Origin of the sequence: Actinoallomurus iriomotensis, assembly GCF_030269445.1 — a bacterium.
GTDB lineage: Bacteria > Actinomycetota > Actinomycetes > Streptosporangiales > Streptosporangiaceae > Actinoallomurus > Actinoallomurus iriomotensis.
The window spans coordinates 804,471-916,506 of sequence record NZ_BSTJ01000002.1 but is presented as its reverse complement, the minus strand read 5'-3'; the positions used below and the strand labels follow the sequence as shown (position 1 = coordinate 916,506).

Annotated in this window: 108 protein-coding genes and 2 pseudogenes (2 of these 110 only partly in view); 44 read left to right on the top strand and 66 right to left on the bottom strand. The window is 72.8% G+C overall.

Going from position 1 to position 112,036, the window contains the following annotated elements; translation table 11 throughout:
* From QSK37_RS12895 to QSK37_RS12870, 7 genes and pseudogenes are all read left to right on the top strand, one after another.
* On the top strand, nt 1–56 hold the 3' end of the coding sequence (locus QSK37_RS12895; RefSeq protein ID WP_285620060.1) for a family 78 glycoside hydrolase catalytic domain. The gene continues 3,139 nt to the left of window position 1, outside the view; the window shows 56 of its 3,195 coding nt (coding positions 3,140–3,195); its start codon lies beyond the left edge, outside the window; the stop codon is at nt 54–56.
* 75 nt (nt 57–131) lie between these two features.
* The gene (locus tag QSK37_RS12890; protein WP_285620059.1) at nt 132–1,451 is read left to right on the top strand and encodes an SGNH/GDSL hydrolase family protein; all 1,320 of its coding nucleotides are present in this window, start codon (nt 132–134) and stop codon (nt 1,449–1,451) included.
* Nucleotides 1,452–1,454: 3 nt separating this feature from the next.
* Nucleotides 1,455–2,069: pseudogene (locus QSK37_RS51720) on the top strand (class I SAM-dependent methyltransferase); the annotation flags it as partial.
* Between the two features lie 76 nt (nt 2,070–2,145).
* A pseudogene (locus QSK37_RS51715) lies at nt 2,146–2,271 on the top strand (TetR family transcriptional regulator); the annotation flags it as partial.
* A gap of 45 nt (nt 2,272–2,316) precedes the next feature.
* Complete coding sequence (locus tag QSK37_RS12880; RefSeq protein WP_285620057.1) at nt 2,317–2,733, top strand: TetR family transcriptional regulator C-terminal domain-containing protein; 417 nt, start codon at nt 2,317–2,319, stop codon at nt 2,731–2,733.
* Between the two features lie 69 nt (nt 2,734–2,802).
* Nucleotides 2,803–3,384, top strand: a complete 582-nt coding sequence (locus tag QSK37_RS12875; protein WP_285620056.1) for an NADPH-dependent FMN reductase — start codon at nt 2,803–2,805, stop codon at nt 3,382–3,384.
* Nucleotides 3,385–3,393: 9 nt separating this feature from the next.
* Nucleotides 3,394–3,738: a winged helix-turn-helix transcriptional regulator gene (locus QSK37_RS12870; RefSeq protein WP_285566236.1), complete on the top strand. Its 345-nt coding sequence runs from the start codon at nt 3,394–3,396 to the stop codon at nt 3,736–3,738.
* Here the strand turns inward: QSK37_RS12870 and QSK37_RS12865 are convergent.
* The 7 genes from QSK37_RS12865 to QSK37_RS12835 form a co-directional block, all read right to left on the bottom strand.
* Nucleotides 3,706–4,749, bottom strand: coding sequence for a UbiA family prenyltransferase (locus QSK37_RS12865; protein WP_285620055.1), 1,044 nt, complete (start codon nt 4,747–4,749; stop codon nt 3,706–3,708). The genes QSK37_RS12870 and QSK37_RS12865 overlap by 33 nt on opposite strands.
* Nucleotides 4,746–4,925 (bottom strand): hypothetical protein, encoded by a 180-nt coding sequence (locus QSK37_RS12860; RefSeq protein ID WP_285620054.1) that lies wholly within the window; start codon nt 4,923–4,925, stop codon nt 4,746–4,748. Before QSK37_RS12860 ends, QSK37_RS12865 begins: the two co-directional genes overlap by 4 nt.
* 72 nt (nt 4,926–4,997) lie before the next feature.
* A complete protein-coding gene (locus QSK37_RS12855) occupies nt 4,998–5,654 on the bottom strand; it encodes a response regulator (protein WP_285620053.1) in 657 nt (218 codons plus the stop codon).
* The gene (macS, locus tag QSK37_RS12850) at nt 5,641–6,771 is read right to left on the bottom strand and encodes a MacS family sensor histidine kinase (RefSeq protein ID WP_285620099.1); all 1,131 of its coding nucleotides are present in this window, start codon (nt 6,769–6,771) and stop codon (nt 5,641–5,643) included. The genes QSK37_RS12855 and macS overlap by 14 nt, the downstream gene beginning before the upstream one ends.
* Nucleotides 6,752–6,961: an EF-hand domain-containing protein gene (locus tag QSK37_RS12845; RefSeq protein WP_285620052.1), complete on the bottom strand. Its 210-nt coding sequence runs from the start codon at nt 6,959–6,961 to the stop codon at nt 6,752–6,754. The genes macS and QSK37_RS12845 overlap by 20 nt, the downstream gene beginning before the upstream one ends.
* Before the next feature lie 120 nt (nt 6,962–7,081).
* On the bottom strand, nt 7,082–8,335 hold the full coding sequence (locus QSK37_RS12840) for a carbohydrate-binding protein (protein WP_285620051.1): 1,254 nt from the start codon (nt 8,333–8,335) through the stop codon (nt 7,082–7,084).
* Nucleotides 8,336–8,656: 321 nt separating this feature from the next.
* The gene (locus QSK37_RS12835) at nt 8,657–9,070 is read right to left on the bottom strand and encodes a MerR family transcriptional regulator (protein ID WP_285620050.1); all 414 of its coding nucleotides are present in this window, start codon (nt 9,068–9,070) and stop codon (nt 8,657–8,659) included.
* Between the two features lie 266 nt (nt 9,071–9,336).
* Here QSK37_RS12835 and QSK37_RS12830 point away from each other — a divergent pair, with 266 nt between their 5' ends.
* Entirely contained in the window at nt 9,337–10,722 is a 1,386-nt protein-coding gene (locus tag QSK37_RS12830) for an MFS transporter (RefSeq protein ID WP_285620048.1), read from the top strand.
* Here QSK37_RS12830 and hemE read toward each other — a convergent pair whose 3' ends face one another.
* Both hemE and QSK37_RS12820 read right to left on the bottom strand, forming a co-directional pair.
* Nucleotides 10,723–11,850 (bottom strand): uroporphyrinogen decarboxylase, encoded by a 1,128-nt coding sequence (gene hemE / locus QSK37_RS12825; protein WP_285620046.1) that lies wholly within the window; start codon nt 11,848–11,850, stop codon nt 10,723–10,725. It abuts the gene before it with no gap.
* Between the two features lie 141 nt (nt 11,851–11,991).
* Entirely contained in the window at nt 11,992–13,044 is a 1,053-nt protein-coding gene (locus tag QSK37_RS12820; protein WP_285620044.1) for a uroporphyrinogen decarboxylase/cobalamine-independent methonine synthase family protein, read from the bottom strand.
* A 159-nt stretch (nt 13,045–13,203) separates the two neighbouring features.
* Between QSK37_RS12820 and QSK37_RS12815 the strand changes: the two genes are divergently transcribed.
* The 3 genes from QSK37_RS12815 (at nt 13,204) to QSK37_RS12805 (ending at nt 16,319) form a co-directional block, all read left to right on the top strand.
* Nucleotides 13,204–13,833: an alpha-ketoglutarate-dependent dioxygenase AlkB gene (locus QSK37_RS12815; RefSeq protein ID WP_285620043.1), complete on the top strand. Its 630-nt coding sequence runs from the start codon at nt 13,204–13,206 to the stop codon at nt 13,831–13,833.
* Nucleotides 13,834–14,172: 339 nt separating this feature from the next.
* Nucleotides 14,173–15,012 carry a lysozyme gene (locus tag QSK37_RS12810; RefSeq protein ID WP_285566213.1) on the top strand — a complete coding sequence of 280 codons (840 nt, stop codon included), beginning with the start codon at nt 14,173–14,175 and terminating at the stop codon, nt 15,010–15,012.
* 179 nt (nt 15,013–15,191) lie between these two features.
* Complete coding sequence (locus QSK37_RS12805) at nt 15,192–16,319, top strand: glycoside hydrolase family 3 N-terminal domain-containing protein (RefSeq protein ID WP_285620041.1); 1,128 nt, start codon at nt 15,192–15,194, stop codon at nt 16,317–16,319.
* Nucleotides 16,320–16,349: 30 nt separating this feature from the next.
* On the opposite strand, the gene QSK37_RS12800 is transcribed toward QSK37_RS12805, so the two are convergent.
* Together QSK37_RS12800 and QSK37_RS12795 are read right to left on the bottom strand one after the other, a co-directional pair.
* Complete coding sequence (locus tag QSK37_RS12800; RefSeq protein ID WP_285620039.1) at nt 16,350–16,874, bottom strand: DinB family protein; 525 nt, start codon at nt 16,872–16,874, stop codon at nt 16,350–16,352.
* On the bottom strand, nt 16,871–17,425 hold the full coding sequence (locus QSK37_RS12795; RefSeq protein ID WP_285620038.1) for a helix-turn-helix domain-containing protein: 555 nt from the start codon (nt 17,423–17,425) through the stop codon (nt 16,871–16,873). The genes QSK37_RS12800 and QSK37_RS12795 overlap by 4 nt, the downstream gene beginning before the upstream one ends.
* A gap of 140 nt (nt 17,426–17,565) precedes the next feature.
* On the opposite strand from QSK37_RS12795, the gene QSK37_RS12790 reads away from it, so the two are divergent.
* A complete protein-coding gene (locus QSK37_RS12790; protein ID WP_285620035.1) occupies nt 17,566–18,399 on the top strand; it encodes an alpha/beta fold hydrolase in 834 nt (277 codons plus the stop codon).
* A gap of 60 nt (nt 18,400–18,459) precedes the next feature.
* Here the strand turns inward: QSK37_RS12790 and QSK37_RS12785 are convergent, their stop codons facing one another.
* Together QSK37_RS12785 and QSK37_RS12780 are read right to left on the bottom strand one after the other, a co-directional pair.
* On the bottom strand, nt 18,460–18,885 hold the full coding sequence (locus tag QSK37_RS12785; RefSeq protein WP_285620034.1) for a ribosomal protein L7/L12: 426 nt from the start codon (nt 18,883–18,885) through the stop codon (nt 18,460–18,462).
* Between the two features lie 42 nt (nt 18,886–18,927).
* Nucleotides 18,928–19,785, bottom strand: a complete 858-nt coding sequence (locus tag QSK37_RS12780) for a helix-turn-helix transcriptional regulator (protein ID WP_285620033.1) — start codon at nt 19,783–19,785, stop codon at nt 18,928–18,930.
* 192 nt (nt 19,786–19,977) lie between these two features.
* Here QSK37_RS12780 and QSK37_RS12775 point away from each other — a divergent pair, with 192 nt between their 5' ends.
* Nucleotides 19,978–20,748, top strand: a complete 771-nt coding sequence (locus QSK37_RS12775; RefSeq protein WP_285620032.1) for an SDR family oxidoreductase — start codon at nt 19,978–19,980, stop codon at nt 20,746–20,748.
* Between the two features lie 36 nt (nt 20,749–20,784).
* On the opposite strand, the gene QSK37_RS12770 is transcribed toward QSK37_RS12775, so the two are convergent.
* The 6 genes from QSK37_RS12770 to larE all read right to left on the bottom strand — a co-directional run bounded on the left by QSK37_RS12770 (nt 20,785) and on the right by larE (nt 28,402).
* Nucleotides 20,785–21,261 carry a hypothetical protein gene (locus QSK37_RS12770; RefSeq protein ID WP_285620031.1) on the bottom strand — a complete coding sequence of 159 codons (477 nt, stop codon included), beginning with the start codon at nt 21,259–21,261 and terminating at the stop codon, nt 20,785–20,787.
* 133 nt (nt 21,262–21,394) lie between these two features.
* Nucleotides 21,395–22,384, bottom strand: a complete 990-nt coding sequence (locus tag QSK37_RS12765; RefSeq protein WP_285620029.1) for a lysophospholipid acyltransferase family protein — start codon at nt 22,382–22,384, stop codon at nt 21,395–21,397.
* On the bottom strand, nt 22,381–23,958 hold the full coding sequence (larAH, locus tag QSK37_RS12760) for an NPN-dependent hydroxyacid isomerase, LarAH14/15/16 family (RefSeq protein ID WP_285566198.1): 1,578 nt from the start codon (nt 23,956–23,958) through the stop codon (nt 22,381–22,383). The genes QSK37_RS12765 and larAH overlap by 4 nt, the downstream gene beginning before the upstream one ends.
* Nucleotides 23,959–23,969: 11 nt before the next feature.
* Nucleotides 23,970–25,166: a zinc-dependent alcohol dehydrogenase gene (locus QSK37_RS12755; RefSeq protein WP_285620026.1), complete on the bottom strand. Its 1,197-nt coding sequence runs from the start codon at nt 25,164–25,166 to the stop codon at nt 23,970–23,972.
* Nucleotides 25,163–27,448 carry an HAD-IB family hydrolase gene (locus tag QSK37_RS12750; RefSeq protein WP_285620024.1) on the bottom strand — a complete coding sequence of 762 codons (2,286 nt, stop codon included), beginning with the start codon at nt 27,446–27,448 and terminating at the stop codon, nt 25,163–25,165. The genes QSK37_RS12755 and QSK37_RS12750 overlap by 4 nt, the downstream gene beginning before the upstream one ends.
* Before the next feature lie 120 nt (nt 27,449–27,568).
* A complete protein-coding gene (gene larE, locus QSK37_RS12745) occupies nt 27,569–28,402 on the bottom strand; it encodes an ATP-dependent sacrificial sulfur transferase LarE (RefSeq protein ID WP_285620022.1) in 834 nt (277 codons plus the stop codon).
* Between the two features lie 27 nt (nt 28,403–28,429).
* On the opposite strand from larE, the gene larB reads away from it, so the two are divergent.
* Both larB and larC read left to right on the top strand, forming a co-directional pair.
* The gene (gene larB / locus QSK37_RS12740) at nt 28,430–29,122 is read left to right on the top strand and encodes a nickel pincer cofactor biosynthesis protein LarB (protein ID WP_285620021.1); all 693 of its coding nucleotides are present in this window, start codon (nt 28,430–28,432) and stop codon (nt 29,120–29,122) included.
* Complete coding sequence (gene larC / locus QSK37_RS12735; RefSeq protein ID WP_285620019.1) at nt 29,119–30,327, top strand: nickel pincer cofactor biosynthesis protein LarC; 1,209 nt, start codon at nt 29,119–29,121, stop codon at nt 30,325–30,327. The genes larB and larC overlap by 4 nt, the downstream gene beginning before the upstream one ends.
* Before the next feature lie 13 nt (nt 30,328–30,340).
* On the opposite strand, the gene QSK37_RS12730 is transcribed toward larC, so the two are convergent.
* A complete protein-coding gene (locus tag QSK37_RS12730; protein ID WP_285620018.1) occupies nt 30,341–30,793 on the bottom strand; it encodes an Lrp/AsnC family transcriptional regulator in 453 nt (150 codons plus the stop codon).
* A 102-nt stretch (nt 30,794–30,895) separates the two neighbouring features.
* Here QSK37_RS12730 and QSK37_RS12725 point away from each other — a divergent pair, with 102 nt between their 5' ends.
* Nucleotides 30,896–31,846, top strand: a complete 951-nt coding sequence (locus QSK37_RS12725) for an SMP-30/gluconolactonase/LRE family protein (protein ID WP_285620017.1) — start codon at nt 30,896–30,898, stop codon at nt 31,844–31,846.
* A gap of 10 nt (nt 31,847–31,856) precedes the next feature.
* On the opposite strand, the gene QSK37_RS12720 is transcribed toward QSK37_RS12725, so the two are convergent.
* From QSK37_RS12720 to QSK37_RS12710, 3 genes are read right to left on the bottom strand one after another with little or no spacing between them, the layout of a single operon-like run.
* Nucleotides 31,857–32,546: a hypothetical protein gene (locus QSK37_RS12720; protein ID WP_285620015.1), complete on the bottom strand. Its 690-nt coding sequence runs from the start codon at nt 32,544–32,546 to the stop codon at nt 31,857–31,859.
* A 43-nt stretch (nt 32,547–32,589) separates the two neighbouring features.
* Nucleotides 32,590–33,387 carry a methyltransferase gene (locus QSK37_RS12715; protein ID WP_285620014.1) on the bottom strand — a complete coding sequence of 266 codons (798 nt, stop codon included), beginning with the start codon at nt 33,385–33,387 and terminating at the stop codon, nt 32,590–32,592.
* Nucleotides 33,388–33,435: 48 nt separating this feature from the next.
* Nucleotides 33,436–33,879: a TIGR03618 family F420-dependent PPOX class oxidoreductase gene (locus QSK37_RS12710; RefSeq protein WP_285620013.1), complete on the bottom strand. Its 444-nt coding sequence runs from the start codon at nt 33,877–33,879 to the stop codon at nt 33,436–33,438.
* Between the two features lie 133 nt (nt 33,880–34,012).
* Here QSK37_RS12710 and mscL point away from each other — a divergent pair, with 133 nt between their 5' ends.
* From mscL to QSK37_RS12690, 4 genes are all read left to right on the top strand, one after another.
* On the top strand, nt 34,013–34,441 hold the full coding sequence (mscL, locus tag QSK37_RS12705; RefSeq protein ID WP_285620012.1) for a large conductance mechanosensitive channel protein MscL: 429 nt from the start codon (nt 34,013–34,015) through the stop codon (nt 34,439–34,441).
* Between the two features lie 150 nt (nt 34,442–34,591).
* Nucleotides 34,592–34,813, top strand: a complete 222-nt coding sequence (locus QSK37_RS12700) for a hypothetical protein (protein ID WP_285620011.1) — start codon at nt 34,592–34,594, stop codon at nt 34,811–34,813.
* Between the two features lie 59 nt (nt 34,814–34,872).
* On the top strand, nt 34,873–35,565 hold the full coding sequence (locus tag QSK37_RS12695) for a hypothetical protein (RefSeq protein WP_285620009.1): 693 nt from the start codon (nt 34,873–34,875) through the stop codon (nt 35,563–35,565).
* A gap of 430 nt (nt 35,566–35,995) precedes the next feature.
* The gene (locus tag QSK37_RS12690) at nt 35,996–37,090 is read left to right on the top strand and encodes a polyprenyl synthetase family protein (RefSeq protein WP_285620007.1); all 1,095 of its coding nucleotides are present in this window, start codon (nt 35,996–35,998) and stop codon (nt 37,088–37,090) included.
* Between the two features lie 35 nt (nt 37,091–37,125).
* Here the strand turns inward: QSK37_RS12690 and QSK37_RS12685 are convergent, their stop codons facing one another.
* From QSK37_RS12685 to QSK37_RS12660, 6 genes are all read right to left on the bottom strand, one after another.
* Complete coding sequence (locus QSK37_RS12685; RefSeq protein WP_285566178.1) at nt 37,126–37,890, bottom strand: aggregation-promoting factor C-terminal-like domain-containing protein; 765 nt, start codon at nt 37,888–37,890, stop codon at nt 37,126–37,128.
* A gap of 99 nt (nt 37,891–37,989) precedes the next feature.
* Nucleotides 37,990–38,979: a carbohydrate kinase family protein gene (locus QSK37_RS12680; protein ID WP_285620006.1), complete on the bottom strand. Its 990-nt coding sequence runs from the start codon at nt 38,977–38,979 to the stop codon at nt 37,990–37,992.
* The gene (locus QSK37_RS12675) at nt 38,966–39,517 is read right to left on the bottom strand and encodes a carbohydrate kinase family protein (RefSeq protein WP_285620005.1); all 552 of its coding nucleotides are present in this window, start codon (nt 39,515–39,517) and stop codon (nt 38,966–38,968) included. The genes QSK37_RS12680 and QSK37_RS12675 overlap by 14 nt, the downstream gene beginning before the upstream one ends.
* A 65-nt stretch (nt 39,518–39,582) precedes the next feature.
* A complete protein-coding gene (locus QSK37_RS12670; protein ID WP_285620003.1) occupies nt 39,583–40,353 on the bottom strand; it encodes an ATP-binding cassette domain-containing protein in 771 nt (256 codons plus the stop codon).
* Nucleotides 40,350–41,378, bottom strand: a complete 1,029-nt coding sequence (locus QSK37_RS12665; protein WP_285620001.1) for an ABC transporter permease — start codon at nt 41,376–41,378, stop codon at nt 40,350–40,352. Before QSK37_RS12665 ends, QSK37_RS12670 begins: the two co-directional genes overlap by 4 nt.
* 5 nt (nt 41,379–41,383) lie before the next feature.
* On the bottom strand, nt 41,384–42,391 hold the full coding sequence (locus QSK37_RS12660; protein ID WP_285619999.1) for a sugar ABC transporter substrate-binding protein: 1,008 nt from the start codon (nt 42,389–42,391) through the stop codon (nt 41,384–41,386).
* Between the two features lie 168 nt (nt 42,392–42,559).
* On the opposite strand from QSK37_RS12660, the gene QSK37_RS12655 reads away from it, so the two are divergent.
* Complete coding sequence (locus QSK37_RS12655) at nt 42,560–43,591, top strand: LacI family DNA-binding transcriptional regulator (protein ID WP_285619997.1); 1,032 nt, start codon at nt 42,560–42,562, stop codon at nt 43,589–43,591.
* A gap of 16 nt (nt 43,592–43,607) precedes the next feature.
* On the opposite strand, the gene QSK37_RS12650 is transcribed toward QSK37_RS12655, so the two are convergent.
* The 3 genes from QSK37_RS12650 to QSK37_RS12640 all read right to left on the bottom strand — a co-directional run bounded on the left by QSK37_RS12650 (nt 43,608) and on the right by QSK37_RS12640 (nt 48,656).
* Nucleotides 43,608–45,155, bottom strand: a complete 1,548-nt coding sequence (locus tag QSK37_RS12650; RefSeq protein ID WP_285619995.1) for an aldehyde dehydrogenase family protein — start codon at nt 45,153–45,155, stop codon at nt 43,608–43,610.
* Nucleotides 45,156–45,228: 73 nt separating this feature from the next.
* Nucleotides 45,229–48,015: an FAD-binding and (Fe-S)-binding domain-containing protein gene (locus tag QSK37_RS12645; protein WP_285619994.1), complete on the bottom strand. Its 2,787-nt coding sequence runs from the start codon at nt 48,013–48,015 to the stop codon at nt 45,229–45,231.
* Between the two features lie 47 nt (nt 48,016–48,062).
* Nucleotides 48,063–48,656: a TetR/AcrR family transcriptional regulator gene (locus QSK37_RS12640; RefSeq protein ID WP_285619993.1), complete on the bottom strand. Its 594-nt coding sequence runs from the start codon at nt 48,654–48,656 to the stop codon at nt 48,063–48,065.
* Nucleotides 48,657–48,726: 70 nt separating this feature from the next.
* On the opposite strand from QSK37_RS12640, the gene QSK37_RS12635 reads away from it, so the two are divergent.
* Nucleotides 48,727–49,875: an FAD-dependent monooxygenase gene (locus QSK37_RS12635; protein ID WP_285619992.1), complete on the top strand. Its 1,149-nt coding sequence runs from the start codon at nt 48,727–48,729 to the stop codon at nt 49,873–49,875.
* Between the two features lie 183 nt (nt 49,876–50,058).
* Nucleotides 50,059–50,496, top strand: a complete 438-nt coding sequence (locus QSK37_RS12630; protein ID WP_285619990.1) for an STAS domain-containing protein — start codon at nt 50,059–50,061, stop codon at nt 50,494–50,496.
* Nucleotides 50,497–50,624: 128 nt separating this feature from the next.
* On the opposite strand, the gene QSK37_RS12625 is transcribed toward QSK37_RS12630, so the two are convergent.
* The 7 genes from QSK37_RS12625 to QSK37_RS12595 all read right to left on the bottom strand — a co-directional run bounded on the left by QSK37_RS12625 (nt 50,625) and on the right by QSK37_RS12595 (nt 60,392).
* Nucleotides 50,625–51,512 carry a TIGR03620 family F420-dependent LLM class oxidoreductase gene (locus tag QSK37_RS12625; RefSeq protein WP_285619989.1) on the bottom strand — a complete coding sequence of 296 codons (888 nt, stop codon included), beginning with the start codon at nt 51,510–51,512 and terminating at the stop codon, nt 50,625–50,627.
* 101 nt (nt 51,513–51,613) lie between these two features.
* Complete coding sequence (locus tag QSK37_RS12620; protein WP_285619988.1) at nt 51,614–51,937, bottom strand: ArsR/SmtB family transcription factor; 324 nt, start codon at nt 51,935–51,937, stop codon at nt 51,614–51,616.
* Between the two features lie 41 nt (nt 51,938–51,978).
* Nucleotides 51,979–53,223, bottom strand: a complete 1,245-nt coding sequence (locus QSK37_RS12615) for a lipase family protein (RefSeq protein ID WP_285619987.1) — start codon at nt 53,221–53,223, stop codon at nt 51,979–51,981.
* A gap of 109 nt (nt 53,224–53,332) precedes the next feature.
* Nucleotides 53,333–56,593, bottom strand: a complete 3,261-nt coding sequence (locus QSK37_RS12610) for an error-prone DNA polymerase (RefSeq protein ID WP_285619986.1) — start codon at nt 56,591–56,593, stop codon at nt 53,333–53,335.
* A 148-nt stretch (nt 56,594–56,741) separates the two neighbouring features.
* Nucleotides 56,742–58,274 (bottom strand): DNA polymerase Y family protein, encoded by a 1,533-nt coding sequence (locus tag QSK37_RS12605; protein ID WP_285619985.1) that lies wholly within the window; start codon nt 58,272–58,274, stop codon nt 56,742–56,744.
* A 153-nt stretch (nt 58,275–58,427) separates the two neighbouring features.
* Entirely contained in the window at nt 58,428–59,009 is a 582-nt protein-coding gene (locus QSK37_RS12600; protein WP_285619984.1) for a hypothetical protein, read from the bottom strand.
* Nucleotides 59,010–59,213: 204 nt separating this feature from the next.
* On the bottom strand, nt 59,214–60,392 hold the full coding sequence (locus QSK37_RS12595; RefSeq protein WP_285619982.1) for a DUF2332 domain-containing protein: 1,179 nt from the start codon (nt 60,390–60,392) through the stop codon (nt 59,214–59,216).
* A 71-nt stretch (nt 60,393–60,463) separates the two neighbouring features.
* Here QSK37_RS12595 and QSK37_RS12590 point away from each other — a divergent pair, with 71 nt between their 5' ends.
* The gene (locus QSK37_RS12590; RefSeq protein WP_285619981.1) at nt 60,464–61,057 is read left to right on the top strand and encodes a TetR/AcrR family transcriptional regulator; all 594 of its coding nucleotides are present in this window, start codon (nt 60,464–60,466) and stop codon (nt 61,055–61,057) included.
* A 41-nt stretch (nt 61,058–61,098) separates the two neighbouring features.
* Here the strand turns inward: QSK37_RS12590 and QSK37_RS12585 are convergent, their stop codons facing one another.
* Nucleotides 61,099–61,938, bottom strand: a complete 840-nt coding sequence (locus QSK37_RS12585) for an LLM class flavin-dependent oxidoreductase (protein WP_285619979.1) — start codon at nt 61,936–61,938, stop codon at nt 61,099–61,101.
* Between the two features lie 150 nt (nt 61,939–62,088).
* Nucleotides 62,089–62,847, bottom strand: coding sequence for a class I SAM-dependent methyltransferase (locus QSK37_RS12580; protein ID WP_285619977.1), 759 nt, complete (start codon nt 62,845–62,847; stop codon nt 62,089–62,091).
* An 88-nt stretch (nt 62,848–62,935) separates the two neighbouring features.
* Between QSK37_RS12580 and QSK37_RS12575 the strand changes: the two genes are divergently transcribed.
* Genes QSK37_RS12575 through sigJ form a run of 3 tightly spaced genes read left to right on the top strand, consistent with a single transcriptional unit; the run spans nt 62,936 to nt 65,142 of the window.
* Complete coding sequence (locus tag QSK37_RS12575; RefSeq protein WP_285566140.1) at nt 62,936–63,469, top strand: CGNR zinc finger domain-containing protein; 534 nt, start codon at nt 62,936–62,938, stop codon at nt 63,467–63,469.
* Nucleotides 63,470–63,526: 57 nt separating this feature from the next.
* Nucleotides 63,527–64,270, top strand: a complete 744-nt coding sequence (locus QSK37_RS12570; RefSeq protein ID WP_285619975.1) for an SDR family oxidoreductase — start codon at nt 63,527–63,529, stop codon at nt 64,268–64,270.
* Nucleotides 64,267–65,142: an RNA polymerase sigma factor SigJ gene (gene sigJ, locus QSK37_RS12565; protein WP_285619974.1), complete on the top strand. Its 876-nt coding sequence runs from the start codon at nt 64,267–64,269 to the stop codon at nt 65,140–65,142. Before QSK37_RS12570 ends, sigJ begins: the two co-directional genes overlap by 4 nt.
* 10 nt (nt 65,143–65,152) lie before the next feature.
* On the opposite strand, the gene QSK37_RS12560 is transcribed toward sigJ, so the two are convergent.
* The gene (locus QSK37_RS12560) at nt 65,153–66,001 is read right to left on the bottom strand and encodes a helix-turn-helix transcriptional regulator (protein ID WP_285619972.1); all 849 of its coding nucleotides are present in this window, start codon (nt 65,999–66,001) and stop codon (nt 65,153–65,155) included.
* 118 nt (nt 66,002–66,119) lie between these two features.
* On the opposite strand from QSK37_RS12560, the gene QSK37_RS12555 reads away from it, so the two are divergent.
* Entirely contained in the window at nt 66,120–66,896 is a 777-nt protein-coding gene (locus QSK37_RS12555) for an NAD(P)H-dependent oxidoreductase (protein WP_285619971.1), read from the top strand.
* Here the strand turns inward: QSK37_RS12555 and QSK37_RS12550 are convergent.
* Complete coding sequence (locus QSK37_RS12550) at nt 66,874–67,368, bottom strand: anthrone oxygenase family protein (protein ID WP_285566132.1); 495 nt, start codon at nt 67,366–67,368, stop codon at nt 66,874–66,876. The genes QSK37_RS12555 and QSK37_RS12550 overlap by 23 nt on opposite strands.
* A gap of 103 nt (nt 67,369–67,471) precedes the next feature.
* Here QSK37_RS12550 and QSK37_RS12545 point away from each other — a divergent pair, with 103 nt between their 5' ends.
* Complete coding sequence (locus QSK37_RS12545) at nt 67,472–68,419, top strand: AraC family transcriptional regulator (protein WP_285619970.1); 948 nt, start codon at nt 67,472–67,474, stop codon at nt 68,417–68,419.
* A 110-nt stretch (nt 68,420–68,529) separates the two neighbouring features.
* On the opposite strand, the gene QSK37_RS12540 is transcribed toward QSK37_RS12545, so the two are convergent.
* Nucleotides 68,530–69,264, bottom strand: a complete 735-nt coding sequence (locus QSK37_RS12540; protein ID WP_285619968.1) for an HAD family hydrolase — start codon at nt 69,262–69,264, stop codon at nt 68,530–68,532.
* A gap of 85 nt (nt 69,265–69,349) precedes the next feature.
* The gene (locus tag QSK37_RS12535; RefSeq protein WP_285619967.1) at nt 69,350–70,447 is read right to left on the bottom strand and encodes an SRPBCC family protein; all 1,098 of its coding nucleotides are present in this window, start codon (nt 70,445–70,447) and stop codon (nt 69,350–69,352) included.
* A gap of 183 nt (nt 70,448–70,630) precedes the next feature.
* On the opposite strand from QSK37_RS12535, the gene QSK37_RS12530 reads away from it, so the two are divergent.
* A complete protein-coding gene (locus tag QSK37_RS12530; protein WP_285619965.1) occupies nt 70,631–71,242 on the top strand; it encodes a UbiX family flavin prenyltransferase in 612 nt (203 codons plus the stop codon).
* Between the two features lie 30 nt (nt 71,243–71,272).
* Here QSK37_RS12530 and QSK37_RS12525 read toward each other — a convergent pair whose 3' ends face one another.
* On the bottom strand, nt 71,273–72,112 hold the full coding sequence (locus QSK37_RS12525; RefSeq protein ID WP_285619963.1) for a helix-turn-helix domain-containing protein: 840 nt from the start codon (nt 72,110–72,112) through the stop codon (nt 71,273–71,275).
* Nucleotides 72,113–72,224: 112 nt separating this feature from the next.
* On the opposite strand from QSK37_RS12525, the gene QSK37_RS12520 reads away from it, so the two are divergent.
* Nucleotides 72,225–72,818 carry an NADPH-dependent FMN reductase gene (locus QSK37_RS12520; RefSeq protein WP_285619961.1) on the top strand — a complete coding sequence of 198 codons (594 nt, stop codon included), beginning with the start codon at nt 72,225–72,227 and terminating at the stop codon, nt 72,816–72,818.
* Nucleotides 72,819–72,890: 72 nt separating this feature from the next.
* Here the strand turns inward: QSK37_RS12520 and QSK37_RS12515 are convergent, their stop codons facing one another.
* Nucleotides 72,891–73,268: a group I truncated hemoglobin gene (locus tag QSK37_RS12515; protein WP_285619959.1), complete on the bottom strand. Its 378-nt coding sequence runs from the start codon at nt 73,266–73,268 to the stop codon at nt 72,891–72,893.
* A gap of 292 nt (nt 73,269–73,560) precedes the next feature.
* Between QSK37_RS12515 and QSK37_RS12510 the strand changes: the two genes are divergently transcribed.
* On the top strand, nt 73,561–76,149 hold the full coding sequence (locus QSK37_RS12510; protein ID WP_285619958.1) for an ATP-binding protein: 2,589 nt from the start codon (nt 73,561–73,563) through the stop codon (nt 76,147–76,149).
* A 21-nt stretch (nt 76,150–76,170) separates the two neighbouring features.
* On the opposite strand, the gene QSK37_RS12505 is transcribed toward QSK37_RS12510, so the two are convergent.
* Entirely contained in the window at nt 76,171–76,872 is a 702-nt protein-coding gene (locus QSK37_RS12505) for a TetR/AcrR family transcriptional regulator (protein ID WP_285619956.1), read from the bottom strand.
* 88 nt (nt 76,873–76,960) lie between these two features.
* Between QSK37_RS12505 and QSK37_RS12500 the strand changes: the two genes are divergently transcribed.
* Nucleotides 76,961–77,863 carry an aldo/keto reductase gene (locus QSK37_RS12500; protein ID WP_285619955.1) on the top strand — a complete coding sequence of 301 codons (903 nt, stop codon included), beginning with the start codon at nt 76,961–76,963 and terminating at the stop codon, nt 77,861–77,863.
* Between the two features lie 83 nt (nt 77,864–77,946).
* Here the strand turns inward: QSK37_RS12500 and QSK37_RS12495 are convergent, their stop codons facing one another.
* The 3 genes from QSK37_RS12495 to QSK37_RS12485 form a co-directional block, all read right to left on the bottom strand.
* Nucleotides 77,947–80,490 (bottom strand): tetratricopeptide repeat protein, encoded by a 2,544-nt coding sequence (locus tag QSK37_RS12495; protein ID WP_285619953.1) that lies wholly within the window; start codon nt 80,488–80,490, stop codon nt 77,947–77,949.
* Between the two features lie 75 nt (nt 80,491–80,565).
* The gene (locus QSK37_RS12490; RefSeq protein WP_285619952.1) at nt 80,566–82,761 is read right to left on the bottom strand and encodes a molybdopterin oxidoreductase family protein; all 2,196 of its coding nucleotides are present in this window, start codon (nt 82,759–82,761) and stop codon (nt 80,566–80,568) included.
* A gap of 104 nt (nt 82,762–82,865) precedes the next feature.
* Entirely contained in the window at nt 82,866–83,918 is a 1,053-nt protein-coding gene (locus QSK37_RS12485) for a DUF2293 domain-containing protein (RefSeq protein ID WP_285619951.1), read from the bottom strand.
* A gap of 46 nt (nt 83,919–83,964) precedes the next feature.
* On the opposite strand from QSK37_RS12485, the gene QSK37_RS12480 reads away from it, so the two are divergent.
* Nucleotides 83,965–84,393, top strand: coding sequence for a PH domain-containing protein (locus tag QSK37_RS12480; RefSeq protein WP_285619950.1), 429 nt, complete (start codon nt 83,965–83,967; stop codon nt 84,391–84,393).
* A 39-nt stretch (nt 84,394–84,432) separates the two neighbouring features.
* On the opposite strand, the gene xylB is transcribed toward QSK37_RS12480, so the two are convergent.
* Nucleotides 84,433–85,812 carry a xylulokinase gene (xylB, locus tag QSK37_RS12475; RefSeq protein WP_285619948.1) on the bottom strand — a complete coding sequence of 460 codons (1,380 nt, stop codon included), beginning with the start codon at nt 85,810–85,812 and terminating at the stop codon, nt 84,433–84,435.
* On the bottom strand, nt 85,809–86,960 hold the full coding sequence (gene xylA, locus QSK37_RS12470) for a xylose isomerase (protein WP_285619946.1): 1,152 nt from the start codon (nt 86,958–86,960) through the stop codon (nt 85,809–85,811). The genes xylB and xylA overlap by 4 nt, the downstream gene beginning before the upstream one ends.
* A 93-nt stretch (nt 86,961–87,053) precedes the next feature.
* On the opposite strand from xylA, the gene QSK37_RS12465 reads away from it, so the two are divergent.
* Nucleotides 87,054–88,280, top strand: a complete 1,227-nt coding sequence (locus tag QSK37_RS12465; RefSeq protein ID WP_285619945.1) for an ROK family transcriptional regulator — start codon at nt 87,054–87,056, stop codon at nt 88,278–88,280.
* Between the two features lie 231 nt (nt 88,281–88,511).
* On the opposite strand, the gene QSK37_RS12460 is transcribed toward QSK37_RS12465, so the two are convergent.
* Nucleotides 88,512–89,537: a hypothetical protein gene (locus QSK37_RS12460; RefSeq protein ID WP_285619944.1), complete on the bottom strand. Its 1,026-nt coding sequence runs from the start codon at nt 89,535–89,537 to the stop codon at nt 88,512–88,514.
* Between the two features lie 163 nt (nt 89,538–89,700).
* Nucleotides 89,701–90,540: a PaaX family transcriptional regulator gene (locus QSK37_RS12455; RefSeq protein WP_285619943.1), complete on the bottom strand. Its 840-nt coding sequence runs from the start codon at nt 90,538–90,540 to the stop codon at nt 89,701–89,703.
* 73 nt (nt 90,541–90,613) lie between these two features.
* Between QSK37_RS12455 and QSK37_RS12450 the strand changes: the two genes are divergently transcribed.
* Nucleotides 90,614–91,465, top strand: a complete 852-nt coding sequence (locus QSK37_RS12450; RefSeq protein ID WP_285619942.1) for an amidohydrolase family protein — start codon at nt 90,614–90,616, stop codon at nt 91,463–91,465.
* Nucleotides 91,466–91,474: 9 nt separating this feature from the next.
* Here QSK37_RS12450 and QSK37_RS12445 read toward each other — a convergent pair whose 3' ends face one another.
* A complete protein-coding gene (locus tag QSK37_RS12445; protein ID WP_285619941.1) occupies nt 91,475–94,444 on the bottom strand; it encodes an NACHT domain-containing protein in 2,970 nt (989 codons plus the stop codon).
* A gap of 133 nt (nt 94,445–94,577) precedes the next feature.
* Between QSK37_RS12445 and QSK37_RS12440 the strand changes: the two genes are divergently transcribed.
* A complete protein-coding gene (locus QSK37_RS12440) occupies nt 94,578–95,192 on the top strand; it encodes a hypothetical protein (RefSeq protein WP_285619939.1) in 615 nt (204 codons plus the stop codon).
* A 19-nt stretch (nt 95,193–95,211) separates the two neighbouring features.
* Here the strand turns inward: QSK37_RS12440 and QSK37_RS12435 are convergent, their stop codons facing one another.
* The 4 genes from QSK37_RS12435 to boxC form a co-directional block, all read right to left on the bottom strand.
* A complete protein-coding gene (locus QSK37_RS12435) occupies nt 95,212–96,042 on the bottom strand; it encodes a DUF1206 domain-containing protein (protein WP_285619937.1) in 831 nt (276 codons plus the stop codon).
* Between the two features lie 68 nt (nt 96,043–96,110).
* Nucleotides 96,111–97,661 carry a benzoate-CoA ligase family protein gene (locus tag QSK37_RS12430; protein ID WP_285619935.1) on the bottom strand — a complete coding sequence of 517 codons (1,551 nt, stop codon included), beginning with the start codon at nt 97,659–97,661 and terminating at the stop codon, nt 96,111–96,113.
* A 14-nt stretch (nt 97,662–97,675) separates the two neighbouring features.
* Nucleotides 97,676–99,091 (bottom strand): benzoyl-CoA 2,3-epoxidase subunit BoxB, encoded by a 1,416-nt coding sequence (gene boxB / locus QSK37_RS12425; protein ID WP_285566099.1) that lies wholly within the window; start codon nt 99,089–99,091, stop codon nt 97,676–97,678.
* Nucleotides 99,092–99,176: 85 nt separating this feature from the next.
* Nucleotides 99,177–100,811, bottom strand: a complete 1,635-nt coding sequence (gene boxC / locus QSK37_RS12420) for a 2,3-epoxybenzoyl-CoA dihydrolase (RefSeq protein WP_285619934.1) — start codon at nt 100,809–100,811, stop codon at nt 99,177–99,179.
* A gap of 136 nt (nt 100,812–100,947) precedes the next feature.
* On the opposite strand from boxC, the gene QSK37_RS12415 reads away from it, so the two are divergent.
* Nucleotides 100,948–101,373, top strand: coding sequence for a hypothetical protein (locus QSK37_RS12415; protein ID WP_285619932.1), 426 nt, complete (start codon nt 100,948–100,950; stop codon nt 101,371–101,373).
* A gap of 16 nt (nt 101,374–101,389) precedes the next feature.
* Here QSK37_RS12415 and QSK37_RS12410 read toward each other — a convergent pair whose 3' ends face one another.
* Together QSK37_RS12410 and QSK37_RS12405 are read right to left on the bottom strand one after the other, a co-directional pair.
* On the bottom strand, nt 101,390–102,046 hold the full coding sequence (locus tag QSK37_RS12410; protein ID WP_285619931.1) for a response regulator: 657 nt from the start codon (nt 102,044–102,046) through the stop codon (nt 101,390–101,392).
* Nucleotides 102,043–103,251: a sensor histidine kinase gene (locus QSK37_RS12405; protein ID WP_285619929.1), complete on the bottom strand. Its 1,209-nt coding sequence runs from the start codon at nt 103,249–103,251 to the stop codon at nt 102,043–102,045. The genes QSK37_RS12410 and QSK37_RS12405 overlap by 4 nt, the downstream gene beginning before the upstream one ends.
* Nucleotides 103,252–103,477: 226 nt before the next feature.
* Between QSK37_RS12405 and QSK37_RS12400 the strand changes: the two genes are divergently transcribed.
* From QSK37_RS12400 to QSK37_RS12385, 4 genes are all read left to right on the top strand, one after another.
* Nucleotides 103,478–104,536 carry an alpha/beta hydrolase gene (locus tag QSK37_RS12400; protein WP_285619928.1) on the top strand — a complete coding sequence of 353 codons (1,059 nt, stop codon included), beginning with the start codon at nt 103,478–103,480 and terminating at the stop codon, nt 104,534–104,536.
* On the top strand, nt 104,533–105,651 hold the full coding sequence (locus QSK37_RS12395) for an acyltransferase family protein (RefSeq protein WP_285619927.1): 1,119 nt from the start codon (nt 104,533–104,535) through the stop codon (nt 105,649–105,651). Before QSK37_RS12400 ends, QSK37_RS12395 begins: the two co-directional genes overlap by 4 nt.
* Nucleotides 105,652–105,756: 105 nt before the next feature.
* On the top strand, nt 105,757–105,972 hold the full coding sequence (locus QSK37_RS12390; RefSeq protein ID WP_285619925.1) for a hypothetical protein: 216 nt from the start codon (nt 105,757–105,759) through the stop codon (nt 105,970–105,972).
* Nucleotides 105,973–106,118: 146 nt separating this feature from the next.
* Nucleotides 106,119–107,342, top strand: coding sequence for an erythromycin esterase family protein (locus QSK37_RS12385; protein WP_285619924.1), 1,224 nt, complete (start codon nt 106,119–106,121; stop codon nt 107,340–107,342).
* Between the two features lie 162 nt (nt 107,343–107,504).
* Here QSK37_RS12385 and QSK37_RS12380 read toward each other — a convergent pair whose 3' ends face one another.
* The 4 genes from QSK37_RS12380 to QSK37_RS12365 all read right to left on the bottom strand — a co-directional run bounded on the left by QSK37_RS12380 (nt 107,505) and on the right by QSK37_RS12365 (nt 110,585).
* Entirely contained in the window at nt 107,505–108,341 is an 837-nt protein-coding gene (locus tag QSK37_RS12380; protein ID WP_285619923.1) for an SMP-30/gluconolactonase/LRE family protein, read from the bottom strand.
* A gap of 88 nt (nt 108,342–108,429) precedes the next feature.
* The gene (locus QSK37_RS12375; protein ID WP_285619922.1) at nt 108,430–109,170 is read right to left on the bottom strand and encodes a class I SAM-dependent DNA methyltransferase; all 741 of its coding nucleotides are present in this window, start codon (nt 109,168–109,170) and stop codon (nt 108,430–108,432) included.
* Nucleotides 109,171–109,285: 115 nt separating this feature from the next.
* Nucleotides 109,286–110,035 carry an N-acetyltransferase gene (locus tag QSK37_RS12370; protein ID WP_285619921.1) on the bottom strand — a complete coding sequence of 250 codons (750 nt, stop codon included), beginning with the start codon at nt 110,033–110,035 and terminating at the stop codon, nt 109,286–109,288.
* A gap of 160 nt (nt 110,036–110,195) precedes the next feature.
* The gene (locus QSK37_RS12365; protein ID WP_285619920.1) at nt 110,196–110,585 is read right to left on the bottom strand and encodes a hypothetical protein; all 390 of its coding nucleotides are present in this window, start codon (nt 110,583–110,585) and stop codon (nt 110,196–110,198) included.
* A gap of 85 nt (nt 110,586–110,670) precedes the next feature.
* Between QSK37_RS12365 and QSK37_RS12360 the strand changes: the two genes are divergently transcribed.
* Together QSK37_RS12360 and QSK37_RS12355 are read left to right on the top strand one after the other, a co-directional pair.
* The gene (locus tag QSK37_RS12360; RefSeq protein WP_285619919.1) at nt 110,671–111,522 is read left to right on the top strand and encodes a class I SAM-dependent methyltransferase; all 852 of its coding nucleotides are present in this window, start codon (nt 110,671–110,673) and stop codon (nt 111,520–111,522) included.
* A 94-nt stretch (nt 111,523–111,616) separates the two neighbouring features.
* Nucleotides 111,617–112,036, top strand: the 5' portion of a protein-coding gene (locus tag QSK37_RS12355; RefSeq protein ID WP_285619918.1) for a helix-turn-helix transcriptional regulator. It continues 99 nt past the right edge of the window; 420 of the gene's 519 nt are visible here — the first part of the coding sequence; it begins with the start codon at nt 111,617–111,619; its stop codon lies beyond the right edge, outside the window.

Below are 112,036 nucleotides of genomic sequence, written 5' to 3'. Positions count from 1 at the left end.
GCGGCGTCTTCGAGGTCGGCTCCGGCCACTGGACCTTCACCGCGACGGCGGCGTAGCCGCCGTCGCGCGGCCGTACCCATGGTGTCGTTCCCGCCGGCGCCGTCCGGCGGCACCACAGAGACGAAGTCCCCATGACCACGAGGATCCGGCAGGCCGCCGTCGCCGCCTGCACCGCGCTGCTCACCCTGACCGCCGCGCCGTCAACGGCCTTCGCCCAGGCCGAGACGGCGGGCGGCGCCGCCTGGGTGGGCACGTGGACGGCGAGCCCCATGCCCCATTCCAGCGACGAGACATCCGAGAACGGCTTCACGGGCCAGACGATCCGCGAGGTGCTGCACACGAGCGTCGGCGGGGGGCTACTGCGGCTCCGCCTGACGAACACCTTCGGCACCGCGCCGCTGACGGTCGGCCGCGTCACGGTCGCGCTTCCCGGCGGGCCCGGCACGATCCGGCCGGACACCGCCCGGACGCTGACGTTCGGCGGCGGCCGGTCGGTGACGATCCGGGCGGGCGCGCGGACGGTCAGCGACCCGGTGGCGCTGCCGGTCGGCGCCGACGGCGACGTCACCGTGAGCCTCTACCTGCCCGGCGCGACCGGGCCGGTCACCTGGCACCGGCAGAGCATGGAGACGACGTACGTCTCCGGCGCCGGGGACCACACCGGCGATCCGGACGCCGCGGCGTTCCCCACCCGGCTCGCGTCGTTCTTCTTCGTCGACGGGCTCGACGTGACCCCGGCCACCGCCGCCCGAGGCGCCGTCGTCACGTTCGGGGACTCGATCACCGATGGGGACCAGTCCACCGTCGACGCGAACAACCGGTACCCGAACTTCCTGGCCCGCCGCGAGCTCGCGCTGCCGCCCGGCCGGCGGCAGGCGGTGCTGAACGCCGGGATCGGCGCCAACCGGGTGCTGAACGACTCGCGGCTGGGCGGGCCGAAGGCCCTCGACCGGTTCGACCGCGACGTTCTGGGTCAGACCGGCGTCCGTGACGTGATCCTGCTGGAGGGCATCAACGACATCAACTTCCCGTGGTTCGGGTCCGAGCCGGACGCCCAGCCGACGACGCCGGTGACGGCCGGCCAGATCATCGCGGGGTACGAGCGGCTCATCGACCGGGCGCACCGGCACGGGCTGCGCATCCTCATCGGCACGATGATGCCGGTGCAGGGCTCCTTCTACTACACCGCCGCGGGGGAGGCCGAACGCCAGGACGTGAACCGCTGGATCCGCGGCCAGCGGCGCGCCGACGGCGTCATCGACTTCGACCGGGTGATGCGCGACCCGGCGAATCCGCTGCGGCTGCTTCCCGCCTACGACAGCGGCGACCACCTTCACCCGGGTGACGCCGGGTACCGGGCCATGGCGGCGGCCGTCCGGCTCGACTGCCTCGGTTCCGGTGCGCACGCGGCGGCCGGCGGAACCGACTGCACCGGCTCGCCCGCCCCCTGACCGGTGCTGTGGCCGGGCGGGCCGCGCGCCTCCGCGGTGGTGCGGACCCGGCTGATCGACGACCTGCTCGGCGCCGCCCTCGCCGGCGGCGCCCGGCAGGTGGTGCTGCTCGGCGCGGGGTATGACAGCCGCGCCTACCGGCTGCCGGCCGCGCGCCGTGCGACGGTCTTCGAGGTCGACCATCCCGCGACCCAGGAGCGCAAACGCCGCCTGGTCGAACGGGCCGTGCCGGCCGGCGAACGCGCGCACGTCCGCTTCGTGCCGGCCGACCTGAAGGAGGCGGACCTCGCGTCGCTCCTGCGGGACGCCGGCGTGCGCCAGGAGCGTACGGCGGTGGTGTGGGAGGGCGTGACGAACTACCTCGACGCGCGCTCGGTCGACGCCGCCTTCACCGCCCTCGCCGGGGTGACGGCGCCCGGCAGCCGCGTCATCTTCACGTACATGGACCGCCGGGCGCTGGACGGGTCGGGCACGTTCACCGGCATCGCCGAATGGGCCGCCTCGGTCAGCGCCGCCGGCGAGCCGTTCACCTTCGGTCTCCTGCCGGACGAACTGCCGGGCCACCTCGCCGAGCAGGGGCTGAGCCTGGTCATCGACCGTTCGGCCCGAGAGGCGGCGGCGGACTACCTCGCGCCGCTCGGCCGGGCCGAACCGGCCGCGCCGTTCTACCACGTCGCCGAGGCGGAGGTGCCTAGTGCCGAAGGTCAGCGAGGAGCACCGGCGGGCGCGCCGCCAGGAGATCCTCGGCGCCGCCGCGCGCTGCTTCGCCCGCGCCGGATTCCACCGGACGACGATCCAGGACATCGCCGTGGAGTCCGGGCTGAGTCCCGGCCTGGTCTACCGCTACTTCGCCGACAAGGACGCCGTGATCACCGCGATCGCCGCCCAGTGGCACGAGGACCAGGCCGGGCTCCTGCGCGCGGACGGAGCCGTCGGTGACCTCGTACCCGGCTATCTCGACCTGCTGCGGTCCCTGGCCGCTCCCGCCGAGCGAGAGCGGGTGCGCCTGGGCGTGCAGATCTGGGCCGAGGCGCTGCGCGCGCCGGAGGTGGAGGCGGTGGCCCGCGCGGGGGTGGACGCCCCGCGCGAGGTCGTCGCACGCCTCGTGCGCGTCGCGCAGGACCGCGGCGAGCTGCCCGCCGGGCTGCCGCCCGACGGCCTCGCCCGGGTGTTCATCGCGATCTACCAGGGGCTGGCCCTGCAGACCGCCTGGGACGCCGGGCTGGACAACGACGCGTACGTCCGCGCGGTCGAGGGGCTGGTGTCGCTGCTGACCTCGTGAAACGGCTGTGAAGGACATCCACTAAGGTTCTCTGAGTAACTCAGGAAATCTGTGAAGGAGTGCTTCATCGTGGCCAAGCTGGAGATCATCGTCGCGAGCACCCGTCCCGGGCGGGTCGGCCTGCCGATCGGCCAGTGGGTCGAGAAGGAGGCGGCGGCGCACGGCGGTTTCGCCGAGGTCGAACTGGTCGACCTCGCCGAGGTGAATCTCCCGTTCATGAACGAGCCCAACCACCCGCGGCTCCGCCGGTACACGCACCAGCACACGCTCGACTGGAGCGCGAAGGTCGACGAGGCGGACGCGTTCGTCTTCGTCATGCCGGAGTACAACAGCGGCATCAACGCGCCGCTGAAGAACGCCCTCGACTACCTGAACCACGAATGGCACTACAAGCCGGTCGGCCTGGTCAGCTACGGTGGCGTCTCGGCGGGAGTCCGTGCCGCCCAGATGGTCAAGCAGGTGGTGACGACGCTGCGGATGACCCCGATCTTCGAGGCCGTCGCCATCCCGTTCGTCACGCAGTTCTTCGACGAGGAGGACAACCTCGTGCCGAACGACATCATGACCGCGTCGGCCAAGGCGATGTTCGACGAACTGGTCCGGGTGGCCGAGGCACTCCGCCCGCTGCGTGAGCCCGCCGAGACGAGATGAGAGAGGGCCATGGCCGACGTTCACCGGGTCTGCCGGCGTTACCACGCCGCGATCGAGCTGATCGGCGCTCGCTGGAGCGGAGCGATCCTCCGCGTCCTGTTCACCGGCCGGCACCGGTACGCCCAGATCAAGGCGGCGGTGCCGGGCCTCAGTGACACGATGCTGGCCGAGCGCCTGCGCAGTCTGGAGGCCGACGGCCTCATCGAGCGGCGCGTGATCCCGTCCTCACCGGTCCAGGTCGAGTACCACCTGACGGACAAGGGCCGTGACCTCGAACCGGTGCTGGACGCGGTGATCTCCTGGGCGCACAAGTGGATCGAGCTACCGGACGACGCGCACGCCCCGGCCGGCTGAGCGCCGCTCCGGAATGGCACTGGCGCCGGCGCCGGCGGCGGTGAACCGCGTGACCGGGCCGCGCCGTGCCATGACCGTCGCCTGGGCGAGCACGATCGCGGTCAGGGCGCCGATGACCACGTCGTACGGCGCGGCCGGCACGCGGGCGTGGACCATCGACAGGTGGCCGAGGAGCAGCAGGATCATGCTGCGGCCGATCACGGCGATCGCCGAGATGAGCCGCTCGTCCCTCCGCACGCCCCGGTCGGCCGCCAGGGCGCGGATGAGGGCGAGGGCCACCGCGAGGCAGACGGCCTCGGCCGCGAGCAGCGCGCCGGCCGGCCGCCGCGTCGCGGCCAGGATCAGCGCGGTTCCGGCCGTCCAGCAGCAGGCGCTGAACACGCACGTCCACCCGCGGCCGTGGCGGACCAGGAACGTGCGCTTGCCGAACATCGCGTCGCCGCGGACGTCACGGAAGTCCTTCAGCAGGATCCGGCCGACGAATCCCGCGTACAGGCCCGCGAGCAGCAGCAGGTCCCCCGGGCGCGGGACCTCCCGTACGGCGAACACGCCCAGCAGGTACGGGACCGCGACGTAGCACGCCGGCAGCATGAGCGAGGCCACCGCGCCCCGCTCGGCGAGGCGTACCGGGCGCAGTGAGTAGCCGGCGCTCAGGGCCAGGCCGGCGACGGTGACGACGACCGCCGGCCAGCGCAGCGTCGCGCTCACCGCGAGCGCGCCGGCGGCCCCGACCACACCCGTCACCACGAGGTCGCGGCGGCTCGCCGCGCCGGTCACCAGCGGGCGGCGCACGTCGCCCGGCAGGTTCACCCGGTCGATCGCCTCGTCGGCGAGGTCGTTGCACGCGACCGAGAAGATGAGGAAGCCGGCGACGACGGCCAGCACGCGGACCAGGAGCAAACGGTCCTCGCCGTGCCCGGCCTGGGCCAGCCCGGTCGCGGCGAACAGCCCGAGCAGCATGACGACCGCCGGGCGGGCGACGAGCACGAGCAGGCGCAGACGGCGGATCATTTGTTGCTCCCGAAGCCGTTCATGATCAGTACGAGGGCGCCCATCACCACGAGGACGAGGAGGCCGTAGATGAACGCGGCGGTGATCACGGCGGCGGCCAGGCCGGCGATGCCGATCAGCACGGTGCGGGGCCACGACCGTCGGCGTGGCGGTGAAAGAGTTCCGGAAGGGTCCATGGACCCGAGCATCCGCCGCCGTGTCGTCGCTCGCCTGAGTACGATGGCTCGACTTCGGCTGGGTACTTCTACCTAATCGATGCCCTTCTCCAGGGCGTAGCGGACGAGCTGGGCCTTGTTGCGCAGCTGCAGCTTCGTCAACGTGTTGCGCACGTGGTTCTGCACCGTACGCGGCGACAGGACGAGCCGCTCGGCGATCTGCGGGTACGTCAGGCCCTTGGCGACCAGCCGCAGCACCTCGGTCTCCCGCGCCGTCAGCCGGGGCGTGTCCGGTGCCGGGCCGGCGGCGAGCCTGCGGTACTCCCCGAGCACCAGGCCCGCCAGCCCCGGCGTGAAGACCGCCTCGCCGGCGGCCGTCGCGCGCACCGCCGCGACGAGCTCCTCCAGCCGCGCGGACTTCACCAGGTAGCCCGTCGCGCCCGCGGTGACGGCGTCCAGGACGTCCTGGCGCTCGCCGCTCGCCGACAGGACGAGGATCCGAAGCGACGGCCCCCGCATCCGTGCGATGAGCTCCGCGCCGGAAAGACCGGGAAGGTTCAGATCGAGCAGGACCACCTGCGGGCGCGTCGCGGCGGCCACCCGCAGCGCCTGGGCTCCGTCGCCCGCCGTGCCCACCACCGCGAAACCCGCCTCGGTGAGGTCCCGCCCGACTCCGTCGCGCCACATCGGGTGGTCGTCCACCACCAGCACGCGAACGGGCTCGTCCGGCTCGTGTTCATCGCGTGACACGGAGCTCCACCTCGGTCCCCTGACCCGGCGACGACGTGACCTGGGCCGTACCGCCGGCGTCCCGCATCCGGCCCACGATCGACTGTGCCACGCCGAGGCGCCCCGCCTCCACCGCCCGCGCGAGCCGGTCGGCCGCGAACCCGGCGCCGTCGTCGCGGACGCTCACCGTCACGACGTCGCCCTCGTCCTCGACGAGCACCCACGCCGAGGCGCCCGCACCCGCGTGGCGGCGCACGTTGTCCAGCGCGGCGCCCACCGCCGCGGCGACCGCCTCCGCGGCGGCGGCCGGCAGCGGCACCGGGCCGGCCGGGCCGGAGACGGTGACGCGTTCGGCGGCGTACGGCTCCAGGAGGGCGCGCAGCTCCAGCTCTCCGGAGGCGGCGGCGGGCGGGGTCGCCACGAGCGTGCGCAGCGCCGTCTCGCCCTCACCGGCGAGCCGGCCCAGCTCCGCCGCCTCGCCGCCCAGCTCCCGGCCGCGCCGGCTCACCAGCGACAGCACCTGCAGCACCGAGTCGTGCACCTCGCGGGCGATCCGCTCCCGCTCGGCCGTGGCCGCCTCCAGCCGGGCCACGCGCTCCACGGCGGTCTCGGCGCGGGTGCCGAGGCGTACGACGTAGCCGCCGACCACCCCGGTGATCAGCAGGAGCACGACGCCGTTGAAGGTGTTCGGCGCGAGGGCCGCCCGCTCGACCACGTCGGCGGCCGAGACGGCCGCCGCCCCGGCCAGGCCCGCCCACGGGCCGCCGGTGACCGCGCAGGCGAGAACCGGCGCCGCCGCCCACGACACCGGCAGCGTCGGCGCGCCGTGGTCGATGTGGACGCCCGTGTCGACCCAGCGCGTGCCCAGGATCAGCGCCACCGCGACCAGGACGTCGGCGACGACGAACGCGCGGCGGCGCAGCGCGGGCCGCGCGTACCCGGCGGTCGCCAGGACGGTCCACCCGGCCATCGCCGCGAGGGCGAGCAGACCGCCCAGCGGGTGCGCGTAGCCGTGCCGGTGGCGGAGGATGAGCGCGACGGCGTACACGAGTGTGGCCAGGCGAAACGCCGCGGTGGCCCGCCACAGCTGCGCCACCACGGCCGAACGGGCCGCCCGGTCAGGCGTTCCAGGCCTCAGCGAACTCCGCCTGGTTGATCTTTCCGTCCTTGTCCTTGTCGGCGTGGGCCCAGATCGAGTCGATCTCGTCCCCGGTCACCTGCTGGCGGCGGGCGGTCATGGCGAGCTTGAACTCCACGGCGGTGACGTAGCCGTCCCCGTCGTAGTCGAATTCCTTGAACGTCGCGGCGGCGTCGTCGGGCGTGGTCACGGCGGGCTCCCGGTGCTCGGAGTACTGCGGCGTTCAGCATGAAAGCACACATTCGGGTCGACACACGCCGAAAACCCGGCGGCCGGTGGAAGACACCCACCGGCCGCCGGTCCGGGGTCGTCAGGTGCAGGGGCCCTCGTCGGACCAGACGTCGGCCGTGCCCGGCGTCTCACCCTGGGTCCACCACTTGGCCTTGTACGTGTGCTTGGAGTAGGTCACCTCCATGCCGCCCGTGTAGACGCTGGTGGCGTTCCAGGCCGGCGCCGTGCACGCGCCCGGCGGCGGGTCGGTGGGCGGGGGAGAGGCCGGCGCGCCGCCGAACGCCGCGGTGAACCTGGTGAAGTCCCAGGCGCCCTGCGTGACGCTGGAGCAGGTGCCGGAGGTCTGCCCGTTGTTGTCCGGCGGGCTGCACTGCCGGTCCCGGTTGACCGACCAGAACGTGAAGCGCGACAGGCCGTGCGAGGTGGCGTAGTTCAGCACCGCCTGGAAGTCGGCCTGCCGGAAGTACTCGCCGGTGTCGGAGCGCCCGTTCATCAGCGACACGCCCTCGTGGGCGTACGCGGTGGCGCTGCTCCAGCCGAACGTGTTCATCAGCGTCGAGTGGAAGCCCTCCAGTGCGCTGATCTGCGCCGCCGAGCCGTTGAACCCGCCGTCGAACGGCATGATCGCGTAGTTGGCCGGCGTGAAGCCCTGGCTCTTGGCCTCGGCCAGCAGTTGCTTGCCGAACCAGCCCGTGCCCTCGCCGCCGGTCGTGCCGGCCGTGGTGACCGAGACGTACAGGCCGGGATTGTTCTGCTGCAGGATCTTGGCCGCGCCGATCTCGTTGTGGATCGCGGTCGCGTTCTCGTACTCCGGCTCCTCCAGGTCGAAGTCGATCGCCTTGAGCGCGTACTTGCTGATCACCTGCTGGTACGCCGCCGCGGTCGAGGACGGGTCGCCGCAGGTCTGGCCGAGCTTCGTGCCGCCGTAGCCGCCGGCCGAGACGGTCACGTCGCCGCCGGCCGCCCGGATCCCGTCGATCATCGACTTGGCCTGCGTGTCGGAGGAGACGGCGTGGGTGCCGTCCCAGGTCGGGCTGCATCCACCGCCGTTCGGAGCGAGGATGAACGCGAGCTGGAACGACTTCTGCCCGGTCGCGCTCATCACCGGGCCGAGGTCGGGCGGGCTGTTGTCGAACGGCATGACGTACGGCGCCGCGCCGTACCAGTTGCCGCCGAGCGCGGCGGGTGCGGCTGTGTGCTCACTCGCGGACGCGGCGGTGACGCCGGTGACGGCCGAGGCCGTGCCGAGCGCCAGCGCGACCGCGCCGGCCGCGGCGGTCGCGGCGGCGACGAGCCCGCGCCGCCGTCCGGTCGTGGGTGCCTTCCATCGCATGGTCGCTTCTCCTTCGGGGGTGAACGTACGGACCGGCCGCAGTCCTGGCGGGGACCAACCGGGGGCGGAAGCGTTCTCTTAAGCTTCTCTTAGGAAACCTTCCTATTTGTTTGTCGTGAGAGTACCCCGCGCGAGGGCGTTTGCGGAGACCCCACTTTCGATTCCGGCGGACTGGCCCCGGTCCGGGTCACGAACAGCCGGCCGTACGCGATCGTCTCCGCCGTGCCCGGCAACCCGCTGGACCTCCGGGCCGGCACGCGGCTCGCGGACGACGGTTACCGGGTGCTGGTCGATCCGGGGCTCGCGCCGGGGCGGCACCGGCTAGAGATCCGCGCCCCCGGGATGGACCGGCTGCGGGCCCTGGTCGCCTCGTGAGGTCCGCCGGCGTACGGCGTCGAGGTAGGCGCTGATCGCGTCGCGGTTCCTCGTCAGGCAGGCGATCTTGTCGTCCATCTGCTCACGCTGGTGTTCGAGGGCGGCGATGAGGTCCGGGTCCGCGTCGCGTACGTGGATCGTGCACGGGTCGTCCAGGCACGGCAGGATCTGGCGGATGATGCTCGTCGTCAGCCCGGCGTCGAGCAGCCCGCGGATCTGCGCGACCCGGCCGACCAGGTGCTCGCCGTAGTCGCGGTAGCCGTTCGGCAGGCGCTCGGGGGTCAGGAGGCCCTGCTCCTCGTAGTACCGCAGCAGGCGTGCGGGGACGCCGGTTCGCTCGGTCAGCCGGCCGATCCGCACCCTGCCTCCCGGTGGACGTCTTGCCTTCACACTAGTGTGAACGTCCGAGCATGGGGCTCCACCCCGCGTGAGCGAGAGGAGGGGCGCCGCCGTCGGCCGGAAGCGGCCGGGTCAGTGCCGTCGGGCATGCGCGGTCAGCGACGGTGCCCGGCCACCCGTACTCTCGGCGGCATCCACGCCTCTCCCGAAGACGGAGACCTTGTGACGAAGCGAACCGATGGGCACGGCGGCGTTCTTCCGCCCGTGGCATCGACGAAGGTGGCGCCGTGAGCGTCGTGACCGCGCCGGCGGCGCCGGTGACCGTACGCCGGCCCGCGACCCTGGCCGTCCTGTCGGTGGCGCAGTTCCTCATCGCCCTCGACTACTCGATCATCTACATCGCCCTGCCGAGCATCGCCGCGGACCTCGGGCTCGACTCGGCGCTCGCGCAGTGGGTGGTCAGCGCCTACGCGGTGCTGTTCGCCGGATTCCTGGTCGTCGGCGGCCGGCTGACGGACCGCGTCGGCCCGGCCCGGCTCTTCATCGGCGCCATCGTCGCCTTCGGGATCGCCAGCGCGGTCGGAGGCGCGGCCGAGGACGGTGCGGTGCTGCTGGCCGCGCGCGGCGTGCAGGGGCTCGGCGCGGCACTGCTGCAACCCGCGGTCCTCGGGCTCATCGGCACGACCTTTCCCGCAGGTCCGCAGCGCAGCCGCGCGCTGGTGGTCTGGGGTTCGGTCGGGGCGTCGGGCCTGGCCGCCGGCGCCGTCCTCGGGGGTCTGCTGACGACGGCGTCGTGGCGGCTCACCTTCGTCGTGAACGTGCCGCTCACGCTCCTGTGCGCGCTCGGCGCCGCCGTGTGGATCGGCGTCGGCCGGGGGCGGCTGCCGGCCGGCCGCATCCCGGTGCTCGCCTCGGTGTTCGGCACGGGCACCGTGCTCACGCTCGTCATCGGTCTCAGCCTCGGGCCCGATCGCGGCTGGGCCTCCGCGCCGACGCTCGTCTGCCTCGGCCTGGCGGTGGTGCTGTTCGCGATGTTCGTCCGCAACGAGCGGGTCTCGCCCAACGTCCTGATCGAACACGTGCTGCGGCGCACGCGTTCGCTGCGGTCCGGTGCGACGGCCACGGCGCTGTACATGGCCAGCGTCGGCTCGGAGTTCTACCTGCTCACGCTGCTGCTTCAGACGACGAAGGGCTACTCGCCGTTCGAGGCGGGGGCCGCGTTCCTGCCGATGGCCGCGATGGTGACGCTCGGCAACACCGCCGCGGGCCGCGCCGTACGGCGGATCGGCGCCGACGGCGTACTCGTCGGCGGGTTCGCCATCGCCACCACAGGCCTGCTGTGGCTGTCGCTCGGCCTGAGCGGTCCCTCGTACGCCGCCGACCTGCTGCCCGGCCTGCTGATCAGCGGCTTCGGGCACGGAGTCATCTACACCGGGATGTTCATCATCGGCACCCACGACGTGTCGCCGGAGCACCAGGGCACGGCGGGCGCGCTGCTGACGACGTCCCAGTACCTCGCCGGCGCGCTCACGGTCGCCGTGCTGACCCTCGCGCTCGGCCCGTCACCGGACGACACGCGGTTCCGCGTGGCCTTCCTGCTCACCACCGCCGCTGCGGCGGCGGGCACGGTCCTCGCCGCCGCGATCCGCCGCAGAGGTTCGTCGACGTCCTAGTCACGGAGTTCTCTGCGGCGCGGGCGTGGTCCACGCGCGCACCTGCTCGGCCAGGGCGGTGACATGCTCCGGGGGCGTGGTCTTGACGATGCCGTGTCCCAGGTTGAACACGAACGGCCCCCCGCTCAGCGCGCGCAGGATGCGCTCCGTCTCGGCGTGGAGCGCAGGGCCGCCGGCGACCAGGAGCTGGGGATCGAGGTTGCCCTGCACGCAGCGGCCCAGGCCGCGCTGGAGTTTCCGCGCGGCCCATTCGAGGGGAACCGTGGCATCCAGGCCGATACAGTCCGCGCCGGTCGCCTCGGCGAAGCCGTCGTAGGCGAGCCCGGCGCCCCGGGGGAAGGCGATGACGGGAACGTCCGGATGCTGCGTCTTCAGCGCCGCGATGATGGTGGCGACCGGCTTGACGCACCAGCGTTCGAAGAAGGCGTCCGGGAGTATCCCGGCCCAGGTGTCGAACAACTGGACCGCTTCCGCGCCCGCCTCGATCTGGCGGTCGAGGAACTGGATGACAGCGGTCGTGAGCAGGTCGATCAGGGGCTGGAATCCATCGGGGTCGCTCAGCGCCCACTGCTTGACGGCGGAGTGCTCCGACGCGGCGCCGCCGCGTCCTTCGACCATGTAGGTGGCGATGGTCCACGGTGCGCCGGCATAGCCGATCAGGGCCGTCTCGGCCGGCAGGGCGCGGGTCAGCTGCCGGACCGTCTCATAGATCGGGGCCAGTTCCTCGTGGAGGCGGGAGACGCTCAGGAAGTCGGCCATGTCCGCTGCCGAGCGGACAGGAGGCGTCAGAACCGGCCCGTCGCCGGGCCGGTAGTCCAGGGTCTGACCCAGTGCGGCGGCGACCTGCGGAAGGTCCGCGAAGAGGATGGCGGCGTCGAGCGGGAAGCGGCGGATCGGCTGCAGGGTGACCTCGACGGCGTGCTCGGGCGAATTGCAGAGCCCCACCATGCCCCCGGCGGCCTCACGGACCCGGTGATACTCGGGCAGGTACCGCCCCGCCTGTCGCATCAGCCATATCGGCGGCCGCTCGGTCCGCTCTCCCGCGAGCGCGCGCAGAAGCAGCTTCTTGGACCGGACGCCGCCGGACACCGGCTTCGTACCGACTTCTTCCCGGGTACCGAGGTCCACGCTGTTCCATCCTGTTGAATCGCCCCGGGTATCGACGGGACTCGATGAGCAGACTCCAGCCCCCTGTAAAGGGACGTCGTCATCGTAGCGGCGCCCGGTCCGGGTGGCCCGGCGGGCGTCAGAGCCGAGCGGCGCCGGGTTCTAGGCCGACGGGGCGTCGGCCGTGGCGGCCATCGCCTCGGTGGCCTTCTCCGCCTCCTCGACGGTGTGCCGGCCGAGGCCGCAGGCCGTGGCGACCGCGTACGCTTCGCGGCCGACGGCGGCCTCGAACCGTCGCAGGCTCTCGGCGCCGCCCGCGGGGTCGGCCGCCGACACGATCCCGGCCATGATCCGCCACTCCGGGTCGAGCCGCCGCAGCGGCCGGTAGAACTCCTCGTTCCGCGGCGCGGGGTGGGCGCCGTACGCCGCCGGAAGGTGGACCGGCGGCAGCGGGCGTCCGCGGCGGCGCAGGGCGGTGGCCAGGAGGTCGAGGTAGGTGACGGCCGGGCCGAGGTCGCGCGGGGCGAACATCTCGGTGTTCTGGTAGTTGCCGTAGCACAGGTGCAGGATCGTCTCCGCGTCCGCGGGGAAACGCGCGAGCAGGGCGGCGACCTGCCGGGCCAGGAAACGGGCGCCGAGGGAGGGGCCGCCGGGCACCCGCCGGGCCATGTCCATGCCGATCAGCACGGAGGGCGTCTCCAGCTGCCACACGATGTCCGGGCCGGCCTCGGCGGTCAGCTCGGTCACCTCGTCCACGACCGCCTGGGTGAACACCGGCAGGTACCGCAGCGACAGCCATGGCCGGCCGGCGAACACGAAGATCGCCATGTCGAGCGGGTTGGGCAGGCTGATCTGCAGGCGGATGCCGTCCAGCTCGGGGTGTTCGGCGCGCACCGCGCGGAACTCCTCCAGCGCCTTCCGCAGCCGGTCCGTACGGCCCATGGAGACGTCCTCCGGGCGGAGCCGGTGGCCGCGCCGTACGCCGTAGGTGCGCATGTCCTCGTACGAGGCGTACTCGCCGGGACGCGTGACCTCGAACGCCGGTCGCCCGGCGAGGTCGCGCAGGTAGCCGACGACCCAGTTCGGATCCAGGTCGCAGGGCAGCGTCGTCAGCCGGTGGCCACGGCGTTGCTGGATGATCCATTCCATGGCCTGGCGGGGAGTGCCGCACACGTCCGCTGGCAGGCTGCCGACAAAGTGGATAGACCGGGACATGGCGCTACCTTCGCATAAATGGCTTCCGCTACTGACAGAAATCACAGAGTCACCCGTCCGAAATTCGCCGATGGAGGCGCGAGGCGTCTGAAATTCCGCCAGTCGCCTCGCCGGACCATGATCGAACATGTGTTTGAATCCGTCACGTAGACTGAGGTCATGAGGCTTGCGCTCCAGGGTTCGCTGCTGGACTGCGGCGACGAGATCGAGCTCGGCCCGCTCGGCTCGTCGGTGCGCCGCACGGTGCTCGACCGCAGGGCGTGGATCGACGTGCGGCCGGGCTGGGTGACCGGCTCCGACGCCCTGTTCGACCGCCTCGCCGGCTCCGTGCCGTGGCGCGCGGAGCGGCGGCACATGTACGACCGCGTCGTGGACGTGCCGCGCCTGCTGAAGTTCTACGGCGAGGACGAGGAGCTGCCCGAGCCGATCCTGCGCGAGGCACGAGACGCGCTGAGCGCGCACTACGCCCGCGAGCTCGGCGAACCGTTCCGCACCGCGGGGCTCTGCCTCTACCGCGACGGCGCCGACAGCGTCGCCTGGCACGGCGACCGCATCGGGCGCGGCAGTCGCGAGGACACCATGGTGGCGATCGTCTCGATCGGCGCGCCGCGCAGCCTGCTGCTGCGCCCGCGCGGCGGCGGCCCCACGCTGCGCCACGACCTCGGTCACGGCGACCTTCTCGTCATGGGCGGCAGCTGCCAGCGCACCTGGGAGCACGCCGTGCCCAAGACCGCCCGCCCGACCGGCCCGCGGATCAGCATCCAGTTCCGCCCCAGCGGCGTCCGCTGACGGCGCCGACGCGCGAGGGCCCGCGGCGGGGGACAGGCGGAGATTGCCGGATCCGGCCAATTTCCTCCGGCCGTTCCGGCCCTGTTCTTGCACCTGAGCTGGGAAAAGCGGTGAATCGACGATTTCACCGGCGCAGTTGGGACACTTTTCCACCTTTTCTAATACACCTTCGGAAGATATCTACTACCTACTAACGGGTATGCAACGCCGACCCGAAGGGAGAGAAGCACCCCGCCGCTTCACCCCCGCGGTTCCCTGCCGCCGCGATCCTCAAGCGCGAGCGCATCGCCCGCGGGAGTGCATCACAGTCCTCAGGTCTCCCCCTCCTTGGAGGATCACGTGGCACTACGCAAGCGCTCATCCCAGACGGCGCGTAAGTCGCGTTTCGCCGCCCTGTCCGCGGCGACCCTGCTGTGCGGCGCGCTCATGGCGGCCGCCCAGCCCGCCGGAGCCTCCGCCGACCCGGTCACCCATCCCGAACGTGACTGGCTGGGCTCGCAGGTCGCCAAGCACGAGCCGGGCTCCGGCCGCATGATCGTCCGGCCGAACGTCGTCCAGACGCCCGGCCTCGACGTGAGCGGCTGGCAGGGCAACGTCAACTGGGCCTCGGTGGCGGCCAACGGCGCCCGGTTCGCCTATGTCAAGGCGACCGAGTCGACCAACTACACCAACCCGTACTTCTCCCAGCAGTACACCGGCGCGTACAACGTGGGCATCGTGCACGGCGCCTACCACTTCGCCACGCCCAACACCTCGTCCGGGGCGGCGCAGGCCGACTACTTCGTCGCGCACGGAGGCGGCTGGTCCAAGGACGGCAAGACCTTCCCCGGCATGCTCGACATCGAGTGGAACCCCTACGGCGCCACCTGCTACGGCCTGTCCGCCGCCGGGATGGTGAACTGGATCCTCTCGTTCAGCAACGAGTACCACGCGAAGACCAGCCGCTGGCCGGTCATCTACACCGCGACCAGCTGGTGGAGCCAGTGCACCGGCAACACCGGCGACTTCTCCTCCACCAACCCGCTGATGCTCGCCAACTACAACGGCTCACCGGGCGCGATGCCGTACAACTGGAGTTTCCAGACCATCTGGCAGTACGCCGACTCCGGCGTCTTCCCCGGGGACCAGGACTACTTCAACGGCGACTACTCGCGCGTCCAGGCCCTCGCGAACGGCTGAGCGATCAGCCCGGGTTCCGTTCCGCCGGGCGTGCCTCGTGGGCACGCCCGGCCCGGCACGTCCTCCCCTGACCTCCGGCGTGAGCCGGAGCCCCGCCCCGCCGCCCCGGCGGCACCACACAGGAAGAGAGGCAGCGCACCCTCCGGTCGCGGCCGGAGTCCCGTGCGCGGACAAATCAGATGAACGAAAACTCGATCACCCGGCGCAACGCCCTGCTCGCCGGCGCCGGCGCGGCCTTCGCGACGGTCGGCCTGGCCGGGACCGCGCGGGCCGCCGGGCGGAGCACCGTACGGCCCGCCGCCCTGACGCCGGAGCAACAGGCCGGCCAGCGGGTCATCTACTCCTACTCGGGCACGACCGTCCCGCAGTCGCTGCTGGACGCGATCTCCGGTGGCCGGGCCGCGGGCGTGATCTTCTTCGGCGACAACATCAGCGGCCTCGACCAGATCGCCTCGGTCTGCGAGCAGCTGAACGAGGCCAACGCCGCCAGCCCGGTCGGGGCGCCGCTGCTGCTGATGACCGACCAGGAGGGCGGCCAGGTGCGCCGCCTGCCCGGCGGGCCGACGCTGTCGGAGAAGCAGATCGGCCAGTCGTCCGACCCGGTCTCGGCGGCGACCAGCGCCGGTGACGAGGCCGGCGCGCTCCTCGCGAGCGTCGGCATGAACGTCAACCTCGCCCCGGTGCTCGACGTGTACCGCACGGCCGGTGACTTCGAGGACCAGTACGGCCGCTCGTACAGCAAGGACCCGGCCGTCTGCGGGCAGCTGGGCAGCGCGTTCATCACCGCGCAGCAGCGGCACAAGGTGGCGGCGACCGCCAAGCACTTCCCGGGCCTGGGCTCGGCGACCAAGAACCAGAACACCGACTCCGCGCCCGTCACCCTCACCGCCTCCGCGTCCACGCTGCGCTCGGTCGACGAGGCGCCGTACGCGCCGGCGATCAGCGCGGGCGTCAAGCTCGTCATGCTGTCCTGGGCCACCTATCCCTCGCTCGACCCGAACTACCCGGCTGGGCTGTCGTCGACCATCGTCCAGAACGAGCTGCGCGGACGCCTCGGGTTCACGGGCGTCACCATCACCGACTCGCTCACCGCCGGCGGCCTGTCGAACTTCGGCACCACGGCGCAGCGCGCGGTCGCCGCCGCCAAGGCGGGCATGGACCTGCTGCTGGTGTGCGGGGAGAGCCCGACGTACGGCCAGAGCGCGGTCACCGGACTGGCCAACGCGCTGCGGGCCGGCACCCTCGGCCAGAGCGCCTTCGACGCCGCCCGCACCCGCGTCACCAACCTGCGTAACAGCCTGGCCTGACGGCGTGGCCGGGGGTCCGCGGACCCTCGGCTATTCGCCGGTCGTGCCGTCGACGAGCTCGCGCACGATGTCGAGGTGGCCCGCGTGGCGGGCGTACTCCTGGAGCAGGTGGAACAGGATCCGCGCGAGCGGCGGCGCCTGCTCCGGCTCGGTGAACCGGCCGCCGAGGCGCGCGACGTCGGTCAGCGCCGCGCCCGCCGCGAGCTCGCGCGACCGCCGTACCTCCTCGTCGTAGGCGGCCAGGATCTCGGCCGTCGGCGCGCGCACGCCGAACTCCTCGGCGTCGCCGCCGGCCGGCCACGGCTCGACGTCCTCGGCGGCGAACCCCCAGCGCATCCAGCGACGCTCGACCCAGCCGAGGTGCTGGACCAGGCCCAGCGGCGACCACCCCATCGGCTCGACGGGGGACCGCAGCCCGTCCTCGGACAGCCCGTCGATCTTGCGTCGTACGGTCTCGCGGTACCAGTCGAGGTAGCCGAGCAGCAGCTCACGCGGGTCGGAGACCTTCATGCCGGGCCCGTCGAGCGGGGCCGTCACCCACTCCGGCCGCGTCACCGCTCACCCGGCGTACGGGCGGGGGCCTCCTCGGCCGGGAACAGGATCGGGCTGAGCAGGTGCCGCGTGCGCTCCGGGGACGGGGCGTGCCTCATCCGCGGCACGATCACCTCGCGCAGCTCCTCGATCATCGCGGCGCGTTCCTCCTCGCTGAGCCAGATCGCGTGCTGACGGTAGCCCACGAGGTCGGCGACCGGGTCGGCGCCGTCCCGGTCGAGGTAGGCGTTGTACTCCGCGAGCAGCGTGGCCATGGCCACGGCGAACACCCGGCGGTGGTCCTCCACCGAGACCGACGCGGCGGTCTCGGCGTCGACGGCCGCCCGCGCCCGGTGCAGCCGGTACCGGCGTTCGACGGCGCCGCGCGTCCGGTGCTCGCCCGCGACCTCGAGCAGGCCGCCGTCGGCCAGCAGGCCGACGTGCCGGTAGACCGTCGCCTTGGAGACGTCGGGCAGCAGGTCGCACAGCTGTGACGTCGTCAGCGTCCGGCCGCCGGACATCGCGTGCACGATCCGCATCCGCACCGGATGCAGCAGCAGGTCCACGGCGTCCATGGACCGCATGATCTCACTTCTGATACCTTTCTCAAAGTTGAGAACAGGGGGTACCATCGATGCCGATCACGCCACCGGAGAGCCGGTCCGAGACCATGCCGCCGAGAGGACGTCCGCACGCCGTCGGCGGGCGGAGGCTGATGCTGCACCGATCCGGCACCGGCGGCCCGGCCGTGGTGCTCCTGCCGGGTTCGGGCATGGTCGGCCTGGACTACCTCAACCTGCACGAGCGCCTCGCCGGGCGGACCACCAGCGTCCTGTACGACCGGGCGGGCACCGGCTGGAGCGACCCGGCGGAGCTGCCCCGCACCGCCGCCGAGGTGACCGGCGAACTGCGCGACCTCCTGGAGACCGCCGGCGTGCCCGGACCGTACCTGCTCGCCGGGCACTCGCTGGGCGGGGCGTACGCGCGTCACTTCGCCCAGCGCTTTCCGGACGCGGTGGCCGGGCTGCTCCTGCTGGACCCCTTCCACGAGGACCTGGTCAGCCGCGCGCCCCGGCAGGTGCTCGACCTGCTGGCCCAGATGAAGGGCCGGGAGCTGCCCGAGCCGTCACCGGAGCAACTCGCGGCCGCGCGCGAGCAGCTCATCGCGTTCTTCCAGGCCTGGCCGGACGACGTCCGGGTCCCGCTCGCCGAACACCACCTCGCCTCGTGGCGGACGGCCTGGCAGGAGGACGGCAACCTCTACGACGAGGTCTCCGCCGAACTCCGCGACGCACCGGGCCTGCCCGACGTGCCGACGATCGTGCTCAGTGCCATGGGGCGCGACGCGGTCCAGGCCCACCTGTGGCCGGAGGACCTGCTCCGGGAGATCAACGACGCCAAGCGCTCCCTGCACGCGGAACTGGCCGCCTCGGTCCCACGCGGCGAGCACCGCGTCATCGACGACGCCGGCCACGGCTGGCTCCACGAGGAACGCCCCGACGCCGTGCTCCAGGCCGTCACCGACCTGCTCCACCGGACGGCGCCCTGAGCCCGGCACAGCGTGAGCACCTGAACTCACGACCCTGCCGTCCGGTTACTGACCGCGCTTCTAGCTCAGGGCGGCGACGAAGCGCTCCGCGTCCGCCGCGGAGATCCCGGTCTCCGTCTGGACGAGCGAGACGGCGCCCGGCAGGTCGCCGGCGTCCCGCAGGTGCCGCGCCCGGTCGGCGACGTTGCCGTGACCGCCCGGAGCGTACGGTGCCGGCTCGGGGAGCGGCCCGCTCTTGAGCGCGTCGACGAGCCGCTTGGCGTCGGCGAGACCCAGGCCCGTGGCCTGCCGGACCTCCTTCACGGCCAGGATCGGTTTGTTCTCTCCCAGCAGCGCCCGCACGCGTAGCTGCAGGTCTGCCGGCAGCGCCATGGGCGGGTACACCCCGGGCGTCGCCTGCCGGCTCCCTGCCCGGACAAGACCCATGAGCAGTGCGATGACTCCCACGACCAAGAAGAGGCAGGCCAGGAGCTCCAGTGCGGTCATGGCCGGATTCTGTCAGACCGGAGACTTCTCGCCGGGCGGCGTTCAGGCCGGGGCGGTCCGTGCGGGCGCCGTCCAGCTGTCGAGCAGCCGGATCGCCTCCGCGGTCGGCGAGTTCGGTTCGACGTTGTAGACGCAGAGCGTCTGCTCGGTGTCGCCGGCGGGTTGGAACGACTCGTAGGAGAAGACGAGGTCGCCGGCCAGAGGGTGGCGGTAGCGCTTGGTGCCGTGGGTGCGCCGGAGCACCCGGTGGTCGTTCCACCAGGTGGTGAACTCGGGCGAGCACAGGGTGAGCTCGCCGATGAGGTCGGCGAGCCGGCGGTCGTCGGGGTGGCGGCCGGCCTCCAGGCGCAGCATCGCGACGGTCTCGGCGGAGAGTTGTTCCCAGTCGACCACGCGTTCCCGAGCGGCGGGGTCCAGGAGGTAGAAGCGGGCGAGGTTCCGCTGGGGGACGGGCAGGGCGTCGAAGTCGGTGAGGATCGCCCGGGCGAGCCGGTTGGCGGCGAGGACGTCGGTTCGCCGGCCGAGGATGAAGGCCGGTACGTGGTCGAGAGTCTGGAGCGTCAGGTGCAGGCCGGGGCGGACGCGCTGCGGAGCGCCGGAGGCGCCGCGGCGTGCCGGAGCCGGGCGGGAGCACAGGTCGGTGAGGTGCTCTCGTTCGGCCTCGTCCAGTTCGAGGGCGCGGGCCAGTGCGTTCAGGACCTCGGGGGAGGGGTTCGCGGCCCGGCCCTGCTCCAGCCGCGTGTAGTACTCGGTGCTGATACCGGCCAGCCGGGCGACCTCGTCTCTACGGAGACCGGGCACGCGCCGTGGACGGGCGTCGGCGGGTAGGCCCGCCCGGTCCGGGGTGATCCGCGCCCGGCGCGAGCGCAGAAAGCCGGCGATCTCCGAGGTGCGGTCCATACCTCCAGTGTGGCCGGGCCCCGCGGGTGACCGGTCGGCGGAGGGTGGTCCTGCCGGTACCTGTTCCGGCGTTGCCTGCCCGGTCAGGGCCTGCCGTGCCGCCGTGACGACGCCTCCGGAGTGGTGGGGTTGAGGAGTGCGGGGACCACGACGGTCGCTCCGCGAACACGACTTCCACCGGAGGTACAGCACATGTCCAAGGAGTCAACACCCCTGTCCGGCCGGGTGGCGGTGGTCACCGGCGCGTCCAGCGGTATCGGCGAGGCGTCCGCGGAACGGCTGGCGATGCTCGGCGCGAGGGTCGCCGTGCTCGCGCGCCGAGCCGAGCGGCTCGACGACCTGGTCGCGGGGATCGGCGCGCGCGGTGGCACCGCGCTGGCGGTCGCCGTCGACGTGACCGACGCGGAGGCGGTCCGCGCGGCGGCCGAACGGGTGGAGGCGGAGCTCGGCGCCGCCGACCTGCTGTTCAACAACGCCGGAGTGATGCTGCCCGCGCCGGTCGAGGAGCTGCGGACGGACCAGTGGCGGCACCAGATCGACCTGAACATCACCGGACTGATGAACGTCATCGGGGCGTTCGTCCCGCAGCTGGTCGCGTCCGCGGCCCGCCTGGGGGTGGCCGACCTGATCAACACGTCGTCGATCGCGGCGCGGAACATCTTCCCCAACTTCGCCGTCTACTCCGGGACGAAGGCCTACGTCACGCAGCTGTCCCGGCACCTGCGGGTCGAGCTGGGGCCGAAGAACGTTCGGGTCTCGGCGATCGAGCCGGGCATCGTCGGCACCGAGCTGCAGAGCCACGTGACCGATGAGGGCGCCCTGGAGTGGCTCGACGGTTCGAAGGAGACGATGGAGTGGCTCGCCCCACAGGACGTCGCGGAGACCGTCGGCTTCCTCGCCGCCCTGCCGCCGAGGGCGAACCTCCAGCAGGTCACCATCATGCCCACCGGCCAGCCGGCCTGATCCCGTCGGCCTCGTCGCGCCGTTGCCGGTCACTCGTCAGGCGCGCCGGGCGTCCGTGAGGAGAGCGCGCCGGTGGCGCCAGGTCGCGACCGCCTCCTCGTGACCGGGCTGCTCGGCGCGGAACGTGATGCCGCTCGTCACCGCCATGCCGGCATGCGCGTCCTCCCGTACGCCCGTGACGGTCAGTTCGAAGCACTCCAGGTCCGCCGGCGTGTCCAGCGGCTCCGGACGCAGGCGCACGTAGACCACCGAGCCGGGGGAGACCGCGCCGAACAGGGCGGCGCCGCCACGCCCGAGGTTGCGCGCGGTGTGCGTACCCGGCCACAGCGCGACGCGCAGGGTCCGGTCGTCGCGCACCAGCAGTTCCCCGGCGCCGACCATGCCGATCCGCGGAGCCCCGTCCTCGTCGGTGGTGACGAGCAGAAAAGCGGGCTGCTCCGTGACCTCGAGCGCCGCATCGTCCAGGGCTCGCAGGAGAACGCTGGGCAGGCGGTCGCCGGGCTGCTCGGCCATGACAGAAATGCTTTCACACGGCCGGATCACTCCCCGGACCGCACCGATGCCGCCGGCGGCGAGCGGGGCCGGTGAAACGCGACAGGAGCGCCCCCGTACGGGGACGCTCCTGTCGCGTGATCGGCTACGAGGGTCAGTCGCGCCAGACCTTGCGGCGCTTGCCGCCCAGCGGCTCGGTCGAGGCCCAGATGCGGCGCCAGTGCGCCACCTGCTCGCCCGGCGACCCGGCGGCCGTGCCGTTCTCCTCCGCCTTGGGCTCCTCGGCCGGCTTCAGCGCGCCCGGCCGGGTCGGACGGGCGCCGCCCGGGATCTGCAGCCGGTCGTCCGCCGCCGCGCGCAGCGCGCCGTACCAGCCGATGTCCTCCTCGGCCGCGAGCTGGCTGACCGCCTTGGCCATCCGCACCCGGAAGGAACGGACGTCCTCGCCCTCCTCCGGCGTGAGCGGGCGGCCGTAGCGCACCGTCACCCGCGGCTTGCCCGGCTGGGGCCAGTTGCGCCCCCGCGGCATCGCGGCGTACGAGCCCCGCAGCGCGATCGGCACGCACGGGATGCCCTTCGTCACGCACAGCGCCGCGGCGCCGAGCTTGAAGGGGTTCATCCAGCCGTCCTCCGAGCGCGTGCCCTCGGGATAGAGCAGCAGGCTCCAGCCCTGGTCCACCAGGTCGAGGGCGAGGCTGCGCAGCCGCCGCGAACCGTAGCGCTCGACCGGGAACGCGTTGAAGAAGATCGCGGTCAGGGTCGCGCGCCAGCGGACGTCGAAGAAGTAGTCCGACGCCGCGCCCGTCGCCACCCGGTCGGCGAACCGCTCCGGCATCGAGCCGAGGATCAATGGCGTGTCGAGGTGGCTGGAGTGGTTGGCGACGAAGACCACCGGGCCCTTGACGCCGTCGAGGTATTCGGTGCCTTCGACGACCGGAGTCGTCTGGCCCCAGACGACCGGCTTGAGCAGCGTACGTCGCAACCCCGCGCGAGCCGCGACCGCGACCCGCGTACGGGCCCAGGCGGTCGGGAACTCCCGGTCCTCGTGCTCAAGCTCGTGCGGCTGCGCCGACTTCGGCACGGTCGACCGGCCGCGCCAGTCGCGCCCGTGCCGCAGCAGCTTGACCTCCCGGCGAATTGTCATCGCACATCCGCCAGAGTCAGCGGCGGGTTGTGCTGATACGTGATCGACGGACTGGAGCCGACCGTGTCCTTGGCCATCTCCAGGGCGTCCGCGAGGGTCGTCGCGGAGCGGAAGCCCATGCGGGCGGTGGTCTTCCGGTTGCCGCCCACGAAGATCACGTCACCGAGGTGCTCCAGCGCGTGGGCGCCCCAGTACCACATGTAGAACGGGTGCACGCCGTGGTAGGCGTAGCTGTTCCGGTAGAGCTGGATGTACCAGGGGTCGGTGGCGAACTGCTCCTCGTACTTGGTCTCCAGCAGCACCGGGTCGGTGCTCTCGGTGAGGATCTCCTCGAAGAAGTCGATGTAGCTCGGGTGGTGCACCGGGTGGAACTCGTTCGGCACCGGGTGGTAGAAGATCGCCACCCCGCCCTGCCGGACGATCGGCTTGTTCTTGTACAGGTTGAAGAAGTAGCCGAGCCCGAGCGACATCACCAGGATCGGGTTCATCACGGAGTTGACGTTGTACGGGCAGATGTAGGGAAGCCCGTAGATCGCGACGTCGGACTGGCCGTTCACCTCGGTGAGCTGCTGGCGGTGCACGTTGCCCAGCGTGATCGGGTGCACCTCGGACTGCAGGCCCGCGTGGACGCCCGTCACCCCGTACGGCGCGGCGGTCGACTGCCAGATGCGCCGCCGGGTCTTGGCCGGCAGCAGCTCGTTGGCCCGCTTCACCGCGACGTACGACGCCTGGTCGCGGAGATTCCACTCCCACTCGCGCTTGTTGAGGAAGCCCATCGAGGACGGGAACGTCTCGTTGTTGAGCGTCGTCTCGATCGTGAAGACCTTGACGTGCTCGTCGATCAGACCCTTCATCCGCTCGTACGAGTGGTGCATCGCGGAGTTCGGCGGGTCGTTGAAGGAGTTCGAGTGCCGCAGCGTGTGCACGTTGTGGTGGTGCTTGAGGCTCTTGTAGCTCGCCAGCCCGACCGACACCGACTTCGCGCCGCCGCTCATCGCCGTCAGCGTGATGTTCACGTAGACGATCAGGTCGCTCTCCGCGGCCCGGCGGTTGATCTCGACGTCCTCGCCGTGCTTGGTCTTGCCCATGTGCAGGAGGTTGTCGTGGTCCTCCGCGTCATGGTTCTTCAGGTGCTCGGGGAAGAACGCCTGGAAGACACGGTCGCCGACGGTGCGCCGCAGCTCGGCCGGGGTCATCCGGCGGTGCAGGGCGTTGCCGGCGATCAGCTCGACGTCGTCCACGCCCTTGGCCGCGGCCATCTCCAGCACCTGCTCGATGATGCGCTGCCGGACGTCCGGCGTCTGCATCGGCGGCAGCGGCAGCGACAGGTCGTCGAAGACGATGGTCAGCCGCATCCCGGGCGTGAGGAGCTCGGGCAGCGGGTCGGTGCCGTGCGGGTTGAGCAGTGCGTGCTTGATGGCGGCGTCGACGTTCCGGATCCCGGGCAGGGAGTCCGGCGGGTAGATGACCTTCGCGCCGAGCGGCAGCCGCTCCAGCCGGAAGCCCTCACCCTGGTGCATGAGCAGCGGTGGTGTCCGCTCATCCACGTCGAGTACGAAGCCTGGTCTGCTCACTCTCAACCTTCCTAACGGGCCGGATCAAAGGCGACTTTGACAGTTCCGAGACGCCCCGCGTCCGCCGCGTGGGTCAGGGCCTCGCGCCAGCGGGCGAGGGGGTAGGTCGTGCCGACGTAGCCGTCGAGGGGCGCGGACTCGGCGAGCCGGATGGCGTCGGCGAAGTCGGCCCCGTCGGCGCCGGAGGCGTACGCCCCGACGAGCTGCAGCTCGCGGTACCACAGCGGGGTCAGGTCGACGTTGCCCGACGGCATGCCGGACACGACGACGGTACCCCCGGCCTGGACCAGCCGGAGCGCGGTGTCGAGGCCGCCGGCGCCGCCGGTGCACTCGAAGGCCAGGTCGACGCCGCCGAGGAGGAAGTCATCGCCGCGCTCGGGCGAGTGCATCCGGGCGGTGGTGACGCGCCGCAGCGCGCGTACGGCCTTGCGGGGCTCGATGATGGCGGTGGCGCCGAGCGCCTTCGCCTTCTCCTGCTGGTGGCCGTGCTTGGCGACGACGTACACCGCGCCGACGTCGGTGAGCTGGCGCAGCGCGAGCAGCGTGAGCAGGCCGACCGTGCCCGCGCCGATGATGACGGCGGTGGACCCGGACGCGACCTTCACGCGGCGTACCGAGTGCACCGCGCAGGCGAGCGGCTCGGCCAGGACGGCGCGTTCGTCCGACAGCGCGTCGGGCACGACGTGCAGCTGGCTGACGTGCGCGACGAACTGCCGGCTCCAGCCGCCGCCGGTGTCGGCGCAGAACCCGGTCTGCAGCCCGGCGGAGATCCGGCCCGTCGTGATGTGGTCGCAGCGGCTCTGCTGGCCCGAGGCGCACCAGCGGCACTCGGTGGTGCCGCGCGCGGCGCAGGAGAGCACCGGGTCGATCACCACCCGGGAGCCCTTCGGCACGCCGGGCACGTCGTCCTGCGTCTCACCGACGACCTCGTGACCGGGAACGAACGGCATCGAGGTCATCGGCGACAGGTACGGAGAGGACCGCCCGGTCAGCATCCCGAGGTCGGAGCCGCAGATGCCGGACAGCCGGGGCGTCACGCGCGTCCAGCCCTCGCCGGGCAGCTCGGGCGCATGCCGGTTGACGAGGCGCATCGGCGACACGTTGCCGGCGATCATGCCGCTCATCTTGCCGCCGGCGCGGGTCGCCGTGAGCCCGCGCGCCGCCATGAAGCGGGCCGGCGAGCGGTGGTACTCGAGCGCGAGGATCATCGGGCGCTCACCGTCCCGGTGATGGTGTCGAGCAGAACATCTCCGCGTCCACGGGTATGGGCGCCCCATTCGTAGATGCGCCAGTGCTTGCGTTTGGCGTGGCGGTACAGCGACGGGTCGGGGTTGACCGCACCCGGGTTGCCGACCGCCTCCAGGAGCGGCCGGTCGGAGTAGCTGTCCGCGTAGGCGTAGGAGCCGTCGAGGTCGATGCCGGTGTCGGCGGCGTGCCGGCGCAGCCAGGCGGCGCGGGCCTCGTCCACGAGCGGCGGCGAGTCGAGGTAACCGGTGAGCACGCCGTCGCGGGTGTGCATCCGGCTGGCCACGACCTCGTCGAACAGGCCGGCGAGCGGCCGGACGAACACGTCGACCGTGCCGGTGATCAGGATCGTCTTGTGCCCGGCGGCGCGGTGCGCGCGGATCCGGCGCACGGCCTCGGGCATGACCCGCTGGAGCAGCGCGTCGCCGAGCGTGTCGTCGACCAGGTCACGCAGCCCGGCCATGTCGGCGCCCTCGTAGCGGCGCAGGAACGCGCGGACGAAGTCGCCCCGGTCGCGGCGCTCGGCCCGCAGGTAGCGGGGGAGCGAACGGGCCAGGTCGGCCAGCTCACCGCTCCACTGCGACCGCGGCAGCGACGACAGCCGGGCCCACAGGTAGGACTCGATGAGGTTCGAGGCGACGATCGTGCCCTCGAGGTCGAACACGGCGGCGATGTCGGTGCGCTCGGGCAGCGCGGGCGCGGCCGTACGGCGGCTGCCGCCGCGTCCGCGCGAGAAGCCGCGCATCAGCTCGGTCACACTGGGGGAGTGCACCTCCTGGAGGTAGTGCCCCCAGTCGATGACCGACGGGTCGAAGCCGAACTCGTCCACCAGCTCCGGCGGGATCGTGCGGTGCAGCGCGTGTGTGCGGCTGTCGTCGTAGATGACCTCCGCCTGGGTGTAGGCCTGGTAGAGGTCGGCGTAGCGGCGCAGGAAGTCGAGGTTGGTCTGCTGCCGGTGCACCGCGGTCATCCACTCGCGGGTCTTGCCCGAGGCCGGCAGCCGCAGCAGCGCGCGCTCGGCCACCGCGGTGGCGCGCTCGCTGCCGCTGAGCATCATCTCGACCTGCCGGCTGCCGGGGAACCGCCACTGCGGCACCCGGATGTGACCGCGCTCGCCGGCCGGCATCGGGTGCTTGCGGAAGTAGTCGCGGACGTTCTCGTACAGGCCGCGGAAGGACAGCGGGTTGCGCGAGCCGGACCCGACGTGGAAGTAGGCGGGCGTGCCGCGCTCGGGCGGCGCCGCGGCGACCGCGAGCGTGGCGTTGACGACGTGGTCGACCGGGATGATGTCGACGACGCTGTCGGGCAGGCCGGGGAACTCCGGCAGGATGCCGCGCCCGTACGCGATGATCAGCGGGTCGGCCATCTTGTAGCCGTCGATCCAGCCCGGGTGCGGGTGCCGCAGCGAGCTCTCCACGATCGCCGGGCGGACGATCGACAGACGGCGCTCGCCCCACATCTCCTCGGCCGCGCGCTCGCCCAGGGCCTTGGTGAAGGTGTAGACGTCCGGCCAGCCGAGGCTCTGCGCGCGGGCGCGGCCGTAGTCGACCAGACGGTCGGTAACCCACGCCTGCCGCGCCTCCTCGGCGGCGGCGACGACCGACTGCGGGCCCGCCTTGCGGTGCTCGCCCTGCGCCCGCGACACGGACTTGCGCAACACCTCCGGGCGGCGCGAGTCGCGTTCGACGTCGGCGCGGGTGGCCAGCGCGCCCTCCAGCTCCGTGCGCCAGTCGACCGTGTGGTCGAGCCGGTCCTCCGGCACCACGCCCTTGCGCACGCCCGCGACGTACGCGGTGGACACGTGCACCACGTGCGGGTCGGCGCCGGCCCGTTGCAGCGCCTCGTAGAGGGTGACCACGCCGGAGACGTTCGTGCGGAACGCCTCGTCGATGGGCGGGTCGAAGGAGACCGTCGACGCGCCGTGCACCACCACGTCGATGTCGCCCGGCAGCGTCACCTCACCCAGGTCGCCCTCGATCACGGTGACGCGCTCGGCGGCGATGCGGCGCAGCTCCTCCTCGCCGAGTTGCTCGCGCAGCCGGCGGAAGACGGGCTTGCGGAGCAGGCCGTCGAAGCGGCGCTGCGCCGGCTGGTTCGGCCGGGGCCGGATCAGCACCGAGACGCGGGTCTCCGGGTGAGAGGACAGGAGTTTCTCGAGCGTCGCCTGTCCGAGGAAGCCGGTGGCGCCGGTGAGAAGTACATGTGAGCTGCCGAGACGGTGAAACTCATGTCGGTCTGGCGTCATCCGCTGGCTTTCTCCGATCGTGGGCATGAGCCGTCCCGTCGCGAGCTGTACCGGGCAAGACTAACGGCTGGAAGTCCGGCGACCAACGGCCGGGAGGGTCCGACCGAATTCAGGTCTCGTTCATTCTCCAGTATCCGAATCCACCAACACGTCGTTCATGGATCCGGAGCGAAAAATCTCCACGCTGATGGGTGCCGAGGCGAACCCCGCGTCGCGGATCGCGACGCCGACCGCGTGGTCCTCGCGGGCGCGTTCGACCAGCTCAGAGTCGACTTCGAGGCGCACGGCGTCGCCGAGGTCGCGGACCCGCAGGTCGCGCACGGCGCCGCCCAGGACGCCGCGGACCGCCGACTCGGCCCGCTCGATGCGCGCCAGCCGGGCGGGTGTGACCGAAATCCCGTACGCGACGCGGCTCGCCATGCAGGCCGCGGCCGGTTTGTCCCAGACGGGCAGCCCCCAGTGGCGCGCGACGGCGCGTACCGCCGCCTTGTCGAGCCCCGCGTCGGCGAGCGGCGTGCGCGCGCCGCGCTCGGCCGCCGCGCCGATGCCGGGCCGGAACCCGGCGGCGATGTCCGAGGCGTTCGTGCCGGTGGTGATCGTCTCGAAGCCGAGGTCTGCGGCGAGCGCGTTCGCGGTGTCGAGCAGGACGCTCTTGCAGAAGTAGCAGCGCCGCGGACCGTTCTCGCGGTAGCCGGGCACGTCCATCTCGTTGGTGGCGGGCGTGTGGTGCGTCACGCCGAGACCGGCGCAGAACTCCCGTGCCGCGTCGAGTTCGGCGGCCGGCAGCGACGGCGAGACCGCGGTGACCGCGGCCACCTGTTCGGCGCCGAGCGCGCGTACCGCCGCGGCGAGGACGACACTGGAGTCCACACCACCGGAGAACGCGACGAGAGTTCTGCCGTAGCCTGCCATCTCGGCCAGCAGATCCTGGGAGAGGACCGCAACGTCCACCATGCAACACCTATCAGTCGAGGGACTCCGATGACGGTATCTCAGCCTGACGGAGTCACCGACCTGGGCTTCGCACGTCTTGACACCGCACGCGCCGCACGCACCGGCGACCCGGAGGTGGTGTTCGGGCAGGGCAAGACGCCCGGGCAGATCGTCGCCGCGCTGCGCGCCCTGCACGAGGCGCATCCGGACCGCGCCATCCTCGCGACACGGTTGTCCGAGGACGCGCTCGCCGCGTGCGCCGAGCACCTGCCGGACGCCGTGCTGGATCCGGTCGGCCGCACGGCCGTGCTCGGCCGCACCGAGACGCGGGGCCGGGTCGCGGTGGTCGCCGCCGGCACGTCGGACCTGCCGGTGGTCCGCGAGTGCGCCACGACCATCGCCGTGTTCGGCGCCGAGCCCGACGAGATCGTGGACGTCGGCGTCGCTGGCATCCACCGGCTGCTCGCCCAGCGCGACCGGATCGACGAGGCCGACGTCGTCGTCGCCGTGGCCGGGATGGAGGCCGCCCTGCCGTCGGTGCTCGGCGGCCTGGTCGGCGTGCCGCTGATCGCCGTGCCGACCAGCGTCGGCTACGGCTGGAACCTCGAGGGCGTCACCGCCTGGCTCGCCACCGTCAACAGCTGCGCGCCCGGTGTCGTCTCGGTCAACGTCGACAACGGGTTCGGCGCCGGAGTGGCCGCCGCCCGGATCGCGCGCCGGACCGCCAGGACCGCAGGGTGAGGGCGCTCTGGGTCGACGCGGGCAACGGCGCGGCCGGTGACATGCTGCTCGCGGCGCTGCTCGACGCCGGCGCCGACCTCGAGGCCGTACGCTCCGGCCTGCGCGGTCTCGCCGTGGGCCCGCTCGAGGTCGAGGCCGCGCCGGTGCGGCGGCACGGCCTGCGCGCCCTGCACGCCGACGTGCGCGTGCCGCCGGACGACGTGTCACGGAACCTGGCGGACGTCACCGCGGTGCTGTCGGCGGCCGAGCTGCCGGAGGAGGTGCGCGCGTTCGCGCTGGCGGTCTTCGAACGGCTGGCCCGCGCCGAGGCGCGGGTGCACGGCGTGGACGTCTCGCGGATCCACTTCCACGAGGTCGGCGCGCTGGACGCGATCGCCGACGTCACCGGCTGCGCGCTCGCGCTGCACAGCCTGGACCTGCTCGACGCGCCGGTACGCGTCGTGTCGCCGGTGGCGGCCGGGTCCGGCGTCGTACGGGCCGCGCACGGGCCGCTGCCCGTCCCGGTGCCCGCCGTGCTGGAGCTGCTGACGGAGGCCGGCGCGCCGCTGCGGTCGCATCCGGCGAGCATGGAGCTGTGCACGCCGACGGGCGCGGCGCTGCTCGCGACGCTCGCCACCGGCTGGGGCCCGATGCCCGACTGCACGCCCACCGCGGTCGGCACGGGCGCCGGCACCGCCGACCCCGAGGGGCATCCCAACGTCGTGCGCGTCGTCGTGGGATCCGCGTCGTCCTCGTCCTCGTCCTCGTCCTCGTCCGCGGACTGGGCGTCGGCGGAGCTGCACCGCGTGGACAGCACCATCGACGACCTGGACCCGCGGCTGTGGCCGGACGTGCTGGACGAACTCCGCGCGGCCGGGGCGGCGGACGCCTGGTGCTCACCGGCGCTGATGCGGAAGGGACGGCCGGGTCAGGTACTCAGCGTCCTGGTCGAGCCGTCGCGCCTCGACGCGGTGTGCCGCGTGGTGTTCGAACGGACGACGAGCCTCGGCGTGCGGGTGTCCTCGGTCGAACGACGCTCGCTGCGCCGTGACCGCGTCGAGGTGGACGTCGGCGGCGCCGTCGTGGGCGTCAAACGCGGACTGCTCGGCGGCCGTGTGGTGACCGCCCAGCCGGAGTACGACGAGGCCCGCGCGGCGGCGCTCGCCTCGGGCCGCCCGGTGCACGAGGTGCTGAACGAGGCACGGACCCTGGCGTCCGAGAGCTGAGAACGGCGCGAGATCATCCCTGATCGGGACCGTGCGGGGAGACCGGCCGCTCGACGAGCGTCTCCAGCACCACCGTGGCCTGCGTCCCGCTGACTCCGTTGATCGCGTAGATCCGGCGCAGCACGTCCTGTAGTTGCTCGGTGGTCGCGGTCCTGACTTTCACCAGCACCGATGCGCTCCCGGCGATGACGTGCGCCTCCAGGATCTCCGGGATCGCGGCGAAGTCCTGCGCCGAATCGCCCATCCACGAGACCGAGTCGATCATCACGTAGGCCAGGACGGCGTTGCCCACTGCCACCGGGTCGACGTCGACGGTGGTGTGCCGGATCACGCCGCGCTCCCGTAGCTTCCGCACGCGTTCGTGCGCCGCTCCGGCGGACAGGCCCACGGCCTGGCCCAGCGCGGCATAGGACTGGGTGGCGTCCTGCTGGAGATGCGCCAGCAGGGCACGATCGATCCGATCCACGGCACTCCATTCAGATCTGTCTTGCGGTGACCATATCTCATCCTGTTATCTTCCAGATGTGCCGAAGTTGATTCGGCGGATGCCTGGATGGAGAGGACCCCTATGACCGGCGAGCGCCCCGCGCTGTACGAGATGTTCGACGACCGGTTCCGTACCGGCCGGTGCATGTCCGGTGACGGTGGTCTGGAGGTCCTGTACACCGGCTGCCGCTGGGCCGAGGGACCGATCTACCTGCCCGCCTGGCGGCAGGTGATCTGGAGTGACATTCCCAATGACCGGATGCTGTGTTGGGATGAGGAGACCGGCGCCGTCAGTGTCTTCCGCCACACCGCCGGGCACACCAACGGCAACACCCTCGACCGCCAGGGCCGGCTGGTCACCTGCGAGCAGGGCAACCGCCGGGTCACCCGGACCGAGCACGACGGCACGGTCACGGTGCTGGCCGAGCGCTGGCAGGGCAAGCGCCTGAACAGCCCGAACGACGCGGCGGTCAAGTCCGACGGCTCGATCTGGTTCTCCGACCCGGACTTCGGCATCACCAGCGACTACGAGGGCCATCGCGCGCCGAGCGAGATCGGCTCCAACAACGTCTACCGCGTCGATCCCGCCACCGGCGAAGTGCGACTGGTCGCCGACTGCTTCGGCGCCCCGAACGGCCTCGTCTTCTCGCCCGACGAGCGGCGGCTCTTCGTATCCGACACCCGGGCGGGCCGCATCCGGGTCTTCGACGTCCGCGATGACGGCACGCTGTCGACCGACCGGACCTTCGCCGAAGCCCGGGGGACGGCTCGCTTCGACAACCTTCGTTTCGACGACGCCGGCCGGCTCTGGGCGGCCGCGATGGACGACGGAGTGCACTGCTACGACCCCGACGGCACCCTGCTCGGACGGCTGAACGTCCCCGAGAGGGTCGCCAACATCGCCTGGGGCGGAGCCAAGCGCAACCGCCTGTTCATCACCGCGCGGACCAGCCTCTACTCGGTGGTCATGGGCGTCACGGGCACGCACCCGACCGGACCGGGACGCAGGCGCTGGCCGGACCCGGAGGGCTGAGCGGGTCCGGTCAGCTCGGGGCGGCGGCGACCATGAGCCACTCCGCCCCCTTGACGGAGTAGTCGAACTCCGCCCGCAGGTGTTCGACGACGGCCGGCATGTGCGCGGCCCCGTACACCACCGCCACCGCGATCGGCCGCTCGCGATGCTCCTGGTAGAGCGCTGACAGGCGGTGGTTGAGCGCGTCGTCCCGCCGGTCGACGACGCGGTCCCGGAACCACCGCGCCGTACGTCCCTCCACCCAGCGCTCGTCGTACGACTCGGCCTGGTCGCGGCTCGGCAGGCTGAGCGGGTCGCCGTACCGCCCCAGGAGGCGCAGCGCGACCGCGCCGAAGGCGTCCTCGGCCGTGTTCCGGATCCGCTCGGCGTGCGTCCGTGGGGGAGGCGGCACGGCCTCCCAGAAGACCGGGATCCCCAGCGACCCGAGGTCCAGCGCGTTGTTCTGGTCGACGAGGCGGTCGAGGCGCAGCCGTGACATCCGCTCCTGCACCGGTGCGGTGCCGGCCGGTGCCCCCTCGGCGACGATGATCGCGCACTCGCGCACACGCGCCGTGACCTCGGCGTAGAACGAGGGCTCTCCCACGTGGACCATGGGGAAGAGCACGAACCGCAGCGGGCTCGTACGGCACGTCAGCGTGATGACCGCCGACCGCAGCCCGACGATGCTCGACTCGATGAACTGCACCGGCCCCCCTGTCATGTCGGCCGCCCCATCAGTGAGACGGCCGGGGGCCTCGTGCGGTTCACTCCGGGCGGCGTCCCCAGGCCGCGACCATCGGCGCGGTCGCCAGGTCCATTCCGCCGGCCGCCACGTTGGCCAGGTGGCGCTCGATCTCCTCCTCGGTCGCGTGACCGCCGGCGACCAGCCCGTCGCGGATGTGGGCGACGGTCGCCGTCTCCAGCAGGTCGCAGGCGGGGGAGGCGATCGGGAAGTGCGCCTCGGCCGCGACGCCGGTCAGCCCGGCCGCCCGGAGCGACGCGGGGAGCCGCCGCCCGTACGCGAGGTCGGCGCCGCGTTCGGCCAGCATCGCGCGGAACCCGGTGCGGATCCGGTTGGCCAGCCGTTCGCGCGGCCCGTGTTCGTACGGGGAGGCGAGCGGCTGCAGAGCGGGGTCGGCGTCCTCCAGGAGGATCCGGCCGCCGGGCCGCAGGGCGGCGACCATCGAGCGGAGGGCCCGCTCGCGGTCGGCGACGTGCACCAGCACCAGACGCGCGTGCACCAGGTCGAACCCCTCGTCCGGCGGGTCGTCGCGGGCGACGTCGTGCCGGCGCACCTCGACCACCTCGCTCGCGGCCGCACGCGCCCAGCGGACGTCGATGTCGGTCGCCAGGACCCGTCCGGTGGGGCCGACGCGGTCGGCGAGCCCCCTCGGGACGGACGCCCCTCCGGCCCCCACCTCCCAGCACCGCCACCCGGCCGCGATCCCCAGCGCGTCGATCCGCCGGAACGTCGGCGGGTCGAATATCGCCGACAGCGCCTCGAACCGCGTCCCGGCCTCCGCCCGCGCGTTGGCGAGCAGGTAGCCGTCCTCATCCGCCATGGACACGATGATGCCCGCCCCCATCAAGGCGGACACCCGCGGCGGCCGTCACGGGTTGGAGTAGACCCGGTCCGGAGTGAGGAGGACGGCGGTACGGCCTTCCGACGCCATGGCGCGGTCGTAGTCGGCCCAGTCGTCGTGTTCGCCGCCCGCGGCGGTGAACACGTCTCTCAGCAGCCACCGGAGGTCTTCCGGGCCGAGACCGGGGAGCGGGTCGGCGGGCCCGGCGAGCTCGACCGGCCCCTCCGCGGTGACCCACTGCCATCCGGCCCGGATCGTGACGGTGGCGCGCGGGCGCTCGCGGAGGTTGGCGAGTTTCCGCGTGCCTCCGCGTATGACGAAGGCGACGACCTCGTGGCCGCCCACCGGATGCGGGAGCACGCCGGCGTTGACCACGGTCGACTGCACGCTGCCGTCGGCCCGGAGCGTCGAGACGACCACCAGGCCGTGGTCCGCGGCGACCAGCCCGCGGAAGTCAGTGATATCGGTCATCATCGGACCGTAACCGACGATGTCGGCTCTGTTCCGGCCGCCGCGCCGCTACGGTGGTGCGGCGAACCCACCGGTATGAGTGATCGGCGGGTGGATCAGGCATGGAATCAGTGCGGAGGGCAAGCGAAGGGTCATGAGTGGCTTCCGGAAGTTCATCCTGCGTGGGAACCTCGTCGACCTCGCCGTAGCGGTGGTGATCGGGACGCAGTTCAGCAGCCTGGTCAAGCAGTTCGTCGACTCGTTCATCAACCCGCTCCTCGCGCTGGTCGGGGGCCAGCCCAACTTCGACAGCCTCGTGCTCCACGTCGGCAAGACCTCGTTCAAGTACGGTGCGTTCCTCACCGTGGCGATCTCCTTCCTGATCTCCGCGGCGGTCGTGTACTTCGTGATCGTGCTGCCCGTCGCCCGCCTGCTCCGGCTGTTCGAGCGCGACGTGGAGGCCACCGAGCGCGAGTGCCCGGAGTGCACGCGCAGCATCCCGATCAGGGCGCGGCGCTGCCCGGAGTGCACCGCGGAGATCGCCGCGACCGGTCCGGCGCAGACGGTGCCCGCTCCGCGTTAAAAACCGATCGTGCCGGGAAGTATCGATCACGATTCGGCATTGAAACCGCGCGGCTGACGTTCACGTCAAAGGTGAACTTGCCATGCTCTGTTACCCGGCCGACGCCCCGTAGGGGCCGGCCGGGCCCGGGGGGAAGAGGTGTTGGGACAAATGAATGAGGGCGTCAGCCCACTGTGGAAGGCCGGCGGAAAGCCGCTCTCACAGCTCACGAGTGAAGAACTGGCCGAGGCCATCCAGTACGTCGGCGGGCGTGAGGAGGCCGACGCTCCGCTGCTGAAGGCCCTGCGCGAGCTTCAGGCCCAGCGCGCCCTCGGCGAGGAGACGCCGGAGCAGCAGGACGACTCCGGCCCGCCGCTGCTGGCCTGCGGCTGACCCGGTGACGCACGGCTGCCGGCGCGAGGCGTCGCCGGGCCGGTTAGGGTCGCGGTGTCATGGCGCGAACACGAGGACGGGCGGCGGCCGCCGCGCTGGTCGCCGGGGGGCTGACGGCCGCGTCGTGCGGGCACCACGCGCGGACGACGCCGCCGATACGGGTCGGCACGCCGCGGATCGCGGCCTCGACGCTGAAGCTGGCCCCGGCCGAGGCCGACGGCCTGACGCGGTTCGACAGCTGGCCGAAGGCATGTGAGCTGCTGACCGCCGATGACCTCAGGGCGGTGCTGCCGCAGGTCACCAAGGTCGAGCAGACCCCGCGCGAGCAGCAGATCCGCGTCACCAACCTCGGCGAGGGCGCCGGAGACGACGACCGTGACGCCCCCGGCACCGCCTGCGAGACGCGGTTCTGGGTCGCCGGCGACGAGAAGAGGCCGCGCTCCCAGCCCGACCTCGTACGCGTCGAGGACGTCGCCGTCGGCGACACCGACACGGTCAAGGACAACTACGACACGCTGGCCCAGGGCCGGCCACGCGTGCCCGGGGGGCTCGGCGCGCGCGAGTGCGTGCACGCCGGCACCGACTACTACTGCCGCATGCCCCACATCGCCTTCTCGGTCGGGGCCGGGCCGACGCTCTTCATCGGCAGCTTCGCCGGCCAGCCGAAACGGACCGACGCGCACGCCTACTGGGTGAACACCGTGCTGCCCGAGCTCGTACGGTCGGTCGCGTCCAAGCTCCCCGCGAGCTGAGCCTGGACGCGATCGCGCGCGAGGGAAAACGAACCCTTCCGCCTCCGGTGCTGCCAGGAAATATCGCGCACGGGTTCGATTCCATAAGCGGATGACAATGTCCGGAGCCGATGCTGGCCGCCGGGCCCGTAACGGGGGTGGCGGCGGCGTGCTTCCCGGCGCCCGGACGTCGGCCGAAGATCATCAATGGCGAGAAAACGCACGTCAGCGCCATGATTGGCGATCGCTATTTAATCACCGTCAAGTGCCGATTAAGTGCAACATCGCGCGCGACCATAACATATTTCCGGTCATGCCGGAACCTCCGTGACCTCAGCTGGTCTTCAGGGTTGAGGTTCTCTCGAAAAACTTCGCACAATCCGATCAATGGCGGATTCCTGAATAGTGTTGTCAACGAGAGCTGCCCGTCCCCCACTCGCGGGAGGTCCTGTTGGGAACGTCACCGGACGCGTTGCGACGCTCGTCGGCGGTCGCCGCACCCCCGGACCCCTCAGGTCGCGCGGCCGCCCGCCGTCGCACCGGCGGGCTGCTCACCGCCGCGCCGCACCGCGTCGTCGCGGACTTCGCCGGCGAGCGGCGTCTGGCCGCCGACCTGGAGGAGTGCGTGGGGGGCGTCGCGCGCGCCGTCGCCGGGGACGTGCCGATCATCGGCGAGGCCGTGGCCGAGATCCTCGCGGGCGGCAAGCGGCTCCGCCCGCTGCTGGTGCTCGCCGCCGCGTACGCCGGTTCGGGGGAGCGGGAACGCTCCGTCGCCTCGGGCGTCGTCGTCGAGCTGCTGCACCTGGCGAGCCTCGTGCACGACGACGTCATGGACGAGGCGGCCCAGCGGCACGGCGTCACCAGCGCCAACGCCCGCATGGGCAACGTGCGCGCGGTACTCGCCGGCGACTATCTGCTGGGCCGCGCCCTGGCCGTCGCGTGCGAGCTGGGCGGCACCGAGGGCGCGCTGGCGGCCGGGACGTTCATCCGGCTGTGCGACGGCCAGGCGCGCGAGTCCGCTGCGCTGTTCGACCCCGCGCGGTCGGAGAACGACTACTACGCGGCGATCGAGGGCAAGACCGCGGCGCTGTTCGCGACCTCCTGCCGGCTGGGCGCGATGGCCGGCGGCCTCGGCGAGGAGGCGACCGCCGCCCTGGCCGAGTACGGCCTGCAGGTCGGCATGGCGTTCCAGATCGTCGACGACCTGCTCGACCTCACCGCGACCTCGGGCGTGATGGGCAAGCCGGCCGGCCACGACATCGCCGAGGGCGTCTACACGCTGCCGGTCCTGTGCGCGCTGCGGGAGCGACCGGAGCTCGCCGGCGTCCTCGCCCGCGCCCGGCCCGACGCCCCCGACCCGGACGCCGTACGCGAGGCGGCCGACATCGTACGGAACAGCGGCGGCATGGCCGCCGCGCGCCGCGCGGCCGAACGGCGCACCGACCGGGCGGTCGCCGCGCTCTCCGGCGCGGCCGGTGAGGTCGGAGCGGAGCGGGTCGCGATGCTGACCGACCTGGCGGCCGCCCTGGCGGGCCGGGGAAGCTGAGACGTCCCGTCCCGTGCCCGCCACGGGCGGGCGGCTCAGTACCAGTGGTGCGCCTGCCAGAAGCCCCAGGCCTTGCAGGGGTCCCCGTAGCGGGAGCCGACGTAGGCGAGCCCCCAGGCGATCTGGGTCATCGCGTTGTTGCGCCAGTCGGCTCCGGCCGAGGCCATCTTCGAGCCCGGCAGGGCCTGCGGGATCCCGTACGCGCCGCTGCCGGGGTTGGTGGCGTGCTCGTTCCAGCCGCTCTCGTGGTTCCACATCGTCAGCAGGGAACCCCAGCAGCCGCCCCAGCCCTTGAGCGCGTTCATCTTCTTGGCGTACGCCTGGTTCTCGGCCGCGCTCGGGTTGTTGCTCATCCGCTTCTTGAGCGCCTCCCACTCGCGCTTCTCCTTGAGCGCCTTGGCGCGGGCGGCCGCCTTCTTCTTCGCCGCCTTCTCCGCCGCGACCGCCTTCTCGTACGCGCGGCGCTTGGCCTGGGCCTCGGCGCCGGCGACGACGGGGTCCATCTGGTACCCCGACAGCTCCTTCAGCATCTCGTTGGTGGAGATGTCGGCCGCACCGGGCGGCGGCTTGCCCTTGCCGAAGTTGGTCTTGGCCACGATGACGAAGACGATCACGATGACGAGCGTCATGATCACGACAGTGCTCGTGGCCGCCCGCTTGACCAGACGAAGAGCGCGTACGCCCTTGGGCTCCGCGAAGTCTCCGGCGTAGGGGTCGCGCTCTGAGTCGTATGAACCGGTGAGTTCATCCAAGTCGTAGGCGCGCGGGGGTCGCCGCGTCTCCTGGTGCCGATGTTGCATAGCACCATAGCTTGCACCATCTAAACGCTTCTATGGTCGTTTGTCCGTGTAGTTGGGGCACAGATCTCATCCGTGCCGGGACGAACGGCCTCGCCGGAGTCAGCCGGACGTGGGGTGGAACGCGTCGAGTTCGGCCCGGGTCGGCGGGTCGGCGCCCCGCCGCGAGCAGGTCAGCGCGGCCGCGCGCGCCGCCTCGTCGAACACCGCGACCAGGTCCGGGGCGTCGAGCGCCGCGAGCGCGTCCCGTCGGCCGGCGCCGAGCAGCCCGCGACGGCCGAGCCCGGCCAGGACCGCGCTCATGTACGAGTCGCCGGCGCCCACCGTGTCGACCACGTCCACGCGGTAGGCCGGCACCCGGCGCGGGGGACACCGCCGCCCGGCGACGATCGAGCCACGCGCGCCGTACGTCACGGCGACCACGCTCACCCCGGCCGACAGAAGTTCCTCGGTGAGCTCCTCGGGCCCGCAGCCCGGACGCAGCCAGTCGAGGTCGGCGTCGCTCAGCTTGACCACATCCGCGAGCCGCAGCAGCGCCTCGACCCGGACCCGGGCGTCCGGGACGCCCTCGATCACCGCCGGCCGGCAGTTGGGGTCGTAACTGATCGTCGCCACCGAGCGCATCCGGCGGGCCAGCGCGGCCAGCACGTCCGCGCCCGGCGGCATCACGAGCGCCAGCGACCCGACGTGCAGCGCGGCCAGGTCGCCGAGCCGCAGCCCGGCCGCCTCCTCCTCGGTCCACTGCCAGTCCGCGGTGCCCTGGATCCGCAGGTCGAACGAGGGCACCCCGTCCGCGTCGTGATGAACGAGGGCCAGCGACGAGGGCTCATGCGCGGTGACGACGGTCTCGGTGCCGACGCCGTTGGCGGTGAGGTGGTCGCGGAGTGTTCGGCCGAGGGGATCGGCGCCGATCCGGGCCACCATCCGGGTCGGCGTGCCGAGCCGCGTCAGGCCTACGGCGACGTTGGCCGGGCTTCCGCCCGGCACGGCGACGTAGGCGCCGGCCGGCTGGTCGGCGACCAGGTCGGCGACGGCCTCCCCGGCCACCGCCACGACCTGGCGCCGGCGCGCCGGCGTCTCATCGGACGGCACGGATTCCCTCCTGGTGTTCGCGGTCGGTTCGCAGGCCGTCCGCGTCGTGGTGCATGCGGGCCGGCGACGAGGGTGCGGTCACGACGGTCTCGGCGCCGATGGCGTTGGCGGTGAGGTGGTCGCGGAGTGTTCGGCCGAGGGGGCCGGCGCCGATCCGGGCCACCATCCGGGTCGGCGTGCCGGGCCGCGCCGACCCGACGGCGATGTCCGCCGCGTTTCCGCCAGGCAAGGCGACATTCGCCGGGCTTCCGCCAGGCAAGGCGACATTCGCCGGGCTGCCGCCAGGCAAGGCGATGTTCGCCGGGCTGCCGTTTGATATGGGGATGTTCGCCGGGACTTCGCCCGGCACGGCGATGTTCGCCGGGACTTCGCCCGGCACGGCGACGTAGGCGCCTCCTGGCTGCTCGGCGACCAGGTCGGCGACGGCCTCCCCGGCCATCGCCACGACCTGGCGCCGGCGCGTCGGTGTCATCCGCCCGGTACGGCGATGTTCGCCGGGCACCTGGTGTCGGCGTGCCGACGTCTCGTCGGGCGGCAACGAACCCCTCCTTCTGCTCGCGGCGACCATCGCCGACCCCTGCCCGACGGGCGACGTGCGGTCGCTCAGTCGCGGCGCGTGGTGTTGCCGGGCGCGGCTCCCGTCATGATCGCCACGGCTTCGGCCATGTCGACGTCCCCGGGTCCCACGACGGCCACGCGCCGGCCCAGGCGCTGGATGTGGATGCGGTCGGCGACGTCGAACACGGTCGGGATGTCGTGACTGATCAGTATGACCGGTAGCCCGCGTTCTCGTACCTCACGGATCAGGTCGACCACCATGCCGGACTCCTTGACGCCGAGCGCGGCGGTCGGCTCGTCCATGATGACGACGTGGCGGGCGAACGCCGCGCTGCGGGCGACCGCGACGCCCTGCCGCTGGCCGCCGGACAGTGTCTCCACCGCCTGGCTCATCGAGCCGATCCCGATTTTCAGGTCCCGCATGTGCGCGTCGGCCTCGGACTGCATCCGCCGGGTGTCCAGCAGGCGGAAGACCTTCCCGAGCACGCCCTTGCGCCGTACCTCGCGTCCGAGGAACAGGTTCGCGGCGATGTCCAGCGCCGGCGCGACCGCGAGATCCTGGTAGACGGTCTCGATGCCCGCGCGCCGCGCGTCGGCCGGGCTGTGGAAGTGCACCGGGCGCCCGTCGAGCAGGATCCGTCCCTCGTCCGGGACGAGCGCGCCGGAGAGCGCCTTGATCAGGGTGGACTTGCCCGCGCCGTTGTCGCCGATGACGGCGAGGATCTCGCCCGGCAGCAGCTCGAAGTCCGCGCCGTCCAGTGCCGTCACGTGCCCGTACCGCTTGACCAGCCCGTGGGCCTCCAGAATGGGGCTCACTGACGCCTCCTCCGTGCGAGCCGGTCGACGCCGACGGCGAGGATGACCAGGATCCCGGTGATCAACACCTGGTACACCGACGCGACGCCCATCAGCTGCAGGCCGTTGCGGATCACGCCCACGATGAGCGCGCCGAACAGCACGCCGACGATGCTGCCGCGCCCGCCGAACAGGCTCACCCCGCCCAGCACGACCGCGGTGATGCTGTCGAGGTTGTCGGTCTGGCCGGCCTGCGGGTCGCCGACCGTCGTACGGCCGACCAGGAGCAGCCCGGCCAGGCCGTACACCGCGCCCGCGACCGTGTAGACGGTGATCAGCAGCCGGCGGGTGGAGACGCCGGTGAGCCGCGCCGCCTCCGGGTTGTCGCCGACGGCGTACACGTGGCGGCCCGCGGCGGTGAACCGGAGCACGTACCAGGCGACGGCGAACAGGACGAGCATGACCACCGACCCGTACGTCACGTCGGTGTCGCCGAGCGGGAACGTCTCACCGAGCGCGGTCAGCGCCTTCGGCAGCCCCGTCACGGTCTGTTCGTGGGAGTAGATGTGGGTGAGGGCGAAGGCGATGTTCAGGGTGCCGAGCGTGACGATGAAGGAGGGCAGCCGCGCCATCGTCACCAGGCCTCCGTTGACCGCGCCGAACGCCGCGCAGACCACGACGCCGATGACGATCGCGAGGGGCGCCGGCACGTCGCCGCCGACCGCGAGGCGGGTCATCACGATCGTGCCGAACGCCATGACGGCGCCGTTGGACAGGTCGATGCCGGCGGTCAGGATCACGACGGTCTGACCGACGGCGAGCGTGCCCACCTCCATCACCTGCTGCACGACGAGGGAGAGGTTGCCGCCGGTGAGGAACCGGTCGGTGCTCAGCGAGAAGAACAGGCAGGCGAGGAGGAGTGCCGCGAGGGGGCCGACGGTCGGCACCGCGGCGAACCGGGCGACCGCCGCGGCGGCGTCACGGCTCCGCCCGGCCCGGTCCGCGACGGCGGGACCGCTCGGCTCGGTGCTGGTGGTCTCCGGCATCGGCGTCAGCCCCAGCAGTTCGCCAGGCCGAAGGCGACGTCCTTGGACGCCAGGCCCGCCTGCGGCTTCGCGGTGATCAGGTTGACGCCGGTGTCGGTGTAGCCGCTCGCCTTCTTGCCTCCGCGCGCCCAGGCGACGATGGAGTCCACGCCCTGCGCGGCCATCTTCAGCGGGTACTGCTGCGCGGTCGCCGCGATCTGCCCGGCCTGCACCGCCTTGACCCCCGTGCACCCGCCGTCGATCGAGACGATCATCGTGGAGCCGGTCCGGCCGGCCGCCTTCAGCGCGGTGTACGCCCCGAGCGCCGCCGGTTCGTTGATGGTGTAGACGAGGTTGATGCCGGGGTCCTTCTGCAGGCAGTTCTCCATGGCGGTCTGGCCCTTGGCCTGGTCGCCGGCGGTGTACTGCGTGCAGACGATGCTCGGATCGCCGTCCTTGACGCCGTACCCCTGCAGGAAGCCGTTGTGCCGGAGCACGCCGACGGTGATGCCCGGGTTCAGGTCGAGCATCGCGATCCTGACCGGCTTGGCGCCCTCGACGCTCTTGGCGTACCGGCCGATCAGCGTGCCGGCGGTGAGGTTGTTCGTGGCGAAGAGCGAATCGGCGGCGCTCTGCGGGTCCGGCGGCGTGTCCAGGGCGATGACGTCGATGCCCTTGGCGCGCGCCTTGGCGAGGCTCGGCACGATCGCCTTCGTGTCGCTCGGCACGATCAGGATGCCCTTGACCCCGGCGGCGGTCATGTTCTCCATCGCGGTGACCTGGCTGGCGTTGTCGCCGTCGAACCTGCCGGCCGCGGTCATCAGCTTGACGCCCTTGGCCTTGGCCTCCTTCTCGGCGCCCTCCTTCATCTTCACGAAGAACGGGTTGGTGTCGGTCTTGGTGATCAGGCCGATGGTGATGTCCTTGCCGGAGCCCTTCGCTCCGCTGCCGCATCCGGCCGCGGCGAGCGTCAGGGCCACGAGCGCGGCGAGAGACCGGGAGAGGGGGCCTGGAGCGGGGAATCTGCGTTTCATACCGACTCCTCCCAGCGCACCGCGCTGGCCGTGCGGCGCGTGTTCTTGACAGTGGGCGGCACCTGGGAAACGTTTCCTGGAAACGTTTCCCAGAAGGTAGATCGGCTTTTGGGAACTGTCCAGAGGGAGAATTGACCGGCTTAGGGCCCTAGGCGGGGGAGGGGCGGCATGCAGGACGGTGAACGGGCGGCGACGATGCGCGACGTCGCACGGCAGGCCGGTGTGGGCCTGGCGACCGTGTCCCGGGTGATCAACGGCAAGCCGGGCGTGGCCCCCGAACTGGTCCGGCGCGTCACCGAGACCGCCCGCGCCCTCGGTTACCGTCACGACCTCACCGCCAGCAGCCTGCGGCGGGCCGACCGGCGCACCGCCACCATCGCGCTGGTGCTGGAGGACGTCGCGAACCCGTTCTCCTCGGTGCTGCACCGCGCGGTCGAGGACGCCGCGCGGGAGGAGGGCATCCTCGTCCTGGCGGGCAGCAGCGACGAGCACCCCGACCGCGAACGCGAGCTCATCGACGCCTTCACCCTGCGGCGGGTGGACGGCCTGATCGTGCTTCCCACGGGCGGCACGGACGAGCAGCTCGCCACGGTTCGCGGGCACGGAACACCGATCGTGTGCGCCGACCGGCTCGTGGAGATCGACCGCGTCGACACGGTCACCGTCGACAACCGCGACGGCACGTGGTCCGCCGTACGCCGCCTGCGGGCGCTCGGGCACCGCCGGATCGCCTTCCTCGGCGACTCGGACTCGATCTGGACGGCGCGGCAGCGGTACGCCGGTTTCGCCGACGCGCACGCGGAGGCGGGGGAGCCGGTCGACGAGCGGCTGGTGCGCCGCGGCCTGCGCAGCGAGGAGGCGGCGCGGGCGGCGACGACCGGGCTGCTGACCGGCGGCGAGCCGCCCTCGGCGGTGTTCGCGGCACAGAACCTGCTGACGATGGGCGCCCGCCGCGCGCTGCAGGACCTGGGCGCCCAGGAGGAGGTCGCGCTGATCGGCTTCGACGACTTCCCGGTCGCCGACCTGCTGACCCCCGGCGTCTCGGTGGTCGCCCAGGACCCGGCGAGCGTCGGCCGGACCGCCGCCCGCCTGCTCCTGGCACGGATACGGGGCGGCGACGACCACCTGCCGTCGCGGCACGTGGTGGTCCCGACCCGCTACGTGCCCCGCGGCTCCGGCGAGATCCGTCCGAGAACCTGAGGCGAAGCGCCGCGGGTCAGGTGTCCAGGCGGAAGTCCGGGTCCGGCTCGATGACGGCCACGTCCATCTGCGCCTTCTGCAGACGGCCGGAGTAGTCCCAGTTCAGCGACTGCCAGCGGGTGAACTGGTCGAGGACCCACTGGCCCGACTGGCGGCTGCCGTTGCCCGAACGGCCGTTGCCGCCGAACGGCAGGTGCGCCTCGGCGCCGGAGGTGGAGTTGTTCACGCTCACCATTCCCGCGCCGATGCCGGCCCGGAACGCGAACACCTTCGCCGGGTCGGTCGTGTAGATCGACGAGGACAGGCCGTACCCCGGCAGGTCGGCCAGCTCGATGGCCTCATCCAGCGTGCCGTACGGCATCACGCCCACGATCGGGCCGAACGTCTCGTGCCGGAACAGCTCGTCCTCGACCTCCAGGCCGTCGACGATCACCGGGTGGTAGTACAGCCCGGTGGACGGATCGCCGACGAACCCCTCCCGCGGGTTGTCCGCCGTGATGCGGCCGACGCCGGTCGAGCCGTACGTCGCGCGGTCCCCGATCCAGCCGAGGTACTTCTCGTACGACTCGGCGAAGCGCTCGGCCAGCAGCGGGCCGTACACCACGTCCTGAGCCGGATCGCCGACCGGGGCCGAGCGCGTGACGGCGTCGAAGCGGCGGACGAACTCCCGGTGCACCGACTCGTGCACGATCACGGTGCCGAGCGAGGTGCAGCGCTGCCCGGCGGTGCCGAAGCCGGAGAACAGCGCGGCCTCCACCGCCAGGTCCAGATCGGCGTCCTCGGTCACGACCATGGGGTTCTTCCCGCCCAGTTCGAGGCAGGGCGTCTGCAGGTGCAGGCCGCAGAGAGAACCGATGCGCGACCCGACCCGGGACGAGCCGGTGAACCCGACCTTGTCCACGACCTTGGCGACGAGCGCGTCGGACAGCCCGGCGAAGGTGTCCGGTCCGTCGGCGTGGACGATGTTGAGCACGCCCTCGGGCAGTCCCGCGTGCGCGAACAGTTCGTACAGCGCGTGGGCGGAGGCGGCGGCGTACTCGGCGGGCTTCCAGACCACGGTGTTCCCGCAGAGCAGCGCCGGCACCAGGTACCACGACGGCACCGCGACCGGGAAGTTGCCGGCCGTGATGATCATGGCGGTGCCGACCGGCACGCGGAAGGTGAACAGCTGCTTGTCGGGCATCTCCGACGGCACCGTCTGCCCGTACAGCCGGCGGCCCTCGCCGAGGAAGAAGTCGCAGGTGTCGATGATCTCCTGCACCTCGCCGAGCGCCTCGGCGTACGGCTTGCCGATCTCGCGGGTGACGAGCCGCGCGAGGCGGTCCTTGTTCGCCTCGACCAGCCGGCCGATGCTCGACACGACGCGGCCGCGTACGGGCGCGGGCACGGCGGCCCACGCCGCCTGCGCCTCGTGCGCCGTACGGCACGCGCCGACGATCTCATGCGGCCGGGCCAGGCTCACCTCGGCCACGACATCGGACAGGTCGGCGGGGTTGACGGAGCGCACGGTCCGGTCCGCGACCGGGAGCGGCCGGCCGCTCACCACCGACGTGACGGTCTGCATCGCTGAATCCTCCTCCGAGACCAGGTTCGTCACATCGTGCCGCGTCCGGCCGCCACCCACGAACCGCGTGGGCTCATTCGTGATCGTCTCGAGGTCCTTCCTCGGGCAGCAGGACCTCGGCGAGGTGGACGGCCTCACGGCCGGTGAGCTGCGCGATCTGCGTACGGCAGCTGAACCCGTCGGCGAGCACGATCGTGCCGGGCGCGGCGTCGCGGACCGCGGGTGCGAGGCCGCGTTCGGCGATCTTCACCGACACGTCGTAGTGGCCCTTCTCGAAGCCGAAGTTGCCGGCCAGCCCGCAGCAGCCGGACTCGGGCCGGGTGATCTCCACCCCGGCCTTGGCGAGCAGCCGCAGGTCGGCGTCCTGGCCCAGCTCGGCGTGCTGGTGGCAGTGGATCTGCGCGATCGCGGTGCGCTCCCGGTGCGGCGGTGACCAGCCGGCCTCCTCCAGCAGCTCGGCGAACGTGCGGACCTTCAGGTCGGCGAGACGCTCGTCGCCGGGCAGCAGCTTCTCCCAGTCGCCGCGCAGCGCGGCGGTGCAGCTCGGCTCCAGGCCGACGATCGGGATGCCGCGCGCGGCGTACGGGTGGATCGCCTCCAGCGACCGGCGCGCGACGCGGCGCGCCATCGTGAGCTGCCCGGTGCTCATCCACGTCAGCCCGCAGCAGACCTGGGCCTGCGGCACGATCACCTCGTACCCGGCGTCCTCCAGCACCCGTACGGCGGCCCGCGCCGCCGAGGGGGTGAAGTGGTTGGTGAAGGTGTCCGGCCAGAGCAGGACCTGGCGCCGGTCGCCGCCGGGCGCCCGGTGGTGGCGCCGGAACCAGCGCGTGAACGACTGCTTCGCCGGCGCGGGCAGGTCGCGCTCGGGCGCGACGCCGCCGAGACGTTTGCCCAGCCCGGCGAGCGACCGTGCGAGGCGGCCGGGGGAGGAGGCGGCGCGGAGCGGGCCACGGGCGAGCCGCAGCCACAACGGCAGCCAGCCCATCGAGTAGTGCGCCATCGGGCGGAGCCGCCGCCGGTAGTGGTGGTGCAGGAACTCCGACTTGTACGTCGCCATGTCCACGTTCACCGGGCAGTCGGAGGCGCAGCCCTTGCAGGCCAGGCACAGGTCCAGGGCCTCGTGCACGGACTCCGAACGCCAGCCCTCGGTGTCCAGGTCGCCGCGCAGCATCTCCTCCAGCGCGCGGGCCCGGCCACGGGTGGAGTCCTTCTCGTCGTGGGTGGCGCGGTAGCTCGGGCACATGACGCCGCCGTGGTCACTGCGGCACTTGCCGACGCCGACGCACCGGTGCAGCGCCTGCCGGAAGTCGCCGTTGTCCGCCGCGAACGGCAGGAACGTACGCGGGCGTGGCCGCATGCCCTCGGTGCGCAGCCGGTCGTCGATCGGTTCGGGGTCGACGAGGATGCCGGGGTTCATCCGGCCCTCGGGATCCCAGACGCCCTTGAACTCGCGGAACGCCTTCAGGACGGCGTCGTCGTAGACCAGCGGCAGCACCTCCGAACGGGCCCGGCCGTCACCGTGCTCGCCCGACGGCGACCCGCCGTGCGCCGCGACGAGCCGGGTGGCCTCCTCGATGACCTCGCGGAACGTCTTCCGGCCGCGTTCGGTGGCCAGGTCGAAGTCGATGCGGATGTGCAGGCAGCCCTCGCCGAAGTGCCCGTACGCCGCGCCGTGCACGCCGAACCGGGCGAACAGCTGCCGCAGCTCGCCGAGGTACGCGCCGAGGCGGTCCGGCGGCACCGCCGAGTCCTCCCAGCCGGGCCACGCCTGCGAGCCGTCGGGCGCCCGGGTGGCCAGGCCCGCGCCGTCCGTACGGATCTTCCAGACGGCGGCCTGCCGGAGCGGGTCGGTCTCGACGGCCGCGCCGGGGAACTCCCGCGCCAGGGCCCGCGCCCGGTCCTCCGCGTCGTCCCCGGTGAGCTCGATGAGCAGCCAGGACGTGCCCTCCGGCAGGCCGGCGCGGTCGCTGCCGCGCGCCATCGCCACGATCTGCGCGTCCAGCCCCTCGCAGGCGTCGGGCCCGTACTCCAGCACCCGCGGAACGGCCTCGCCCGCCGCCACGAAGTCGGGGAAACCCGCGATCACCAGGACCTTGGTGTCGGGCTCGGAGACGAGACGGAGCGTCGCGCCGAGCGTGAACGCGCACGTGCCCTCGCTGCCCACGAGCGCCCGTGCGACGTGGAAGTCGTTCTCCGGCAGCAGGTGCTCCAGGCCGTAGCCGGACACCTGGCGGGGGAAGCGCCCCAGCGACGTGCGGATCGTGGCCAGGTGCCGGTCGCGCAGCGCCCGCAGCTCCTCGATGAACGGGTCGGCGGGCTCCTTGCCGTGGGCGCCGACCGTCAGCGCCGTGCCGTCGTAGCGGAGCACGTCGAGGGACTCGACGTTGTCGGACGTGCGGCCGTAGACGAGCGCCCGGGTGCCGCAGGCGTTGTTGCCGATCATCCCGGCGAGCACACAGCGGCTCCGGGAGGACGGGTCGGGGCCGAACCGCAGGCCGTGCCGGCCCGCCGCCCGGTTGAGGTCGTCCAGCACGACACCGGGCTCGACGCGAGCGATCCGCCGCTCGGGGTCCAGCTCGACGATCCGGTTCATGTGCCGGGAGAAGTCCACGACGAGTCCCTCGCCGATGGCGTTGCCGGCGATGCTCGTGCCCGCGCCGCGCGCGGTGATCGACACGTCGTGCTCACGCGCCGCGCGCACGGCGGCGGCGACGTCGTCGGCGGTCCGGGGGAACACCACGCCGACCGGCACGCGCCGGTAGACGGACGCGTCGTAGGAGTACTCGGCCCGGCACCGTACGGAGAAGTCGACCTCGCCGTCGAGCGCGGCGCGCAGGTCGTTTTCGAGTGTGCTCATCATGCCCAGCGTCGCAGATCGGGAGCCGGCGGTGACCGGCGGGCCGCTCAATCCGCGCACCGCCCGGGGCCCGTGAAGGCCCGCAGCAGATCGCGGAGCGCGGCGCGCAGCTCATCGGGCTTGAGTTCGAGTGCGCCGGCGCCCGCGAGGTGATCGAAGATCAGGCCGTCGAGGCAGGCGACGAAGATCGGTGCCTGCCGTGCGGGCTCGGCCGCGCCCATGGCCGTGAGCAGGCTCTCGGCGATGGCGCGGAAGCGGACGCCGGCCGCGACGAGCGTGGCGCGCAGCTCGCTCCGGCGCGTGGCCTCCAGGGCGAGCTCGTACCGGGCGAGCATCTGGACGCGCCCGGTGGTCACCCAGCGCTCGACCATCCTCGCCAACGCCTCGACGGCGTCGTTCTCGCCGAGCTCGGTGGGATCCGGCGGGGCGGGCAGCGCGGCGATGTCGGCGGCGTCGAGCTCGGCCAGCCGGTCCACGGCCGCCGTCAGGAGCGCCTGCCGGGTCCGGAAGTAGTACGAGCAGGATCCCTCCGGTACGCCCGCCGCCCGGTCGACCGCGCGATGCGTCAGCCCGCGCAGGCCCTCCCGGGCCAGCGTGTCGATGGCCGCGTCGGCCAGCCGTTCCCGCCGTGCGGTGGCCACGGTCACTCTCCCCCCTGTCCTCTACAAGCGTAGAGTAGGCACCGAATACTACAGATGTAGAGGGGGAGTCATGGAGCGGACGGCGATCATCGCGGGCGGGGGCATCGGCGGGCTCGCGGCGGCGGTGGCCCTCGGCCGGCGCGGCTGGCGTGTCGAAGTGCTCGAGCGCGCCCCGGCGATCGGCGAGGTCGGCGCGGGACTGTCGCTGTGGCCCAACGGCGTGCGCGCGCTGGACGCGCTCGGGCTGGGCGAACGGGTGCGGGAGATCGCGATGCCCGAGACGGCGGGCGGGGTGCGGGACCGGTCGGGCCGCTGGCTGCTGCGTTCCGACAGCGCCGAGCTGGAGCGCCGGTACGGCCCGGTCGTGATGATCCACCGGGCGCGCCTGCTCGACCTCCTGCGGGAGGCGGCTCCGCCCGGCGCCCTGCGCCTCGGCGCGGAGGTCTCCGGCGTCCGCGACGACGGAACCCATGTGGAGGTCGCGCACGGGGAAGGCGTCTCTCGCGCCGCTCTCCTGGTGGGCGCCGACGGCCTGCGCAGCGCCGTGCGCCGCTCCGTCTGGCCCGAGGCGCCCGGCCCCCGCTACGCCGGATACACGGCCTGGCGGCTGGTCGTCGATCCCCCCGGCGGGCGCCTGGACGCGGGCGGTGAGTCGTGGGGCCGCGGTGAGCGGGTCGGCCTCGTCCCGCTCGCGGGGGGCGGGGTCTACCTGTTCGCCGTGGCCAACGCTCCCGAGGGGGAGCGAAGCGCCGACGGGGAGACGGCCGAGCTGCGGCGGAGGTTCGGTGGCTGGCACGCTCCGATTCCCGCCCTGCTGGACGCCGCCGCCGAGGAGGCGGTGCTGCGGGGCGACATCTACGACCTGCCGCCGCTGGAGTCCTACGTGAGCGGCCGGGTCGCGCTGCTCGGCGACGCCGCGCACGCGATGACCCCGGATCAGGGGCAGGGCGCCAACCAGGCGCTGGAGGACGCCGTCACACTGGCCGCGCTCCTCGACGCCGATCCGTCGGTGCCGGCCGCGCTGGCCGCCTACGACCGCGAGCGCCGGCCCCGCACCCAGACGATCGCCCGCCGCTCCCGCCGTACGGGTGTCGTGGCCCAGTGGAGCTCGGCACCCGCCGTCGCGGTACGGGACCGGCTGCTCCGCCTCGTCCCGCCGGGAGCGGTGCTGAGGGCGCTCGGCCCGGTGCTGAGCTGGTGCCCGCCGGACACGCCGTGACCGGCGCGGGGGCCCGTGAACAGGTTGTTCGCTGGTTCAGGGGCCCAAACCCGGGGTAACGCCCTTATTGTTCATCTATGTGCATGTGGTCCGGTAACGGGCCGCCGCGGTCCAAAAGAGAGGCCGCCCCTGACGTTGTCTCATACAAGGGGGGTCTCGATGGTCCATCCCATACCTTCGGCCTTGCCGACCTGGCAGACCAGCCGTTATGTCGTCGCCACGATGCCGGTGGAGATCGACATCTCCAATGCTTATGACATACGGGCGCAGCTGTTCCACCTGCTGGACGAGGGGGGAGCCGGAGCCGCCCCGCTGATCGTGGACCTGACCGACACCCGGTTCTGCGACTCGACGGCCGTGAGCGCCCTGCTGAACGCGCGCACCCGGGCCACGGCTCTGGGCCGCCGGCTGTACGCGGTGGTGAACCCGCGGGGTTCGGTGCGGCGGATCTTCGACATCACCGCCCTTCCCGTTCTCATCCAGACCTTCGACGATCTCGGCTCGGCGATCGCCCTGGCCGTCGTCACGGCACTCGACGAGACGAACGACGACGGAGGCGATGGAAGCCATGAGGGCGACGACGCGCCTCGCCCGCCGGCCGGGACCCACGATGACGCCTGAATTCTCTGTTCCCAGGAGAAGCCCGTCATCGACTACCCGCCCTGGCGCGTGATCCATCGACGGTGACGCTTCACTGAAGATCACTCGTTGAGCCGGGACGAATCCTCGGGTCGGCCGGGCGGCGCCGCTCAGGCCGTGGCGTTCGCCGGCAGGAGCGCGTCGCCGAGCAGCCGCCAGTAGGGCATCGCGGACCGGCCGGGTTCGACGCCGATCACCTGGATGCCGACGTGGTCGGCGCCCGCGTCGAGGTGGGCGTTCAGCTTCTCGACGATCGTGTCCGGGTCGCCCCAGAACACGAGGTCGTCGACGATCCGGTCGCTGCCGCCGTGCGCGAGGTCCTCCTCCGAGTAGCCCAGCCGGCGGAACTTCGCGATGTTGTACTTCGAGCCGAGGTAGAGGCGCAGGTGCTCGCGCGCGACCTCGCGGGCCCGGCGGGGGTCGGACTCGAACAGCACCGCGTGTTCGACGCCGAGGAACGCCTCCGACCCGAGGATCTCCCGCGCCTGCGCGGTGTGCGCGACATTGACGTGGTACGCGTGCGCCCCGGCGGAGCGGTCGCGAGCCAGCGCGAGCATCTTCGGCCCGTACGCCGCGAGAAGCCGGTGCATCGGCCCGGCGGGCGCGGGGGCGGGCGTCTCGGCGGCGTCCATGGCGTCGAGGTACTCGGTCATGGCCGCCAGCGGCCGGACCCCGGGCCGCTCGCCGCCGAACCCGAGCCCGAGCACGTGCCGTCCGGGGTAGGCGTCGGCCAGCAGCCGCGCGGCACCGTGCGTCCACCGGGCCTCCCGCGCCCAGATCTGCGCGATGCCGTTGACGATCCGCATCTCTCGGGTGCAGGAGAGCAGGTAGGAGGCGTGGGTGAGTGCCTCCCGCCCGAGAAGTTCCGGGATCCAGAAGGCTCGCCACCCGCGATCCTCCAGCTCCTGGACCGAGTCCCGCATCATCGTGGCCGGCTGGTGCTCGAAGTCGAAGGTCCAGATTCCGAACGTCCCCAGCCCGAGCCGATCGCCGCTCATGAGGTCTCCCTTGCGCTCATCCTTAAATCGTCATATCGGAATATCGCAGATTCACGATATGAAGGCAAGTCCAGAGCTCGCGGATGCCTTGCGAAGACGTGCTACAGCGTCCGGCCCAGCTCCGCGACGAGCTGGGCGATGCGCTCCTCATCGCGCTTGTAGTGCGTCCACTTGCCCACCCGGGTGGCGCGGACCAGGCCCGCTCGCTGGAGTTCGGCCATGTACGACGACACCGTGGACTGGGCCAGGCCCGCCTTGGCCTGCAGGTGACTCACGCACACGCCCACCTCGGCCGGGTCGGCGATCGCCTCCTCGCGCGGGAAGTGGCGCTCGGGGTCGCGCAGCCAGGTCAGCAACCGCAGCCGCACGGGGTTCGCCAGTGCCTGCAGCGCGCGGACCAGATCGGGGTCCGGTGTGTCCGCCATGGATCTCAGCCTACAGCGACGTATCGGAGTACCTCGATGCGTCAGTCGCCGAACTCGTTCTGCACGCCGGGCGGGGTCAGGGCGGCGATGTAGTGCTGGGGCCGGTGATCCTCGAAGGAGTACACCACGGGCAGCGCGCCCAGCGGCCGCACCCGGCTGCCCGCGAAGGCCAGGGCGGCGAGGCCGAGCCCGCCCAGGAAGGTGACCGCCTGCCCGGTGAAGCGGGTGTGCTCACGCAGGTCACCGCGGCGGACGTCGTACGTGTGGCCGAGGTGCCGTGCCAGGCCCAGCACGCCGTGGCGCAGGCGGGGCACCTCGTACCGGTATTCGCGGCCGAAGTGGCGGTACGGCCCGGCGGTCCGCGGCGGGAGATGCGGGACGACGTCGTTGTCGTAGATGTAACGGATCATCGCGCGGGCGAGGAAGGGGTCCGCCTCGCAGGCGCGGGCGAAACGGGGATCGCCGATCATGGGCTGGCCGTACGTGTAGGCGGCCCGGAACCGGCCGGTCACGTCGTCCTCGTCCCGGAACTTGCGTTCGTGCCGGAGCATGACCGCCATCATCGCGGCCATCGCGCCGCCGAGGCTGTGCCCGGTGACGTACAGCGCCTCGAGCTCCGCCATGTTCGCGACGTCCGGCTCGCCGGGAAGGAGCGCGCGCACCGACCGGCCCCGGCAGGCGCGCTTCAGCGCGGTCATCACCTCATAGCGCGTCGCCCGTACGTTCCGGTAGAACCCGGCGTGCACGGTGGCGCGCGGGTCGCCGAACCGGTACGGCATCCGCTCCGGTTGGACGTCGGCGTCGGTCATCCAGGCGATGCCGTCCGCCGGCGGCGTGCCCCGGTAGCAGAGGATCGCGACCCGCCCGCTCGCGCTCTGCACGAGGAACGCGGTGGAGCGGACGAACATCGCGTCGACCGACGTGCCGATCATCCGGCAGTGGTTCTGCTCCAGGCCCATCCGGGCCATGATCATGGAGACGGTCTCGGCGCCGGCGTAGGCGTACGCCGCGCAGGTGGCCAGGACGTGGGCGACGACGGGGTCCGGGTGCCGCCGGGCGCGCAGCAGCCGCTCCTCCAAATGCGGGTGGACGGGGAAGCCCGCCGTGGTGCGCGGCCCGTACGGCCTGAGCCGCGCGTACGACGGGCCGCGGATGTCCCGGGTCCACAGGCCGCCGATCCCGAGCTGCTCCCGCAGCCGTTCCTCCCACTCGGGGAAGGACGGAGGCCCGGCGAGATGCTCGCCGTCGGGCGGTGTCGCGCGCGGACGCCGGCCGTCGGTCGTCACACCGCACCTCCGGCTCGTGGATGAGCACCTTCACCAGGGGTGATTTCCCGGCGCCCCGTACCGAACCCCAAGGGCCACTCTGCTTCGTGCACAGAAACCGGACCGCTGCTCAGCGGAAGTCGCGGCTGCGGGTCATCGTGGTCACCGGGAGGCGTCGCAGGCGGGTCGCGACCAGATTCGTGGCGCCGTCGTGGCGTTCGAGACGGGCGTGCACGAGCATCGCCTGGGCCTGGAAGGCCATGGACCGGTAGCGTTCCCAGACCTGCGGGCGGCAGACGACGTTGGCCATGCCGGTCTCGTCCTCCAGGTTGAAGAAGATCACCCCGCCCGCCGTCCCCGGGCGCTGCCGGTGGGTGACCACGCCGGCGACCAGGATGTTCGTCTCGCCGGGTACGTCGGCGAGCGCGCCCAGCGGGACGACGTCGCGCTCGTCGAGCAGGTCCCGTACGTGGGCGATCGGGTGATGTTCCGCCGTGCCGGTGGCCCACATGTCGGCGATGGTCTCCTCGATCGGGGTCATGGCGGGCAGGTCGGGCGCGGACGTGCCCGGCGTCGTGCCCGGCAGCCGTTCGGCGCGCCAGGACGGCGAGGCCGGGGGAGCGGCGCCGCGCGACAGCGCGCCCGCGGCCCACAGCGCCTCACGGCGGCCGAGGCCGAAGCAGCCGAACGCGCCCGCGGTGGCGAGGGCCTCCAGGGCCGCGGTGGGCAGCGGCACCCGCCGGACCAGGTCCTCCAGGCTCTCGTACGGCCGCCCGGCGGCGATCCGTTCCGCGCCCTCGGCCCCGAGCCCCCGCACGTACTCCAGGCCCACCCGGACCGCCGGCTGCTCGGCGGAGGGCGAGTGCGGGGACCCTCCGGCGGGGGTGTACGGGTCTTCGAGCGTGGCCTTGGCCGCGCTCGCGTTCACGTCCACGCCGAGGACGCGGACCCCGTGCCGCCGCGCGTCGCCGATCAGGGTCTGCGGGGCGTAGAAGCCCATCGGCTGGTTGGCCAGCAGCGCCGCCGTGAACGCCGCGGGGTAGTGCCGCTTGAGGTACGCGCTGGCGTACACCAGGTGGGCGAAGCTCTGCGCGTGCGACTCGGGGAAGCCGAAGCTCGCGAAACCGAGGATCTTGGTGTAGACCTCCTCGGCGATCTCACCGGAGATGCCGCGTTCGGCCATGCCGGTCAGCAGGCGCTCGCGGAGCTTCTCGATGCGCTCGGGCGCGCGCTTGGCGCTCATCGCCTGCCGCAGCGCGTCCGACTCCGCCGGGGTGAAGCCCGCGCAGTCCACGGCGAGCTGCATCATCTGCTCCTGGAACAGCGGCACGCCCATGGTCCGGGACAGCGCGTTCCGCATCAGCGGGTGCGGGATGTCGGGCGGTTCCTGCCCGCTGCGACGGCGCAGGTACGGGTGGACCGACCCGCCCTGGATCGGGCCGGGCCGGATCAGCGCGACCTCCACGACCAGGTCGTAGAAGCGGTCGGGCTTGAGCCGGGGCAGCGTGGCCATCTGGGCGCGCGACTCGACCTGGAACACCCCGACCGTGTCGGCGTCGCGCAGCATGGCGTACACGTCCGGGTCCTCTTCGGGGATGTTGTGCAGGTCGAAGCGGCGGTCGTGGAAGGCGGCCACGAGGTCGAACGTGTCGTGCAGCACCGACAGCATGCCGAGGCCGAGCAGGTCGAACTTGACCAGTCCCTCGGCGGCGCAGTCGTCCTTGTCCCACTGCAGCACGGTGCGGCCCGGCATGCGGGCCCACTCGACCGGGCAGACCTCCCCGATCGGCCGGTCGCAGATCACCATGCCGCCCGAGTGGATGCCGAGGTGACGGGGGAGGCGCTGCATCCGGTCGGCCAGCGCGGTGACCGCCTCGGGGATGCCGTCCGGCGGCAGCGGTTCGTGAGGCGAGAGCTGCCGCGACCAGGCGTCCTGCTGGCCGGGGGAGAACCCGAGGGCGCGCGCCGCGTCGCGTACGGCCATGCGGGGCCGGTAGCTGATCACGTTGGCGACCTGCGCGGCGCGGTCCCGCCCGTACTTGTCGTAGACGTGCTGGATGACCTCCTCACGGCGGCGGTGCTCGATGTCAAGGTCGATGTCGGGTGGCCCGTCGCGGCCAGGCGACAGGAACCGCTCGAACAGCAGGTTGTGCCGGACCGCGTCGACCCCGGTGATGCCGAGGGCGTAGCAGACCGCGGAGTTGGCCGCCGAGCCGCGGCCCTGGCACAGGATGTCGGCGTCGCGGCAGAACTCCACGATCTCCTGCACGATCAGGAAGTAGCCGGGGAAGCCGAGGCCGTCGATGACGTTCAGCTCCTCGTCGATCTGCCGGTACGCCCTGCGCGCCCGCCGCCGCGGCCCGTACCGTTCGGCGGCGCCCTCGGCGACGAGGTGCCGCAGCCAGGTCGACTCGGTGTGCCCCTCGGGCACGAGCCAGTCCGGCAGGTCGGGCGCGACCAGCGTCAGGTCGAAGACGCACGACCGGGCCAGCTCGACGGTGCGCTCGACGACACCGGGGAAACGCGCCATCCGCGCCCGCATCTCCCCGGCCGACCTCAGGTGCGCGGTCCCCGTGGCAGGCAGCCAGGACTCCAGGTCGTCCAGCCCCCGCCGGGCGCGTACCGCGGCGAGCGCCTCGGCGAGCGACGCGTCCTTCGGCGCGGCGTAGTGCACGTTGTTCGAGGCGACGACGCCGATCCCGTGCTTTTCCGCGAGGTCGTACAGGGCGTCGTTGCGCGCGTCGTCCAGGGGCTGGTCGTGGTCGATCAGCTCGGCGTAGACGTTCTCCCGCCCGAACAGGTCGATCAGCGTGCGCAGCCCCGCCTCCTGGTCGCCGCCGCCGTGCACCACGCTCTTGCGGCAGCCGGTGAGGACCGCCCAGTGCCCGCCGTGCGCGTCCGCCAGATCGGCCAGGTCGTAGACCGGGCGGCCCTTCTCACCGCCCGCGAGCTGCGCCCGGCTGATCGCGCCGCTCAGCCGCCCGTACCCCTCGACGTCACGGGCCAGCACCAGCAGATGCCGGCCGCCCGGGTCAGGCTCACCCTGCTTCGCCGGCAGGTCGAGGCTCAGCTCCGCGCCGAAGATCGTGCCGACGCCGGTGCCCCTGGCGGCCTCCTTGAGCTGCACCGCCCCGTACATGCCGTCGTGGTCGGTCACGGCCACGGCCTCCACGTCGAGCCGGATCGCCTCGTCGATCAGCTCGCGGGGGCTGGAGACGCCGTCGAGGAAGCTGTAGGACGAGTGACAGTGCAGCTCCGCCCAGCCGCCCGCGCCCTCACGCCGCCGCGGCGGAGCCACCGGAGGCGGCGCGACGGCCTTCGGCTCCCGGCCACCCCACGACAGCCGCCGCTCGAACTCCCGCCAGGGGATGTCCGGGTTGTTCCAGCCCATGGGTCACTCGTCCTCTTCGTTCACTCCGCGGACGACCTCGCTCCTCGGCCGTCCACTCCGTTCACTCATCGGGGTCGCTCCAGCCCATGGGTCACTCGCCCTCTTCGTTCACTCCGCTCATCGGGGTCGCTCCAGCCCATCGGTCCCCCTACGTGTATCCGGCCTCGACGTGCCAGTGGCCGCCCTCGAAGACGAGCAGGTGGGCCCGGTCGTCGCCGGTGACGACCTGGAACCGGGCCCGGCGGCGCGCGCGGGCGGGGTCCCACCAGCGTTCGCGGGCCGGCCAGGGGCCCGCCCACGCCGTCACCACGTGACGGCGTCCGGCGATCTCCACCTCGTGCGGCGGCGCGGACACCGCGCACCGGGCGTCGACCATGACGGGCGCGCCGTCGGCGTCGGTCACCGTCGCGGGCAGCGGCTCGGGATGGACGGCGGCCGGCGGCGGGTCGGGGACCCGGCCCGGCCACGGACCCTCGGCGGCCGGTTCCGGCGGCAGGTCGCCGAAGGGAACCTGGACGAGGCGTTCGCCGGGGCCGCGGCCGCCGGCCGGGAACGGCCGGGTGATCGCCTGATGGCCGAGCATCGCCTGGACCCGCGCCGCGGCCCGCGCGATCTGGTCGGAGACCGTGGCCTCGCCCCACAGGGCCTCCTGCCGCCCGTCGTCGGCGACGAGCTGGTCGGGCAGGAGCCGCAGCAGCGCGACGCCGCCCTCCTGGCCGTCCTCGCCCTGGGGCTCCCAGGACGCCAGCTGCCAGCGGACCCGTTCGGCGACGGCGAGGGCGGACAGCGCCCCGTCGTGCCGCCAGAGCCGGGTCAGCGTACGGCCGTCGGCGCCGGTCACCTCGACCCCGATGCGGACGCAGGTCAGCGCCTCGGCGGCGAGCGCCTCGTGCAGCCGTTCGGCGAGGGACTTGGCGGCGAAGATGACCTGCTCGGCCGCCACGGCGGGCGGGTCGAACTCCGTCGAGACGCTCAGGTCGGCGAGCGGCGGCCGCGGGGCCGGCGGCCGGGGGTACAGGCCGCGGGCCAGCCGGTGCGCCCGTATCTCGTCGACGCCGAAACGAGCCGTCACGTCGCGTACCGGCAGGGCCGCGAACGCGCCGAGCGTGCGGATGCCGAGCCGGCCGAGCAGGTCGGTGAGCTCGGGCCGGCCGAGGACGCTCACCGGGTACGGGGCGAGGAAGGCGGGGGTCTCGCCCGGGGGCACGACGACGCCGCCCTCGCCGGCCCGCGCCGCCAGGTCCGCCGCGAACAGGCCGTCGGCGATGCCCGCGCCGCAGTCGAAGCCCTGCTCCACGACGGTGTCCTGCACGTGGACCCGCAGCGACTCCTCGTCGTCGGCCCCGCCGCCGTGGTAGCGGGCCGCGCCGCGAACCGGGATGGCGCAGACCCCCGGGCGTACGACCTCGACCCACGGGGTGACGCCGGAGACGGCCGCCGCCACCGACTCGAAGAGCCGTCCCTCGGCGTCGGTGTCCCGTTCCCGTACGACGAGCTCGGGGCAGTGCCGCTGCGCGTCCCGCACCCGCTGCCCCCGCCGTACGCCCGAGGCGCGCGCCGCCGCCGAGCACGCCTCGACCAGGGCGCCGGAGACGACGGCGGCGGGAGCGGCGGCGTCCAGCCCGATCGCGGTGACCGGCCAGTCGGGACACCAGACCACGAGAGCACGCGGCGGGATCACCCGACCACCGCCACCGGGGCGTGGGTGGGAGCCCCGAGCCGGTTCCGCGGGCCGGGGGCCATGGGGACCGGCAGGGCGGGGGACGGGATCATCCGGCCACCACCAGGGCGTGTGCGGGAGTCCCGGCGGGGACCGGCAGGGCGGGGGACGGGATCATCCGGCCACCGCCACCGGGGCGCGGACCGGTGTCTCCGGAGTCTCCGCGGCGGGGGCGACGGTGCCGTCCGGGGCGGGGAGCCAGAGCCAGACCCGCCGGCCGGGACCCGCCGCGCCGCGGCCCGAGGAGACCACCAGGGCGCGGCGGCCGCGCAGATGCCCCGTGCCGGTGCCGAGCCCGGACCAGTGACCCTCCTCGACGCGGAGCCGGAGGTTCGCGCCCTCCCAGGGCCCGGTCACGACGAGCGCGCACCCGTTGCGGCGGGCCAGCGCGGTCAGCCGGCGCACCACCTGAGGGGCCGGCCGGTCCGGCGGGCGGGTGAGCACCAGCGCGCAGCCGTCGGTCAGCGCCGCGACGACGTCGGCCCACCGCCGGCCCGGATCGTCCACGAGCAGAACCCTCATCGGGTCGCCTCCCATCGACGCGGCGGCGGGGATGTGCGCCTCCGGCAGCCCGACGACGGCGCACCATCGCTCCCCGAGACCGGCCGTCAACGCTAGGGCGAGTGTGGGCGAACCCTCGACGACGGTGACCGAGCCCGGCCGCAGCCCGCCCTCGGGGACCACCTCGTGCAACACCGGGAGCACCGGTACCAACGCAGATCGTGACAGAGTCGAAAATCCCTCTGTGACCTGCGTCGATAGCTCACTCACGCGACCATCATCGAACAGAGGTTCGAGTGAAATCAAGTCGCGCCGCGGTCGGCTATCTCCCTTTTGCGGGCCTCCCGGCGATGGCCGGCGGTCCGGAGGCCATGCCCGCGACGTCTCGCCGGCGCCGCGTCAGCCGGTGTCCGCGTCCGCCGGCAGCCACGCGAAATCGTCGGTCCGGTGCCGGGCCGGGGCGAGCCAGCGCAGGTACGGGTCGGCGAGGGCGAGCAGGGCGTCGTCGCGCTGCCCGGAGCCGCGCAGACTGGCCCCGATCAGGTAGCGGGAATTGCGCCGGGCCAAGGAGCCCTCCGGCACGATCAGGCCGTCGGTGGTCGCGACGAGACCGGGGGCCTCCGCGAAGACCCACGCCACCGGCCGGCGTGCGGCGGCCTGTCGGAGCTGGGCGGCGAAGGCCGTCCTGGCGTCGAAGTCGAGGTAGCTGAGCAGGGAGGCGGTGAAGACCACGACGGGCTCGCGCCCCGGCAGTTCCCCGATCAGCCGGGCGGTGTCGGTGGTCGCGTCGCCGGGGGCGACGGTCACGGTCGCGGACGAGACGGCGAGATCCATGGCGCCGCGCAGAACGGCGAGATCGTCGAGGCGTTCGGGCCAGACGAACGCCTCCAGCCAGGCCCGGGCTCCGGGATCGGCCAGGTCGACCGGGTGCCGGTCGATTCCCCGCCGGCTGGTGATCTCCGGGACCGGTCCGAGGATCCGTTCGTGCGGGGAGCCGCCCCGCACCTCGCAGGTGATCAGCACCGGCGAGGCGTCCGAGACGGATGCCTCCTGACCGCCGACGCGGTAGCGGTAGCGGTCCACGAGCAGGTTCAGGCCCGCGCTGGCGCCCGCCTCGACCAGGGCGAGCGGTCCCGGCCAGCGACGCCGCACGTGGTCGAGGCCGAGGCGAAGGGCCACGCAGCGGCGGATCTCGTTGGTCTGGGTGGACCCGGTGCGCAGGAGCCGGCCGAGTTCGTCGCGGTGCTCGGCGCAGAACGCGGCGAAGGCCGGCATGAGCCGGTCGTCGACCGGCCGCCGGCCGCCGTGCACCGGGTAGTAGCCGGCGAGCGCCGAACCGGGATCGGACGCGAGGAGCAGGTTCACCGCCGCGAACAGCAGGCTGGGCCGCCGCTGGTCGCGCGGCGTGGCCATGAGCAGGTCCAGCAGTCCGTCGTCGTCGGCGACGCCCTCGCTCAGCGCCTCGTACACCGGGGAACGGCCGCGGCACTGCGTCGCCCCGAAGATCCGGAAGAGCCGCCGGAGCCGCCGGACCTCGATGTCCCTGTCACCTGCCGGGTCGCCCGGCCCTTCTGCCACCGTCCGAACCTACCGCCGGGAGCGCCCCGCAACCGCAACGTTGCCGTTGGAATGGCCTAAGCTCTGACCCCATGGCCTGGGACACCGAGGGGACGCGACGCCGCCTGAAGGAGGCGGCGACCATCGAGTTCGCCGAGCGCGGCCCGGACGGCACGACCATGGCCCGGATCGCCGAGCGGGCCGGCATCAACAAAGAGCGCCTCTACAAGTACTTCGGCGACAAACAGGCCCTGTTCGAGACCGTGCTCCGCGACGAGCTGGACAAGCTCGCCGCCGGAGTCGACCTGCCGCCGGGGGGCCTGGCCGACATCGGGGAGTTCGCCGGGCGCACGTTCGACTACCACGCCGCGCACCCGCACCTGGCCCGGCTGCTCCAGTGGGAGGGCCTGGCCGGCGGGCCCCCGGCCGACGAGAAGAACCGCACCGCGCACTACCGCGACAAGGTCGAGGCCTTCGCGGCCGCCCAGCGCGACGGCGTCCTCGACGACGAGCTCGACCCCGCTCACCTGGCCTTCCTGATCATCGCGCTCGCCGCCTGGTGGTTCTCCGTGCCGCAGGTCGCGTACATGCTCACCGGCGCCGACGCCGCCGACCCGGCCGAGCGTGCCCGCCGTCGCGCCTTCGTCGTACGCGCCGCGGAGCGTCTCGCCCTCCCGTCCCGCTGAGGGACGGCCCGGGAACCCCCGAGGGGTCCCCGGGCGGTCTCTCACAGCACGTCGGCGAGCCGGTCGACCTGGTCCGGGTCGCGGGCCCAGCAGTACAGCATGACCTCGTCCGCGCCGAGGCCGGTGAACGCGGTGACCGCGGCACGGATCTCCCGCGGCGTGGTGAGCAGGCCGACGCGACCCGGGTTGTCGAGGAACCGGTAGTAGGCGCCGATCGCCGCCCGCCCGTCCTCGATCGTGTCGTCCGGGCCAAGGGCCACGTTGACCTGGGCGACCAGACGTGGCCGTCCCGCGCGGCCCGCCGCCGACCAGGAGCGCTCCACGCTGCGGAACAGCCCGTCGGCCATCGGGAGCGGCGCGGCGCACAGGAAGCCGTCGCCCCAGCGGGCGACGCGTTCGAGGGCGGCCGGGGCGAAGGCGCCGATGAGCACCTCCGGGCCGCCCTCGCGGGCGGGCGCCGGGCCGATCGGGCCGGCACCCTCACCGTACGGCTCTCCCGACCAGACCCGCCGCAGGGTCGTGAGCTGCGCGTCCATACGGCGCCCGCGCGTCCGGATGTCGGTGCCGGCGGCGACGTGATCGTCGGCCCGCCCGCCGACGCCGACGCCGAGCGTGAACCGGCCGCCGGACATCAGGTCCAGCGTCGCGGTCTGCTTGGCGAGCAGCGCCGTCTCGCGCAGCGGGCCGAGGAGCACCTCGGTCTGTAGCCGGACGCGCGTCGTGGCTCCGGCGAGGGCGGCGAGTGTCACGAGCGGTTCGGGATTGGCGTAGACGAGACGGTCGAGCAGGCCGAGCGTCGAGAAGGGGCCGGCGTCGGCGCGCCGCGCCCACGAGAGCAACGACGGCGGATCGGTGATCGGCAGGCCGAGACCCACGTTCATGAGAGGAACCTCCGGAAGGGCATGCGAACAACGGTTGTCGCCCCTCCACCGCCGCGAACCGCGGCGGGCTCCCGTTCTGCGACGCCGTTCCCAGGGAGCATTCGGATCGTGATCACTGTACCGGGCGCGCGATGCCGGCCGGGCGCGTGGTCAGCGGCGGACCGCGCAGAGCACGCGGTTGTTCCCGTTCTGCCAGAGCGGGCCCACCTCGCCGAAGCCCGCGTCGTGGAGCGCCGCGACGTGCACCGCCAGCCCGCCGGACTCCGAGCCGTGGTGCCCGGCGGCGGCCGTACGGGCCGCGGTGAGCGCGGCCAGCGCCGGGTCCGCCGCGGCGGCGTCCCACCACTGCCGCCAGTCCTCGGGCCGGTCGTCGCCGAACCGGCGGCGCGTGGCGCGGTCGGCCAGAGCGCGTTCGAGCCGGCGCAGCGTGGGCTCGCCGACGTCGAGGTGGTCGCCGTTGAGGAACAGCCCGCCCGGCCGGAGCGCCGACGCCAGTTCGGCGTACGCGGTGCGGAGGGCCGGCTCGGGCAGCCAGTGCAGCGCGGTGGTGCTGACCGCCGCGTCGGCCGGACGGTCCAGGTCGAGCGCGGCCGCCCAGCCCGGGGTGCCCAGGTCGTGGTCGGCGAACCGCAGCGCCATCCGGCCGGCGTGGGCGCCCCGGCCGAGCGCGAGCAGGAGCGGGTCGGTGTCGATCGCGACGACGGTGGCGTTCGGGATGCGGTCGAGGATCCGGGTGGCCAGCGAGCCGGGCCCGCAGCCGAGATCGAGGATGAGCGGGTCCGGCCGCCCGGCGCCGGCCTCGACCGCGTCGATCAGCGCGGTGAAGCGCTCCTCGCGGTCGGGCAGGTACCCCTCCTGCTGACGGTCCCAGCGGGAGATCCACGCCTGTGCCACCGTGGTCGTGAGCATGAGCGACTCCTGTAACTGTCGTTTATGATTTCGACAGTCACAAACTAGATGAAGCGGTGTAACTGGTCAAGTGAATTTCAACAGTCACATGGACTTGGTCGTCCGTCTCGCCGTCGGCCTGGTGAACACGCTCACCGAGGGGGAGCGGCGCGGCCGCCCGTACACCCCGCCGGTCGGTGAGGCGCGCCGTACGGCCCTCATCGAGATCGGCGCCGGCGACCTCGGTGAGCAGGACACCACCGTCCTCGCCGAGATGGCCGTCGAGCTGCGCGCCGTCTTCACCGCGGTCGCGGGCGGCGACCTCGACGCCGCCGCCCACCAGGTCAACCACCTGCTCGAGGTGACCCACGCGCGCCCGCACCTGAACCGGCACGACGGCGAGCCGTGGCACCTGCACTTCCACGGCTCCGGCGGCACCGTGTCCACCGACTGGGTGGCCGGCTGCGCGACCGGCCTGGCGGTGGTCCTGGGCAGCGAGTTCCACGACCGGCTGGGCGTGTGCACGGCGCCGCACTGCGACCGCGTCTACGTCGACACCTCCCGCAACGGCACCCGCCGCTTCTGCTCCACCGCCTGCCAGAACCGCGTCAAGACCGCCGCGTTCCGCGCCCGAGGCCGGTGAGCTCCGGAGCTCACCTGCGAGATGTCACACAACGGGCGGCGGCGTCGTCTTCTCGGCATGAGAATCGCGATAACCGGAGGCACGGGGACACTCGGCGGGCACACCGCGGCGGAGCTGCGAGCGCGGGGACACGAGGTCCGCGTGCTCAGCCGCCGCGCGCCCGAGTACCCCGTCGACCTCGAGACGGGTGACGGGCTGGCGGCCGCGCTGGAGGGCTGCGACGTCGTGGTCGACGCGAGCAACGACTCCTCGAAACGGGCCGGGCGGGTCCTGGTGGACGGCTCGCGGCGGCTGCTCGCCGCCGAGGAGACCGCCGGCGTCGGCCATCACGTGTGCGTCTCGATCGTCGGATGCGATCGGGTGCCGATGGCCTACTTCCGCGTCAAGACCGAGCAGGAGCGCGTGGTCGAGAACGGGCCGGTGCCGTGGAGCATCGTGCGCGCGACCCAGTTCCACGAGTACGTCGCCGCGACGCTGACCGCGGCCGGACGCCGGGGCGTGCTGCCGGTGCCCAGGGCCCGCCTGCAGACGGTCGCCGCCACCGAGGCCGCCCGCGCGGTCGCCGACGTCGCGGAGGGCCCCGCGCGGCGCGGACGGGTCGCGGTCGCCGGTCCGGAGATCGCGGACGCGCGCGACCTGGCCCGTACGTGGCGTTCGGCCACCGGCCGCCGCGCGCCGCTGCTGCCCCTGCCATTGCCGGGCCGGCTGGGCCGGGCCCTGCGCGCGGGCGTGCTCACCGCCGAACGGCCCGACGTGCGGGGCACGGTGCCGTTCGCGGCCTGGCTGACGGCCACGCGATGACGGCGGCCGAGGAGACGCTCGCGTGGGCGTTCGAGCGACAGCGGCCACGGCTGCTGCGGGTGGCGTACGCGACGACCGGGTCGCTGGCCGAGGCGGAGGACTGCGTCCAGGAGGCCTGGCTGCGGCTGCGCGGCGTCCCGGACCCGCTCGCCATCCGCGACCTGCCCTCCTGGCTGACCCGCACGGTCGGGCGGCTCGCGCTCGACGCACTGGGCAGCGCCCGCGCCCGCGCCCGCCGCGAGCGTTACGTCGGCACGTGGCTGCCCGAGCCGCTCGTCGAGAGCGACGATCCGGCCGAGCGCGTGACGCTGGACGAGTCGGTCAGCATGGCGCTGCTCGTGGTCCTCGAACAGCTCACCCCGGCCGAGCGCACCGCGTTTCTGCTGCACGACGTCTTCGGGCTCCCGTTCGAGGAGGTCGCGGCCGTCGTCGGCCGGACGCCGGCGGCCGTGCGTCAGCTCGCCTCACGCGCCCGGCGGCACGTCGAGCGTGGCCTTCCGCGGTTCCCGCCCACGCACGGCGAGCAGGCCGCGCTGGTCGCGGCCTTCGCCGAGGCATGCCGGGACGGCGACCTGAAGCGGCTGATCACGCTGCTCGATCCGGACGTGGTCGTCCGTGGCGACGGCGGCGGCCGGGTCAGCGCCCTGCCGGAGCCCGTACGGGGAGTCGAGGACGTCGCGCGGTGGCTGCTCGCCTTCACCCGCCGCCCGCCCCGGCGCGTACGGACGGCGCTGGTCAACGGCGCGGTCGGCCTGGTGCTGGAGGACGCGGACGGGGTCCGGTCGGTGCTGGCGGCGACCGTCGACGCCGGGCGGATCACCGCTCTGGACGTCGTACGGAACCCGGACAAGCTCACCGCCGTCCGCGACTGAGCCCGACGGGTCAGCGCGGCGAGGCCGTCCACGCGCCGAGGAGCCGCAGGGCCTCCTCGGCGCCGGCGTCCTCGGCGTTGTACACGTGCAGCTCCTGGCCCGTCTGACCCGCGGACACCGGAAGCTGGAGGGTCTCATAGCGCAGGGTCAGCTCCCCGACCGCCGGATGGCGGAAGCGCTTGGTCCCGCTCCCGCACACCATCACGTCGGCGGACGCCCACAGCGCGCCGAACTCCTCGCTGCGCACCGAGAGTTCGCCGACCAGCTCGCGCAGCCGCTCGTCGTCGGCGTGCCGCCCCGCGGCGAGGCGCAGCACCGCCACGGTCTCCCGCGCGCGCTGCGCCCAGTCGGGGAACGTCTCCCGTGAGGCCGGATCCAGGAACAGATAACGCGCGTTGTTGCGGTCGCGCCGGCCCTCGTCGAGCCCGCCGGCCAGCTCCGAGCCCAGCCGGTTCCAGGCCAGCACGTCCTGGCGGTGCCCGGTGACCAGGGCCGGCAGGCCGTACATCGCGTCGAGCAGCCGCTGCAGCTCCGGCCGTACCCGCTCCGGCCGCCGCCGCGACGACCTGCGGACCTTCCGCGGCGCCGCGGTCAGCGCGCGCAGGTGCTCGCGTTCGGTGCGGCCGAGGCCGAGCACGTCCGCGAGCGCGTCGAGGATCTCCGGGGACGGCTGCGTCGCGCGCCCCTGCTCCAGCCGTACGTAGTAGTCGACGCTGATCCCGGCGAGCTGCGCCAGCTCCTCTCGTCGCAGGCCCGGCACGCGGCGGCGCGAGCCCACCGCGATGCCCATGCTCTCGGGGGCCACCCGTGCGCGTCGTGAGCGCAGGAACGCGCCGAGCTCCCGGCCGTCGTCATCCATGCGTTTCAGTATGCGCATCTCCCGGGTGTTGAACGTGGCCCTGTGAGTACCAGGACACCGCGACCGGTGGAAACACCGGGCACTGGTTCCGCGCGCCGGACGGCGCGACAACGGATACATGAACATCCTCATCGTCACCGCGCACCCCGAGCCGCGCTCCCTCAACGGCGCGCTCACCGCCTTCGCCGCCGCCGAGCTGCGCCGCGCCGGTCATGACGTCCGTGTCTCCGACCTGTACGCCATGCGCTGGCGGCCCGGCGTCGTGGCCGGGGACTTCCCCGGCCACGACCCGGACGAGCGGCTCGACGTGATCGGCGCCTCCGGCCGCGCGTACGCCGAGGGACGCCTGGCATCGGACATCGCCGCGGAGCAGGAGAAGCTGCTGTGGTCCGACGCGCTGATCCTGCAGTTCCCGATGTGGTGGTTCTCGATGCCGGCCGTGCTCAAGGGCTGGGTGGACCGGGTCTTCACGCACGGGTTCGGGTACGGCGTGGGCACGAAGGGCCGGGCCCTGTACGGCGACGGCACACTCGCTGGCCGCCGGGCCATGGTGTCGCTGACCATCGGCGCCGCCGAACGGTCGTTCTCGGCGCGCGGCGTCCACGGGCACCTGGACGACCTGCTGTTCCCGATCCAGCACGGGCTCCTCTACTACACCGGCATGGACGTGCTGCCGCCGTTCGCCGTCTGGGACTCCATCGAGATCGGCGAGACGAGGTTCGCCGCGATCACGGAGGCGTACGCGGCGCGGCTGCGCGCCCTGTTCACCGACGAGCCGATCGCGTACCGGCCGCTGGCGGGCGGCGACTACACGCGGACGATGGAGCTGCGCCCTGAGCTGGATTCCGGCGCCGGCGGCCTCGCGGTCCACGTCAGGCGCCACGGCCCCAGATGAACAGGCCCGCGCCGACGGAGAGCACGCTGAGCAGGCTCGACAGGGTGCGCACATGGTTCCACGCGGTCCACCGGGAGGAGTAGTCGGACCAGACACGTGCCGTCTCCCCGGCCGACGGCCGCGCGGCGTCCAGCGCGTCGTTCATCGGGATGTTGACCGCGAAGCTCGGCACGAGCACCCCCAGGACGTACACCGCCGTCGCAGCGAAGAAGAGCATGCCCGCCGTGCGCTGCCCGGAGACGAGCAGCAGCACGCCCGTGACCGCCCCCGCCACCGGCATCAGCAGGAACGCCATGAGGAACAGGGGATTCTGGATCTTCACGTTGATGGCACGCATCGCGGCGATGGCATGGTCCGGCTTGACGGCGTCGAGCCCGATCATCACCGATATCGAGTAGGCGAAGAAGACTCCGGCCAGCGCGGCGGCGAACAGCAGCGTCGCGGTGGCGGAGAGCCCTGTCAGGATCTTCATGCCGCTCAGTGAACCGCCGGCCGCGGCGCGGCGACCATGGCCGAGACGCTCGTGCGCATGTCCGTGCGTCCAGGTCCGTCGACGAGGCACTTAAAGTGAGCGCATGGATCCGCTCGCGCGCCTGCTCGACGGGCCGAGGGCCCGGGACGCGTTCCTGCTGCGGTCGATCCTGACACCGCCGTGGTCGCTGCGGATCGAGGACCGGGCGCCGCTGACCGTGGCGTCGGTCGTGCGCGGCGAGGCGTGGCTGGTGCCGGACGACGACGCCGCCGTACGCCTCGGTCCCGGCGACGTCGCCGTCATCCGCGGTCCGCACCCGTACACGGTCGCCGACGATCCGGCGACGCCGCCCCGTGTCGTGATCCACCCGGGGCAGCGCTGTGCCACGCCGGAGGGGGAGTCGCTGTCCGCGGCCATGGCACTCGGCCTGCGGACCTGGGGCGACCGGACGGACGACGCGGCCGGAGCCACCGAGTTGTTCACCGGCGTCTACGAGTTCGAGGGTGAGATCAACGGGCGGCTGTCGCGGGTGCTGCCGCAGCGCCTCGTGCTCCCGGCCGACGCCTGGGACTCACCGCTGCTGCCGCTGCTCGGCGAGGAACTGCACCGCGACGCGCCGGGCCAGCAGGCGCTGCTCGACCGGTTGCTGGACCTGCTGCTCACCGCCGTCCTGCGGGCGTGGTTCTCCCGCCCGGAGGCCGAGGTGCCGGGCTGGTACCGCGCGCAGGGCGACCCGGTGGTCGGCGCGGCGCTGCGGCTGCTGCACGGCGAGCCGGCCCATCCGTGGACCGTGGCCGCGCTGGCGGCACGGACGGGCGTCTCACGGGCCGCCCTGGCGCGGCGGTTCAGCGACCTGGTCGGCGAGCCGCCGATGACGTACCTCACCGATCTACGTCTGGCGTTGGCCGCCGACCTGCTGCGCGAGCCGGACGCGACGGTCGCGGCGGTCGCACGGCAGGTCGGGTACGGCAGCGCGTTCGCGTTGAGCGCCGCCTTCAAACGCGAGCGGGGGATCAGCCCGCAGGAGCATCGCGCCGCGGCGTTCGGCTGAGCGCCTCCGCGAGCAGCGGCGCGAGCGGATCGGTGTCGGCCGCGGGCCTGCTGCGTGAGGCGGACGTGACGGTCGGAGCGGTCGCGCGGCTTTCGAACGTGAGGTGGGGATCAGTCCGCAGGAGCATCGCGCCGCGGGGTTCGGCTGAGCGCCTCCGCGAGCAGCGGCGCGAACCCGTCGGGACGTTCGCGCGCCGGGAGCGGGTCGACGTAGAACGTCTGGATCCCGATCGCCTCGGCGCCGCCGTCGGCCCGCCGGTCGTCGCCCACCATGAGCGTACGGCCGGGGTCGGCGTCCAGCCGCGCGCAGGCGGTCTTGAACAGTACGGGATCGGGCTTGCAGTGGCCCTCCTCGTACGACAGGAGGACGGCGTCGAACAGGTCGGCGACGCCGTGGGCGGCGAGTACCGGCCGCGGGTCCCAGCCGACGTTGCTGACCACGGCCGTGCGGATCCCGTGCTCCTTCAGCGCGCGCAGGGTGGGGAGCGTGTCGGGGTAGGGCGTCCACGCGTCTGGCCGTGTACAACCGTCGTAGACCGCGTCGGCCAGCTCGGGCCACGGCCAGCCGGCGTGGCGGATCAGCCATGTGTAGGAGCGCCGGTGCGCGGCGGGCTCGAGGTCACGCCGCTCCCAGGTGGCGCGGATCTCCTCCGGGATGACCGCGGAGGAGTGCCCGCCCGGCAGCCCGCCGGACCTCTCCAGGCGCCGGGCCCACTCGTGGACCTCCGTCTCCGTCAGCTCGATCCCCGCGTCTTCGAGCAACGCGGCCAGCCGCCGGTCGGGCGGGCCGGTGACCATGAGAGTCCCGGAGAAGTCGAAAAGCACCGCTTCCACTGGTTCAGGCATGAGGCCGGACCCTACCGTCCCACCTCGGCGCGGCCGCGACGCGCCTCACCGGTCACGGCATGGACGGTGAGGCGCGCCGCCGGGGTCAGTCGCGGTCGGAACGGCCGCGCAGCCGCGCGAACAGCCGCCGGAACATGCCCGCCACCACGACCTTGATCATGGTGCTCGCCTTGATGGCGCTCGCGGGCTCGGCGGACGACGCCGGGGACGAGGCGGGGGCCTTTCCGGTCGCCTCGGCCGGAGCGGCCGATTCGCCCTTCTCCGCGGCCGGCGGTGCGGTCGGGACGGGCGCTTCGGTCTCGGTGGTGCCCGGGGACGTGCCCGCCTCGGACGGCGCGGCGTCGGCCGCCGTCCCGGAGCCCGCGTCCGGTGCTTCGGTCTCGGTGGTGTCCGCGGTGGGTGGTGCGGTCGGGACGGGCGCCTCGGAAGGCGTGGCGTCGGCCGCCGCCGGCTCGGCCGGAACCGCCGCGGCGTCCGCGTCGTCCGTCTTCGCGGTGTCGGCCGCCGTCCCGGAGCCCGTGTCCGTGGCGGGCTTCGTCGTGGCCGGTGGTGTGGTCGGGACCGGCGCCTCGGTCTCGGTGGTGCCCGCCGACGTGCCCGCCTCGGACGGGGCGGCGTCGGCCGCCGCCGTCTCGGTCGCCGGAGTCTCCGTCGCCGGGGAGGCCGCCGGAGCCTCGGTCGCGGGAGTCTTCGGGGTCTCCGTGGCCGGAGCGTCGGCCGTCCCGCTCTCCTGTTCGGCCTCGATGCGATCCCGTACCCGTGCCGCCAGGTCGCCCACCATCCGGTTGGACACGTCGGCCATGATGCCGCGCCCGAACTGCGCCAGCCTGCCGGAGATCGTCAGGTCGGTCTTCAGCAGGACGCTGGACCCGCCGTCCTCCTGCGGCTCCACGCGCATCGTCGCGGTCGCCTTGGCCGTTCCCGATCCGCGGGCGTCCTTGCCCTCGGCGACCAGCACCGCGACCCGCGCGGTCTCGTCCTTCTCGGTGATCCGGGCGGTACCGGAGAAGGACGCCGTCACCGGGCCGAGCTTGATCTTGACCTTGCCCTTGTACCGGTCGTCGCCGAGGTCCTCGGTGAGCTCCGCGCCGGGGAAGCAGGTGGCGACGTTGTGCGGGTTCTGCAGGAAGTCGAACACCCGATCCGGGTCGGCGTCGACGTCGAAGGAGTTCTCGATGATCATGGGGGTCCTTCCGGGGAGAGAGGCCGTCGCCGTAGATCGCCTCCACGGTGCGCGGGGGAGCCGGGATCGTACCGCTACTGTCCGGTATGCGTGACGCCCGGGAGCGTGACCCGCGGCAGGAATCCCGGTCCTCCGGAGCGGGGAGGACGTCAACAGGACGTTCATCCATCGAGGCGAGGTCCGGTGACAAGGCCCCGGCGGGAAGAGACGCGGACGATCATCGTCGCGATCACGGGCGCCAGCGGCGCCCCGTACGGCCTGCGCATGCTCACACTGCTGCGCGAGCACCGGGGGATCGAGACCCACCTCATCGTGTCGCGCGCCGGGCGCATGACGCTGCGCCACGAGTGCGGCATGTCGATCCGTGAGGTGGAGGCGCTCGCCGACGTGACGTACCGGCCGGGCGATGTCGGCGCGGCCATCGCCTCCGGCTCCTTCCCCGCCGACGCGATGGTGGTCGCGCCCTGTTCGATCAAGACGCTCAGCGCGATCGCCTACACCTACGCCGACGACCTGATCAGCCGCGCCGCCGACGTGTGCCTGAAAGAGGGCCGCCCGGTGCTGCTCCTCGTCCGCGAGACGCCGCTGCACCTCGGGCACCTGCGGGCCATGACCGCCGCGGCCGAGGCGGGTGCGATCATCGCGCCGCCGGTCCCCGCCTTCTACGCGCAGCCCGTCTCGATCGAGGAGATGGTCGACCACACGGCCAGGCGGGCCCTGGCCAGAGTGGGCGTCCGCGAACTCGCCCCCCAGCCCTGGCAGGGGGAGATCGGCGGGAGCCCGGCGGACCGGTGAGGCATGGAGGCCACCGCGCCCCCGGCCGCGTCAACCGATCGCGCGAAGAGTGCCTCCGGGCCGACGGCGCAGCCGTTCCACGGCCTCCGCCGTCGTCTCGTCGGCGGGCAGCAGGACGACCAGCTGCTGCGCGTCGGCGCGCGGCAGCTCCAGTCGTTCCCGATGCCACCGCAGCTCGTGCGCGGTGTCGTGGTTGAGCCGAAGCGGGACCCGCGGCGGGGGCAGCTGACGGTCGAGCCGCCGGGTGAACTCCTGCCCGGCGAGAGGGGCGAGCTCGGCCTTGAACCATTCCGCGGTCTCCACGGACGGTCCGAGCCACAGGTCGAAGGCCTGTTCGTCGGCCACCTGGTGCCAGTCGGCGAAGAACGTCCGGGCCCGCGGGTCGGTGAACACGTAGCGCGTCAGGTTCGGCTCCGGGGTCTCCAGCAGCCCGCTTCCGCGCATCACCGCCTCGAACCCGCCGGTGTGCGCGAGCACGTCACCCAGGCGGTTGGTGACGAACGCGACCGCGGGTTCGAGGAGCCGGAGGGTCGCCAGCACGGTGGGACGCACGTCGCGGCTGAGCGGCTCCGGCCGCTGAAGCCCGGTGCAGGCCCCGCCGCTGATCTTGGCGAGGTAGCGCAGGTGGTCGCGTTCCGCGGCATCCAGGCTCAGGGCGTCGGCGAGAGCGTGGACCACGGCGGGGGAGGGGTTGCGGTCTCGTCCCTGCTCGATGCGGGTGAGGTACTCGACGCTGATCCCGGCGCGCGTGGCCAGGTCCGAGCGTCGCAACCCCGGGGAGCGCCGACGGCCGTGCTCGGGGAGCCCGTACGACTCGGGCTGGATGCTGTCGCGCTTCGCGCGGACGAAGTCGCCCAGTGGCGTGCCCATGGCCGGAGTCTAGGCGCGGCGCGAATGCGCGAGAACGGCGCAGGGTGGCCCTGTGGGGGCCAGCCTGCGCCCGGCCTGGCTGCCGCCGCGGCGGCGGCGGACCGTGGAGCACATGAGCGAGAAGCACACGTTGGTCATCATCGTCGGGAGCGTCCGCGAGGGCCGGTTCGGGCCCGTCGTCGCCTCCTGGGTCGCCGAGCAGGCACGCGCGCACGGTGGGTTCGACGTCGAGGTCGTCGACCTCGCCGACGTCGAGATCCCGCTGTCGTTGCCGGCGGCGTCGCCGAAGTTCGCAGGCGACTCCTACCCGCGCCCCGAAGGGATGGCGCCCCTGACGTCCCGCCTGGAAGAGGCTGAGGCCGTCATCCTGGTCACGCCCGAGTACAACCACAGCTACCCGGCCTCGCTGAAGGCCGCCATCGACTGGCACTTCACCCAGTGGACGGCCAAGCCGGTGGCCTTCGTCAGCTACGGCGGCGCGGCCGGAGGCCGGCATGCCGCCCTCCACCTGGAGAACGTCCTCACCGAACTGCACGCGGTGACCATCCGCGACGGTCTGGCGTTCCCGAACTACTTCACCGCGTGGCAGGACGGCCGGCCACTGGACCCCGAGGCGCCCGGGTACGCCAAGGTCCTGCTGGACCAGCTCGCCTGGTGGACCGCCGCCCTGAGCGCCGCGCGCGAGGCGAGCCCGTACCCGGCCTGACGGAGCGGCGACACCGCCGAGTCGGGAGCCGCACGGTGGTGTCGCCGCGCGACCCCCCTGTCCTGGCGGACGTCAGTCGGCGAGGGCGGGTCTGGTGACGATGTCGTCGGCGAGCGGGGCCACCGCCGCGATGATCTGGTCGATCGTGGGGTCGGGTACGCCCGCTCCGCGCAACGCGTCCACGAGGTGCCCCGCGACGAGGTCGAAGTGCTCCTGCTCGATCCCCCGTCCGCGGTGCACCTTCTTCATCGGGGCGCCGGTGTAGGTCATCGGGCCGCCGAGCGCCGCGCCGAAGAACTCCACCTGCCGGCCCTTGAGCCGGGGCAGGCCGGTGCCGACGAAGAAGCCGGAGAGCCGGTCGTCGGCCAGGATCCGGACGTAGAGATCGTCGACCACGCTCACCAGCGCCGCCTCGCCGCCGATCGACTCGTAGATGGTTGGCTCTGCCACGGGAACTCCTTCGGAGGGACACGTCGTCGTGCGGTCCATGACAGAGCGCGGCCGTTACGTCACGATCAATCGGCCGTAAGCGGGATGAGACACTCCGTGCACAAGCGAGGGCCGGGCGCTGTGAGACCGGGAATAGGGGACACGCTGCGGTACGCGCGCCGAAATTGCGGTTAATTCCGGCGGGCGAGGTCAACCCGCGACCCGATCATGTGCCGATACGCGCTTGCGTGAATGGCGCGAGCATGTGCACGATGCCAAATGTCGGGAAAGGCGAACACCCAGAGGCGATTTCATGCGCGAACCGCGCCGGCGGTCGGAGGCGGCCGGCCCGCCTTCGCGCGTGCGCCGCGACAGTACGATCCGGCTGGCCACGCCATTGGCGGTCGCCGCCCTGACAGTGCTGGTCACAGCCCTGACGACGGCCCTCGACGCGTTCAAACTGCCGCCTTTCGCGCGGCTGGCGATCGTCACGGGCGGGTCGGTCCTCGCCGGGCTGATCGCCCTGGTGTCCCAGCGCGAGGCGCGCGATTCCGCCCGTGAGCGGCCGGTGCCCATCGGCGGAGCCGTCGCGCCCGCCCAGTTGCCTCCGGTCGTCGCGCATTTCACCGGCCGCGCCGAGCATTTGGCCAGACTTCATCAGGTGTTCACCGAACAGGCCGCGGGCAGGAAAGCGCGGGAATGGAGCGGGTGCGTCGTCGTCTCCGTACACGGGCCTGGAGGCGTCGGAAAGTCGGCGCTGGCGACGCGGTTCGCGCACGAGGTGGCCGGGCGTTACCCGGACGGCCAGCTCTACTGCGACCTCCGCGGCACCGGTGACGTGCGGGTGCGGGCCGAAGACGTGCTGACCGGCTTCCTGCTCGCCCTCGGCGTCCGGCTCACCACCGACCCGGGCGGCCTGGCCGACCTGCAGAAGTTGTGGTGGACCTGGGTGAAGGGCCGCCGCATCCTGATCTTCCTGGACAACGCGCAGTTCGCCGACCAGGTGCAGGCGATCGTGCCGCCCGAGACCGGCTGCGCCGTGCTCGTCACCTCGCGGCAGCCGCTCTACCTGCGCAACACCCTGGACGTACGGTTGCAGGAGTTCACCGAGCCGCAGGCGGTGGAACTGCTGGCCCGCCTGGCCGGCGACGACCGGGTGGCCGCCGACGCCGAGGCGGCCGTGCGCGTCGCGGCCCTGTGCGACCACCTGCCGCTGGCGGTCAGCATCTGCGGTGGGCGGCTCGCCGCGCGCCGCACCTGGTCGCTGGCCGAGATGGCCGACCGGCTCAGCGACGAGCGCCGCCGGCGGCTCGACGAGCTGGAGATCGACGGCGACCAGATCGACAAGAGCGTCCGCGCGACCCTGTGGCTGAGCTACGAGGACTGTACGGACCTGCAGCGGCGGCTGCTGCGGTCCTTCGCCCTGCTGTCCGCGCCCGACCTGCCCTCGTGGGCGGCCGGTTCGCTGCTCGGCACCTCCAAGCTGGACGGCGTCGACCAGCTCGAGGCGCTGGTCGACGCCCAGCTCGTGGAGTACTCCGGCAAGGACGCCACCGGCACGGGCCGCTACCGCCTGCACGACCTGGTCCGGCTCTACGCCCGCGAACGGGCCGAGCACGAGGACACCGGCGAGCAGCGTCGCGCGGTCATCGACCGTACGCTCGCGGGCTACCGTCGGCGGGCCGAACTGGCCGCCGCCGCGCGCTGGCCGCAGGACTGGCGCCGTCACGCGCGACGCGGCGAGCAGGACTCCGGCGAGATCGCCCCCGAGCCGTGGTTCTACGCCGAGCGCCTGACGCTCGTGGCCGGGGTGAACCAGGCGGCGAGCCTGGAGATGTGGGAGGAGGCCTGGCGGCTCGGCCGGGCGTTCTGCTCGCTGTGCCACTCGATGCGGCTGTTCTGGCAGGAGTGGCGGGCCGTGGCGGAGACGACGCTGCTGGCGGCCGGCCGGCTCGGGGACCGGCGCTCGGTCGGCATCGCCCTGATGGAACGCGCCGCGGTCTCGGGCGGGTTGGGCCGCGGTGACCTGGCCCGTACGAGCGCCGAGGAGGCCTTGGCGATCTTCGAGGGGCTGCGCGAACCGTGGTGGGCGGCGCGCGCGATGCGCACGGTCGGCGTCTGCCTGCGGGACGCCGGCAACCTGGACGAGGGGCAGCGCCATCTGCTGGCGGCGATCGCCGGGTTCGCCTCCGTGGGCGACCGCTGGTGGCACGCGCGCACGCAGCGCAACCTGGCCGAGCTGCGGCTCGCGCAGGGCCGGCACCAGGAGGCCCGCGCCCTGCTGGACGAGGCGCTCGGCGTCTTCGAGAGCGACGGCAACCGCTACTCGGAGGCGCAGACCCTCCGCGCGATGGGCGACGTCAGCGCCGCCGAGGCGGCCGACCTGCGGGCCCGCGGCGACGGCCTCGCGGCGGACGCCGCGTTCAACCGGGCGGCGCAGGTCCTGGAGCGGGCCGCGGAGATGTTCCGGCTGCGGCACGAGCAGTGGGAGGAGGCGCGCTGCCTGCGCGCCGCGGGCGAGGTCGGCGACCCGAAGAACGGCCTGCGCGAGCTGGCGTTCGTCCGCCGCGCCATGGACACGCTCGAAGGCCTCGGCGACACGTGGGGCGTCGCCCGTACCGAGCTGTCGGAGGGACGGGCGCTGAGCCGGCTCGGCCGGACCGAGGAGGCGGTCACCGCGCTCCGGCACACCGCCGGGACCTTCCGCGAGCTCGGTGACCGCTGGTTCCAGGCACGGTGCCTGCGCACGCTCGCGGAGATCCTCATCGACGCCGGCCGGCCCGCCGAGGCGCGCGAGCCGGCCGAGGAGGCCGTACGGATCTACCAGAGCCTCGGCAACGAGGTCGGCGAGGCGCGGGCGGAGCACATCCTGGCCAGGACGCGGCGGCCGGAGGAGGGCTGAGCTCCCGCGCGGCCGTTCGGGTCAGCGGGCGAGCCGGTGGAGCCAGTCGCGCAGGAGGGCGGTCTCGGCCGGGCGGAGCGGGAAAGCGGCCCCGCCCGCGTCGGTGAGGGCGGCGTCGAGGGCAAGGGCTCGGGCGGCGAGGCCGGGGTCCATGGCCGGGGGCGGGTCGGTGGTGATGGAGTCGATGAGGGTGTCGCGAGTTCTCGAGGAGATCTCCGGGTCGCGGTCCTCGGCGGGGGTGCCGACCAGCGACAGGGTGACGCCGGTGACGGCGGCCAGACAGAGGCGGGCGGCGAGGGCGGGCGGGACCCGGAGGCGGCCGGCGGCGGCGACGCGGTCGAGGAACTTCAGCAGGAGGCCGCCTGCCTCGTCGGCGGCGGGCGGGCGGCGGCCGGGACGGCCGGTGCCGAACATCAGCAGGTAGAAGGCGGGGTGGCGTAGGCCGAAGTCGACGTGCATGTCCCAGCCGCGGCGCATGTCGTCGACCGGGTCGTCGGTGTGCGCCAAGTCCTGCTTCTCGGCCAGGTATAGGTCGAAGCCGTGGATGGCCAGGGCCGCGAGGAGGCCGTCCTTGTCGCCGAAGAGCTGGTAGAGGGAGGCGGCGCGGATGCCGGCCGCCGCGGCGACCGAGCGCGTGGAGACCGCCTGGGCGCCCTCCCGTTCCAGGAGGTCGGCCGCCACCTCGAGGATCTGCCGCCGGGTACGGGTCTTCGCGTCGTCCACGGTTGCAATGCTACGCCATTCGGCGTATCACTGATACCGCCAGTGATACGCCGAATGGCGTAACGTCGATACATCGAGGGAGAAACCAGTGAATCGTGTCGGATACGGCGCCATGCAGCTCGCCGGACCGAACGTATGGGGGCCGCCGGACGACCCCGAGTCGGCGCGGCGGGTGTTGCGCCTGGCGGTCGAGCTGGGAGTCACGTTCCTCGACACCGCGAACGCGTACGGGCCGCGTACGGTGAACCGGCTGATCGGGGAGGCGCTGCGGCCGTTCCCGGAGGGGCTGATCGTCGGCAACAAGGTCGGTGCCGGGCGCGGCCCGGACGGGTCGTGGATCATCACCGACCACCCGGACACGGTCCGCCGGCAGGTGCACGAGGCGCTGGCCGACCTGGGTGCGGAGGCGAGCGAGTTGACGTACCTGCGGCTCGGCGGCGACGGTCCGGCACCGCCGAGCGACGTGCCGCTGGAGGACGCGCTCGGCGTGCTCGTCGAGCTGCGCGATCAGGGGCTCATCCGCCGCATCGGCCTGTCCGGCGCGTCGCCGGAGATGCTGGCCCGCGCGCAGAAGATGACGCCGATCGCGGCCGTGCAGAACCGCTTCAACCTGCTCGACCGCAGCGGCGTCCAGGTTCTCGCCGACTGCGAGGCGCAGGACATCATGTTCGTCCCCTACTTCCCGCTGGCCTCCGGGCGGCTCACCGGCCACGAAGAGCTGAGCGGCCCCGCGGAGCGCCTCGGCGCGACACCGGCCCAGGTCGCGCTGGCCTGGCTGCTGCGCCGTTCCCCCGCCGTGGTCGTCATCCCCGGCACGGCGAACCCCGATCACCTGCGCGCCAACATCGCCGCGGCGGAGGTCGCCGAGAACCTGACCGATGCCGAGGTGGCCCGCCTGACCGGCCTCGCCGACGAGTCAAAGGCCGTCATCGACCAGCCGCACCGATCCACGCTCGACGCGCTCAGATCCGCGGCGGGGAGCCGCCGCTGAGCAACCGTTCGGCGTCACGTTCGGCGTCGGGCCGGGCCGGCCGCCGGCATGGAGCGAGCGACGGCAGCCGCGCGGGCTCCGGGTCAGCGCGGGCTCCCCCACGGCACGGTCTGCCACGGGCCGCCGTCGGCCTCGGTGAGGGTCTGGTGGGCGGCCAGCGCCGCGTCGTATCCCTCGTCGTCGAGACGCAGCGCCTGCCCCAGCGCCCATGCCGCCGACAGCTCCGCCCACGAGCCGTACCGGCGCCGGCACCGCTCGCCGGCCTCGACGATCAGCCGCTCGGCGGTGATCTGGTCGCAGAAGTGCGCCTCCAGGCCCCAGCGCGCCATGTGCACCGCCCGGCCCAGGGCGTGGGCCGACGTGTCGCGGACCGGACCGTCCGGCGGGGGAAGGCCGTCGGCGCGGAGGCGTTCCTCGTACCGGCCGACCCGCTCGTCCAGGTCCGGCCCGGCGTCCGCGCCGCCGAGCAGCGCGTTCATCGTCCCGCGCCACTCTTCGGCGTTCGTGACCTCCCACAGGTCGCGCAGCGAGCGCAGGCCGCCGATGTAGTCGCCGTACACGGGGCCGGCGTCGTTCCAGGGCACCGAGGCCTGGACCGCGAGCGGCGCGCCGCACGCCAGGCCGAACGTCAGCGCCCCGTCGGGCGGGCCGTCGATTCTCGTGACGAGCCGTCCGCCCGTGGGCCGCACGGCGTCGCGCGCGGCCTCGGCGAGCACGTCGGGGGAGAAGGACCATTCGAGCGCCGGCACACCGCGGTTGAACAGCACCCGCCACTCCGGGTCGGGCCACTCGCGTACCAGCGTGGCGATCGACCGCATCAGGCACACGGTGTCGGGCTGGCGGGGGATCGCGCCCCGCGTGAAGACTTGGGCGTGCTCGCGGCCGTCCACGGTGCGCACCAGCCACTGGATGACGTCGTGCCGCCCGGCGATCACGTCGTCGGCGCGTCTCTTCGGCGCGAGCACGAACAGGTCGAGGTCGGCGAGCAGCCGCAGGTACGCGGTGGCGTCCCCCCGCGCCTTCGCCTCGGCGAGGCGTTCCTCCACCGGGTAGCGCGGCTCCCAGCGGGGCGGGCGGGCGTCGTCGAGGTTGAACCGCACCTTCCGGGTGAGCTCGTGACCGGCGCCGAGGGCGTGCTCGCAGTCCGCGAGCACCTCCTCGTACAGCGCGACGGCCTCGTCGAGCCGGCCCGTCTCCTCGTACAGCAGGGCGAGGTGGTTGCGCGACCGCAGGGTGTCGACGTGGTCGGGGCCGAGCACCCGCCGCCGCCCGTCGACCACCGCGCACAGGGCCGCGACGGCCTCGGCGTGTCGGCCGAGCTCGCGGTAGGTCAGCGCGACGTTGCTGCGGGACAGCAGCGTCGCGGGATGGTCGGGACCGAGCACGCGCTCCCGGTCGGCGAGCGTGCGTTCGTACGCCGCGATCGCCTCGTCCTTGCGGCCGGTGTCGTCGTAGGTCAGCGCGAGGAGGTTGCGCACCGCCATCGTCTCGCGGTCGTCCCGCCCGAGGATCCGCTCCCAGTCCGACACGACGCGTTCGAGCAGCGGGACGGCGTCGGCCGGGCGGTCCACCTCGCGGTAGGCCTCGGCGAGGTCGCGGCGGCACCGGACCGTGTCGGGGTGGTCGGAGTCGAAGAGCCGTTCGCAGCCGGCGAGCGCGTCCTCGAGCAGCGCGACGCCCTCCTCCTGGCGCCCGGCGGACAGGTAGACGTGCGCGAGCCGGATGCGGACCCGCAGGACGTCGCGGTGGTCCGGGCCGTACAGCCGCCGCAGGCCCGCCAGGGCGCGCTCGGTCAGCCCGATGGCCTCCACGGCCCGCCCGGTGTCCTTGTACATCGCGCCGAGCGTGGCCGCGGACATCAGCGTGTCCGGATGGCCGGGGCCCAGGACGCGCTCGCGGTCCTTCAGCGCCCGCTCGTACGCCGCGGCGGCCTCTTCCGTCCGGCCCAGGTCGTCATAGAGCGACGCGAGGTTGGCGCGGATGGTGAGGACACCCTCGTGGTCGGCGCCCATGGCGCGCTCGGCGTCGGAGAGGGCGGCCTCCATGAGCGGCACCGCCTCGTCGAGCCGGCCGGCGTCGCGGTAGGCGAGCGCGAGGTTGTTGCGGGCGCCGATGGTGTCCAGGTCGTCCGGCCCGAGGGTGCGCTCGCGGGCCGCGAGCACCTCCAGGAGCAGCTCGATGGCCTCGTCGACGCGCTCGGCGGCGGAGTAGGCGTCGGCGAGATGGTTGATCAGCGTGATCGACATCGGGTCGTCGCGGCCGAGGCTGCGCTCGGCCTGGGTGAGGGTCTGGATGCAGATGGCGATCGACCGGTCGAGGCGGCCCGCCTCGCGGTAGGCGGAGGCGAGGTTGTTCCCGGCGATCAGCGTGTCGTGGGCGTCGGGTCCCAGGAGCCGCGTGCACTCGGCGAACGCCTGCTCGCCCAGGGTGATCGCCTCGTCCACGCGCCCCACCTCGTAGTACGCGTGGGCGAGGTTGATCCGGCACGTGAGCGTGTCCGGATGGTCGGGGCCGAGCGTGTGCTCCGCGGTCGCGAGGGCCTGCAGGTCGTCCAGCACCGCGTCGTCCAGCCGGCCGCCCGTCCGATAGGAGTTCTCCAGGATGTCCTGGAAATCGTCTTCCACCACCGGGGGAACCTCCGTCGATACGGGCACGGCCGAGACCGACCAGTACAACAATCCACCGTAACGGGCGAACCGTAATCAGATCGGATGAACCCTCACAGGTATCCCGTTGAGTACGGCGTTGCCGGACAGCGGGTCGCGGGCCCGCGGGTCGGTGAGGGCGTTGGCGCTGACGCCGGCGTGGGCCGCCGCGACCGAGCCGCGGGTGCCGGGCCGCCCGTGTCCCCAGCCGTGCGGGAGGCTGACCACGCCCGGCATGACCTCGTCGGTGATCTCCACCTCGACTTTCACGGCGCCGGCGTCGCTGGTCACCTCGGCCGTCCCCGCGTCGGCGAGGCCGAGCCGCCGTGCGTCGTCGGGGTGGATCTGGAGCGTGCAGCGGTTCGAGCCGCGCACGAGACCGGGCAGGTTGTGCATCCAGCTGTTGTTGGACCGCAGGTGGCGGCGGCCGATCAGGACGAGCCCGGTCGCGCGGCGTTCGGCGAGGCCGTCGCGCAGGCGCGCGACGTCTTCGGCGATGGGCGGCGGGCACAGCTCGATCCGCCCCGAGGGCGTCCGCAGCACCTCGGGCAGGCGCGGGCGCAGCGACCCGAGGTCGACGCCGTGCGGCGCGCGCCGGAGCGCCTCCAGCGACAGGCCGCCCGGCTCCGCGCCGAAGCCGTCGCCGTACGCCCCGAGCCGCAGCATCAGGTCCAGGCGCCGCAGGGCCGGGCTGTCGCCGGTGAGCCGGGCCGCGAGCGCGGCCGGGTCCGCACCGTGCACCGGCGAGGCCGGGTCGGCGGTGGCCGCGGCCAGCGTGCGCGTCATGATCGCCTCGTCCACGTCGGTGTCCTGGCCCGAGGCGATCCGGATGAGCCGGGCGAGGATCGCGCACTCGTCCGGCACGCCGTCCGGCAACGGCAGGACGGGCGGTGAGTAGCGCGCGGTGTTGCGGACGGCCAGGTCGCTGAGGGCGAGGTCGTAGTGCGGCGACCGGCTGGGCGGAGGCGGCGGCAGGACGACGTGCGCGTGCCGGGTGGTCTCGTTCAGGTACGGGTCGACGCTGACCATGAACTCCAGCGTGCCGAGCGCCTCGCCGAGCCGATCGCCGCCCGGCGTGGACAGCACCGGGTTGCCCGCGACGGTGACGAGGGCGCGCACCTGGCCGTCACCGGGCGTGACGATCTCGTCGACCAGCGTGGTGGCGGGCAGCTCGCCGCGGACCTCGGGCAGCTTGCCGACCCGGCTGTGCCAGCGGCCCAGCCGGAACCCCCGCCGGGACCGCGCGCCGGCCGGCCGGTGCGGCGCGAGCGGGAACATGGCGCCGCCGGGCCGGTCCAGGTTGCCGGTGAGGACGTTGATGACGTCGACCAGCCAGCTCGTCAGCGTGCCGAACGCGGCCGTGGAGGTGCCGATCCGCGCGTACACGGCGGCGCTGGGCGCGGCGGCCAGCTCTCGGGCCAGCCGCCGGATCTCCGGCGCGGCGACGCCGCAGACTCCGGCGACGCGCTCGGGGGTGAAGTCGCGCGCCAGGGCGGCGACGTCGTCCACGCCGTCCGCGTCGTCCCGGCGTTCGGCCAGGCCCTCCTCGAACAGCGTGTGCACGACGGCGAACAGCAGGTACGCGTCGGCGCCCGGCCGGATGGCGAGGTGCCGGTCGGCGAGACGCGCGGTGCGGGTACGGCGCGGGTCGACCACGACGAGCGTGCCGCCGCGCTCGCGGAGCGCGCGGAGCCGGCCGGGGAAGTCCGCGGCGGTGCACAGGCTGCCGCCGGAGTCGACCGGGTTGGCGCCCAGGACGAGCAGGTAGGAGGTGCGGTCGAGGTCGGGCACGGGGATGGCGAGCGCGTCGCCGAACAGCAGGCCGCTCGACACGTGCTTGGGCATCTGGTCGACCGTGCTCGCGCTGTAGACGTTGGTGGTGCCGAGCGACTTGGCGAGCAGCCCGCCGTACAGGCCGCCCGCGAGCGTGTGCGCGTTCGGGTTGCCGAGGTAGATCGCGAGCGCCTGCCGCCCGTGGCGGCCGGCGACGGCGGTCAGCCCTCGCTCGACGGCCGCGAACGCCTCGTCCCAGGTGGCCTCGTGCCAGCCGTCCTCAGTGCGGACCATGGGCGCGCGCAGCCGGTCGGGGTCGTTCTCCAGCTCGTCGAAGGTCGCGCCCTTGGGACAGATGAAGCCGTGGCTGAACACGTCGTCGCGGTCGCCCCGCGCCCCCGTCACCCGGCCTTCCGTGATCGTCAGTTCCAGCCCGCAGGTGGCCTCGCAGAGCGGGCAGATCCGGTACGCGGTCGCCATGGGCGCTCCCCTCATCCGCCCACACGATAAGCGCGCGGGGCGTTGAACGGAACCGCGTTCGGCGGTCACCGCGTCAGACCCGCCGACCGGGGGGCCGAGCCCGGTTACGGCCGGGTGCGCCAGCAGTCGAGGACGCGGTCGACGTCCGCGCGAATGCGCTCGCGTGCCTCCGCACGGGGGACGCCCGACATCAGCAGCGCGTCGTAGTCGGTGTCCTCGTGCCGTACGGACGCGACGACGGCGGCCCGTACGGCCGTCTCGTCCAGCGCGCGTCCGGCGGCCGAGCGGCCGACCCGGCCGCTGCCGCGGGTGCCGGTGTGCAGGGCGATCGCCTCGGCGCGTTCGGCCGGGCAGCCGGGGAACACCCGCCGGATCTCGCGCGCCGTCCGCGCCTGGAGCTCGACGTCCTCGGCCGCGCGGCGCTCACGGTCGCGCTCACGCCGTCGCGCGCGTACGTCCTCGTCGGCGAGACACTGCTCCTCGGCGAGCTCCAGCGCGGCCTCCTCGACGAGCAGGCCCTGGCGTTCGTACCGCTTGCGGCGGCGGTTGAGGCGGACCACCACGGCCGACAGGCCGCTCGCCTTCTTCGCGCGGCGGGTCAGCGCCGCGTCGCCGGCCGGCAAGAAGATCAGATGGTCCAAGTCGGCGCAGGTCAGACAGGTCGGACTGCCGTCCTCCATGACCAGGAAGTCACCCGTGCCGTGGCAGCCGGCACAGGTCCACTCCTTGAGCGGCACGACCACCACCAGGTCCGGTGCCGCGCTCTCCCGCTGGATCACCCGCTCGCGCTTCGCCTCGGACAGGTCCGGGGAGAGCCAGTGCGTACGGTAGGCGAGCTCGGCGGCCTCGTCGCCGTCGGCGGTGAACCGCAGCGGGGCGCGGTCGCGCGTGGCCGAGACGTACGGCACCTCGACCGGCCGCAGGCCGTTGTCCTCGGCCCACCGGCGCAGGGCCGTCATCACCTTGGAGATCCGGTCCGGACGCGCGCTGAGCGCCTGCTCCAGGTGGCCGAGACGGCCCTGCCGCCACTCGTCGATCCGGTTCGCGGGCAGCCAGCCAATGCCGTTCAGGACGTCGATCGGCGAGACGGTCTTCGAGCGCGCCAGCGCCGCCTCCGCGGCGGAGGAGACCCGGCTCTGGAGGGAATCACGGCTCATGGCGGCCCCAACCTATCCGACCCGCCGGCACTGCCATGCTGGAGAGATGACCGGAACTCAGCGGTGGCGCGTCGCCCTGGTGCCGACGCTGGCCAAGTTCGCCGGGGCGCTGTTCCTGGCCCTCCTGGCCGTCCTCTCGTGGAACGAGCGCGAGTGGCTCCTGCTCTGCGCGGTCGGCGCGCTGGCCCTCGGCGTGTACGGCCTGCGCGACGTGCTGGCCCCGGTCCGGCTGTCCGCCGACACCGAGGGAGTGACCGTCGTCAACGGGTTCGCCGGCCACCGGCACATCCCGTGGCACGAGGTCGAGCGCGTCACCGTGACCGAACGCCGCTCCCACGGCCTGCGCACCGAACTCCTGGAGATCGACACGGGGGAGTCGCTCCACCTGTTCAGCCGGCACGACCTCGGCGCGCCGCTCCAGGAGGTGGAGGAGGCCCTGCGGGAGCTGCGGCCCGCGGCCGACCGGGAGCGGTGAGCGACACCCGCTGAGCGGGCGTCGTGCTTCAGCGGACGGTCAGCGGTCGAGGACGTGGTCGCGGGCCTCGGCGTAGCGCTCGCGGAGCGCCGGGTACGGGTCGGCCTCGTACGTGGTCAGGCCCGGGCGTTCCCAGCGCGGCGGCTCGGGTGTCTCCGACAGGGCCCACGCAGCCTGGACGGCCGCGCCCTCCGCGACGTACTCGCCGGCCGGCGGGACCAGCACCGGCCGGCCGAACACCGTCGGCGCGATGCGTCGCACCGCGTCCGAGCGGGCCGCCCCGCCGATGAGGAGGACCCGATCGGCCCGTACGCCCTGGCGGAGCAGGGACTCCAGGCCGTCGGCCAGGCCGCACAGCATGCCCTCGATCGCGGCCCGTGCGAGGTGGGCGGGTGTCGCGTTGTCCAGGCGCAGCCCGTGCACCGCGCCGGTCGCGTCGGGCCGGTTCGGCGTGCGCTCGCCCTCCAGGTAGGGGACCAGCGTGAGGCCGTCCGCGCCGGGCGGGGCGGACAGCGCCAGCCGGGAGAGCTCCTCGTGGTCGACGCCCAGGAGCCGCGTCGCGGCGTCCAGCACCCGTGCGGCGTTGAGCGTGCACACCAGGGGCAGGAAGCGGCCGGTCGCGTCCGCGAAGCCGGCCACCTCGCCGGAGGGGTCGGCGCACGACCGCTCCGCCACGGTGAACACCGTCCCGGACGTGCCGAGCGAGACGACGACGTCACCGGGGCGGATGCCGAGGCCGAGCGCGGCGCCCATGTTGTCGCCGGTGCCGGCCGACACGAGGACGCCCGACGCCGTGCGCCCCGCCACCTCGGCCGGGGCGAGCACCCGGGGGAGGGCGGGCGCGCGGCCCATGGCGAGTTCGAGCAGGTCGGCCCGGTAGCCGTCGTCGGCCGGCGACCAGTAGCCGGTGCCGGACGCGTCGCCGCGGTCGGTCGTGAACGCGCCCGTCAGCTTCCACGTGAGGTAGTCGTGGGGGAGGCAGACCGAGGCCGTACGGGCGGCCGCCTCGGGCTCGTGGCTCGCCAGCCAACGCAGCTTGGTCACGGTGAACGACGCGACCGGGACGCTGCCGACCGCCTCGGCCCACTTGCCCGGCCCGCCCAGCTCGGCGACGAGGTCGTCCGCCGCGCCCGCCGAGCGCGTGTCGTTCCACAGCAGCGCGGGCCGTACGACCTCGCCGTCGCCGGACAGGCAGACCATGCCGTGCTGCTGCCCCGCGATGCCGAGGGCCGCGACGTCGTCCAGGCCACCGGCCGCGTCGAGCGCCTCATCCAACGCCGCCAGCCAGGCGGCGGGGTCGGCCTCGGTGCCGTCCGGATGCGGCGCCTGGCCGACCCGCGTGATCTCCCCGGTCTCGGCGTCGGCCACGACCACCTTGCACGACTGGGTGGAGGAGTCGACGCCCGCGACCAGAGTCATCGCGCGCCGAGCAGGTGCTCGACGGCGAGCTGGTCCAGCCGCTCGTAGTGGTAGCCCCGTGCGGCGGCGGCGTCCAGGTCGAACTCCTCGTTCCGCAGCGAGTCGAAACTCTCGCCGGGCTCCAGCGTGGGCACCGAGAGCTCGTCCACGCGCGAGGCCGCGAGCGCCTCCTGGACCTCCGGGTCCGCGCGGAAGGCGCGGGCCCGCTCCCTGAGGATGAGGTACGTGCGCATGTTCGCCTCGGCGCTCGCCCACACGCCCGAGATGTCCTCGGTACGGGTCGGCTTGTAGTCGAAGTGGCGCGGCCCGTCGTATCCGCCGTTCTCCAGCAGGTCGACGAGGAAGAACGCGCTCTTCAGGTCGCCGTGCCCGAACACCAGGTCCTGGTCGTACTTGTTGCCGTGCTGGCCGTTCAGGTCGATGTGGAAGAGCTTGCCGTGCCACAGCGCCTGGCCGATGGCGTGCACGAAGTTGAGCCCGGCCATCTGCTCGTGCCCGACCTCGGGGTTGAGGCCGACCATGTCGGCGTGCTCCAGCGAGCCGATGAACGCCAGCGCGTGGCCGACCGTGGGCAGCAGGATGTCGCCGCGCGGCTCGTTCGGCTTGGGCTCCAGTGCGAACCGGATGCCGTAGCCGCGCTCGGTGACGTAGGAGGCCAGCGTGTCGATCGCCTCGCGGAACCGGTCGAGCGCGGCCCGTACGTCCTTGGCGGCGTCGGACTCCGCGCCCTCGCGGCCGCCCCAGAACACATAGGTCTTCGCGCCCAGCTCGGCGGCCAGGTCGAGGTTGCGCATCACCTTGCGGATCGCGTACCGCCGGATGTCGCGGTCGTTGGAGGTGAACGCGCCGTCCTTGAACACCGGGTGGGTGAACAGGTTGGTCGTCGCCATCGGCACGACGAGGCCGGTCTCGTCGAGGGCCTTGCGGAAGGAGGCGATCGCCCGGTCGCGGTCCGGCTCCACAGCGAGGAGGTCGTCGTCGTGGAAGGTCACGCCGTACGCGCCGAGTTCGGCCAGCCGGTGCACCGACTCCACCGGGTCGAGCGGCGGCCGCGTGGCGTCGCCGAACGGGTCGCGCGCCTGCCAGCCGACGGTCCAGAGACCGAAGGTGAACCGGTCCTCGCGCGTGGGCTGGAACTGACTGGACATGCGGGCTCCTTAATTCGTACGCGACCTGGACTAATTAAAGCGCGCATGCCCAGAGTGTCAACATGTCCGGAGGTACGGGATTAGTCTGGGACGATGCGCCATGAGGTCGCGCCCCTGCGCCACGGCACCATGCGAGAACGCAACCTGGCCGTGGTGCTCGGTGAGATCGCCCGCCGCCAGCCGGTCAGCCGCGCCCGCCTCGCCGAGGCGACCGGCTTCACCAAGACGACCGTGTCCAGTCTCGTCGCGTCGCTGGCCGGCGCCGGCCTGGTGCGCGAGGACGGGCCCGTACGCGACGGCGAGCGCGGCCGGCCCGCGACCGCCGTCTCGGTCAACGGCGACCGCGTCGCGGGCCTGGGACTGGAGATCAACGTCGACTATCTGGCCGCGTGCGTGCTCGACCTCGGCCGCCGGATCCGGCACCGGCACATCGTCGCCGCCGACAACCGCGACCGCGCCCCCGAGCGCGTCATCGCCGCGCTGACCGGCCTCGCCGCCCGCGCGATCGCCGCCGCGGGCGAGCAGGGGCTGTCGGTGGCGGGCGCGGTCGTGGCGTTGCCCGGCACGCTCGACCAGGGCGGCGGACGCCTGCGCAGCGCGCCCAACCTCGGCTGGGACGACGTGCCGGCCGGCGAACTGCTGGACGCGGGCCTGCCCGCGCTCCCGCTGGCCGCCGACTACGACAATGAGGCCAATCTGGCCGCGCTCGGCGAGCTGTGGTTCGGCGACGGCCCGGCGCTGGGCTCGTACGTGCACGTGTCGGGGGAGATCGGCATCGGCGCGGGCATCGTCGTGGACGGCCGGGTGTTCCGCGGTGCGCACGGCTTCGCCGGCGAACTCGGCCACGTCGTGGTCGAGCCCGGCGGATCGCCCTGCGCCTGCGGCGGGCGCGGCTGTCTCGAACAGGTGGCCGGCCAGGAGGCGATCCTGCGCGGGGCGGGCATCGCCGCGGTCACCGCGACGTCGTCGGCGAGTCCGGACGGCCCCCTGTCGGCGCTGGTCGCCCGGTTGGAACGGGGCGACGAGCGGGCGCTGACCGCCGTACGGCGGGCGGGGGAGGCCCTGGGGCAGGCCCTGGCCACGGCCGTGAACCTGCTCGACCCGGACACGATCGTGCTCGGCGGCATCTTCTCCGGCCTCGCCCCGTGGGCGCGTCCCGCGACGGAGGCGGCGCTGGCCGATGGCGCGGGCCTCGTCCGGCGCTCGCCGCCGCGGCTCACGGTGTCACGACTCGGCGGCGACGCCGCCGCGCTGGGCGCCGCGTCTCTCGTCGTGGAACGGGTTCTGGACGACCCCTCGCGCCTGGTGACCCGGTGCTGATCCCCCGATCCGCGAGTACACCATCCCCCGGAAGGGGACCGGGCCTCGCCGCTCGTGGATGCACCCGCGGCGTCCGTACGCTCAGGCCGGATACGCGCAGAGCCGCCGTGTCCTGGGCGCCCGCCGGGCCAGGCCGCAGGTCGCGGCCGTGTTCACCGGCTGGTCGTAGGTCGGGTCGGTGAGTTCGACGGCCGCCCCTGAAGAAGATGGGGCGGCCGCGTGGCCGTACGTTCAGGCTGGGGGTTCGCAGAGTCGGCGGGCCAGTTCGGCGTTGGCGGCCGCGTCCTCGGGGCTGCGTCGGGCCAGGCCGCAGCTCGCGGCCACGTCCACCGGCTGCCCGTAGGCCGCGTCGGCGAGTTCGACCGCACGTCGCAGGTCGGACTCGCTGCTCGTCTCCTGGACCAGGCCCGCGACGAACCGGGTGCCCGCGCCGAGCTTCAGGTCGCGCAGCGGTGCGTAGAAGGCCGGGTCGGTCGGCGCCGGGTCGGTGCCGCCGGTGAACGGCGCGTGCACGTACTCCAGCGGCCGGTCGGCCGGCCACCGGCGCACCAGCGCGTTGGCGAGCTGGACGAACGGGCGCGCGTCACTCAGCCTTCCGAGGTTCTCGTGGTTGAGGTCGCCCAGGCACAGGTGCAGGCCGAAACGGGCGCCGGCCGGGGCCTCCCGGGCCAGCCGCGCCACGCCGCCGGACAGGAAGCCGGCCATCGCGGCGCGGAGCGGGCCGGGCATCCGGCACACGAAGATCAGCTCGACCGGGACCTCGATCTGGAAGATGACGTCGTCGCCGGCCTCGGCGTGGACCCGGCGCATCTCACGCCCGAGCACCTCCCGGAACACCGCACGGTGTTGGAACGCTCCAGCAGGGCCGAAGGTGAACAACGACAGATTCAGATCGCCGGGAATGCCGACCTGGAAGGACAGGTCGTCGCGCCCGCGCTCGGCGCGCAGCTTGCGGAACGCGGGAAGCGCCGCCAGTGCGTCCGTGTCATGCCGGAGGTCCAGAGCGTCGGCGGTGAGCGTGTGCCCGCGCCGCACCCGGTACTTGGGGGTGTCGTCGAAAGACGTCCAGGCGCCCTTTCGCACGAGGACGAAGTCCGGGTGCTCGGAGAAGCCGTTGATGAGGTTGACGATCCAGTGGTAGCGGTCACCGACCTCGCCGTCGGTGATGGAACGGACGTGGGGACCGGCCCAGTCGAGCATGGACCGCATGGCGTCTTCGGTGGTCTTCGCCGGAATGCTTCCGACGAAATGGCACATTCGGGACATAGCTCCGCCCCTTCTTCGCCCCGAAATCTGGCTATCCATCCGGCCTCGGCCGGAATTTCGGACAGATCGGAATGGGCACCTTGCTGTATTCGGCTGAGAACTTACAGTGACTTTGCCGGAAGTGCCAGACCTAATGGTGGTTTTTGTGGCGCCGTTATCGGCCGGTCAGCTCACGCCAGCGGCGCTGAGCGACGTCGGACCATTCGGCGTGCCGGTCGGCGAACAGCCGGCGCGACTGGTCGCCGATCCAGTTTTCGGGCAGCAACTCGGCCGGCAGCCGGGGGTCGAGGAAGGGGAACCGGCGCCATTCGTGCACGAGGCGTGCCTGGGCGAGCATCGTGTCGTGGGCCGAGGCGGGCTCCAGGCAGCCGAACGTCTCGGCGAACGCGGCGTACTGCGCGGCGACCGCGTCGAGGTCCCACGCCCGGAGTACCATCTCCCGCTCGCTGCCGACCGCGGCGAACCGCGCGGTGAACGACATGGCGCCCTGGTCGAGGCCGAGCCCCTGCACGACCGACAGGACCTCCGGCTCGCGCGACGGCATCGGCGAGATCCACATGCCCGGGCCCGGCGAGCCGAAGCCGGCCCAGGTCAGCTTCGTGCGGAGCCGGTGCCGGAGCCGGCGCTTGGACTCGGGGACCGAGACGTAGAGGATCAGCCACACGCCGTCCCAGGCGGGGGCCGGCGTGCCGAAGGCATAGATGCGCTCGGCGCCCTCGGTGAGCAGCCGCCGGCCGGACGGCGTCAGCGACCAGCGGACGCTGCGGCCGACGCGCTCGGAACACAGCCACCCGTCGCCCGCCGTGCGCGCGAGGGCCTGGCGCGCCGACTTCTCCTCGACCCCGAGGCTGTCGAGTACCTCGACGATCGTGGCGGTCCACACCGGGGAGTTCTGCGGCAGGACGAACTCGCCGAGGACCGTCAGCAGCAGGGAACGCGCGCTCGTCTCGCCCACGGCATGGCGCCGGGTCAACGTGGGGCGAGTGGCTGTCACCCGTGTCACTCTACAGTTACGTGTTGCATCATGGCCGATAAGTAAAAACCGATGTCAACGAACGGACGGCTTCGTGCTCGATGGTCACGTTCTCGTCGACGCCCACACGCATCCGGCGCGGCTGCCGACGCTGAAACGCGCCTGGCACGACTGGGCCGCCGACTTCGGCGACGCCGAGGTGCTGGGCCGCGTGTACGACGTGGAGGGCGCCGTGGTGCCCTCGCGGTTCGGTGAGCTGCTCGACGCTGAGGGCGTCGACGTCGTGCTCATGTTCAGCGAGTACAGCCCGAAGGCGACCGGGATCCAGCCCATCGAGGACCTGTTGCCGCTGGCCGCCCACGATCCGGCGCGCATGCGCCCGGTCGCCAACCTCAACCCCCACGTGCACTTCCCGGTCGCCGAGGAGGTCGAGCGCCAGCTCGGGCTCGGCGCGGTCGCGTTGAAGCTGCACCCGGTGCACGGCGGTTTCCCGGCCAACGAGCGCGCGCTGTACCCGGCGTACGAGGTGTGCCGCGACCGCGGCGTGCCGGTCGTCGTGCACTGCGGCACGAGCAGCTTCCCCGGGTCGATGAACGGTTACGCCGACCCGGTGCTGCTCGACGAGGTGCTGCGGGACTTCCCGACGCTGAACATCGTCCTCGCCCACGGCGGGCGCGGCTGGTGGTACGACGCGGCGGCCTTCCTGGCCCTGTCCCGCGAGACGGTGTGGATCGAACTGTCGGGCCTGCCCCCGAGACGGCTGCCCGAGTACTACGCGCGACACGACTTCGCCCGGCTGAGCCGCCGCTTCATCTTCGGCACGGACTGGCCGGGAGTCCCGGGGATCGCCTCGAACGCCCGCGCGGTCGCCAAGCTGTGCCCGGACGAGGAGACCGCGGCACTGGCCCTCGGCGGCAACGCCCTGCGCGTCTACAACCTCACCTGACGTCCGGAATCAGGCGGGGAGGGACCGCCCCTCGTCATGGGTGAAGGCGACCGTCCCGGCGGCCCAGCCGCGGAAGAGCGCACGGAAGCGGTCGTTCACCGGAAGGTCGGTTATCCGCACCTCCTGACCGCGTCGCCTCCTCAGGTAGGGGACGAAGGCGTCGAGATGAGGGGTGGCGGCCGCCAGCTCGATCAAGGCGTCGGCGTCCACCTCGATCTCGGCGGTCGCGAACAGCAGGACCCCCAGTGCGACGGCGGTGTTCCCGCGCGGCGGGGTGAGCCCGCTCTGCGGCAGCCGGGGGAAGAAACGCCGGCATGACATGTCCATGTCGCTTTCCCCGGAGTTGACCCAGGGTGGATCCGGGTAACCGTTCAGGAGGTCGCCGAGGTGCCGCAACTGCTCCTCGATCCACGGCCACCACGTCTCCTCGTCCGGCCGGTGATACGAGTAACCGAGTGGCCCGCCCAGAAGCTCGGAGACGAGCGGCCGATAGCGGTAGTAGCCGTAGTAACGGTCGCTGGCGATGTGCACCAGATGGGGGATGGACCGCAACAGACCGGTCAGGGCGGGACCATGGCACTCCACGAAGCAGGTGACGCCGATGCGCCGCTCGAGAAAGGCGTTCGCTGCCAGCGACAGATCCCGCCGCGCCAGCTCGGCGATCTCGTCGCCGTACCTCCTGCTGAACTCTTCGGAGACGTCCTGCCACGGCCGCCACAGGGCGCTGTTGGACAGGCTCATGTCGATGTCGCTCACGATCATCGGTAGGTCCGCGAGGGAGAGCGCGAGCTTCAGCGCGTGGATCCGCTCGTCCTCGTTCGCCCGGTCGATGCGGCTCTCCAGCGCGCTGATGATCTCCGAGCGGACGATCTTCCGGTGGTCGACGCCGCCGTACATGACCCAGCCGAGCGCGGTGAGCCGGCTCGATCCGTGACCGTTGTCGCGGAACGCCAGGTCGGCCGCGGCGCGGACGAGCCGGCGGACCGTTTCGGCGGGAACCGTGCTGAAGGCGAGACAGCGGCCGAGGAAGGCCAGCGTCGTCTCCCGCTGCTCTTCGTCCTGGCCCTGGTCGGCCAGAAGCGCATGGTAGAAGCGTTCCGCGCCCCGGTCGGAGTGCCGGTCCTTGAGCTGGAGCGCGAGCTGAGCCACCACGTCCCAATCGGGTTCGGCCAGATGGGGCGCGAGGGCGTGGGCGAGTTCGGCGGGAGAGTCGTGCCGGGCGGAGATCCGGGCGGCCGTGAAGTACTCCAGGAACGTGCGGTGGGTGAAGGCGTACAGTTCCTGTCCGTCCGAGGTGAGCCCGACGTCGCTGAAGACCCAGGCGCGCCCGCGGGTGAAGGCGATGAGCTCGGCCGCTGCCGCGGCGGCCTCGTCGCGGTGCCCGAAACCGCGGCCGAGCAGAAACTCCGTGGCCTCGGCGACCAGCGCGCGCTCCGTCACCCGATGGGCGGGGCGGCCGCCCGTGAACAGCCAGTACGCCAGGTGCCGCAGCAGCGGTTCGACGAGGTCACGGGCCCGTACGTCGCTGTGAATCCGCCGCCGCGCGTCCCAGCGCCGGAACATCAGTGTCGCGCACTGCTCGTAGATCTCGGGCCGGCTCCTCGGGAGCGAGCCCTCACCCCGGTAGAGGATGCACATCAGCGACAGCATGAGGGGGTTGGCGCGTAGGTCGGCCATCGCGGCGCTCCCGGCGATGAAGTCGGCGGCACCGCGGTCGCGCTCGTCCGGCGTGAGCGTCTCCTCTTGCGCGAACCACTTGGCGACGTACTCGGCGACCTGGGGCTGGTCGAACCCTCGGATGCGGTGGCAGGAGAACTGCCGGCGGTCGAGTCCGGCCTGCTCGTAGCCGACGACGCGGGAGGTCACGAGAATCGATGTGAGCGGGTACTCGGCGGCGAAGCGTTCGACGATCGACGCGACGCCGGCCCGGTGCCCGCCGTCCAGGAGCTCGTCCAGCCCGTCGAATATCACCATGGCCATGCCGCTGAGCAGCAGCCGTTCGACCAGGCCCGCGGGAGCGGGGCACTGGTAGAAGGTACGGAGCGTGTGATCGAGGTACTCGGCCACCGACCACGCCGGCCGGTCCTGGACGGCGAACTCCCGGAGGGTCACCAGGAAGGGCACGCGGTCACGGGGCTGAGCGGCGTACAGGTGCATCAGCGCGTGCGAGGTCGTCGTCTTGCCCCCGCCGGGGTCTCCGAGCAGGACCGAACGGTCGACGACCTCCGCGAACTCCAGGACGCTCAGCCGCTGCGGATCCTCCTCGAAAGACGCGGACCTGCCGCCGTCGGGTAACACCGGAGTGATCACCGGGGAGACGAAGATCTCGTCGATCGGAACGCGCCGCCTGCGCTCGAAGTCGGGCGGCTCCAGCCTCCCGTGGAAATCCAGCACCTGACGCCGGTAGCCGTCGAGGAACCTCCGTTCGGCCGCGGGATCGGCCGTACCGGCGAGCGCCGCGGTGTGCCGGGAGATCGCCGCGACGGTCGCCTTGATCGCCGAAAGCCGGGAGTCGTTGCGGACGGCCCAGAACTCGGTGGCGTGCGCCTTGCGGAACTCCTCGACAGCCGCGGAGATCCGTGCGTCGAAGTGCCCGAACAGGGCGTCCGACACCGCTGACAGCCCACCGCGCGGAGCCCAGGGCAGGCAGGAGCCGAGCGCGAGCCGGAACGACGTCCTCGCCTGGTCGAGCTCCTCCGCCGGGGCGCCGGACATCCGTACGGCGAACAGCTCATGCACTGCGCCGCGTACGCGTGGATCCGTGAGGGCCTCGGCGAGCCCGGGCGGCGCCTGGGGGAGCAGGCCCTCATCGAGTGGCGGCGCCCCGCCCGCGGCGTACGCGTCGAAGAACTCCTCGATGGGGAACCGTCCGGACCTCTTCGACCGGGTGGCGCGGCCCGCCGCGATGGCCGCCCGCCGGCCGCCGGCCACGATGGCCTCGGTCAGCACGGTCGAGATCACTTCCGCCAGGATCAGCATCCGGCACCTCCGTGACAGTACGACGCGTGGCCCGGCCGCGCGGTGCCCGTACGGACGCCGACACTGACGGATGTTCAGGAAAGCCGGCGACAGGGCACAGACGGCGAACGGCAAACCGTTCTAAGGTGGGCGCGTGCTCCAGCCCCCGGCGCGGCGTCCCTCCAACGCCGCGGTCATGCTCATCCTCGGCTTCGTCGTGGCGACCGTCGTCCTGTTCGTCGTCGAGCTCGGGCTCGACTACACGTTGAAGCTGCACTCGGCCGCCGCGGCCAACGTCGTCTCGGTCGTGCTCGACCTTCTGCTGGGAGCGCTGGTCGGCGGCGCCATGTGCCTGGCCCGGCCACGCAACTACGGCCTGGCCGCCGTGGCGGCCGTCGTCGCGGCCGTCGCCGGGTTCGTGGCCGACGAGGCCTCCTTGATGGTGTACTTCGCCCTGCACCACTATCCGGTCGGCGCGGACCTGATCACCGACTACTTCACGCACGCGCGAGCGATCCTGTGGATCGGCATGGTCATCGAGATGGCCGTCGCCGCGGGTCTCACCGCGCTGCGCGTCCGCTCGGTCATCGCGGCCGACGGCCGCCCGGCCGGCCCCCAGTGGGGACCGCCCGGGCCACCCGCGGGCCCGTGGGCGCCACCCCCGTACGGCGCACCCCCGAACAACTGGCCGCCACCGCCGGGACCGCAGGCGCCACCGCCCGGCCCGTACGGACCGTACGGCCCGCCTCCGGCGGGACCCGGCGCCTGACCGGGCGGCCGCTCCGAGGTCAGACGCGGCGCCAGCGCGCCTCGCAGAAGGAGTACACGCCGAACACGATGAGGCCGGCCGCGACCAGGACCAGCAGCCACGGTCCGGCGCCGGTGTGCGCGAACTGGCGCAGCGTGCCGTCCACGCCCTTGGCCTTGCCCGGGTCGAACTTGACGGCCGCGTAGACGATGAACGCGCCCGCCGCCGTGTAGACGAGCGCGCGGGTGGACTTGCCGATGACGCCGACCGTCCTGACCGCCTTGCGGACCCCGGGGCTCATCTGGTGGGTGTTGAGCTTCTTCTCGAACTTGGTCCGGAGGGCGGCGACGGCGATGCCGATGCCGATGGCGACCACGCCGAGCCCGGCGATGAGCACGATCCAGCGCCCGGCCGGCAGGTCGTGCATCGCCTTCCCGGTCCAGTCCTTGCTCTTCTTGTCGCTGGAGCCCGGTCCGCCCGAGCCGGTGGCGAAGGCGACCGTGCTCGCGCAGACCACGGCGTAGAACACGCCGCGGGCGAGGGAGGACAGGCGCTTGGTGGCCTTGTCGCCCTCGGGTGCGGCCTGGCCCCAGATCGCCTCGCTGAAGCGCCAGATCGCCATGCCCGCGAGGCCGATCGCCAGCAGCCAGAGCAGAACCGTGCCGCCGGGGGTCGAGGCGACGGTCTGCAGCGCCCCCTGCCGGTCGGCCTCCTTGCCACCCTTGCCGAAGGCGATCTGGACCGCCAGCGCCCCGACGATGATGTAGATGACGCCACGCGCGGCCAGACCGGCGCGGCCGAGCGCGCGGAACGTACCGCTGGATGACGCCCGGCTGCCCGCGGCTCTGAAACGCGCACCTTGTGCGGTCATGCTCCCTACCTCCCGAAGTCTGCAGCCAGAGTCCCCGGAAGAGGAAGCGCCAAACACGGGTACGGGCGTCAGGGCGTGAAGCCGCGCTCCCGCAACGCGTCGCGCAGGACGTACCGCTGGATCTTGCCGGTCGCGGTGGTCGGCAGGGAGTCGAGGAACAGGACCGCGCGCGGGCGTTTGAACGCCGCCAGCTCCTCGCGGCAGAACCTGATGATCTCCTCTTCGGTCACCGTGGAGCCCTCGGCCCGTACGACGCCGGCGACCGGTTTGTCCAGGCCGTCGCCGTCGGGCATCGCGACCACCACGGCCTGCGCGACGCCCGGATGCTCCAGCAGCCGCGCCTCCACCTCACTCGGGGAGACCCAGATGCCCGCCGCCTTGATCATGTCGTCGGAGCGGCCGAGGAACCGCAGCGAGCCGTCCTCGTCCGCGACATAAGTGTCACCGGTGCGCAGCCACTCACCCTGGAAGACGCGGCGCGTCACCTCGGTACGGCACCAGTAGCCGGTCGCGATCGAGTCGCCGCGCACCATCAGGTGCCCCGGGCTTCCGTGCGGGACGTCGGCCCCGGAGTCGTCGACGATGCGCACGTCGTAGCCGGGCACCGGCAGGCCGGTCGCGCCGGGACGCACCTCGCCGGGACGGTTGGAGACGAAGATGTGCAGCGCCTCCGTCGCCCCGATCCCGTCGAGGATCTCCACGCCGAACCGTTCGGCGAACCGCCGGAAGATCGGCGCGGGCAGCGGCTCCCCGGCCGACACCGCCTGCCGTACGGACGCGAACGTCTCCGAGGGCAGGCCGGCGGACAGGAGCGCGGCGTAGAAGGTCGGCACGCCGAAGAACAGCGTGGGGCGTTCGGCGAGGAGCCGCTCGGCGATGCCGGCGGGCGTCGGGCGGGCCGGTTCGAGCACGGCCGACGCCCCGGCGGAGAGCGGGAAGAAGCAGGAGTTGCCGATGCCGTAGGCGAAGAACAGCTTGGGCACGGACAGACAGCGGTCGTCCGGCCGGATGCCCAGCACCCGCGCGCCGTACGTCTCGCACACCGACCGGATCGACGCGTGCCGGTGGATCGCGCCCTTCGGCAGGCCGGTCGTGCCGGAGGTGTAGAGCCACAGCGCGGTGGAGTCCGGGCTCGTCGGGTACGGGTCGCCGGCGCCTTCGCTCTCGGCGATCTTGCTCAGCAGGTGGCTCTGCGCCCAGGCCGGCGCCCGCGGCGGCGTCTCCCCGGTGAGGGCGAACACCGCGAGGTCCGGCGCGGACTCGGCGGCCTCCTCCGCGACGGCGGCGAACTCCGCGCCCGCCGCGAGCACGCGGGCCCGCGAGTCGCGGAGCACCCCGGCGAGGTCGCGCGCGGTCATCATCGTCGACACGGGGACCGGCACCGCGCCGATCCGCATCGCGCCGAGGATGAGCGCGAGCATGTCGGGGGAGTCCGGCATCGAGATCATGACGCGTTCTTCGGGCCGCACGCCCAGCTCACGCAGGCCCGAGGCCATGCGCTGGACGCGGTCGAGCAGCTCGGAGTAGGTGAGGGTCCCCCCGGGCCCGGTCACCGCCGTACGGTCGCCGTCGCCGGACTCGACATGAGTGTCGACGAGGTAGGTGGAGGCGTTGAACACCGGACCACGCCCTTTTAGAGGAAGTGAACGTATTCGTAGTCGAACGGCTTGCCGTTGATTCCGTTACGCGGGGGTTCGAGCCAACTTGCGATCTTACCGGGCTCGTACACCGGGTGCATGAGAGACGCGACGAACGTCTTGTCCGCGTCGGTGGGGAGCCAGGCGCTCCTGCGCGCCTCCCACTCGTCGTCCGTCAGCACCTCGCCGGCGGGCGAGACGTTGATCCCGGCGAACGCCCCGACGTAGCGGTTGAAGGCGCGGTGCGGCAGGGCGAGCCGGTGGGGGAGACCGGCGTCGGCGAGGATGCGGTTCCACCGTTTGACGCCGCTCTCGCAGTCGGCGATGTACTCGTCGCGCAGGTCGGTGTTGAGCGCGGTCAGCGCCTCGACCTCCGCGCGCGCCGGCCGGCCCTCCTCGACGGCGTCCACGTACGCGCCCCGGTCGGTGAGGCGGTGGTCGTCCTTGCGGCGCTCCTCCTGCCAGCGGCCCTTCAGCCCGGCGGAGAAGTAGTTGGCGACGTTCGTGGAGGTCTCGCCACCGAACAGGTCCAGGCTGACGCTGTAGTGGAAGTTCAGGTACTTCTGGATGACGTTCAACGGGATCGCGCCGTGCGGCCCCGCGTCGTCGGTGTCGTGCTCGACCATCAGCCGTGCGGTGCGCCCGACGACGCGGTCCACGCCGGTGGTGCCCACGAACATGTGGTGGGCCTCCTCCTTGAGCATGAACTCACACGTGCGCGACAGCGGGTCGAAGCCGCTCTCCTTCAGCGTGCCGAGCTGGTACTTGCCGTCCCGGTCGGTGAAGTAGGTGAACATGAAGAACGACAGCCAGTCGGGCGTCTCCTCGTTGAACGCGCCGAGGATGCGCGGGGAGTCCTCGCTGCCGGAGTTGCGGCGCAGCAGCTCCCCGGCCTCCTCCCGGCCCTCGCGGCCGAAGAACGCGTGCAGGAGGTACACCATCGCCCACAGGTGACGGCCCTCCTCGACGTTGACCTGGAACAGGTTGCGCAGGTCGTACAGGCTGGGCGCGGTGTAGCCGAGGCGGCGCTGCTGCTCGACGCTCGCCGGCTCGGTGTCGCCCTGGATCACGATGAGGCGCTGCAGCGCCGAGCGGTACTCCCCGGGCACCTTCTGCCAGGCCGGCTCGCCCTTGTGCTCGCCGAACGCGATGCGCCGGTCGGGGCGCGGCTCGGCAAGGAAGATGCCCCAGCGGTACTCGCTCACCGGCACGTGCCCGAAGTGCGCCCAGCCCTCGCGCCCGACGTTCACCGCCGTACGGAGGTAGACGTCCTCGGTCGGCAGCTCGGGCCCCATCTCGGCCCACCAGTCGCGGAACCCGGGCTGCCACGACTCCAGCGCCCGCTGCAACCGCCGGTCATCGGCCAGCCCGACGTTGTTCGGAATCTTCTCCTGATAGTCGGCGGTACTCATTGGTCGCTCACCCTCCTCACTCGCTCCGCGGGCGGCTTGCTTCGCGGCGCCGCCCACTCCGCTCGCTGCGTCGGGATCGCTCCGCTCATGTTCTTCTCCGGTCGAAGGTCGCTCGTACGCCGGTGCCGTACTTGCTCAGGGCGCCGTCGGGGCCGGACGCGCCCGGCCTGGTGAAGATCCAGTTCTGCCAGGCGGAGAGCCGGCCGAAGATCTTGGTCTCCATCGTCTCCGGGCCGGCGAACCGGTGGTTGGCCTCCATGCCGGTCAGCGCGTCGGGGCTGAGCGAGGCGCGTTCCTCCAGCGCGATCCGGATCTCGTCGTCCCAGTCGATGTCGTCGAGGGCGAGCGTGACCAGGCCGAGCTCCTCGGCCTCCTCCGAGCCGAGCCGCCGCCCGCGCACGTCGCGCAGCGGCTCGTCCTCGCCGTGGAACCGCGACGCCAGCCGGCTCCAGCCGTTCGCCATCGGGAACGCGCCGAAGTTCGCCTCGGTGACCACGATCTCCGCGCCCTCGAGCATGTACTGCCGGTCGCCCGCGAGCGCCGTCTCCAGCAGGGCCCCGGCGAAGCAGCTCCCCGGCTCTACGAGCGCGACCAGGCTGCGGCTCGTCACGTCGAGTCGCTTCAGGGTGCGCTTGTAGTAGTGCCGGATCTCGGCGGCGAGCCAGTCCTTGTCGCCGGTCATCGCCTCCTCGTACGCGAGCACGGCGTCGATGTCGCCCGTCGTCTTGACCACCCAGGTGCCGCGTTCGGGCTCGTTGGTGCGCAGCCAGAGGATGAGGTCGTCGAGCTCCCGCGTCATGGCGAGCGGCCAGAAGTCCGCGTCGACGACCTCGGGCGGCACCGTGTCCTCCGGCGCGCGGATCGTGACGGTCACCCGGTCGCCGTCGAGCTCGGCGGTCACGTGCCGGTACGCGACGCGGTCGGCGCTGATCTCCGGTTCGAGCATCGGGAGCGTGACGCCGCGGTCCCCGGCGCGCGCCGACTCGGTGGCGGCCTGCCGCGCACGCTCACGTACGGTCTGCTCGAATCTGCTGCGGGGGACCGCCTCGTCGACCAGCCCCCACTCGACCGCGGTGCGGCCCTTGACGCCCTCCGGCTTGGTCGCGAAGACGTCGGCCCGGTCCCGGCGCACCCGGCGCTTGTCCACGACGCGGGTCAGGCCGCCGGTGCCCGGCAGCACGCCGAGCAGCGACACCTCCGGGAGCGACACCGCCGCCGAGCGGTCGTCGATCAGCAGGATGCGGTCGCACGCGAGCGCGATCTCGTAGCCGCCGCCGGAGGCGGTGCCGTTCACCGCGGCGATGTAGGTCTGGCCGGAGTGCTCGGAGGCGTCCTCGATGCCGCACCGGGTCTCGTTGGTGAACTTGCAGAAGTTCACCTTCCAGGGGTGGCCGGCGGCGGCCAGCATGCGGATGTTGGCTCCGGCGCAGAACACCTTCTCGTCGCCGCTCGTGATGACGACGGCGCGGACCTCGGGATGCTCGAACCGCAGCCGCTGCACGGCGTCGTACAGCTCGATGTCGACGCCGAGGTCGTAGGAGTTGAGCTTCAGCTCGTATCCGGGCCGCAGCCCGCCCTGCTCGTCGACGTCCATCACGAGGTAGGCGACGTCGTCGTCGAACTCCATCCGCCAGTGGCGGTAGCGGTCGGGACGGGTCTGGAACGACACCGGTGGCTCGGAGCCGGACATGGTCTCCTCCTCGCTCGGCCTGCCGCTCATTCTAAAGTTTCCTCGACGTGCGTCTAGATTTTGTAGAAAAAAGGGTGGGTGTTTCGCCCGGCTTGTCCCGCGCCGTGGCAGGGACGAGAGTGGAGGCGACGGCCGGCCGGCCGCCCACGCCCCGGAGGTCGTCCTGATGCCCGCCTCGTCCTACCCCGAGGAGCTCGCCCGGCTCATCGCCGTGCTCGACTGGGCCGTGGAGATCCAGCCCGAGGCCGACCGGATCGTACGGATCTGCGCCGCCGACCCGAACGACGTGCCCGCCCGGCTGGCCCGTGGGGCGACCCGGCTGGCGTACGCGTTCGTGCGGATGGCCGGTCAGCTGGAGGAGCCGGTGGGGATCCCCGAACTCGACGAGTACCGCACGCGGGCGCTCGGGCTGATCCGGTACCACGTGTTCATGCTGCACGGCTCGCTCGACCTGGCGTTCAACAGCACGCTGCGGGACCGGCGCACCGACCCGCGCGCCGCCGCCCACGGTCTCGACCAGCCCGGCGCCGACCTGCGCGACCTGTGCCTGGAGGTGCGCGCGGCGCAGCACCGGTACGCCCACCCCGGCTGAGCGGCCGGCGCGGGGCTCATCGCGGTGGTGCCACCAGGCCGGCCTCGTAGGCGATGATGACGAGCTGGACCCGGTCCCGCGCGTCGAGTTTGGTGAGCAGCCGCGCCACGTGGGCCTTGGCGGTGGCCACGCTGATGAACAGCTGGGCGGCGATCTCGCCGTTGGACATGCCGCGCCCGACCAGGGTCAGCACCTCGCGCTCCCTCTCGGTGACGCCGCCGAGGGCGCGCCGTGGCGGGGCGGGCTCGGGCCGGTCGGCGAACTCCTCGATGAGGCGGCGCGTGACGCTCGGTGCGATCAGGGCGTCTCCGGCGGCGACCACGCGGATCGCGGCGAGGATGTCCTCCAGGGCCATGTCCTTGACGAGGAACCCGCTCGCGCCGGCGCGCAGCGCGCCGTACACATAGTCGTCATCGTCGAAGGTCGTGAGGATGAGGACGCGGGCCGGCTCCGGGCCCGCCGTGATGATCCGGGTGGCCTCGATGCCGTCCACGTCGGGCATGCGGATGTCCATCACCACCACGTCTGGGCGGGTCTCCTCCACCAGGCGGACCGCCTGCGCGCCCGTCCCGGCCTCTCCCACGATGGCGAGGTCGGGATGGTCGGCGACGAGCACGCGCAGGCCCGCCCGGACCAGCGGCTGGTCGTCGGCGAGCACGACCCGGACCGTCATCGGACCCCGGCGGGGATCGGCAGCCGCACCGAGACGAAGAACCCGCCCTCGGGGCGTGGCCCCGCGCTGAAGCGACCGTCGAGCAGCGCGGCCCGTTCGCGCATCCCCGCGATGCCGTACCCGGTGCCCGGGGTGCCGGCGGCGCCCCGCCCGTCGTCGGTGACCTCGATGCGGAGCTCCTCGTCCCGGTGGTCCAGGACCACTCGGCACTCGTCCGCTCCCGCGTGGCGGATCACGTTGGTGACGGCCTCCTGGACGATGCGGAACGCGGACAGATCGATGTCGGCGGGCAGGTCGAGCTCCTCGCCGAGCCGTCGTACGTCGACCCGTACGCCGGCCTCCGCCGAGCGCGCGACCAGGCCGTCCAGGTCCGCCAGGCCCGGCGAGGGGTCCCGCGGCGCGGAGCCGGGTTCGGTCCGGCGGAGCGCGCCCAGCATCCGGCGCAGCCCGGCCAGTGTCTCCCGGCTGGTGCCCTCGATGGCGTTCAGCGCGTTGCGGGCCTCGGCCGGCTGGGTGTCCATGACCCGGCTTCCCACGCCGGCCTGGATGGCGATGACGCCGATGCTGTGCGCGATCATGTCGTGCAGCTCGCGGGCGATGCGGAGCCGTTCGGCCTGGACCGCCTGCGTGGCGGCCTGTTCCCGCCGCGCCTCGGCGTACTCGCGGCGTTGCCGGACCGAATGGCCGATCTGCCAGACGACGACGAGTACCAGTGCCATGCCCGCTGCGGTCGTGGGCAGTCGCTGGTCGGCGACCATGGGAAAGGGGCCTGCTTCGTAGAACGTGGCGCAGGCGACCTGGACGAGCAGGGCCACGGCCGCGGCGGTGACCGAGACTTTGCGTCGGTGGCCGGCCGCGATGACGCCCACCGCGACGTCGATCGCCAGCACCTGAATGTTCCGGACGACCAGCTGGTACCCGAAGTCCTCGAAACGGACGAGACGCGTCGCCACGAGAACCAGCGGAACGAGCATCAGCGTGAGGCCGGTCAGCGGCCGGCGTCGCAACAGGCCGGCGGGCGCGAGCACGACCAGGGCGGGCAGGAGGTAGCGCGTGCCGAACAGCCCGGGGGCGGGGTCGTGCGGCCCGGACACGGCCTGGAGGCACAGCAGGATCGGATACGCGCCGACCCCGCACCACGCCAGGACCGTGCGCACCCGAGGCGGCATCCGCCTGAGCAGTGGGGGACGTGGCGCGGTCGGCATGCGCCGATCGTAGCCAGCGGCGTCCCGCCAGGTCATCGGCCCGTGGGCGTACGCCTGCGGGCTACCCGCGACCGCGGCGAATACGGCCGACGGGCCGATGCCTCGCCGCTGCGGCTCGCGCCACCGTTGGCGGCGTGATCGAAGCCGACGAACTGAACGGAACCGCGAGCGGCCCGGCCCTCACGGCCCACCTGACCGAGCGGATCCCCGTCCACGGGCGGGCCCGGTGAGCGGCGGCCTGGTGGCGCGCGGGTGCACGGCCCTGGCCGCCGTCGCCGTGACGGTGGCGCCGGCGGCGTCCACACTGCTGGCCGCGCCGGGCGTCGTACGGGTCGCGGCTCCGGCCGGCACCGCCGCATGGCGAGCCGACCACCGGCGCCTGCCGGATCCGGTGTCCGCCGATCCCGTCGCGGTGCACGACTTCCTGACCGCGGCCGGTACGGCCGGGCGGCGCGAGCTGGCCGCCGAGTACCCGGGTGTGGTCGGCGACCTGGACGGCGCGCCGGTGGCGCTGCGGTACGCGGCGAACCGGCGGGCGATGGACGCGGCCGGCCCGCCGTACCGGGGCCGGGCCGGGCGGTTCCTGCTGTTCGACCCGCGCGGTGACGGGCGGGTCGCGCAGGTGTTCGGCGACCTGGCGACGGCGGACCGGATCGCGGTGCTGGTGCCCGGCGCGAGCGTCCGTGGGGCGAACTTCTGGACCGGCGCGGGCGGCCGGCGGTTCCGCTCACCGTCGGTGCAGGCGGACGGGCTCTACCGGGAGGGCGCCCGGTACCGTCCTGGCCGGTTCGCGGTGATCGCCTGGCTCGGCTACGAGACCCCGAAGGGCGTCAACGCCGCCGAGGCACGCGAGGACCTGGCGCGGGCGGGCGCCGTCGCGCTGGACCGGTTCGTGGCCGGGCTGGTCGCGGACCGTCCCCGGGCGACCGTCGCGCTCCTGGGGCACAGCTACGGCTCGACGGTGATCGGGCTGGCCGCGCGCCGGCTGCCCCGGCAGGTGACCGACATCGCCGTGTTCGGCAGCCCGGGGATGGGCGTGACCGACGTGACCCGGCTCGGCACCACCGCGCGGGTCTGGGCCGGACAGTCCAGGCGGGACTGGATCCGGTGGGTGCCGGGCATCCGGCTGTTCGGGCTCGGTCACGGGACCAAGCCCGCCGATCCGGCCTTCGGCGCCCGCGTGTTCGCCACCGCGGACGTGTCCGACCACGACCACTACCTCGCCCCTGGCACCGACTCGCTGGCCGCCCTGGCCCGCATCGCCGCGTCCGGAGTCCGGCGATGACCGCCGCCCTGGCGCCGGGTTGGACGGTGCGCGTCGAGGCGGCCACACCGCCGTCCCGGGACCGGACGGTGGACGCGCTGCGGGCCGTGGCGATGCTCGGCGTGGTCCTCGGGCACTGGCTGGTGTCGGCCGTGGTGAGCGACCCGTACCGCCCGGCGGCGTTGCACGGCGCGAGCCCGCTGTCGTACGCCTCGGTGCTCAGCCCGGTGAGCTGGTTCTTCCAGACGCTGGGACCGTTCTTCTTCGCCGGCGGGTACGCGGCGGCGCGCAGCGTCGGGAGAGGGGATCGCCGGTCCTGGCTGGGGTCCCGGCTCTCCCGGCTGGTCCGGCCGGTCCTGGTGCTCGCCGCCGTCTGGCTGCCGGCCCTGCTGCTGCTCTCCGCGGCCGGCGCGCCCCACGGCACCCGGCAGGTGGTCTGGTCGCTGGTGACGCACCCGCTGTGGTTCCTGCTGGTGTACCTGGTGCTGACCGCGCTCACACCGGTACTGCGCGCCGCGGTGTTGCGATGGGGGCCGTGGCCGACACTGGCGCCGGTGGCGCTGGTCGCGGTGACCGACGCGGTCCGCGGCCGTGGACTGCCCACATGGCTGGAGCTGCTGACCGTGCCGGTGGCGTGGGCGGGGCCGTACCTGCTGGGTGTCGCGCTGGCCGAGCGCAGGCTGCCCCGCGTGGCCGGCGCCGTGCTGCTGCCGCTGGGCGTGACCGGTGGCGCCGCGCTGGTGCTGCTCGCCGGTTACCCGGCCAGCGCGGTCGGCGTCCCCGGCCACGACTGGTCCAATCTCGATCCGCCGTCGCTGTTCACGCTGGCCCTGGCGGCCGCGCAACTCGGCGCGTTCCTGCTGGTGAGACCGTCGCTGGCGCGACTGCTGCGCCGTCCCGCGGCCTGGGCGCCGGTCGCCCTGCTCAACCTCGCCGCGATGACGGTCTACTGCTGGCACCAGACCGCGCTGCTGATGGTCACGTTCGCCGCCCTGCCGGCCGGCGGGGCGCCGGGGCTGCTCGACGCGCCCACCGGCGACTGGCTCGCGTACCGGCTGTGCTGGCTGCCGGTCTTCGCCCTCACCCTGGCCGGCCTGTGCGCGCTGTTCCACCGCTTCGAGCGTTCGGCGAGCTGACCGGGCGGCCGGCACACCCTGGGGGCCGGCAGCCGTCTGCTGTACGCGCCCGGCGACGAGCCGGTCGCCGGGCACGACCCGCGCCGGCGGCTCCTGGTCTTCGGCATGCATCTGGAGGTGCGGACGGCCGACGGCACACCGGCCGCCTCGGCCGACGTCGTGCTCGCGGAGCGCCACTGCCGGCTGCGCGACCCGGCGCTGGCCGCCGCCCTGGCGAGCCGCTGCGACGCCGCGCACCGGCTCGGCGTCCGGCAGAGCCTGCTGTGTCTCGAACAGCTGCTGTACCCGTTGTGGGACGACGCGACCCGGCCCGCTACCTGATCCGCGCCCGTATCGACCGCGCCCGCCAGTTGCCGGCCGGCGGCGCGTCGGGCCGGGACGACCCGTTGTTTGAGGGTTTCACTTCACCGGCCTGCTGATTTCGCGGCGAAGTGCCAACCGTTTGTTCAACGGTACCGTTGAGGGACATGACCTCCGGTATCGAAGACACCGCTCATGTCGTGGACGCCGCCTCTGTCATGGGGCTGCTTCCGGCTCGGCCACGGCTCCTCGCCCTGGGCGAGCCCACCCACGGCGAGGACGTCCTGCTCGAACTGCGAAACGAGCTCTTCCGGCAACTCGTCGAGCGCGAGGCCTACCAGACGATCGCGATCGAGAGCGACTGCCTGATGGGCCTGGTCGTGGACGACTACGTCACCTCGGGCACGGGCACCCTCGACGACGTCATGGAGCGCGGCTTCAGCCACGGGTTCGGCGCGTCGCCGGCCAACCGCGAGCTGGTGCGCTGGATGCGCGCGTACAACGACGGACGACCCGAGTCCGAGCGCCTGCGCTTCGCCGGCTTCGACGGCCCGCTGGAGATCACCGGCGCCGCGAGCCCCCGGCAGGCCCTCACCGCGCTCCACGCCTACCTCACCGCCCGGGTCGGCGCCGACCTGCTTCCCTGCACCGCGGAGACGCTCGACCTCCTGCTCGGCACCGACGACCGGTGGCCCGATCCCGCCGCGATGATGGACCCGTCCCGCTCCGTGGGGCGTACGCCCGAGGCCGCACAGTTGCGGTCGCTCGCCGACGACCTGGTGGCCCTGCTCGACGCGGAGACGCCGCACCTGATGGCGGCGTCCTCGCGGGACGACTGGGAGCGGGCGCGCATGTACGGTCGTACCGCCATCGGGCTGCTGCGGTACCACTTCTGGATGGCCGACACGTCACCGGGCCGCATTCCGCGGCTGCTGGGCCTGCGGGCCTCGATGATGGCCGCGAACCTGCTCGCCGTCGCCGAGCGGGGCCCGGCGCTGGTGTACGCCCACAACGGGCATCTCCAGCGGGACAAGAGCACCATGCGGATGGGTGACCTGCCGCAGGAATGGTGGAGCGCCGGGGCGATCGCCGGCGCGCGGCTGGGCCAGGAGTACGCCTTCCTGCCCACGGCCCTGGGCACGATCCGCCACCGCGGGGTGGAGACACCGCCCCCGGACACCCTCGAAGGGCTCCTGTACGCGCTGCCGGAGGACCGGTACGTCGTCGACGCCCGCCGGCTGGCCGTCGCCCTCGGCGACCTGCCGCCCGCTCCTCGCGTGTCCTCCTGGTTCGGCTACGCCCCGCTCGACCCGGCCCACCTGGCCGACAGTGACGGGATCGTGTTCGTCAAGGACGCCCCCGCGGAGGAGAGCTGGTGGCCGGTGCCCTGACCGGTCATCGACGGTCCGGGTGACGCCCGGAGGCCGTCGGCCGCTCGCCGACGGCCTCCGGGCCACGCGGCGCCGGTGACCGCACGTAGAGGCGGAGCGCCGGCGAGAAGCGCCGGGCAGCCCACCTCGGGGCGGTCGCGGTCCGGCGCCTGGTGGCGGGCGTCACGGCCAGCCCGCCCCGGGCACGTCGACCTCGGTGGTGAGCACCTGGCCGGTGCCGGGCGTCACCATTTCGGACATGCCCCGCCATTCGGCTGCCACGATGAACAGAGTCGTCCCGTCGGGGCCGCCGAGGGCGCAGGCGAAGCCACCACGGTCCAGTTCGACGGTCCGCAGCACCGCGCCGCCCTCCGCGACGCGTACGCATCGCTTGTTGGGCACGTCGGCGTACCAGACGGCGTTCTGGGCATCGACGCAGATGCCGTCCGGGGTGCCCTCCCCGAGGTCCGCCCAGATCCGCCGGTCGGACAGCCCTCCGTCGGCGCCGATGTCGAAGGCCACCAGGTGGTGGCGGTGTGAGTCCGCGACGATCAGGGTGGAGCCGTCGGGAGTCACCGCCATGCCATTGGGCAGCGCGAAGTCGTCGGCCACTTCGCGCACCGAGCCGTCCGCCGTGACCAGAGCGATGGAGCCCGGTTTGAAGGCCTCCCCGGCCATCAGATCGAAGCCGACGCGGTTGACGTAGGCGTTTCCGCGGCCGTCCACCACGATGTCGTTCCAGCCGGTCCCACCGAGGTCCGCCCGGGTGACCAGGGACCCGTCGGGCTCGCGGCGCAGCAGGCGCCCGCCCTGAGATGAGACGATCACCAGCCGGCCGTCCGGAAGCCACGCTGTACACAGCGGCAATGACTCCACGCGTGCGATCACCTCGCTGCGAGCGGCGAGGTCGACGGCGATGACCTCGCCCGCGGACCAGTCGGAGAAGGACAACCGGTCACCGTGCCAGCGCGGCGACTCGACCAGACCTCGACCGGTGAGCAGCACTCGTACCTCGTTCATCTCATCAGAGCCCTTCTCGACCGCCGGCACGGCGCCGGCGCCTCACCACCTGTACGAACGAGGGCCGGTCGGATCGACACACGACGACCTAGTCGGCGGGTTTCTGCCAGACCGAGACATGTTGACGGCTCTCGCTCGTGAAGGCCTCCCGCGTCCAGCCGTCCCATCGCTCGCGGAGGTGCAGCCCGGCGAGCTGGGCCATCAGGTCGAGTTCCGATGGCCACACGTACCGGAAGGGGATCGAGCGGTACTCGCCGCGGCCGTCGACGACCTCGACGTAGTTCGAACTCGTCGCCTGGGTGGCGACGTCGTAGATGTCGAAGGCCCATCGCGTCGGACTCACGTGGAAGGGCACGACGTTCTGCCCGGCCGGCAGCCTTCGCAGTTCGGGGATCACGACCTCGACGACGAAACAGCCTCCGGGCTCGAGGTGGGCCGCGGCGTTGCGGAAGCACGCCACCTGCTCCGCCTGCGTCGTCAGATTCATGATCGTGTTGAAGAGCAGATACACGACGGAGAACGTCCCGTCCACTCTTGTCGTAGCGAAGTCGCCGATCGTGACGCCGATGGAGTCACCGCCCGGCTTGGCGCGCAGCCGGGAGACCATCGCCCGTGACAAGTCGATGCCGTGGACCGGGACTCCGCGACGTGCCAGCGGCAACGCGATGCGCCCCGTCCCGATGCCCAACTCGAGGGCCCGGCCGCCGTCGGCCAGCCCCGCCAGGAAGTCGACCGTCGCGTCCACGACGCCGGGCTCGAACATGTCCGCTGACGACTCGTCGTAGGCCGCCGCGACACGCTCCCCGAAGAAACCGTCTTGATCGTCCATCGTCGGACCGTACGGCGGGAGCCCCGCGGAACGCACGTGGATTTCGCCGTCATCGCGGGACGCCGGCAGCGGCCCGGCCGGGCCATGACAGCGCGCCACGAAGCCTGATCCTTCGTCAGGGCAGCCGGTGGTGCACCCAGACGCACGGTTCGCAGTAGACGGCGTGGTCGTGCACGGTGTCGCAGTGCACCGGGACCAAGGCGCCCGGCACCTCGATGGGTCCGGTGGTGTCGAACGGCAGTCCGGTCCAGTCACGCCAGTCCGCGAGGCTACCGGCGATGGTCATCGCCCGTGCTGATGTCCCGGTGATCTGGCCTCCGGCCCGGATATGGACCCGTAGCCACGGATCGACCGGCAGGCCGTCATCGCGGCGCAGATTCGCGTAATCGACGATCGACATCTGCGGGTGGCGATGTTTGGCATTGGGCCTGACCGGCGCGACCAGATCGGCATAGCCCTGGTCGGCGGCGTTGCGGCGCATCGCGGCGAGCATGATCGACGACAGGCCCCTGCCTTTGAGGTCCGCCCGGATGGAGATCTCCAGTGCGGACACCATCGTGCCTCGGCGGCCTTCCCGCCGGTCGAGCGCCGCGGTGAGGATGACCTGGTCCCAGCCGCCGGCCGGCAGCGACTCGGCCGGGTCGCCCTCCCAGGTGAACGGCACGCTGTAGCCCTTGGCGACCAAGCGGTCCGGACGATCCCGGTCGATCCCGATCAACACGAACTCGGGGTAGGCCGTGACAGGGTCCCGGTAGTACAGCGGAGCGACCGGATCCTGGCGCATGAACGCCGGCCAGCCGTTGAAGTCCTCCAGCAACGGCACGAGATCAGGCCGCTGCCCGGCGGTGGTCACCAGCAGATCCATCTCCCGCTCCCTCCCGCGCCCGCCTGCAAGCCCGGCGCACGCTACTGGGCCGGCGCCGGGTACGCATCCGGTTTCCGCCGTGGCCAGTCACACTCGTTGTGCCTGGGAGCCGTAGTTGGCGGATGGCGCCTGGAACGGCTCTGTCGCTGATCTCGTGACGTCAAAGCCGAAAGGGCCAAAGGGTGATCTTGTCCGCTTCGGCGCTGATCTCTACCCAAGCGCGGTCGATACTCTCAGGCGGCGGCGCGGCGAGATTGAACAAGATCTGCGAGTCGCCCATCACGAGTACGGCAGCGCCGTCCTCAGTGAAGTGAACTCGGCCACGCATGACAACCTGGTCGCCGTGCTGCCAGAAGCCCGGCTTGGCGATCGCGGCCGGCTGAGTGTTGTGCCCCCACCGGATGTCCTCGTCGACGCTCCACTCGACGTTGTGCCGGCCCTCCGCTTCCTCCGGATCACCACCCCAGAGCACCACGGCGTGGCCGACGGACGAGCGAACTCGAACCTTCGTCGGCCGATGATGCGGCGTCTTCGCCAAACGGACCAGCATCCCTCGATCCTCCACGATCCCGCCCGCGCAGCCGATGAAAGTGCAGAGGCTGAGGGAGCGTCATCCGGGTTGAAAAGCCGATGCGGTGACCGGTCTGAGCTGTGATGATCTCGCGATGGAAACACCTCGGGTGAAGAAAGAGATCATCGAGTTCTACACGTCACGCTATGACGAGGACGCCCGCCTGTCCTCCACGGCCCCCGGAGCCCTGGAGTTCGCCCGCACACAGGAACTCCTGCGGCGGCACCTGCCCGACGCGCCGGCCTCGGTGCTCGACATCGGAGGCGGCCCCGCCACCCACGCCCGATGGCTGATGGCCGACGGCTACTCCGTCCACCTGATCGACCCCGTCGAGCGCCACCTTCGGCAGGCGCGCTCACGCTGCTCGTGCACGACAGAACTGGGTGACGCCCGCGCACTCACCGCGTCGGATCAGACCTACGACGCAGCTCTCCTGCTCGGCCCGCTCTACCACCTGCCTGACCGGACCGACCGTCTTCAGGCCCTCCACGAAGCACGCCGAGTCCTTCGCCCTGGCGGCCTGACGGCTGCTGCCGTGATCAGCAGGCACTCCGCACTACTCGACCTCGCTGCCACCGACCGACTCGGCTCGGACGCAGTGATGCGGACCATCCTGGACAGCGGACACCACGACCCGGCGCTTGGTTTCACCACCGCCTACTTCCACACGGCCGAGGAGCTCGTTTCCGAGATGACCGAGGCCGGCTTCACCGACGTCCGCCTGTACGGCATTGAAGGCCCGCTCTGGCCCGTCCTCAAGGGGATCGAGACCCACACCGGAGATTCACTCACCGGCTCCCCGCTGCTCGGTTCCGTATCCACGGCCGCCCGTCTCACGGAAACCGATCCGGCGATCATCGCCGCGAGCGCCCACATCATGGCCATCGGCTACCGCGGACCACGCGAAGATCGCTGACCCCTCCCAGCCCCTCGGCCTGTGCACGACCATGACTCAATTTATGGCTGTTCGGCCAGGTGAGAATGTCAGTGGTCGAACGTATGATCGAGGCATGGCCGAGAACGTGATGTTCGATGTCCGCACCCGTCCGAGCCTGACCGCCGCCGAGATCGCCGCCCTGGGTCTCTCCCTCGCCCACCTCGGGGCCGGTCCCCAGTCCGCCACCGCCCGCCGTGCCCTGCGGCGTCTGTTCGACGACATGGAGGCGCCGAGCGACGTCATCGCGACCACGCTGGCCACGCTGACCAGCCCCCTCGACCCGGCCACCGCCCGCCGGGCCCGCACCGCCGCCGGCGCGATCACCGCGCGGCTCGTCGTCCGCCTCCACTACGCCGACGCGCGAGGAGACGTGACGATCCGCGAGGTCGAGCCGGTGACCTGCCTGGTCCACCGCGACCACTGGTACCTCGTGGCCTGGTGCCGCCTCCGCCAGGGCGTCCGGGCGTTCCGATTCGACCGCCTGCTGGCCGTG

Coding starts and splice junctions, on each gene's coding strand:
- QSK37_RS12890 (WP_285620059.1), top strand. CDS start 132: ATGACCACGAGGATCCGGCAGGCCGCCGTCGCCGCCTGCACCGCGCTG.
- QSK37_RS12870 (WP_285566236.1), top strand. CDS start 3,394: ATGGCCGACGTTCACCGGGTCTGCCGGCGTTACCACGCCGCGATCGAG.
- QSK37_RS12865 (WP_285620055.1), bottom strand. CDS start 4,749: ATGATCCGCCGTCTGCGCCTGCTCGTGCTCGTCGCCCGCCCGGCGGTC.
- QSK37_RS12860 (WP_285620054.1), bottom strand. CDS start 4,925: ATGGACCCTTCCGGAACTCTTTCACCGCCACGCCGACGGTCGTGGCCC.
- QSK37_RS12840 (WP_285620051.1), bottom strand. CDS start 8,335: ATGCGATGGAAGGCACCCACGACCGGACGGCGGCGCGGGCTCGTCGCC.
- QSK37_RS12820 (WP_285620044.1), bottom strand. CDS start 13,044: ATGTCCCGGTCTATCCACTTTGTCGGCAGCCTGCCAGCGGACGTGTGC.
- QSK37_RS12815 (WP_285620043.1), top strand. CDS start 13,204: ATGAGGCTTGCGCTCCAGGGTTCGCTGCTGGACTGCGGCGACGAGATC.
- QSK37_RS12805 (WP_285620041.1), top strand. CDS start 15,192: ATGAACGAAAACTCGATCACCCGGCGCAACGCCCTGCTCGCCGGCGCC.
- QSK37_RS12795 (WP_285620038.1), bottom strand. CDS start 17,425: ATGGACGCCGTGGACCTGCTGCTGCATCCGGTGCGGATGCGGATCGTG.
- QSK37_RS12790 (WP_285620035.1), top strand. CDS start 17,566: ATGCTGCACCGATCCGGCACCGGCGGCCCGGCCGTGGTGCTCCTGCCG.
- QSK37_RS12785 (WP_285620034.1), bottom strand. CDS start 18,885: ATGACCGCACTGGAGCTCCTGGCCTGCCTCTTCTTGGTCGTGGGAGTC.
- QSK37_RS12780 (WP_285620033.1), bottom strand. CDS start 19,785: ATGGACCGCACCTCGGAGATCGCCGGCTTTCTGCGCTCGCGCCGGGCG.
- QSK37_RS12775 (WP_285620032.1), top strand. CDS start 19,978: ATGTCCAAGGAGTCAACACCCCTGTCCGGCCGGGTGGCGGTGGTCACC.
- QSK37_RS12770 (WP_285620031.1), bottom strand. CDS start 21,261: ATGGCCGAGCAGCCCGGCGACCGCCTGCCCAGCGTTCTCCTGCGAGCC.
- QSK37_RS12765 (WP_285620029.1), bottom strand. CDS start 22,384: ATGACAATTCGCCGGGAGGTCAAGCTGCTGCGGCACGGGCGCGACTGG.
- QSK37_RS12755 (WP_285620026.1), bottom strand. CDS start 25,166: ATGATCCTCGCGCTCGAGTACCACCGCTCGCCGGCCCGCTTCATGGCG.
- QSK37_RS12750 (WP_285620024.1), bottom strand. CDS start 27,448: ATGACGCCAGACCGACATGAGTTTCACCGTCTCGGCAGCTCACATGTA.
- larE (WP_285620022.1), bottom strand. CDS start 28,402: ATGGTGGACGTTGCGGTCCTCTCCCAGGATCTGCTGGCCGAGATGGCA.
- larB (WP_285620021.1), top strand. CDS start 28,430: ATGACGGTATCTCAGCCTGACGGAGTCACCGACCTGGGCTTCGCACGT.
- QSK37_RS12725 (WP_285620017.1), top strand. CDS start 30,896: ATGACCGGCGAGCGCCCCGCGCTGTACGAGATGTTCGACGACCGGTTC.
- QSK37_RS12720 (WP_285620015.1), bottom strand. CDS start 32,546: ATGACAGGGGGGCCGGTGCAGTTCATCGAGTCGAGCATCGTCGGGCTG.
- QSK37_RS12715 (WP_285620014.1), bottom strand. CDS start 33,387: ATGGCGGATGAGGACGGCTACCTGCTCGCCAACGCGCGGGCGGAGGCC.
- QSK37_RS12710 (WP_285620013.1), bottom strand. CDS start 33,879: ATGACCGATATCACTGACTTCCGCGGGCTGGTCGCCGCGGACCACGGC.
- mscL (WP_285620012.1), top strand. CDS start 34,013: ATGAGTGGCTTCCGGAAGTTCATCCTGCGTGGGAACCTCGTCGACCTC.
- QSK37_RS12700 (WP_285620011.1), top strand. CDS start 34,592: ATGAATGAGGGCGTCAGCCCACTGTGGAAGGCCGGCGGAAAGCCGCTC.
- QSK37_RS12695 (WP_285620009.1), top strand. CDS start 34,873: ATGGCGCGAACACGAGGACGGGCGGCGGCCGCCGCGCTGGTCGCCGGG.
- QSK37_RS12685 (WP_285566178.1), bottom strand. CDS start 37,890: ATGCAACATCGGCACCAGGAGACGCGGCGACCCCCGCGCGCCTACGAC.
- QSK37_RS12665 (WP_285620001.1), bottom strand. CDS start 41,378: ATGCCGGAGACCACCAGCACCGAGCCGAGCGGTCCCGCCGTCGCGGAC.
- QSK37_RS12660 (WP_285619999.1), bottom strand. CDS start 42,391: ATGAAACGCAGATTCCCCGCTCCAGGCCCCCTCTCCCGGTCTCTCGCC.
- QSK37_RS12655 (WP_285619997.1), top strand. CDS start 42,560: ATGCAGGACGGTGAACGGGCGGCGACGATGCGCGACGTCGCACGGCAG.
- QSK37_RS12650 (WP_285619995.1), bottom strand. CDS start 45,155: ATGCAGACCGTCACGTCGGTGGTGAGCGGCCGGCCGCTCCCGGTCGCG.
- QSK37_RS12645 (WP_285619994.1), bottom strand. CDS start 48,015: ATGAGCACACTCGAAAACGACCTGCGCGCCGCGCTCGACGGCGAGGTC.
- QSK37_RS12635 (WP_285619992.1), top strand. CDS start 48,727: ATGGAGCGGACGGCGATCATCGCGGGCGGGGGCATCGGCGGGCTCGCG.
- QSK37_RS12625 (WP_285619989.1), bottom strand. CDS start 51,512: ATGAGCGGCGATCGGCTCGGGCTGGGGACGTTCGGAATCTGGACCTTC.
- QSK37_RS12620 (WP_285619988.1), bottom strand. CDS start 51,937: ATGGCGGACACACCGGACCCCGATCTGGTCCGCGCGCTGCAGGCACTG.
- QSK37_RS12610 (WP_285619986.1), bottom strand. CDS start 56,593: ATGGGCTGGAACAACCCGGACATCCCCTGGCGGGAGTTCGAGCGGCGG.
- QSK37_RS12590 (WP_285619981.1), top strand. CDS start 60,464: ATGGCCTGGGACACCGAGGGGACGCGACGCCGCCTGAAGGAGGCGGCG.
- QSK37_RS12585 (WP_285619979.1), bottom strand. CDS start 61,938: ATGAACGTGGGTCTCGGCCTGCCGATCACCGATCCGCCGTCGTTGCTC.
- QSK37_RS12580 (WP_285619977.1), bottom strand. CDS start 62,847: ATGCTCACGACCACGGTGGCACAGGCGTGGATCTCCCGCTGGGACCGT.
- QSK37_RS12575 (WP_285566140.1), top strand. CDS start 62,936: ATGGACTTGGTCGTCCGTCTCGCCGTCGGCCTGGTGAACACGCTCACC.
- QSK37_RS12570 (WP_285619975.1), top strand. CDS start 63,527: ATGAGAATCGCGATAACCGGAGGCACGGGGACACTCGGCGGGCACACC.
- sigJ (WP_285619974.1), top strand. CDS start 64,267: ATGACGGCGGCCGAGGAGACGCTCGCGTGGGCGTTCGAGCGACAGCGG.
- QSK37_RS12560 (WP_285619972.1), bottom strand. CDS start 66,001: ATGGATGACGACGGCCGGGAGCTCGGCGCGTTCCTGCGCTCACGACGC.
- QSK37_RS12555 (WP_285619971.1), top strand. CDS start 66,120: ATGAACATCCTCATCGTCACCGCGCACCCCGAGCCGCGCTCCCTCAAC.
- QSK37_RS12550 (WP_285566132.1), bottom strand. CDS start 67,368: ATGAAGATCCTGACAGGGCTCTCCGCCACCGCGACGCTGCTGTTCGCC.
- QSK37_RS12545 (WP_285619970.1), top strand. CDS start 67,472: ATGGATCCGCTCGCGCGCCTGCTCGACGGGCCGAGGGCCCGGGACGCG.
- QSK37_RS12540 (WP_285619968.1), bottom strand. CDS start 69,264: ATGCCTGAACCAGTGGAAGCGGTGCTTTTCGACTTCTCCGGGACTCTC.
- QSK37_RS12535 (WP_285619967.1), bottom strand. CDS start 70,447: ATGATCATCGAGAACTCCTTCGACGTCGACGCCGACCCGGATCGGGTG.
- QSK37_RS12525 (WP_285619963.1), bottom strand. CDS start 72,112: ATGGGCACGCCACTGGGCGACTTCGTCCGCGCGAAGCGCGACAGCATC.
- QSK37_RS12520 (WP_285619961.1), top strand. CDS start 72,225: ATGAGCGAGAAGCACACGTTGGTCATCATCGTCGGGAGCGTCCGCGAG.
- QSK37_RS12510 (WP_285619958.1), top strand. CDS start 73,561: ATGCGCGAACCGCGCCGGCGGTCGGAGGCGGCCGGCCCGCCTTCGCGC.
- QSK37_RS12490 (WP_285619952.1), bottom strand. CDS start 82,761: ATGGCGACCGCGTACCGGATCTGCCCGCTCTGCGAGGCCACCTGCGGG.
- QSK37_RS12485 (WP_285619951.1), bottom strand. CDS start 83,918: ATGAGCCGTGATTCCCTCCAGAGCCGGGTCTCCTCCGCCGCGGAGGCG.
- QSK37_RS12480 (WP_285619950.1), top strand. CDS start 83,965: ATGACCGGAACTCAGCGGTGGCGCGTCGCCCTGGTGCCGACGCTGGCC.
- xylB (WP_285619948.1), bottom strand. CDS start 85,812: ATGACTCTGGTCGCGGGCGTCGACTCCTCCACCCAGTCGTGCAAGGTG.
- xylA (WP_285619946.1), bottom strand. CDS start 86,960: ATGTCCAGTCAGTTCCAGCCCACGCGCGAGGACCGGTTCACCTTCGGT.
- QSK37_RS12465 (WP_285619945.1), top strand. CDS start 87,054: ATGCGCCATGAGGTCGCGCCCCTGCGCCACGGCACCATGCGAGAACGC.
- QSK37_RS12460 (WP_285619944.1), bottom strand. CDS start 89,537: ATGTGCCATTTCGTCGGAAGCATTCCGGCGAAGACCACCGAAGACGCC.
- QSK37_RS12445 (WP_285619941.1), bottom strand. CDS start 94,444: ATGCTGATCCTGGCGGAAGTGATCTCGACCGTGCTGACCGAGGCCATC.
- QSK37_RS12435 (WP_285619937.1), bottom strand. CDS start 96,042: ATGACCGCACAAGGTGCGCGTTTCAGAGCCGCGGGCAGCCGGGCGTCA.
- boxB (WP_285566099.1), bottom strand. CDS start 99,091: ATGAGTACCGCCGACTATCAGGAGAAGATTCCGAACAACGTCGGGCTG.
- boxC (WP_285619934.1), bottom strand. CDS start 100,811: ATGAGCGGCAGGCCGAGCGAGGAGGAGACCATGTCCGGCTCCGAGCCA.
- QSK37_RS12415 (WP_285619932.1), top strand. CDS start 100,948: ATGCCCGCCTCGTCCTACCCCGAGGAGCTCGCCCGGCTCATCGCCGTG.
- QSK37_RS12410 (WP_285619931.1), bottom strand. CDS start 102,046: ATGACGGTCCGGGTCGTGCTCGCCGACGACCAGCCGCTGGTCCGGGCG.
- QSK37_RS12405 (WP_285619929.1), bottom strand. CDS start 103,251: ATGCCGACCGCGCCACGTCCCCCACTGCTCAGGCGGATGCCGCCTCGG.
- QSK37_RS12395 (WP_285619927.1), top strand. CDS start 104,533: ATGACCGCCGCCCTGGCGCCGGGTTGGACGGTGCGCGTCGAGGCGGCC.
- QSK37_RS12390 (WP_285619925.1), top strand. CDS start 105,757: ATGCATCTGGAGGTGCGGACGGCCGACGGCACACCGGCCGCCTCGGCC.
- QSK37_RS12385 (WP_285619924.1), top strand. CDS start 106,119: ATGACCTCCGGTATCGAAGACACCGCTCATGTCGTGGACGCCGCCTCT.
- QSK37_RS12380 (WP_285619923.1), bottom strand. CDS start 108,341: ATGAACGAGGTACGAGTGCTGCTCACCGGTCGAGGTCTGGTCGAGTCG.
- QSK37_RS12375 (WP_285619922.1), bottom strand. CDS start 109,170: ATGGACGATCAAGACGGTTTCTTCGGGGAGCGTGTCGCGGCGGCCTAC.
- QSK37_RS12370 (WP_285619921.1), bottom strand. CDS start 110,035: ATGGATCTGCTGGTGACCACCGCCGGGCAGCGGCCTGATCTCGTGCCG.
- QSK37_RS12365 (WP_285619920.1), bottom strand. CDS start 110,585: ATGCTGGTCCGTTTGGCGAAGACGCCGCATCATCGGCCGACGAAGGTT.